A 99250-nucleotide genomic window follows, 5' to 3' on the forward strand; every position below is an offset into this window, starting at 1 on the left:
GACGAATGGATGATTTATTACAATAATGACCGAACTCATCAAGGAAAAATATGCTGTGGCAGAACGCCATTAGAAACTTTATTAGATGGAAAATTGATCTGGGCTGAGAAAAATTTAGCTCAAATCTAGACTGACAGTCACCGATTAAAAAACGGGTAACTGTCAGATCAAGTCTGAGCTAGTACACCTTATAACACCATATACACATGTTATATGGTGTTTTATGTAGATAGCTTCTGATCTTTCCCAAAATAAACACAGCGACTTTGAGTCAACACATATACAACTGTCAGATTCGATTGAGTTCTATTATTCGAATCTGACAGATCAAGTTAAGATTTATTCAAGAAAATTGATTGCACTAAGCACGAAGGTAGCGTTACCGAGCACGACATACAAATAATAGAATAGAGTTATGACTTTTCTAGCTTCTTTTCAAAGTCGCTTTTAACTATTTCAAGTGCTTTAAGTACTTCTTCTGGAGCAACATCGTGTTGCTCTAGTATCATAATTAAATCTACTGCAAGTTTCATATGTGTAGGGGCTTGATCAAGTGGACTTGTCATTTAACTCTTTCTTTTTTGATATTTGGCTAATTGCAACATTTATTGCTGTTTGTACACGTTGTTCCATATGTATGCGTTCTGATTGCGGTAAATAAAACGCCATATCTACATCGTAGCGAATATATCGTGGCGGGAGCTGATTTAGTACCGTACAACAAAAGTCAGCCATTACATCTTCATCATATTTTTCATCAAGTTTAAGTTTGATAACTTCCTCGACTACAATCTTTTCGTAATAGTTGTGTATGTCTTCGTGTAATCGCATATTCCCACCGCTTTAAAATAATCCGTTTAACTGAGTCTATACTATGGCTTGCTATAAATCGATAGCGGCTTTAAATAGTTGTTTATGAACATTAATTAGTGAACTCAAATTACGCTGATAACCTCCGCCTAGGCCGCACATTAGTGGGATTTGGTGTTGCTTACAAAAGTTGAGAGAAAAAAAGTCGCGTTTATATACGCCATCTAGTGATACTTCAAACAAGCCTAACTCGTCTTTTGTGTAAATATCAGCACCTGCATTATACAAAATAATATCGGGGCTATGAATACGCACGCAAAAATCGAGTGCTTGCTCTAATGTAGCAAGGTACTCAGCGTCGGTTGTTTTAGCGGGCAATGCAAAATCGTAGGTGGACTCTTGCTTATTACGAGGAAAATTTTGTTCACAATGAATTGAGCAGGTAATAATTTGGTCATGGTTTTGAGTGATTTGTGCTGTGCCATCGCCTTGGTGTACGTCGCAATCAAAAATTAAAACAGTGTCGGCTTGCTCTGTATTTATTAAATGTGCTGCTGCAATAGCTAGATCGTTAAAAATACAAAAACCGCTACCGTAATCACTGTATGCATGATGATAGCCACCACTTAAATTAGCCGAAAAACCATGTTTTAGCGCGTGTTCACTACTTTGGATGCTTGCCCCAACTGATAGTAATGTGCGCTCTACCAATTCATTTGAATAAGGAAAGCCCATTTTTTTTATGGCTTTATTGCTAAGAGTCCCATTTAAAAAGTCATCTATATAACGTTGGCTATGACATAGCGAAAGTTGAGATTTGGTTGCTTTTTCAGGCTCTTGAAAGTGAATAGCCGAAACACCTAGGTTTTCTATTTCTGTTTTAAGTAACTTATACTTTTGAATAGGGAATCGATGACGTTCTGGGAGTATAAGGTCTGAATACAATGGATGATAATAAAGCTGCATAGTAAAGTGCACCTTAACGCAGCTGCTGTTTTTCTACTTGTTGAATTTTATCTTCGGTGGCAGAAATTGCTTTTCTGCAGCGGCCTAATCGAGCGTGTGTGCTTAATATTTCAAGGTTAAGCTTTTGTGCTTTAGCAGGCGAGGCTTTATCCATTTGCATTTTTCGCTCTTCAATCATGAGCACTAAACGGCGTTCAAACTCATGGTTTTGTTTTAATTCGTCGTAAAGCTCATGGGATGATTGCATTATTTTTTGCACAGCTTGCTTATAAACGGTTTGCTTAGGGCGTGGTTTATAATGGCTTTTGTTTTCTTTAACCCAAATAGGCGTTGATTTAATAACATTGAATACAGCTTGTATTTGAGCTGCAATACGTTCAAGCGCGTAGGTATAAGCATGGCGATGCTCGCTTGGCGGTAACCTTGAAACTTCGTCTTCTATTTCTATTACGTAATCGACTAGGTTCATGCTTTTGGTACTAAAAACTGCGCGGTCAAACAAGCTAGGTTGTGCTTGCATGTAACGATTTTTAGAAAAAAGTTTAGCTTTATCAAATTGCTCAGCTTGTTGTTTTAGCGTTGCAACTTGTTGGCGTAGTTTATCTAAAGCCATTGAATGCATATTAAAAGTAAGCCTCGTAAATTAGTTTTAATGCTAAAAGTATAACCATAGTATTAAAAACTGGGCGAATAAATTTGCTACCAAAACGTATTGCTGAATGCGCCCCAAACCATGCGCCTAGCATAATAAAAAAGCCCATTGTTATGCCAAGTAAAAAGTTTACATGGCCGAGTGCAACAAAGGTAATTAAAGATATAAAGTTAGACACAAAGTTCATTGAACGCGCTAAGCCACAGTTGAGTAGCAGGTTCATTTTGTAAAGCATGCCATTAGAAGCAGTCCAAAATGTACCCGTACCTGGGCCTGCTAAACCATCAAAAAAGCCTAATGCTAAACCTTGTAGCCATTGTTTTATTTTCATCGCTTTGTTTAGTTTAGGAAGTTCATCGCCTTCGGTGGTGCTTAAATTACCAAATAAGCTATAGCCAGCAACTAAAATAATAATAATGGGGAGTAGTTTGTTTAAAAAATCGATACTTAAATGATCAACAATAATAGTACCTATCAATGCACCTATTGCGGTTGCAGTAATGGAGGCTGCCCAAAACTTAGGACTAAATAAGTTCTTTTTATAGTATGTATAGCTTGCCGTTAACGAGCCAAAGCTAGCCGCTAATTTATTGGTGCCTAATGTTAAATGTGGAGGTAAGCCAGCAGTTAATAAAGCGGGTACAGTTAACATGCCACCGCCACCGGCGATAGCGTCTATAAAACCTGCGGCAAGTGCAACAGCACATAAAACAGCCCAGGTTGTTGGATCGAGTGCGAGTTCAAACATTAATAATCTATTTGTCTTTTAAAAGGTGGTAGGGTGTCGAGCATGGCTTTACCGTATCGCTTAGTAACTAAGCGCCTATCGAGAATAGTAATACAGCCTTCATCACTCTCTTTTCGCAGCAGTCTACCACAGCTTTGTACCAATTTCTTTGCGGCGTCTGGTACGGTAATCGTTAAAAACGGGTTACCGCCTTTGCTTTGTACAAATTCTGCTTGCGCTTCTTCTATTGGCGAAGTAGGTACAGCAAACGGAATTTTAGTAATTATTAAGTTCTCTAAATATTTACCAGGTAAATCAAGGCCTTCAGAAAGGCTCTGGGTTCCAAATAAAATACTGCCTTTGCCTTCGTCTACATTTTTAGTGTGTAATTTAAGCAACGCTTCTCGCGACATCTCACCTTGTACTAATAAGTTAAAACCTTTTGTTCTAAGAAATTTTGTTACGTGGTCCATTTGCCAGTAAGAAGCGAATAGTACAAGGTTCGCTTTTTTATCATTTAGGTACTCTGGTAAAGTTTTAGCTAGGTGATCACTAAAGTCTTTATCGGTAGGTTCTACTTTAGATACCGGAATACGTAAAGTGGCTTGTTTTGGGTAATCAAAAGGAGAAGGTACTTTAATAAATTTAACGCCTTCTTCTTTAGCAAGTCCTGTTTCGTAAGCAAAGTGATCAAACGAGCCCAGTGCACTTAATGTCGCAGAGCACAAAACAGCGCCCGCGCATTCTCGCCACAATTTATCTTTTAGGTAATAACCGACCTCGATAGGGCAGTCGCTTAATAAGTGGTCGTGATGGCTTTTATATTCAAGACGTTTTATCCATCGTGCATGGGGAGCACCTTCGCCTTTTTTTGCGTAACTAAACCATAGTTTGTTTAGTTGCTCTAAGCGGTTTATGTATTGACCGCTTTCGCCTAGTATTGGGTCGGCAACGTAAGGTTTTATGTCGCCGTCGCTTACATCTTGGGTAAGGGTGTCGTGCATTTTGTTTAAACAGCGCAGCGCATCTTGCGTGGCTTCGCTTATGTCTTTTGCTTTACTGTGCAGCGATTGTGGAATTTCACCGTGCTCAAAGCGATAAGTATCGTCTTTCGAATATTCAAAGTCAGCATTATCGAGAATATCGCGAACTACTTTTAAATCTTTATTCGCGTCATTAATACTGTCGCAAAGTTTAAAGTTTTGGCCAATGGCTCTTTGCCCTACTAAAACCTTTGCCATTTTTCCGCTAAACTTGGTGAGCTTATCAAGCCATTCTATTGTACCTTTAATTGTTGCTGCGGCCGATGAAAAGTCGCGTGTTATATGTGCTAAATGATGCGCTTCATCAATTACATAAATGGTGTTGTCGGGCTCGGGTAAAATTTTACCGCCGCCTAAGTCTAAATCAGCTAGTAATAAAGAGTGATTAATTACCAGCACATCCATTTGCATTAATTGATTACGAGCAAGCTGAAACGGACACGTTTGATGGGCCTTCATTTGGCGTTGGCATGAATGTTTATCGCACGCTATTAAGTTCCATACTCTGTCGGGTACGGTATCGGCCCAGCTGTCTCTATCGCCTTGCCATTTTTTATTCACATATGCGTTATATAGCTCATTCAAACACTTGGTTTCCATTGCGCTCAATGGTGAAGTAAGCGTTGGCATAAAGTCCATTTGTGTTTGGCTATCGCCGTTTACAGCATTATGTAATTTGTGAGCGCAAATATAACGATGGCGACCTTTTACCAAATCAAATTTAAAGTCGAGGCCTGAATGCTTTTTAAAAAATGGGAGCTCTTTTGCTATTAATTGTTCTTGCAGTGCAACGGTTGCGGTAGAAATAACTAGCTTCTTTTTTTGCGCTAAGGCAAGAGGCAACGCGCCTAAACAATAGGCAAGAGACTTACCGGTACCGGTGCCTGCTTCAATTACGCAAATGCGCTGCTTTTTATGGTATTCGCCAGCAAGTGTTTTTGCTATTTCGGCTACAAGATAATTTTGACTGCTACGAGGGCGATAATCTTTTAGGTTACTAGCCACATGCTGGTGTACTTGCCTAATTGTTTTTTTTAGTGAGTCAGAAAGCATGGGATGATTTACCTAAAGTATGTATATAATTACAGTGCTATGGATTTTAGAGTTATAAGAGTGTAACTACAAGCAGCTTGTTTACTAATTTAGCCTATTAAGCAGTGGCGTTAGATGATTTGCATATTTTTTCCAGTCAGTCAGCGCTTCTTTGTAAATTGGCTTACGTACTTGTTCTGAACTGGGAGTTAAAACAGGGCGTTGGTTATTATAAAACTCATAACACGCTTGCTCTACTACTAAATTGCAATGTTCAAATAAATCATTAACCGTTTCAGTGAAGTTGCTTATTAAGCTTTCATAATTAATTGTATATATTTCGTCAGGATATACGCTATGCCAATGTGTCATCAGCTTATAATATTCATTCATGTAGTGAGCTAAATCTTCCTGATCGTAGCTATAACTATGGCCCTGTGAAAATGAGTGCTTATAAAGGCTCCATGCAGTCGCTTTTTTATCTCGTTGTACATCGATTATTTTTGCATTAGGGAATAAAGTTTTGATAAGAGCAATATGTTGAAAGTTGACTGGTTGTTTATCAATAAAGTAAGGCTTGTTATTGCGAAAAGGTTCAATGAATTTTAAGTAGCGTTTGGCTAATGTTGCCAAGTGCTCTTGAGTCAAACTATTTAGCTTATAAGGTACGTTGCTTTTTATCTGAAGGTTTTCTAACTCTACTGCAATAGAATTGATTTCTGATAATTCATAGCTAGCGTCAACATGGCTATGCGATGCCAGTATTTGCTCAATAAGTGTAGAGCCACTTCTAGGCAAGCTTACAATAAATATCAGCTGGACTTCATTTTCGGTTGAGGTATGTACTGTATTGGCTACTTTTTTGGTTAGGTATTTTTTACAGCGCTCATTAAAGTCATTAGTAATGTAAGGGGTAAGTGACTTTTGTAAATCGTTACTTATTCTTAGCTGCAAAAAGGCATCTTCGTATCTGCTATGTTGTTCATATGCTTTAGCTAAAGCAAAGTGAAGTTGTGCTCTATTTAATTTATTTGAGTCTATTGTTATCTGCTGTTCTAAATTAGCTATATTGAGCTGAGTGAAAGTATATGTTTTTAAGTTTGCTAAGTTCCAATAGGCTTCGCCGATATGGGGAGCTAGTTTTATTGTTTTGCAAAAGTACGCAATAGCACTTTGGTTATTGCCAATTATCTTTTCTATGTTTCCAAGTCTTAAATTGCAATATGCGGGGTAATAATTTTTATTTAACAAAGATTGGTAATTTAGAGATGCATTTTTGAAGTCCATCATTTTTACATAGGCAGCAGCGAGTAGACTTTGGGATTGTGGTAGTAAAGTAACTAATTTGGTCGACCTATTATAAAAAGAGATTAGCTCTAAATATTGCTTTGTATTAAATAATGCTTCAATGTGCGCATCATAAGCGGCTGATTTTGTGCTATTTATATTTATATTATGAGAAGTAATAGCCAAATACGTTTTTAAGTCGTTTGCCTGAAAAGCTATTTTACTTAATAACACTAAAACACGGTATTCATTCGCTACAAGCTTGAGCAACTCATGGGCAATGTTTTCTGCTGGTTTTAATTCTTTGTTTAATAGATGCTGATTCGCTTTATCTAAACGTTGGTTAAACCAAGCAATCATCTCATATTGTTTAATGGCTTGTTGGTATTGCTCTTGCTCTTTTAACTGTCGATGTACTTGGGCTAATACTTGCCAAGCTTGATGGTGCTCTGGTGCAGTTTGAATTAAAGATAATATTATTTTTTTGGCTTGTTGAAGCTTGTTTTGTTGAAGGAGATTATTAGCGTGTTGGATAATTTCAGAAGGGCTCATTGAATGCTCATATTATTTTTTTCTTAAGACTAACTTAGAAAGAAATAAAATATAACCTGCTTTACAAATTTTATTTTTGTCGTTTTTTATTACAAGGCTTATTTCATTAATGCACTTAGACTCGGGGTTTATTCTCTCTACAGAAACAGTTGATTCACCTTTGGGCGTAAGTTTTGTTATTTGGCTTTTAACTGAAAAAGGGCCATTAAAAGCAATTAGCTTACCAGAGTCAGTTGTTTTTTTTATCAAGTTAAAGGATAAAGCGACGGTAGAAAAAGTACTGCGGCTCTCAGATGTTTCTTTTGAAATTGTCCCTGTAGAATTAAAAGATTTTCAGCAGGGGACTGTGGCTGGTTGCTACTTTAAATCACTTAAACATTACTACAATGCGTTAAAAGCTCTAAGCGCAGAGGGCATTGTGACATACGAAGATGACATACGCCCTATAGATCGCTTTTTAATGGAGCGATTTATTAAAGGCTCCACATGGGTGAGAGGAGATATTACACATAAAGACGGATATAGGCTGTTAACCAATTGCCAATTTAAAAATAACCCAGATGTAAATCCTAAGTTTAAAACAGTTTCTTTAGACATCGAGTGCAATGGAGAAGGGGTATTATTTTCCATTGGTTTGGTCGGTCATGGCATTGATTGTGTATTAATGATTGGCAGTCCTATTAAATATAGTGATGCAATTGAAATAATATGGTGTGTTGATGAAATCGATCTTTTACAAAAATTACAGCACTTTATAGCAAAAACAGATCCAGATCTTATTATTGGTTGGAACGTCATTGAGTTTGATTTTTCTGTTCTTCACTCCAGAGCTGAAACTCTAGGTATAGAATTGCGTCTTGGACGTAATAACGAAAAAATAAAATTACGAGTAGGCCATTATACTCGATTAACTATACCAGGAAGAGTTGTTATAGACGGTATAGACACGTTAAAAAATGCGACCTACCACTATGATAGCTTTAGCCTGTCAAATGTAGCTGCTAAGGAGCTTGGTGAGAAAAAGTACATCAGTTCAAGTGACCAGCTAGCAGAAATTGAACGCCAATTTAATGATAATAAGTTATCCCTTGCGAAATACAATAGACAAGATTGCGTACTGGTTCTACGTATTTTTAACAAATTAAATTTACTTGATTTTGCTGTTGTTAGGAGTCAATTAACGGGACTTGAACTTCATAGAATGGGCGGTTCAGTCGCTTCATTTGTTAACCTTTATCTGCCCTTACTTCACCGAAGTGGTTATGTTGCACCTAATTTAGGAGATCATGGCTTAAGTTTTGATAGTCCTGGAGGGTATGTAATGTCTTCAAAACCGGGGTTTTATAAAAATGTACTTGTACTCGACTTTAAAAGCTTATATCCATCAATTATGCGTACTTTTTGTATAGACCCTCTTGGTTTAATTGAGGGGTTGCTCAATCCAAAAGATGCAATTCCAGGATATAATAATGCACTTTTTTCAAGACATAAAAATCATTTACCAGCCCTTATAAAAACTCTATCAATAACAAGACAAGAAGCAAAAGATAGCCAAAAACCTATGTTATCGCAGGCTATAAAAATTATTATGAATAGCTTATATGGAGTGCTTGGTTCTCGGGGGTGTCGCTTTTACGATCCACGTCTTTCAAGTTCAATCACACTACGTGGGCACGATATAATGCAAACCACAAAAAAATGGATAGAGGAGTGTGGGTACAATGTAATTTATGGCGATACAGATTCAATATTCATTACTTTGGATGACGGTTTGAATACGCTTCAATGCGATGAAATTGGTAAACAATTAGCTATTAATATCAATCAACAGTGGGTACAAGAAATTAGTCAGAAGCACGACTTAGAGAGCTTTTTGGAAATTGAATTTGAAACCTTATACAGTCCTTTTTTTATGCCTACAATTAGGGGGAAAACGATGGGCTCTAAAAAACGATATGTAGGTCAAAAAATTAATAAAAATCACAATGAGCTAGTATTTAAAGGTGTTGAAGCAGTTCGAAGTGATTGGACTGAGTTCGCTCAAGAGTTTCAAGTAGAGTTGTTTGAAGCTTTGTTCAGTAGTGACTATAAAATAAGCCTTTTAGAGGAGTTAGTTAATTCTTACTCTAGGCGTTTACAAAATGGAGAATTTGACGATAAATTAATTTATAGAAAAAGGTTAGGACAAAATTTAACTGAATATAAAAAGAATATTCCACCACATGTCCAAGCAGTTAAAAAATATAAAGCCCAGAACCCAAACTTTGAGGTGAAACGAGGGCAAATTATAGAGTATGTTTACACATTTGATGGACCAGAGCTCAGTGATACAAATAAAAGACTGAATTATCCTTTGTATATAAAAAAACAATTAGACCCAATAGCCGAAATGATTTTTAGTGCTATGGAAGTGACGCTATCAAAGAGCTCTCAAACCTCTCTCTTTTAAGTTACCGTGAGCTAAAAGTTAACCTTTGTGAATTCAATCCCCCCTTTTTTATAATTTCCCTTAATGCAGTAATGGCGCTATTTAATAATACCAATGTAAATTTTTTGATTTTAAAATTGTAATGCTTTAGCTTTGAAAGTGTTGGTAATTAACAATAAGTTAATTTTATGTTGACCACGTTGTGTTGCTGGTATTATCATAACGTATGATTACCATTTATTAACAAATGGTAATCAAGCAAAAAATATAAAAAATATAAAGTATTCTGGGAGAATCAAATGTTAAATAATAAAGTTTCAAAAGCAGTTCGCTTAGCGATAGCTTTCGGTACAGCTTCAACAGCTGCTTTTTCAGCAAGTTCGTTTGCTGCTGATGAAGAAAAAGTTGATAAGGTTGAACGAATTGAAGTTACTGGTTCACGTATCAAACGTACAGATATGGAAACAGCTAGCCCAGTGCAAGTAACAACTGCTGAAGAAATTGCTGTTGCAGGTTTTACTCGTGTTGAAGACATGATGAATAGCTTACCGCAACTAGAAGCGTCTAATACTTCTTTCCAATCAAATGGTGCTTCGGGAACTGCAACTCTTGATTTACGTGGTATGGGTTCTCAGCGTACTCTTGTTCTTGTAAACGGTCGTCGTATGCAAGCTGGTGGTATTTACACACAATCAGCGGATATTAACCAAATTCCTGCCGCGCTAATTAAACGCGTAGATGTAATGACTGGTGGTGGTTCATCTACTTACGGTGCAGACGCTGTTGCTGGTGTTGTAAACTTTGTAATGAACGATCAGTTTGAGGGTTTTGAAGTTAATGTAGGTACAACTGCTTACCAACATAATAACGATAATGAATACATGCAAGGCCTAATGGATGATGCTGGCTTTGAATATGAAGAAGGTAATACGGGTCTTGATGGCGCGTCATTTGATTTTGCAGCGACTCTAGGTGGTGCATTTGATAGTGGTAGGGGTCATGCAGTAGCTTACTTTACTTACAACAGACAAAATGAATTACGCCAAGGTGCACGTGACTACTCATCTTGTGCTCTAAATGCTGCTGGTACAGCTTGTGGTGGTTCAGGTAATGCTGTTAACCCTAACTTTTATATCTCAGCTCCTAACGCTGACGGTGTTGTAGACTTTGGTGAAGGCCAGTACGAATACTGGACTCTAGGTCAAGATAGCAGCTTTATTCCTTCAGTTGGTAATACATATAACTACGCGCCAATTAACCACTTTATGCGTCCTGATGAACGTCATACATTAGGTATGTTTGCTAACTACGAAATAAATGATAGCTTCCGTCCGTTCATGGAAGCAATGTTTATGCGTAACCGCACTACAGCGCAGATTGCTGAGTCTGGTACGTTCTTTAATGATAATTACTCAATTGATTTTGATAGCCCATTATTAAATGATACACAACGTGCACAACTAACTGAGCGCTTTGGATTGACTTCTGGTGATCAGTTTGCAACTTATATTGGTAAGCGTAACGTTGAAGGTGGCCCTCGTGCAGACAGCCTTGAACATAACTCTTTCCGTTTAGTGTTAGGTAGTAAAGGCGAAATTAACGACCTTTGGTCTTACGAAGCATTTGCTCAATACGGTTCAACTTCATCTTCTTCAGCATATGAAAATGATTTCTTTGGTCCGCGTATAATCACCGCTTTATCAGCAAATGGTGAAGATTGTAGCGCGACTTCTGGTTGTATTCCGTACGATGTTTTTCAGTTTGATGGTGTAACTGAAGAAGCTGCAGGGTCACTTACTGGTACGGCAATCTTGAACGGTGTTACTGAGCAATTGATTGTAAGTGGTTTTGTTACTGGCGAATTCGATTTCTCACTTCCATCTTCAGAGTACCCAGTTGCTGCAGTATTTGGTGCAGAGTATCGTGAAGAAACATTCAGTAGAACAGCTGATGAAGTATTTGCACAAGGTCTATTACTAGGCCAAGGTGGTACTACTAAGAGTTTAAATGGTGGTTATCAAGTACGTGAAGTGTTTGGTGAGCTTAGCCTACCAATCGTTGAAGATTTACCGTTAGTTGAAAGTTTACTTGTTGAATTAGGCTACCGTTGGTCAGACTATAGCACTTCAGGTGCTGAGCCGACTTATAAAGTGGCAATGAACTGGGATGTAACAGGCGATTGGAAAATTCGTTCAAGCTACAACCGTGCAGTTCGTGCAGCAAACAATGGTGAGCTATTCGCTCAACAAAGCACTGGTTTATGGGCCGGTACTGATCCATGTGCTGGTACACCAAGCCTAACAGCTGCTGAGTGTGCAAATACAGGTGTTTCTGCAAGTCAGTATGGCAATGTAGGTAAGAGCCCTGCGGATCAATATAATGCTCTGTTTGGTGGTAACCCAGATTTATCCCCAGAAATTGCTGATACTATTACTTTAGGTGTTGTTGGTAACCCATTTGAAAACTTCAACTTCTCAATCGATTACTGGGATATTGAACTTGAAGACGCGATTGGTAATATTGACCCAGAAATTCTAGTTACACAATGTGGTAAAAGCGGCGCGGCTGTATTTTGTGATAACGTAGACCGTACACCTGGTAGTGGTAGCCTTTGGATAGGTTCTGGCCAAGTTGTTGCTACAAATACTAACTTAGGTAATATCCATTACGAAGGTATCGATTTAAGCGCAAACTACGATATGGAAATTGCTGAAGGTACATTAAAAACTAGTATCATTGGTACCTACATGTTAACTAAGGAATTTGATAATATTCCTGGTGTAAGTGAAGTATATGACTGTGTTGACTCATTAGATAACGGTTGTTTCCCTCAACCAGAATGGCGTCATGTTGTATCTGCTAGCTACGACACGGGCAGCTGGTGGAGAGCTACTGCTAAATGGCGTTTCTTCAGCGGTGTAAACGATTACACTGGTGCTGATACATTAGTACAAGACGACGGTATTAGCTCACAAAGCTATATTGACCTTAAAGGTACATTTACTATTAATGATTACACGTCTTTATTAGTAGGTGTTAACAACGTTATGGATAAAGAGGCACCTCTAGTTGGTGGTTCATTATCAACAAACGCAAATGCTATTGCTGGTTACTACGATTCGTTAGGTCGTTACTTCCATGCGAGCCTTTCATTAAAATTCTAATTTGAATTAATTAATGTATATTAAGCGAGCTTAGGCTCGCTTTTTTTATGGGGAAAAAATGAAATCGGTAAAAGAAAGTTTACTGTTTGCAATACAGCAATTGAATAGTGGAAAGATTGTGGCAGGAAAAGCAACCCTAGAAGGTTTATGCGACAACCCTGAAGTTAATGAGCAAGCTTTAGCTGTATTGTTTAAAGTAGCTATGAATGAAGGAGATTTACTAAAAAGTAAGGAAGTTTGTAGAAGACTCATTTCAATAGCCCCCAAAAAATTCGATTATGTAAATACTCTTTGTCAGTTATATGCCGCCAGTAATGAATTCTCTTTAGCAATAGACTTACTTAAAAAATACACTGAAATAGTACCGGATAGCGCAATGTCATATTTTCAATTGGGTGAAATGGCAAAAAAAGATGGCAAAGGTACTCTTGCAAGTACATCTTTCTTAGCAGCTATCGAGCTTGGTTACCACGACATATATACCGCTTATGTGGAGTTAGCATCCGTCTACTCTGAGCTTTTAATTGATTATGGGACTGCGACTAATTATTTACAGCAGGCAATTACAGTTGAACCAAATAAAATTAATGCCTATTTTAATCTTGCTAATATATATGAGCAGCTTGGTGATAAGCAAAACTGTTTAAAGAGCTTTAATCAGGTATTAAAGATAAATCCTTTATATGGTCTGGCGCATGCGAGAATTGCTGATATACAAACATTTAATAAAAAAGAAGCGTTAGAATACGAACTAAAAAGCCTATCTATTTTAGAAGCTATAGAAGATGATGTGTTAAAAGCTGATATGTATTATGCGCTTGGGAAAGCTTATGACGATAGCAAAGATTATGAAAAATCATGGTCTTATTATACTAAAGCCAATAGCTTTAATCGAAAATATATCCCGCAATACAACAGGGTTGATATCGAACATCAAGTAAGTAACACACTAGCAAGAGAGCTTAGTAACGTAAAAAGTAAGACTGGCGATATTGTTCCAATTATTATTTGTGGCATGTTTAGGTCTGGTTCAACCTTAATAGAACAAATAATTTGCACTTCTGAGGTGATTAGCAATGGAGGAGAGATTGATTACTTGCATAAGCAACTATTCAATCTAATTGATAAGCCTAAAGTGCTGTCAAGCACGGTTAACTCAACATTATTTCAGCAAGGTTATGAGAAAGAATTAAAGTTAAGAGCGGGAAAAAGTAGTCTTGTTACTGATAAACGGCCTGAGAACTACTTATACATTGATATAATTAAAATGATGTACCCTGAAGCAAAAGTTATTTGGACACAGCGCGATATTAGAGATAACAGTTTATCAGCTTACTTTCAACATTTAGGCCCAAGTTTGAATTATGCGACCGCACTGAATGATACAGTGCACTACCATAAAGCGCAGCAGCGTGTTAAAGCACATTGGCTAAAAAAGTATCCTAATGATATTTTTACAGTCAATTATGATGAACTTGTTTCAAAGCCCGAGGGGGTATTATTGCCTCTGTTCGAATTTTTAGGCGTAAAATATCAAGGTGAAAGCGGTTTATTTCATCAACAAAAAAATATTGTAAGTACTGCTAGTGTTTGGCAGGTGAGAAAGCCTCTTTATACATCTTCATCGGGAAGATATAAAAATTTCAGTAGGTATATTAAAGAAAGCTTATCTATTTCTGATTTTGAAGAGTTTAATAATGTATTAGATTAATCACTGAGAGTATTCAGCACTCAATAGAGCGCTGAATACAATTTAATTATTTAGTGGGTAAGTCTTTTATTTTAACACTACTACTATTGATTTTTTTCTTGAGACGAAGCTTATTAATTTTGTCTAATACTGCAGGTGAAAAGCGAGATTGAGAGCTAACTTTAGAGGATAACATATCGCTTAGGAAGCTAAGGTTCATAGCGCCTGCACCAGGCACGTTACTATTGGCTGCTACGGCATTGAGCAAGGCCGCTTTGTTGGTGGCATTACCCTCACCAAATGAGCGCTCAGTGCCGTATATGTCGGTTACATTCCAGTCCTCAATAGCTAGAATTAATTCTTCCGAATCTTCTACTTGTGAGTTAATAGAAGAATCAGAATAGTTTAAAATATGCTTTAGTAGATCGTTCTCAAAGTCAGGAAATAAAATTTTTGCTTGATCATAAAAAATAGAAACGTTTAGACGATTTCTTTTAACTTGAACGCCTCGGTTGGAGTTTACAAACTCTTCAGCATTACCTGAAAGTTGTTTATATACCTTATTAGCTGTGTAAGCTTCGTTACGTAAATTCGGACTTCCGATTATCCCTTGATAGAAGCCATACATTACTATTTTCTTATTCCCAAATTTCTTAAAAACGATATCATGTTGAATATTATTAAGTGACAAGGTATGGCCTGAAACATTTATAAATTTATCGTTTAGTATTGAGCTTTCACCTTCGAGTAATTTTTTTGCATTTCGAACTGGGTAATGTTCAATTAACTTTTCAATAATGGCTGTATTATATAAGTTTAGCCAATAAGCTAATTGCTCATCTAAGGTTAATGCGTTTAAAGGGACTTCTTCAGGTACTTTTTCTAGGCTTTGGCGAATTACTTTAAAACCTAGCTTAATATCCGATTTTACAACTTCTTCGAAATAAAAGCGGTTAGCCTCTAAAGCCGTATCTCTGTCTCTATTAGACCGTAACCTTGTGCCATTACCTACTATTGGTTTTAGAATAGTCCTATCAGATAAGCCCATGTCAATAACGGTTAACTCTAGAAGTTGGTCTAGGTCTTCATAAGATATGCTTATATCCCTATTTAAGCCAAAATCTGAAAACTCTTCGGGTAAAGAGAATTCTTCAGCTTTCACTGGAATAAAAACAATAGCGATTATAAGTAGCAAGCATTTTATCATGATCAATCCTTTGTTTTTGTTTTTGTTTATTTTTATAGCACTAGTTTGAATTTCAATCAACTAGATTAACCAATTGGCATAATATCGCTAGGTATTGTTAAGCGAGGTCTATCGCTTTTAAGCTCATTTGTGCCATGCCAAATATAGCTAGGAAAAATGATAATTTGTCCACTTTCAGGGCATATCTCGCGATCTATTGATTCTCTTTTTCCTAGATCAAGACATGTTTCTCCTAACTTTAACCAGCCATTTTTAAGTGGATCATTTTTACTCATTTCATCAGGTATAGAAATATAGCTGGGTGCTGACAACCAACCGTGAGGATGAATATGATTGGCATGATATCCTCCATTTTCTAGTTTTACTGACCAGCTGCCTTTGGCAGTAAAGTTTAGGCTATTTCTTGCCGTTAATGGGTGCATACTATCTGCTGGTAAATCATTTAAGTAAGTAGATATACATGACTCCATTGACTGCTTAAATAATGAGAGTAACGTATTTGAGCGATAGAGTAAGTGTCCTTCAGTTTGACTTCCTCTTCGAACACTTTGATCAAGCGGGTCTTGTTCTTTAGTGTGTAAAGTAAGTAATAGTTCCTTGAGTTCCTTCCCAAAAGAGTCAAACGACTTGTAGCCTTTAGGCGTAGGTAGAGCCATTGTTTTAACAAACATATCGTAATTAGTTAACCAATGATATTTATCGTCTTTAGCTAAGCGCCAAGCTGTGGATAAATAAGCCCAGATTTCTTGATTAAAAGGGTTGTGTTTAACTGCAGTGTTTAAGTGCAATATTGCTTTTTTATATTCAAAATTTTCAATACAGTAGTTTGCCAAATCTACACTATATCTTGCTGATTGGGGAGCCTGTGATACAAGCTCATCTAATATAATGAATGCTTTATCACTTTGCCCATGCTTACCTAAAATGATGCCATGGGCATGTTTTATGTCTAAGTTATCAGGGAAGAGCCTAATTGCTTGTGAAGATACATCAAGGGCTTGATTAAAATCTTTAAAATGTAAAAGCTGAGCTAGTTGTGATTGAACTAGTTGTGGGTTTTTAGCATGATTTAAGAATGTACTATTGTAGGAGCTCATAAGGGCTGATTTGTTTGCACGATCCCAGTATAATTTATTTAAACACTCATGCGCAGGTATATAGTTAGGAGCCTGTTCAAGACATCGTTTTAAATACTGCTCACAGAGCTCAAACTTTAGTAAATCATAGTAAGTACAGCCAATCAAAAAGTTAACCTCGGGGCTATACTTGTTCTGCTTATCGCTTAGCATTAAAAATATATCTAAAGCATTGTCGAATTTACCCATATTGCGAAAATTACAAGCACGTTTATATTTAAATAAAAATTGATTTTTTAAATCGACAGGTAAAGAGAGGTAATAGCTTTCAACTAATTCTAAGTCACCCAAACGTTCTAGTAATTCAAGCTTTAACCAGTGATATCTCTCTTTTAAGGTTTCATCAGATACGGTTTTAGAAAGTTCCTTTTTTGCTTGTAACAACTGGTTGGTTTTGATCAAGCTTTCTATAAAATTCAGAGATACCTTTTTGCTTAATGGCAAATACCTTGTGTTTTTTAAAAAGTTTAAACATAACGAATGTTTAGCAGTTCTGCACAGCAAGTTTGTATAGTTTTCAATTAGAGGGAGGGATGAAGGAAACTTATTTACTGCGTAAGAATATGTTTGTTCGGCATTTTCATTTTGGTTAAGTGCGCTATATGTAGCGGCAAGTAAAATATACCAATCAACAGTTTTAATATCACATTTGTTTAAAAAAAGAATAGCTTGGTTATATTGGCGTGAATTATAAGCAGCGAGCGCAGAGTTAAGAAAGTTAGACATAAAACACCCTATTTTTCGTACCATGTTAACAGGGTGTTTTTTAAAGTTAAATAATAAAATTTATTAAAGGTCTTTTATTTTTACAGAGCCACTATTATCAGTTTCTTTTAGCTTGAGAGCTCTAATTTTTTCGAGCATTTCTGGAGAAAAGCGGCCAAAGTCCATCGTTTTCTCCGAAATAGAATTAGATAAAAAGCTTATGTTAACAGCACCTAGTCCTGAACCTGCGCCATCAGCTCCTATTGGTTTTGATGAGTTATTTGCAACAGCATTGAGCATGGCGGCAGGATTTGTTGACGCTGCGCCACCAAACTTTCGCTCTGTGCCATAAATATCAGTGATTCTCCAATCTTCAATACCTATTTTAAAGCTCTTAGCATATTTTATATCAGAGCTCATTGGCGGGTTTGCATAGTCTTTTAGGTGCTCTCGTAAATCTTTCTCGAAGTTTTCGAATAATGGTTTAACTTGCTCATAGTACTTAGAGGCATAAAGGCGATTTTTTCGCTTGATACTAGTTCCTCTATTTGAATTGACGAATTCTTCAGCGTTTTCAACTAATTGATGATAAACCTTGTTTCCTTTATATGCTTCGGCACGAATGTTAGGACTTCCTATATTTCCTTGATAAAACCCATACATAACTATTGGTTTTTTTATACCAAACTTTTTAAAAACAATATTTTGTTGTATGTCGTTTAAAGAAAGTTTATGGCCAGCAACATTTAAAAACTCATCCTCTAAAATTGAATTGCTGCCAAAGAGTAAATCTTCTGTATCGCGAATAGGATAGTGTGTGATTAGTTTTTCTAACATGGCTGTATTGTAAAGGTTTAACCAATAAGCAAGTTGCTCATCAAGGCTGAGTTCGTTAAGTGAGATTTCATTTGGCAGACTTTCTAGGCTAACTCTGATCTTATAAAAACCGTCTTTAATCTCTGATTTTGTTACTTCTTCAAAGAAGAAACGATTTGCTTCTAATGCTGTGTCGTTATTTTTATGCGACTTCATTCTTGTACCGATGGAGGCTTGAGAATTTAGTTTGGAACGATCTGATGCTCCAGTATCAATTACAGTAAAACTTAGAAGAGTATCTAAGTCATCATATGAGACAGTAATATCTCTATTTAAACTAAAATCTGAAAATTCTTCCGGAAGCTCTTTTAAGTCAGCGAAAGCCGAGAATGAGATAGTGAGTATTAAAATACATACGAGGTGAGTTTTCATAGCAATTCCTTTGTTTGTTAGGAACACCATAATCTACAAATGTTAATTCACTTTCAAGTTTTGCTTACATTTAATTTCATTTTATTAGCATAGCACCAAAAAGTGGAATATTGCTCTTTGGTTAATGGTGATGATATCGCAATGTGTTAGCTTTTTGTTTCTTTAAGTTGTTGTAAATTAATGTGTTTTTTCGTTGTCAAAGTGTTGACCTTTTGCTTGAGTTGGGCCTACTATTCAAACCGAAATAGGTACTGTGATGAATTGCAGACCGTTTTGAAAACAAAATAATTAAAAAATATTCTAGGGAGAATCCAATGTTAAATAATCAAGTTTCAAAAGCTGTTCGCTTAGCGATAGCTTTTGGTGCAGCATCTACAGCTGTATTTTCTGCAAACTCGATAGCTGCTGACGAAGGTGTAGAAAAAGTAGAGCGTATTCAAGTTACTGGTTCACGCATAAAGCGAACTGATATTGAAACAACTGTACCAATTACATCAATTGGCCGAAGCGATATTATTCAAATGGGCGCATTGAATGTAGCCGATGTTTTGAATCAATCTCCGGTCACTATCGCTGGTTCAAATCAATCAAATAGTGCATTCGGTACTACAGGTGTTGGTCTTAACACTACGTCTTTACGCAACTTAGGTTCCTCAAGAACTTTAGTGTTAGTGAATGGTCGTCGCTTTGTATCAGGTGTTTCTCCTTCAAGCGGTTATGCGGTTGACTTAAATGCAATACCAGCATCAATGATTGAACGTATTGATATTCTTAAAAGTGCTTCTTCAGCAGTTTATGGTTCAGATGCTGTTGCTGGTGTTGTGAACATAATTACGCGAAGCGATTTTGAAGGTGTTGAAGTTAACGCTCAAACAGGTGTTTCAGATGAATCTGATCGCGAAAAATATTCTTTAAACCTTACTGCTGGTAATAGCTGGGATTCAGGTAGTGTAACAATTGCTGCTGGATATGATGATGATAAGGGTTTGAAGTCATCCGATCGAGACTTCTCAAGGTATGATGAAGCTATATTTTTGAATGATGAAGGTGGTGAATATGTAGGTGTTCAAAACTCTTCATACCCACCTCAAGGCCGTGTTGGCGGATATAATGCAGATGGTACACCATATGTAGGTGATGAGAATTCATTCAATCGTGCATCTTACAGACAGTTAGTGACTCCGCTTGAGCGTAAATACGCAGCAGTTAACTTTAAACAAGATATTTCAGATAGTGTTCACTCTTTCACGGAAGTAAACTGGAATTCATCTAAAACATACAACTCGACTATTGAACCGACTCCTTTCACTACGGATGATGTATATCTACCTTCACGTGGTGGCGTTGGTGGTATTAAGCTGGGAAGCCCTTTAGTTCCAGATCTTTTACGCCAAAATTTAATGTCTGATAATCCTGATTTGACAATGGATGATAATATCCCAACGCTAGTTCGCCGTATGGTTGAGTTTGGTGCTCGCTCAACAGATTTAGAGCGTGATACTATTCGTATTGCGACAGGTATAGATTGGGAAATTAATGACAACTGGCTTTTAAACTCTTATATCTCATGGGGTAAAACTGACCAGCGCCAAGAAAATGGTGGTCAAATAAATGTTGAACGTGCTGCAAATGCATTAGATGTATATACTAATGCAGAAGGTAACGTTCAATGTTCTAATGATTTAGCAGTACTTCAAGGGTGTGTGCCTTTAGATTTGTTCGGTGCAGGAACTTTGTCTGATGAAGCCGTTGCATATGTAAGATCACCTGCAAAATCTCAAGGTCAAGTTGAGCAGTTTATATTTTCAACAACCCTTTCTGGTGAATTACCAATTGAGTTAGAAGGTGGTATGGTTGGGCTAGCTGTTGGTGCAGAACATCGTCTTGAAAAAGGTTCATACTCTCCAGGTGATTTAGCGCAAACTGGTGCTTCAAGTACAAATAAATCTGAGCCTACAAATGGTAGCTTCTACACTAACGACGTTTTTGTTGAAACTGTTTTACCAGTTCTAGAAAATGTTGAACTAGATTTAGCCGCTCGCTATTCGGACCATGAAATTGTTGGCGGACAAACAACATGGAATGCAGGTGTACAATACTCTCCTACAGATACAGTAAAATTAAGAGCATCAGCAGCACGAGCTATTAGAACTCCAAATATTGCTGACTTATTCGGTGGTAGAGGCGAAACTTTTTCAGGTGTTGCAGATCCTTGTGATGCAATTACTGCATCATCTACAGGAAATGTAGCTGCTAATTGTCTTTCTATCGCTGAAGTGGCTAATAGAGTTGCTGCTGAAGGCGCATTCAATTTGACAACTATTGAACGTCAGAGCACTGGTGGTTATATTGGTGGTAATGAAGATGTAAAAGAAGAAACATCTGATTCATTTAGCGTTGGCGCTATTTGGCAAGTAACAGATGAATTTTCATTAACGCTTGACTACTACGATATTGCTGTAGATGACGCTATTGCTACTACTGCTAGAACAACTGTATTGAACCGATGCTATGGTGTTGATCCATCTGACTTTGATGCTACATGTGGTGGGGCAATACGTGATACAAGAGGTGCCTTGACAGAAGTTAGCTCAGGGACTAGCAATGAAAATGATTTAAGCACAAAAGGTTTAGATATAGAATTAAGTTATAAGCAAGAATTTGCTTTCGGGCAATTATCAGCGGACTTGATATGGAATCATTTGTATGAGTATGTTGAAACATCAATTGAATCTGGTGAAGAGATTGATTACAGAGGTGAGGTATTAACTCCTACTAATCGTGCAAATTTAAATTTAGGCTATACAGTTGATGACTTTGCAGTATCATGGCGCATGAAGTATTGGGCAAGCTCAAATGATAGTAATATTGAAGGGAATCAAAATTTTTCAACGGGAGCCCCTTTAGACAAGTTTAATCGCTTCCCGACTGTTATTTATCACGATCTATCAGGTACTTATAACATCACTGCTGGAACAGACGTTACTTTGTCAGTTCGGAATGTTTTCGATAAGCAACCTCCTGTAGCAAACCAAAGTTCAGTAAGTGGAGCATCAGGTATAAACACTGTTGGTGAAGCTTATGACGTAACTGGTCGTTACTTCCAATTGAGTTTTACTACTAAATTCTAATTGTTATTTATATAAGAACGATAAAAACCGCGATTTTAATCGCGGTTTTTTTATGGATAAATTTTATATACATTAATAAATTATGTGCCGTAGTTATTTTTGAAAAATAGCCTTATACTAAAAAAGAATATTTAAATAATTCCAATCACACAATTTAGCGAGATATAGATGAAAGAAGTCCGATCTTTTATTAAAACAGCATCATTAACGGATCTTGAAAAAGCTCAACAGCTTATCAATGATGCAATTTCAAAATATACCCAGCAGCAAAAAGCGAAACAGGAAGTTTTGGATCTTTTAAAAGAAAAAGGACTTACGCTAGAAGATTTACAAGATGGAGCATCAGACAAGCGCACTAAAGTTAAGCCTAAGTACCGCATGGAACTTAATGGTGAGACTATTGAATGGACTGGCCGAGGCCGTCGTCCTAAAGCGTTTGAAGGTGTTGAGCTTGAAAAGTTTTTAGCTTAAAGCTAAATATAAGAGAAGCTTCGGCTTCTCTTTTTTGTTTACCCCTCAATAAAATATAATTAAAGTCTAAATGTCATAGCAGTAATTTGCTAAAATCCCCTTATTAAAATCTATTTGTTTTCCCATGAGCTATAAACTAAGACCTTACCAACAAGAAGCCGTAGAACGCACCGTTTTACACTTTAGAAAGAGTAATGATCCTGCCGTTATTGTACTACCAACCGGCGCAGGTAAGAGTTTGGTTATTGCTGAACTTGCGCGTATAGCTAAGCAAAAAATATTAGTGCTTGCTCATGTAAAAGAGCTGGTAGAGCAAAATTCACAAAAATATAAAAGTTTTGGTTTAGAGGCGAGTATATTTTCAGCAGGCTTAAAAGAAAAATCATTAAACCATCAAGTAACCTTTGCCAGTGTGCAATCACTTTCTCGTAATTTAAATAAATTAAATGAGCATTATTCATTACTTATTATTGATGAATGCCACAGGGTAAATGGGGATAAAAAAAGTCAGTACGGTAAAGTAATAAACAGTTTAAAAGAGTATAACCCTCAGATAAAAGTATTGGGTTTAACAGCAACACCTTATCGGTTAGGAATGGGGTGGATATACCACCACCATTATCATGGTTTTGTTAAGGGTACTCAAGAAAGTCCGTTTAAAAGTTGTATTTTTGAATTGCCGCTCAGGTATATGATCAAACATAATTATTTAACGCCCCCTAACGAAGTTGATGCAGCAATTAGCCATTATGATTTTTCGTCATTAGATAGCAATGCATTTGGGCAATATACGACTGATGACATGAATGCGCTTTTAAAAAACAGTGAGCGCGCAACGCAGGCTATATTACAGCAAGTAATTCAATACAGTGAAGAGCGCGAAGGTGTTATGGTTTTTGCAGCCACGGTAATGCATGCCCAGGAAATATTAAGCTACTTGCCAGCTCATCAAAGTGCACTAATCACAGGTGATACGCCAAACACTGAGCGCGATAAAATTATTAAGCAATTTAAAGCTAAGCAATTAAAGTATTTAGTTAATATATCGGTACTAACTACAGGATTTGATGCGCCACATGTCGACTTTATAGCTATTTTAAGACCTACAGAATCGGTTAGTTTATATCAACAAATTGTGGGGCGAGGTTTAAGGTTATCTGAATCGAAAACGGATTGCTTAGTAATAGATTATGCTGGCAATGGTTTTAATTTATTTCACCCAGAGGTAGGTGATAAAAAAGGCGATAGTGATAATGAACCTGTGCAGGTACTTTGTCCTGGTTGTGGGTTTGCGAATATATTTTGGGGTAAAACAGACTCCACTGGCAAAGTAATAGAGCACTTTGGCAGGCGTTGCCAAGGCCTGTTAGAAGATGATGATGGGCATAAAGAGCAGTGCGATTATCGTTTTAGGTTTAAAGAATGTGAGCAGTGCGGTGCCCAAAATGATATTGCTGCACGTAAATGCCATGATTGCGGCGCGGTAATGGCCGACCCTGATGATAAGTTACGCAATGCATTAAACTTAAAAGACGCACTTGTGCTTCGATGCAGTGGGTTATCGGTAACTCTAATTAAAGATGAACTTATTAAAGTAACGTATTTTGATGAAGATGGCGCAAGTTGCGATGAGGTATATAACCTCGCAAATAAAGGCGGGCAATTTATATTTAATAAGCAATTTGGTCTACGAGTAGGACTTGGACAAACACCTATTAATTTTAAAACTGCAGCGCAAGTAGTAAGCGCACAATTTGAATTAGTACCACCAGATTTTGTTATTGCACGAAAAAGCAAAAAGTATGGTTGGAAAGTGGCTGATAAGCTATTTGACTATAAAGGCAATTTTAGGAAGGCAAACCAGTTAAGCCGTTAAGCTTAACTGGTAGAGTGCATTGAACTAATACAATTAAAAGGCAACTAAGCCTCGTCACCGTCCATTAATCCCCAGCCATCACCGTATCCATTAAAGCTATTAGCAATACTTTCTATGTATTGCTCAGCTTGGCCTAAAAGGGTGTGCTCTGGCACCATTTGTACTTGAGTGATTACTTCCCAAACGCCAGTGTCTTTACATTTTTCAAGTTCAGCCTTTTGAACTAATGCATCAGAGACTATTTCTTTAGCAAATTTTTCAGCATCGGCTTCTTGTTCAAATAAAATAAAAAAATCGACTTGGTGCATTTTATTTAAATCAATGCCAGCAGCGGCTATTTCGGCTAAAAGTTGGCCGTTATCATCATCAGGGAATTGCATTAAAAACTCATTTAAAATTAATTTTTTATTCGTAGGCACTATTGTAACTAAAATATTGTCTTAACGCGTACTAATTTTAATTATGCTGATACTTATTCAAAGTTAAATTTACGCGTTAGATTGTCATTAAGTTAATGTGTTGCTCATTATGGCTATGCTAATATGCGTGTAATTAAACAGTTTTTTGTAAGATATAAAAGTAAGGATATTTACTTGTTTATTAAGTTTTTACGTTGCATATGTGTTGTGAGCGCTTTAATTGCGACAAATAGCTATGCGGCAGAAAAAGTCATAGAAGATTACGAAATTGAAGGGTTAAGTGGCGATTTAGAAAATAACGTAGCTCTTTACCTCAAGCAGTTAATTGGCGAGAAGCCAACCCGTACACTTCGCCGTTATGCTCAAAAACAAGTACAAAATAGCATCAAAGCTCTTGGCTATTATAGCCCGACCGTCGAGGTTATTTATGATAAAGACGACAGCGAGCTAATTGTTAAAGTTGAGCGAGGTCCTGCAACTCGCATAGAAGCAATTAATATTACGCTAAACGGCGATGGGCAAAATGATACTCAATTACAGGCATTAATTAAAAATACCAACTTAAAACAAGGTGATGTTTTAAATCATGGTAGATACGACTCTGCTCATAAAAAACTAGAATCTATGCTATTGGAGCTTGGCTATTTTGATGCAAAGTGGCCAGCGCGCAAATTAGAAGTGTCACTTAAGAAAAATAGTGCTGTTATTACTTTTGTAATTGATACTGGGGTTAGATATCAGTTTGGTGATATAAAAATTGCCAGTAATACACCTGCTGAAAAATACATACGCTCGCTTGCGCCTTTTACTCAAGGTCAACCTTATAAATCAACACATATTGCTGACTATAATTTGGATTTATCAAGCACCCCTTATTTTGCAAGCGTTCGCGTTTACGCCGATATTGCTGCTCGTAAAAATGGCCAAGTACCTGTTAAAGTTGATGTATCATCCAAGCCTGCGAATAGTTTTGAAATAGGTGCAGGCTTCACTGAAACAGAGCCTAGGGTTCGCTTTAAATGGACGAAGCCTTGGATTACAGAAAATGGGCATTATTTAGAAGCAAATCTCAATGTTTCTGAAAAACAGCAAAATATTTCAATGGCTTATACCGTACCTGTTGATGATCCTAACGATGATCTATGGCGCTTTTCTGCCGGTTATAAATTAGAAGATGAGCTCGCAGAAGATACCTACAGTGAAATATTAACTGGTCAATTACAGCGCCAATGGTTAACCGAAAATAAGTGGGTGCGTACTGCATTTTTACGCCGCGACCAAGAAACCTACCGCATCGGTGATGAAGAGGAAGAAAGCACCGAAATGTTAATGCCGGGCATTAGCTACGCCCGCAAAAAATCAAAAGGCGGCACGACTCCATACTGGGGAGAGCAGTGGCTTATATCTGCTGAGTTTGGTTTAGATGATGTGCTTTCGAGTACTAATCTGATTAGGGTGCAAATGCAACATGCGTGGTTACGTACATACTTAGATAAGCATTTAGTGTTTTTAAAAGCAAATGTTGGTGCAATGCTTGTTGATGATATTGAAAACGTACCTTACTCACTGCGTTTTTACGCAGGTGGCGATCAAAGTGTTCGTGGTTTTGCGTACCAATCAATATCGCCGGAAAATGATGATGGCGATCTCATTGGTGGTAAATACTTACTAACCAGTACAATAGAGTACAACTATCAGTTTGCTCAAAACTGGCGCGCAGCTTTATTTGTTGACGGTGGTACTGCGACGAATGATTTTTCTGATGATTTTGAAGTAGGCGCTGGTTTTGGTTTTCGCTATTTAACACCCGTTGGCCCAGTGCGTATAGACCACGCTTGGGGATTAACAAAAGAAAGTAAAAGCACACGTTTAAGTATTACCATAGGGCCAGAAATTTAATGTCAGTATTAAAAAAGATAACAGCCGCCGTAAGTGCTATTTTTGTCACGTTAGTTGTTGCACTATTTTGTTTGTTATTTACCGCACCCGGTAATCAATTTATTGCTTATAGTGCAAACAAAGTGGTAGATGGACTACATATTGAAATTAAAGATGGCCGTTTTATTTATAATGATGCCTTTAATGTTCGCTTTACTAGCAACGGATTGGATTTTAATGCACAACAATTGAAAATTGATTTGTTTTGGTGGCAGTGCGATGGAATTTGTATAGATAACTTAAGTGCTAAATCTATAAATTTAACATTACCAAAAACTGCAGAGTCGCAAGAAGAAGCCGCTGCAGAGCCGCTTGAAAAAATCAGCTTACCTTTTAGTATTGCTGTAAAAAACATTGCGATCAATAAATTTACGCTAGAGCACCCAAGTGCAAACGTAAGCGTTAATCACTTTAAACTCTCAGCAAAAGCAGAGGGTTCAAAGCTGACGGTTAAAAGCCTGAATATTCCCACCATACTTGTTGCTTTAAAAGAGCAAGAACAAGATGCGAAAACACAAACGGCGCAAAATACTCAAGCGCCTTTAACGCACCTACCCGCATTACCTAATATAGAATTTACTTCACCACTTGATTTAGTTGTTGAAGACTTTGAAATAGCTAACATTACGATTGAGCAAAACGAAGCCCAACATGTTATTGAAAACATCTCGCTGCAATTAAGTGTGGAAGATGCGGTTATTAATTTAGAGTCATTCTCAGCAAAGTATGAGCAGTGGCAGCTTAATACGCACCTTAATGCTGAGCTTGCAGGGAATTTGCCCGTGAAAGGGGATGTTGTTTTACAAAGCGACGAGCACCAAGCCAATTTGCAGTTGAATGGTGACTTATCAAATCTAAGCTTAAATTTAGAAACGCAGGGGCAATATCCACTTAGTTTAACGGCAACGGCAAATTTAAAGCAAAAAAACTATCCGTTTGAGTTAAATGGCAAAATTAAACAGTGGCTTATTGATGCACAAAGTAATGAGCTTAAAGTGCGAAATGTAAGCCTCAATGCACAAGGTAATGCCGACGATTACCAGCTTAGCCTACAGGGGAATAGCCAATTAGGCGCGTACCCAGCTGTTGACTTAAATACCCAATTAAAAGGCAGTCTCACCAAAGCAACTTTACAAGCGCTAAGCATTAAAGCGAACGAAAGCAGTGCAACTATAAAAGCCAATGTTGATTGGCAAAAAGGCATACAGGCTAACTTTAATGGCACGCTTGCTAACTTAAAAGCGCAGTACTTAACTGATGCCGCTACCAGTGATATTTCGGGACAGTTTAAAGGCTCGTTTAATGCAGCTGACGACAAGTGGCAGCTACAAATGAATAATACAAAGTTAAACGGATTACTTAACGACGTGCCACTAGAATTTGCCTCGAACTTTAAGCTCGACAACACGTTAAAAGCTAATATTGATAGTTTTTATTTAAGTAGCGGCACCAATAAATTAGCACTAAGCGGGCAAGTTGATGACACTTGGCAAGTTGATGGCAAAGTAACGCTTAAAAGTGATGAAAAAGCTAATATTCCATTTACTGCCGATGGCAACGCAAATTTAAAAGTAAGGGGGGAAAGGTTAACGCCCTCTGTTGATTTAGCGCTAATACTCGATCGCTTTATTTTTGATGAAATAAACATTAATAAATTATCAGTAAAAGGGCAGTTAGATACCGCAGCCGATTGGCAAACTGATGTTTCGGTAAGTGTTGGTTCGGCGCTTATGGCCGAACAGCAAATTAATAGCGTTAAAATTGATATTAGCGGCGACAAAACAGATCACCAACTTACGGCATCTGTAGATGCTGAGCAAGGCAGTGTAGAGCTTGAAGTTAATGGCAAAATTAATAATACCACTTGGAATGGCGAGCTTAGTAATGTAACGCTCAGCGATAAAAAGCTTAGTTTTAGTAATACTAAAAATATTGCCATTATGGTTAATACGCAAAGTGGCGACTTTGATGTAAGTGCACATTGTTGGGCATCTGAGCAAAGTAAATTGTGCATAGACACCTTAGCGCAGTCAAAAAACCTCGGTCAGCTAAATGCTAAATTAAGCAACTTAGCACTTGAGGAACTTAAGCACTTTTTACCTAATAGCATTCGTACTCGCGGTAATATAGCTGGCGATGTAGCACTTAATTGGCAAAGCGGTGCGCTTAAAACATTACGCGCAAATATCGATTCTAGCGACTTAGAAGCGGTGCTTACATCAGAAGAAGATCGTTTTAAATTACCAATCGAAACTCTAACTGTTAGTGCATTTTCAGACTCTCAAGTTGGCAAGCTTGAAGCTAATTTAGAATCAAGTGTGCTTGGTAAAATAAACACACAAATTGATATTGACGACATACAAAATACGCAAGCGCTTAACGGCACTATAAATATTGATAAAATTCTCCTTTCAGACTTACAACCATTTCTTGAAACCCTTGAGCAGTTAAAAGGTGATATTAGCGGAAAAGTCGCGTTAGCAGGTACGTTAAAAGATCCATTATTAAATGGCGAGCTTAATGTGAGCGATATTAGTTTAGAGGGCGAGCAATTGCCTATAGCGCTGCAAAAATCAAATATAAACGTATTGTTTGATAAAACAACAGCCACAATAAAAGGCAACTTAAACGACAATCAGGGCGGTAAAATAAATCTCACCGGTGACGTTGATTGGCAAGGTGCGCAACCTGCTGTAAATGTGGCGGTAGTTGGCGAGCAGTTTTATGTACGTGCGCAGCAAGGGGTTACTTTTAAAGTATCGCCGGATTTAAAAATAGGCTTGGCTAATAATGCACTCAAGCTTGCTGGTGAGGTAGTTGTGCCTTACGGTCGTATAATGATTGAAGAGCTCCCAGAGGGCGCAGTGCAAGTTAGCGATGATGAAATTATTGTTGATCAAAAAACCGAGGCCACCGAAACAGTTCCGTTTGATTACGACATAGATTTAAAAGTGATTGTTAAAAACGATGTAAAAGTAGAATCGTTTGGCTTGGAATCAAAAGTTGCGGGTGATTTAGCGATAAAAATGAGTCAAGGAGCACCAATTATAGCCACAGGTGAGCTTAACTTAATTGAAGGTACTTACTTAGCCTTTGGGCAAGATTTAATAATCAGCACCGGGCAAGTCGGTTTTAGCGGTTCAATTGAACAACCATTTTTAAATATTAAAGCAATACGTAACCCCGATACGACTGCAAATGGTGTCATTGCAGGGGTTACGCTTACGGGTAATGTTGAACAACCAACGCTTAAAATATTTTCTGAGCCTGCGATGGATCAAGCACAAGCACTTGCATATTTACTTAATGGCCAACCTTTGGGTGACGGGGAAAGTTCGTCAAGCGATGCTATGCTCACACAGTTATTACTTTCTCAAGGGGTTAGCCGCAGCGAAGGGGTTGTTTCTAAGGTGGGTGAAACCTTTGGGTTATCAGATGTAAGTTTAAGCTCATCTGGTAGTGGCGATAGCACCAAAGTAGAAATATCAGGTTACGTAGCACCCAGCTTACAAGTTAAATATAGCGTGGGTGTATTTGATTCGCTCAGTGAGGTGGCTGTGCGATATCAGTTACTTTCACAGTTATACATAGAAATAACGAGCGGCCTATACCAAAATGTTGATGTGCTATATAAGTTTGACTGGGAATAACCAAAACTATAATAATTATAAGGATATGAGTGATGAAAAAAATTATATTGCCAGCTCTGCTTAGTGTTTTATTAAGCGGTTGTGCTCAACAATTTGGCAATGATGTTGTTAATCAAGAGCTACCTTTATTGAGCGCGAGTGAAGTCATTGCTAGTGCAACAGACAATGACTGGCGAGTGGTGGACGCTCAAAATATTTTAAAGATAACGCTGCCAACGGGCGATGCGTACATTGAGCTTAATGAGCTGCTTGCCCCAAAGCACGTTCAAAACATTAAAAAGTTAGCACGAGAAGGGTTTTATAAAAATACCAGCGTTTATCGGTTTGTTGAAGGTTTTGTAGCGCAAGGTGGCGACAGCTCGGGTAAAAAATTAATTAAAACAGCGGATAGAACAATCCCTGCTGAGTTTTATTCAACAACAAACAAGCCACTTTTAATTACTGAGCTAAATGGCGACGGATATGCACCAGTTACTGGCTTTTTAAACGGCTTTGCAGTAGCTCAAAACTCAGCACATACGCAAACATGGCAAGTGCATTGTAGTGGCGTGTTTGCCATGGCGCGCGATAACGATATAAATAGTGCGAGCACGGAGTTTTTTGTAACGATAGGGCAAGGCCCGCGCTACCTTGATAAAAACATTACGGTGTTTGGTCGAGTGCTCGAAGGTATAGAACATTTTAACCGTTTAGCGCGCACGCCAACTGAGGGAAAAGCATTTAACCCAATTACCAATATACAAGTCCTTGGCGATGTCCAAAGCGATAAAAGTATATTTAAAGTGATGAAAACAAACTCGGCTGTGTTTAAAAACTTAATCAGTGCTCGTAAAAACCGTGTTGAACCTTGGTTTGTTAAAGCACATAACTACGTTGATGTGTGTGGTATGCCCATACCTACTAAGCGCGAAGTTATACCAATTCCAATAAATAGCTGATCTATTTTACTTGCTATAACAACCCATTTCTTTGTTGTAAATTTCACAAAGGGAACAACCATTTACATCAATTTACGCCTAGAACTGAATTGTTTTTTCTGCGTAAAATTTAGATCACATACTTAATGGAATTGGTATTAATTAAAGAATGTAAAAAAGGAGGCTAGGCTCCTTTTTTAATACTCATATTCCAGTTTAAAATAACCTACTGACGATTAATTTTAACTGCAAATGGCGTATCGTTATAATGCGTAGAGCGATACGGGTTTATATCAAGCCCACCGCGACGAGTATAACGCGCGTAAACCTCTAACTCTTTAATATTAAGTTGTGTTGTTAAATCGCTATAAATACGCTCAACACACTGCTCATGAAATTCGTTATGTGTTCTGAACGAAATTAAGTAACGCAATAACGACTCACGACATATTTGCTCGCCTGTGTATCGTATAATGACACTTGCCCAGTCAGGCTGGGAGGTAATTAAACAGTTCGATTTAAGTAAGTGGCTATAGAGCGTTTCTGTAACTACGTTATCACTTTTTGCTTTAAGTGAATTAGCATCAATGTCGTAATTATTAATCTCAATATCTAAATCATCAATACATTCACCTGGCAGCGCCGTACACGGTAAGCAATTGTAATCGTCAGGATTGTATAAAGTCACTTTGACAGGGCTGTTAACCGCGTTTGATAAGTCATCAATTAAATGCTGTTTTACTATATCAATGCTTTCAAATCGGGTTTGGTTAAAGCTATTCAAGTAAAGCTTAAACGACTTTGACTCAATAATATGGCTGCTTTGGCATTCAAAGGTAAATAAGGCCACGGCAACTTGCGGTTTACCTTTAGTATTTAGCCATGAAAGCTCGTAACCTGTCCAAATATCTTGGCCTTTAAATGGAAGCTCTGCTTCGTCAATATTTAAAGCATCACGATTTAGTTTGCGCGCAATAGGGAAAAGCAAGCTTGGCGTGTACACATCTACATACTCAGTAGATTGGCCTAATACGCTACCTTTAAGGTCTGGAGAATTGCTGTAATCTGTCATGTTTGCTCTTAAATAGTTACAATAGGGACATTATATCTAATTTAAATGAGTTTCACAGTATGTCTGTTGCATTGCTTATAGAACAACTTCATCAAACATTTAGCGAAAATACCCTTAAAAACACTACAAAGTACCCACTTATTGCGCACGACGAGCAATGGCCAAGCCCATGTGAAGTTGGTGAGGTTGACGAGCAAGGAAACATTCAATGGCAGGGGGCGCGTCAGCAACCTGCAGGTTCGCTTAATGATTTAGCCAGTGCACTAGAACTTGAGTTTCCAAAAGCGCTTAGCGAGCTATACGGACATATGTACGGTGGAAGTATTTTAGCAAGTATTGATGGGCATCAGGTTGAATTACTACAAGCATGGAACGAAGAAGACTTTAATTTGCTACAGCAAAATATAACGGGCCACGTTTTAATGAAACGCAAGCTTAAGCAGCCAGAAACTGTATTTATTGGTTTAACAGATCAAGATGATTTACTAGTAAGTGTATTGGTACACACTGGTGAAGTATGTTTAGAGCATGTAGGCAAAAAAACACACCATGTACTTGCACCTAACATTAATGCTTTTTTAAAGGCATTAGAGGTTTAGAGTCTATTCAACAATCAGCTTGGTGCAGTTAGCACCAAGCTGTTGTTATTCATTGATTTAGTGTGATCACTGAAAATCCCACGATATATTAGACACTAAGCCACATGGCTCACACCTAAAGTCGAATAACCCAAACCACGATTCAGGTAATTTCCAGTCGCCATTACAACTAGGGCATTTTCGTTCAAGTTCAGACGCTTTATCTACGCCGCCTACACGGTATAAATAATAGTAGGTTGGCTTTTTGGTTAAAAAACTAATTCGCTTTGTTATGTCTTTTCCGCGTCTGTATAAGTCACTTTGAATACTCGATATTTCTTCAAGCGCCGGAAACTCACAACGGGTTGCGCCATTAATTTGAATTTGATCGCAGGCTTGCCAATCTTCTTGCCATTTTATAAGCGTTTTATAGTCACCATTAGCAATTGCCGGAATACGAAATAGCGGCACAGGCAAAAAGTCATCACCACAATAAAGCGGGCTGCACGTATGCACATAGGTTGTATATAAAATATAACTTGATGGTTCTTTGCAGCAATCAGCGCCGTTGGAGTGAATATCTTGTCCGATCACTTTTACTTTTGGCGCAAGTAGCCCAGCACTATGTAACTTTTCGATACTGTGCTTAACAAACGGGCTGTTATTTAGCGGGTGCATTGCATCTTCAGTAGGGCACATAACGCGGGTAATAAAAAATCCATCTTTTAAAACGGTTGGAAATTCTTCCCCCATTATTTGACCATTAAAACGCAGTGCATTTACTAAGCGATTTATTGCTTGTTCGGCTTGTTCTAGGGTGGTGTCTTGGTAGCAATCAAAAGTTAAATCAACAACGAACATTTATAGTCTCAAATTATTTTTGTTCTAGCAGCGCAAGAAGTTTATCGAGTTTTTGCTCAATTCTATCTAATTGACTTGTTTTAAGCTCAGTATTATCTGACTGCTGTGGGTTTCTCATGAAGTTATTAATTGAATCAGGATTGTTTTTATATTGGCTTACTGCTGCAATAATCATAGGCATTGGAACCGGTTGCGCCAAACGGCTTTTAGTTAGTGCTACAGTAGGGGTTTTGCCTTCATCGAGAAGGGCTTTGATTGCATCAAATACAACTGAATTCATTAGATATATAACTCTTTAATAAAATAAATACGCAGCATATAAATGCTGCGCAGATGCTATGTTAGCAATAAATAAGGGAGGGTACATTAAATAAAATTACTTACTTTGACGAATGCGTACATCTAACTCGTCAATTACTTCACTCCAATCTCCGTCTTGTGCAAGGGATTCAGCTAAAAAGTGCTGTTGTGCCTCATCCCAAAAAGAAGCTTCTTGGAGTAATGTTGTGTCTTCTAATTCATGTGAGGCAATAAATGCATCTATTTGCTCATCACTATTTGGTAATCCAAGCTGTGCAAAAAGTGTGTTAATGTCGTGTTTTGTCGTATCCATGATATTGCTCCTTTAAATGAATGAAAATTCATACTAGTACCTAACTGTACCTCCTGCTAGTTAAACTCTCGCTGAATTTACGGTTAATAATTTTAGGTATATAGTTAGGTTTAAAGTTAAACAGCCTATAGCTAAAATAATAAAGGAAATACAATGAGTGTAACCACACCAGCTGATACGTTCAGCGTACAGTATTTAGCTGCAGAAGATATTAGTACTGCAGCGAGCCTAATTTATCAGGCTTATCATGACGATCCTGTATTACTAAACATGCTTAGCTACAATGACGAAAATAAATCAGTTTACGAAAAAAAATTACGATCATTAATTCGCGAAGAACTCAGTAGTTTTTGGCAAGAAAAACAGCCATTAATTGGTTTATACCGCAACGATAAATTAAAAGCAGTAGCGTGTGTATTTGAATCTAATAGCCAATTACAAGCGCAGCGTTATTGGCACTGGCGTTTAAAATTAATGCTGAGTGCGGGCTACTTACAAACAAATCAATTAATAGATAAAGAACAAACAATTAGAGACGCCCTTAAACAAAAAGGCAATTACTATTTTTTAGCTTTTATTGCCGTAGATCCGCATTTTCATGGACAAGGCTTTGGTCGTTACTTACTACGCGGGCTTGACGACTTAGTTAAATGCAACGCTGAGTCAACAGGGATGGCTGTATTTGTAACACGTAAGGAGCACATTGAATTTTTTAAAACTGAAAAGTTTGAAGCATTTAAACACCTTACTTTTAACCAAGTAGAGGGCGAGTTACTGTTTAAACCAATAATTGAGCCAACTATTTAAAATTATAATGTAAGCCAATGCGCCCAAACGGACATAAGACCGTGAGATATATCTCACATCATCGTAAGCATTGTCACTTAAAGGCTGCTAATAAGTAGCCTTTTTTGTTCTAAGTTATTGTTCTTCAGTGTTTATTTTTTTTTTTCATTTTTGTGACGTTTATTTATTTAATGTTAAGTCCTATTTCTCCCCCCTGATTGCTTTAAACTTCTCTTCGTCAAGACGACATAGCTCAATGATTGAGTTACTGCCAAGGATACGGAATAGGCAACATAGCAGACGCTAGCAGGAAGCATAAAGGACAAGCTAAAACGGATACAAGGAAGAATAAGGAAGTGCATGAAGCACTTAGTAGCTAGGAGTTACTTTAGGATAATCACGGATGACGCTACAGGAAGTAGCAGGAGCGTTAGTTTACGCAGGACAGCCAAGATGGCAAGTGGACATTGCAGGATGCAAAAAGTGGCAGGAGCTACTTTAAAGGATTACCAGGGATGATGCTACGGGACGTAGCCAAACGATAGATTTCGTGGGTTTGCCAAGATGGCTATGGATATTGCAGGATGCAAAAGTGGCAGGAGCTACTTTAAAGGATTACCAAGGATGATGCTGCGGATGTAGCCAAACGATAGATTTCGTGGGTTTGCCAAGGTGGCCATGGATATTGCAGGATGCAGTGTGAGGGTAAACAAGGTTGTTTACTCGTTCAGGGGATGATAATACGGATTTAAGATAATGGATATCTAGCAGGATGCAGTCCAATTGGGGCGTAACTTTAGTTACGCCTTAGTTTTTTGTGTTGAATTAAATTTATTAATTTAAGACATATACTCCTAAAGTATATTAAGTTTTATATTTTATGGGGTGGAACAACCACACTTTTCAAAAACTCATTTTCCATAATTAACACACCTTGATAAGCATTTTCACCGTCGCTTGAAAACTCAAATATAAATTCACTTTTAATGCCTGGCTTGCCGTTCTTTAAAAAACCAAAGCGGCGTTTTGTGCATGCAACACTCATTAACTGCACCTGCAGTTGCTCACTTTGACGTTTAGCATGAACGTTCGCCGCTTCAGCAACCTTTCGGTTAAGCCAAAATAAGTAAATTACACTACCAATAAGTATGAACGTCCATAAACTTGCCATTTAAGAGAATAACCTTCCAATTGCACGCGCGAGGGTTTCGCTACGATTTTCTTTACGTAATAAGCCTAATAAATGCGGGCGAATAGTCGGTATTGCAACTAAGTCAGCAAAAATACTTGGAAACAATTCTTCAATTTTTTGATGATGCGCGCAATTATCCATAAATACATGTAAGCGTTCAGGGTTTTCTAATTGTTTAAAACACCGCCCAGCGATTGTTAGTAACACGTCAGAGTCGTGCTTCACTGGTGAGCTTAGTACAGTATCAACTAATTGAGCGCATAACCCTTGAGCTTGACCTTTTGAAGCTGATCTTAGTGCTGCGGTTATAGTTAATGTATCGTTATTACTAATTGCGGTCTGTGTGTAATCAACAAGTAACTCACTCATTGATGTTGGTATTTCAACGTGTTCAAGCATGGCACTGAGTGGTTGTAGTACTTCAATAGGTAAATGCGCCCATGCTTTTTGCAGATTACTTAAGTTTGTATCGCTTTCTAAGCGTAGTGCAAAATCGGCAATACCCTGAAGTGCAACACTTTGCCAATTATCAAAACCAATTTTACCGCTAAAGTACAGTTGTGCATGCTCGTAATACTGCGATGCAGGCTGTTTTAATAGTACTTTTACTTGGGCGTTAAATGCCGCTAATTTATTTGCGTTTGGTGTAAAAACATAAGGGTTATTATCAAGCTTTCCATCGGCTTGTTCGCCTGTAATTTCAGTGCCTAGCGCTTGAATAACCATATCAGCAAAGTGATCGCGACTAGCACTTACCAGCATACTTTGCTCATCAAGTGGAAATTTTAAAAACCATACATACGGTTCTTTACTGGCTTTAGTATCCCAAAATTGAATAGCGAGCCATGCATGACCAGCAAGTGGATAAGGGTAAGGCACTTGAGCTTGTTCAATAGCTAAAAATTGTTTTTTATCAAGCTTAGTAATGTGCCTGCCAATATCAAAAGCACGCCACTGAGTACCCGCACCATCTAAAAGCTGACCTAATGTAGCTATTTGATCACTCATTGTTTTCTCAACTGTTTTTACTGCAAAATTACATTAATTATACGTCATAGCCGCTTGTGAGGGAACAGGGTATAATTGCATTACATATATAAAAGAGGGTGGTTATGTACCAGCAAACCCAAACTTATTTAGTGCAGCTAACGGCACTTTTACAAAAACACGCGCTTTGGCAAAGTGAGCCAATAGACGCTGAGGCACTGCTTTCAAATACTCCTTTTTGTCACGATACAATGGCATTTGAGCAGTGGTTACAGTTTGTATTTATTGACAAAATACAGCAATTAATAACACATAGGCAACCACTGCCGCGTAACTTTGCTATTGCCCCTATGGCGCAAATGACACTTGTGAATAAAGCCGGAAGCGATGAAATTATTGAATTACTAACAGCCCTTGATACCTTTTTAGGAGAACCAAATGAGTGAGCGTCCAGCGCCTATTGAATATGGCGAGCTGACTATTTTGTATCAAGATGAAAACTATGTGGCTATAAATAAGCCTTCAGGTTTATTAGTGCATCGCTCGTTTTTAGATAAACACGAAACCCAGTTTGCTATGCAAATGTTGCGCGACCAGCTAGGGCAACATGTATTTCCAGTACATAGGCTCGATAGACCTACGTCGGGCGTATTGCTGTTTGCATTGAACTCGGAAGCTGCTCGCGATATGAACCAGCTATTTATTGAAGGTACTATTGCTAAGCGCTATTTGGCCTTAGTGCGCGGCTTTGCGCCAGAGTCAGTATTTTTAGATAAACCGCTTAAAGAAGAACTTGATAAAATAGCCGATAAGTTTGCAGATCAAGATAAAGCACCGCAAGAAGCGCAAACCCAGTTTAATTGCTTGCACCAAGCTGCATTGCCTATTCCTATAGGTAAGTATCCAACAGTGCGTTACTCGTTAGTTGAGTGTTTTCCAAAAACCGGGCGAAAGCATCAAATTCGCAGACACTTAAAGCACTTATCACTGCCTATCATTGGTGATGTAAATCATGGTGATAACCAGCATAATCAATTTTTTAGAGAGCATTTTGAGCTAAGACGCTTAATGTTATTTGCAACAGAGCTTAGTTTTGTGCACCCTTATAGTAATGAATCAATAACAATTAAAGCGCCACTAGGTGAAGACATGCTTGAAATATGTAAGCAGCTAGGTTGGCCAGAGCAAGAAAAGGATTATTAATGGCACATATTAGTATTTTTGTAGGCAGCGTTAATGGCGGTGCAGAGCGTTTAAGCGATGAAGTTGCAGCCACAATAGAGCAAGCGGGTCATACTGCTACAGTAATTACAGAAGCATCGCTTGATGATATAAAAAATGCATCGCATATTTTAATTGTTACCTCCACAACAGGCCAAGGTGATGTACCGAGTAATTTGGCCGGATTGTACTTTGCAATGAATAGCACTTTCCCAATGCTTACCGATAAACCGTTTGGTGTAATTGCAATGGGTGACAGATGTTACGGCGATACATTTTGTGGCGCAGGGCGAAGCTTTGACGAGCTACTTCGTGATTTACAAGCAAAGCCTGTGGGCAACCGCCTAGAAATAGATGCATGTGAAGATTTTGAACCGTGGCCGGTAACCGAGCCTTGGTTAAAAGTATGGCTAGAAAAACTACCTGCTTAATCCTTTAATTTTAAAGTATTAAAAAAGGAGCGCATGCGCTCCTTTTTACTTTTAATATAGTTTTATAAATTAACTACTTCTGACATCTACTTTAAGTTTTAGCTTTTGGCCAGGTTGTAAGTATTTTTGACCGGCTAAATTATTCCACTTAATAATTTCGTTAACGCTTAGATTAAACTTAGACGCAATACGTGCAAGTGAGTCACCACGGCGTACTTTGTATGTAATAGTACGGTTGGTACTTGCCGTTGCTTGTGGTTTATTAGCTGACTTATACACAGTAAGTTTTTGATTTAGGCGCAGTACAGAGTTTTTCTTTAGCTTATTCCATTTAGCCAACTCATCCATAGTTACATCATATTCGCGGCTAATGTCCCATAACGTGTCGCCACTTTTAACTGTGTGCGAAAGCTTTGTGCGAGTTGCTTTATTAGCAGCTAAACGCATCTGCTTTGGTAAATGTTCGCTATTTATAGCGCCATCAGTAAGCGGGACTAATAATTCTTGGCCTACTTTAATCGTATTTGATTTGAGTTTATTAAGCGATCGGATTGCACTTGAGCTCGTTGTAAACTTTTTGGCAATTACTGATAAGCTGTCGCCTCGAGCCACAATATAACGTTGCCAGCGTAATCTGTTTTTAACATCAGTGTTTGCTAGTTTTTGGCTAAATTGCTCTGCTTTATCTACTGGCAGTAATAAAGAATGTGGGCCATTAGGATCAGTTGCCCAGCGGTTAAAACCAGGGTTTAATCTGTATAGCTCAGTAAGCGTCATATCGGCCATATCAGCAGCAAGTGCTAAATCTATTTGCGAGCCAACATCAACCACTTCAACCACTTGTGCATTAATTACTGGTTGCCATGTAACGTTAAAATCATCTGAGCGTTTTAATAAATCGGCAAGTGCTAATAACTTTGGTACGTAGGCTGTTGTTTCGCTAGGTAAATCAAGAGACCAAAAATCGGTAGGTAAATGCTTTTTACGATTCTTTTTAATAGCGCGCATCAAGCGCCCTTCACCTGAATTATAAGCAGCAATCGCATTTAGCCAATCGCCTTCAAGTGTTTTATGTAAATACGACAAGTAGTCAAGTGCTGCGCGAGTCGACTGCACTATGTCGCGACGACCGTCGTACCACCAGTTTTGTTTTAAATCGAATCGCTCACCGGTTGCAGGCATAAACTGCCAAATGCCCGATGCGCTGCGATTAGAATAACCAAATGGGTCAAATGCGCTTTCTACAATAGGCAGTAGTGCAATTTCGATTGGCATTTCGCGCTTTTCTACTTCTTCAACAATAAAGTGTAAGTAAGGTTCTGCACGTTTAGAAATACGATCTAAATAGGCTTGGTGGCGAGCGTAATAGTTACGTTCAGTAACAACAGGGCGGTTTTGCGGTATTTCGATAGAAAGTTGGTAGCGAATTCGCTCCCACACATCATCAAACACGGGCGCTTCTTGCTCATCAGAGTCAACTTGCTGATATTGTGCGTTTACCATCAATGCATTGTTAATGTCGTTAGGACTTGCGCCTTCGAGTTGTTGGTTTGCTTGCGTGGCAACTTGAGAGTCTGACTCTAATGTTGTCACAGTTTGACAACCACTTAGCGCTAACGCCAAGGCTACTAATAGGGGAGATTTATTCATAAATACCAATACATCGGGTAAAAAACTCGGCGAATACTACCTGTTATGAGTTAACATTGCCACTTAATGACTTTTTAAAACGCAGAAATAGAATCATCACTATATCTTAAGTTAATGATTCTAATGAAATAAATATTAAAGCATTAGTTTTTGCATTAAAAATTGTCTTTGAACTGTCTCAGACTCGCAAAGTTTCCCCAAGGTTCATTGTTTTTTGTAACCGAGATAAATTTCTCTGGCACTAACTCTATAATGGTTGGCAAATCGCTACGCATAAATGGATTTATTTTTAGCTCCTGTCCAATAGAGGTCGGTAGAGAAATTTGATTATTACTGCGTAATTCATCTACTTTTTTACTGTACTCAAGGAGTTCTGGATTGCGTGGTTCAACTGCTTCGGCAAAGGCAAGATTAGCTTGCGTGTATTCGTGCGTGCAATAAACAACACAGCTTGCAGGCAGCTCTCTTAGTTTATTAAAAGATTTCCACATTTGCTCTGGCGTGCCTTCAAATAAGCGCCCACATCCGCCGCTAAATAATGTATCGCCTGTAAAAGCAAGTTCATCATTTGTGTAACAAATATGATCAAGCGTATGCCCAGGAGTTGCTAAAATAGTAAAGTTAATATTAAGCACACTGATGCTTTGTCCATCAGTGAGTGCGTGAGTGACGCCTTTAAATGGACTATTTGCAGGGCCATAAACCGATATATCTGGATAGGCGTCAACTAATTCAGCTACGCCATCAGTGTGGTCGTAGTGATGATGCGTAATTAAAATGCCACCAAGCGTTAGTTTGTGCTCAGCTAAGTACGTTAATACGGGATGTGCTTGGCCTGGATCGACTACCCATGCTTGGTTACTGTTATCGGTAGTTAAACACCAAATGTAATTATCAGAAAAGGCTTTAATTGCTTTGACTTGCACCATGGTAAATTGCTCTATAAAGTGACACTTATCGCATAGTATAACGAGCTCAAAAAATGAAACCAGCCCTTAGTTTTCAAGAAGGACCCAAACCACTGTCGTGGCAGCAGTTTCCTCATGGGGATTATTTACGCACAGATATTGAACGTAAAATGGAGCAATGGCTTCCGCGTATGTTTGGCTATCATATGCTTAAGTTGGGTAATTTAAGTGGCGAATTAAACACAAGTATAAGTACGATTAAACACCAAGTGTGTGTTGCAGAGCCTGGGCCTTACACTGGGGTAGTTGCTGACATAGATGAATTGCCATTTTACGAGCACAGTATTGATGCTTGTATACTAAGCCACTGCTTAGAGTATCATTCAGACCCACATCACATTTTACGAGAAGCACATCGCACGCTTATTCCGGGCGGTTATATACTAGTGACTGGTTTTAATCCGTTTAGTTTGTGTGGGCTTGCACAAATGCTGCCTTTTAGTGGTCAGAAGTTACCATGGACGGGGCGCTTTTTTACCCCTGCGAGGGTTAAAGATTGGCTAAATTTATTGGGTTTTGAAATTGTAAGTGACGAACGTTTTATTTATTCATCACTGGCAAGAGGTAACAGGTTATCAAGATTTGAGTTTTGGCGGACTTTTGCAAAACAGTATTTAAAACCAATGGGCAGTGTTTATATGCTGGTGGCACGAAAGAGAGTTGCGCCACTTACGCCGATAAAACCTAAGTGGCATGCTAGGCCGCAGTTTGCACCAGTAAAAGGGGCAGGGCTTAGACAAACGTCAAAGCAACACTTTAAATCGTGCGAGCAAAAAAATAATACCAATTGCATTAAATAAGTGATCTATCATAGCGCTAAGAAAATAGCACATTAACAAGGCGAAAATTGTGACATATAGTTGTTCTATATGAATAATTTTTAACGCAGTTAGTGAGTTATTTAATGCGATAGAATGAACATGTTTTTAATAAAATTGGTATAACAACTAGCTTAGAATAAATTTAAGGCTGGTAGCCTACATCTTCTAGTAAATCTTTACTGCCAGCGGCATCGCGCGCTAAATCGTCAACTATTTCGTTGTATTTATTGCCGCTATGCCCTTTAACCCACTTCCAAGTTACATTGTGCTCGCTACAGGCTTTATCTAAGCGTTTCCATAAATCGACGTTTTTAACCGGCTTTTTAGCTGATGTTAACCAGCCACGTTTTTTCCAGTTAGTGATCCACGATTCAATGCCTTGCTTAACATATTGGCTATCGGTTGTTAGGTTTACATCGCATTCTCGAGTGAGTGATTCTAGGGCAACAATAGCCGCGAGCATTTCCATTCGGTTATTTGTTGTGAGTTTATAACCTTGGCTCATTTCTTTTTCGTGGCCGTTATAAATCATAAAAATACCATAACCGCCGGGGCCTGGATTACCTAAACATGAGCCGTCGGTGTAAATCTCTACGGTTTTTTGCACTGTTTTACCTTGATCTTATGTACAATAAAGTGATTATAGAAAGATACCAGAATCAGGCTAAATTCGATATGGCACGTAGACAAATAGTTTTAGATACAGAAACCACCGGCATCGACCCTAAACAAGGGCACCGTATTATAGAAATTGGTTGTGTGGAGTTAGTAAATCGCCGTTTAACAGGCAATAACTTTCACGTTTATATAAACCCACAACGCCCAAGCGAAGAAGAAGCAATCGACGTTCACGGTATCACTAACGAATTTTTACGTGATAAACCGTTATTTCATCAAATTGCCCAAGAGTTTTTCGACTATATTGAAGGGGCAGAGTTAGTTATTCATAACGCGCCGTTCGATATTGGCCATATGGATAATGAATTTGCACTACTTAATCAGGGCTATCCTAAAACAGAGACTTTTTGTCAAGTTCTCGACACGCTTAAAATGGCGCGTGACTTGCATCCAGGTCAAAAGAACAATCTTGATGCATTATGTCGTCGTTACGATGTAGATAACGCAAAGCGAACACTTCACGGCGCGCTACTGGATTCTGAAATTTTAGCCGATGTTTACCTTGCCATGACGGGTGGTCAAACAAAGCTGAATTTGAATCAAAACAAAGATGACGGCAGCGAGCAACAGAAAGGCGGTATAAAGCGTTTAAATAGTGATAGAGCCCCATTAGTTGTATTGCGAGCAAGCGACGCTGAGCAAAGCGCACACGAAGCACGATTAGATCTTGTAAACAAAGAAGGCGGCCAATGTATATGGCGCGCAGAATAAGGCGATTTAATGAAAACGATGTATTTTGTAACAGCGTTATGTGCCGCTAGTTTATTTACTGGCAATGCATATGGCGTAAAACAAGTAGAAGTGCTCAAGCGCGATGGGCATCAAAATGAGATCCCTTTACTTGATAATCGTTTTCGCATAGATAGCAAAATAGATGAAATAACACTGCTGTTTTTTAGAAAATCAGGTGCACCTGCTGTTATTTTAGTGCGGCCCGATGGCAGTAAGTACTTTGCTACTGACTCAGTTAAAAACCCTAACTTAGATTGGTTTGACGAACTCAGCTACGATTTAGTTACCATAAAAAAACCTATGGCGGGTCCTTGGCAAGTAATAGGCAGTATTTTACCCGACAGCAGAATAGTTGTATTAGGCGAAATATCTCTTGAGGCAGAGCCTCTTCCTTCAATGTTGTTTAGAGGGGAGACAATAAAAATCACTGGCAAAATACTAAACGACGGTGAGCCAATTAATACAAACCTATTTAGAGATGTTGTGAGCCTTAATGTTGACTTTGTAAGTACCAACAATGAAAACTTTGCTAACTTTGGCGCAGGCATTCAAGAAGTAGCGGAATTTAAAGACGATGGACGTGGATTTGATGAGCGTCCTAAAGATGGTGTGTTTACCGGCGAGTTTACTTTAGATTTTCCTGCGGGTGAATGGACACCAGAGCTTTACGTGGCAACACCTCTGCTGCAGCGCCGCATTGTGCAAAATACAATAGAAGTGCACGAGCCACCTTTTATAACCGAAGTCGCGTTAGCAGAACAAGACACAGACGAGCATCTGTTAACTATAAATATAGACCCAAGTATTGTTAAGCCAGAGACAGTCATCATCCAGGGAAAAATCTACTATCCCAATAACGAAGAGCAAATGTTTACCATAGATGCTGCAGCTAAAGACTCACGTCAGCTTAGTGTTAAAAATTATGATTGGGGTAGATATAGTGTTGAACTGTCTGTTTTTGGCACTAATATTAATGGCCGTGAATTTATGGCAACGCTACCAACGTATAAATTTGAGATAGAACGACCCATAGAAGCGGTGCCCGAAATTGATTCGGCAACAATTATTACGCCAGATAAAATGATTGAGAGCGAGCCTGTTGAAGAAAAAATGGCCACATCTACAATTATTAGTTTAATTGTAGGCTGCAATACGCTCATTTTATTACTCGGTTGGTTGTTAATTCGTATATTTGTTCAGAAAAAACCGATTAAATTTAAAGTGAAGCTGCCTTTTTTAAAGAAAAAGAAAACAAGTGAAGGTGATGTTGCCGAGGCAGAAAAAAATCAAGTTGGTAAAAACGGCTCAAAAAATGACAGATCAGGTGAAATTTTAAACCTTTCGATGGCAGATGACTAAAAAACCTATAAAAAAACAAAAAAGCCCTTGACGAAATAGGGGTTGGTTCGTATTATTCACGCCGCTGTCAGGGAGACCTAAACAGCAACGAAAATATGGAGTGGTAGTTCAGTTGGTTAGAATACCGGCCTGTCACGCCGGGGGTCGCGGGTTCGAGTCCCGTCCACTCCGCCATTTTCGTAAAACTTGTAAGTAAAAGCTGGAGTGGTAGTTCAGTTGGTTAGAATACCGGCCTGTCACGCCGGGGGTCGCGGGTTCGAGTCCCGTCCACTCCGCCAACACTTACACAACGTATGGTTGTAAAACATATTCTTATTATGGAGTGGTAGTTCAGTTGGTTAGAATACCGGCCTGTCACGCCGGGGGTCGCGGGTTCGAGTCCCGTCCACTCCGCCAATAAGAAAAAAATAACAGTTTAAATATGCGCTGGAGTGGTAGTTCAGTTGGTTAGAATACCGGCCTGTCACGCCGGGGGTCGCGGGTTCGAGTCCCGTCCACTCCGCCAACTATTTAAACAATGTTATATTACAAAATTTGTATGCTGGAGTGGTAGTTCAGTTGGTTAGAATACCGGCCTGTCACGCCGGGGGTCGCGGGTTCGAGTCCCGTCCACTCCGCCAACAAATTAAGTAATAACAAGTATAATGATATCTCTGCGGAGTGGTAGTTCAGTTGGTTAGAATACCGGCCTGTCACGCCGGGGGTCGCGGGTTCGAGTCCCGTCCACTCCGCCATTTGATATCATGATTAAAATTAGTAAGTGCATTACCCCATGCACATACCACTGCGGAGTGGTAGTTCAGTTGGTTAGAATACCGGCCTGTCACGCCGGGGGTCGCGGGTTCGAGTCCCGTCCACTCCGCCACTTGTTATTTCCTCAATAACAAGTTTATAAAATACTTGATTAAATAATTCAGTAAAACTTTTTTGGCTATCAGCTAAAAAATCGAATTTTTAATATTACCTTACTAATAATCATCTTCTTCTATCTCCATGAATAGTTAAAAACTTAGCACTGAATACCGCTCCAACCTTAAATTGCCCTATGGTGTCACACATGACGTAATTAGCTCTTATCGGTTATAACGCTAGTTAAAGTATTTACTCATGGTAGAGGCTATTTCAGTGATTTTAACGACCTTAATTTTTTGCATGGTTGGTATGCAGTGTGAGCTGGATCATCACTCCAATCATTATACCAATCCGCAATAATACTTAATCATTTTGCGGGGCTAAACGTGTCGCTAGCTGTGTTAAAAAATTCTCATTTAGAAAAACTAAATAGCGAATTTTTTGCCTAGCTATCAACACGTTTCTCCATCCTCAAAATAGATCACTTAATTAAGCGAATTGGTATTAGTTGTTTCTCATAACAGAATTCTTATAATGAATAATCGGTTTAGAGGGATATTTTATGATTGAAGTCATAGGCTTAAATAAGCAATTTTCTGACAATGTTGTTTTTAAGGATTACAGTAAAGTTTTTTCAGATCAAAAGGGGTGTATTGAAGCGTCTAACGGTCAAGGAAAAACGACATTACTTATGATGCTAGCAGGACTTGAAAAGCCACAAAGTGGTTCACTTTTATTCGCAGGTAATCGGTTGAGCACTCCAACAAAAACCGTAGCAATTGCCAGTGACCGTATTGCGTTACCAGATTTTTTAACTGCAAATCAAATTATTGATTTATCTGTTAACACATTAGGTTGCGATTGGCCTCATTCGCTGGTTAACGGGTTTAACTTTAATGCATTTTTAAATACGCGATTCGAAGCACTGTCGTCGGGAAATCAAAAAAAATGCCAGCTAATTTTAGCATTAATGCGTAAATCCCCTTATTTATTACTAGATGAGCCAAGTGCTGCGCTCGATCAAACCAGTATTCTTTACCTTTTGAGCCAACTCGATGCTTATTTGGCTGATAAACCCAATGGGAAAATTATCATTACTTGCCATGAGCCTGCTGTATTTATTGAGCATGGTTTTGAGTGTATCTCGCTATGAGTATCATAAGCGTAAAAAGTAAACTCAATCAGTATCTCGCGTTTATAAGTTATCGGTATTTAGCGTACACGTTTGAGCTTAAGCAATTGCTTCAGCAGCTAAAAAACTTTGGTTTGTTATTTTTAGTTGTGTTGGGATCATCCGCTCTTGGGTTTGTATTATTGCTTTTTTTAGGCCTTGGACAAATTATAGACAGTGCTGATGCGCCTTTATATGGCGCGCAAATGGCACTATTTTACTTGTTATTGCAAAGCGTGATGATAAGCGCAATGAAACTGGCGATTAAAAATAGTAACCAACGGATATTTCAACTTACGATCGCTCACCCTAGCTGGCTTCACCTAGCCGATATTAAATTGTTATTTATCAGCAATGGCTGGCTTATCGCTAGTTTGTTGATAGCGCTTGACCTTACCTTGGTACAGTGGTTAAAAGTACCGCATTTTATAGTGTTTATGTACCTTCAGTTAGGGTTAGGTGTTGTATGTTTATATAAGCCTAGTGCACTAGTTTATGGTTTTATATTAAGCAGCCTATTTTTATTTACTCCCATCGACATACCGCCGCTTATTTATCATATTGGTTTTTCAATCATCTTTAGCATTAGCTTGCTTATACCTAGAGTTAATATAAATGGGCGTGTTAGTGTTCGGTCATTATTTGGTTTTTGGTTTTGCTACTTTATAAACCATAGCTGGACACTGGTATGGCGTATGTCGTTACTTTTATGTGTGTTTATGGGCTCGTCTACGTTAGTCGCTGAGCGTGCCGATCTCGTTAATATTCTTGATGCTGTGGCGATGGCTTTTATTGTATTATTTTGCAGCTCATTACAATTTGATTGCGCTAAAGTTTATGCACAATATCGCTTGTTTTTTAATACATTCCAAAAAGCACGGACGTTTTATATTAGCCAGTTTATACCTAGTATGCTGTTATTTTTAGCGACCTTTGTAACTTACAGCATTACGTTTGAGAGATTAAACATTATTTTGTTGAGTTTAGGTTTACCGTGGTGTTTGTTGCAGGTTTATTTTGCACAAAAAAAACCAGCGCATTATGCGCTGGTTTGGATTGTTTTTACAGCTGGGCTGCTTGCTTTACTAAATTAGTTAAGCAGCATCAGCTTCTTTTTTAACGCTATTTCGTGCTGCTTTGCCTGCAAGTAAATCAGCAGGGTCAAAGTCATCAACGTTAATAACATCTAACCGAGATTGCTCAACGGCAGCTAGTTTATCAGCCTCTGCTTGGCTTAATATACCGGCTTCAAGCCCCATTTGCGCTACTTTATCAAGCTGAAAGAATGGCAGTTTAAGGCCTTTTTCTTTACATACTCTTTCAAATAATGGCTCAACATCAAGGACGTCTTTAAGCGTTTGCTCTTGACGACCTACAAGGTTAAGTGGCTCATTTGTTAGGTATACGTAGCTTGCTAAACGGTTACGCGTTTCGCTAGGTACTTGTAGTAGTTGTGCTAGTTTATGCTCAAGTTGGTCAGTTGGTTTACGAACAGGGCGACCAAACGGGAATAACAATACTTTTAACACGGCACGTAGTGGAGCCGAAGGCATGTTATTAATTAAATCAGCAAGTGCACGTTGGCAATGGTAAAGGTGATCTTGGCAACTCCATTTTACTAGAGCAAAATCTTCTTTTTTACGGCCTTCATCGTTGTAACGCTTAAGCGTTGCAGATACTAAGTATAGGTAACTAAGTAAATCACCTAAACGTGCTGAAATACGTTCTTTACGTTTTAGTGAGCCACCAAATACTGCCATGCTAATGTCTGACATAAGTGCAAGTGATGCACTAAAGCGTGACGCTATACGGTAAAATTCAGCGGTTTCGTCGTTGTACGGCACACTTGTAAAACGAGCGCCGGTAAGAGCAAGCCACTTAGTACGTACAAGGTTCGACATAGTAAAACCAATGTGACCCATTAGCGCTTTATCAAATACGTTAAGCGCCTCTTCGCGGTCTTCAATTTCGCACGCACCAAGCTCGGTAAGTACAAATGGGTGACAGCGAATAGCACCTTGACCATAAATAATCATATTACGGGTCAAGATGTTTGCACCTTCAACGGTAATGGCAATAGGTGCACCTTGATAGCCACGACCTAAATAGTTATTTGGCCCAAGCATGATGCCCTTACCGCCAAGTACATCCATTGCATGAATAGTTGCATCACGCATTTGCTCTGTCAGGTGGTATTTAATAATGGCAGAAACTACCGATGGCTTTTCGCCTAAATCAACCGCACCCGTAGACATACTAACCGCAGCATCAGAGCTGTAAGCGTAACCAGCAAGTTTTGCTAGTGACTCTTCAACACCTTCCATTTTACCAATAGGTAAACGGAACTGACGACGAATTCGGCTATAAGCACCTGTCGCAATAGCAATCATTTTAATGCCACCGGCAGAGTTTGACGGTAACGTAATTGCACGACCAACCGATAAACATTCAACCAACATGCGCCAGCCTTGACCAGCCATATCTGGACCACCAATAATGTAATCAAGTGGTACAAAGATGTCTTTACCGCGAGTAGGACCATTTTGAAATGGTACGTTAAGCGGGAAATGTCGACGACCAATTTCAACTCCAGGAGTATCCGTTGGAATAAGTGCACAGGTAATGCCTGGCTCTTTATTGTCGCCAATTAAGCCATCTGGATCTTGTAATTTAAACGCCAGACCAAGTACGGTAGCAACTGGGGCAAGTGTAATGTAACGCTTATTCCACGTTAAACTAACACCCACAACCTCTTCGCCATTCCATTGCCCTTTACACACCACACCGTAGTCTGGAATTGAGCTTGCATCAGAACCCGCTTCTGGCGACGTTAATGCAAAACATGGAATTTCTTGACCGCTCGCTAGGCGCGGTAAGTAATGATCTTTTTGCTCTTTTGTACCATAGTGTTGTAATAATTCACCTGGGCCTAAAGAGTTTGGTACACCAACAATTGACGAAAGTAATGTTGATTTACTTGTTAGTTTTTGAAGTACACAAGACTGTGCAAATGCAGAAAACTCTAAACCGCCGTATTCTTTTTTGATGATCATGGCAAAGAATTTATTATCTTTTAGATATTGCCATACATCTTGAGGAAGGTCGGTTAGTTCGTGCGTTGCTTCCCAATCGTCCAACATGCTACATACTACTTCAACAGGGCCATCAACAAAGGCTTGCTCTTCAATAGTAAGTTTAGGAACTGGGTATTGGTGAAGTTTTTTCCAATCTGGGTTACCGCAAAATAAGTCAGCTTCCCACCACGTCGTACCGGCATCAATAGCTGATTTTTCAGTATCAGACATGCTTGGCGTTACTTTTTTAAACGTAGCAAAAATAGGCTTGATGATATATTGCTGACGAAGGCCAGTAACAGAAAGAGGAACCGCGATGATCAAAAAGATCAACCAGCTAATTAAACCAAAAGCACCCGCAAAGGTACCAATTAATAAAGTTATAGCCGAAACACCAAGTGCTGTGTTCCAACTTGCTCTGTGGTAAACCGCAGTGCAAAGCAACGCGATTAGAACCAGTGTAAATATGAGTGTCATTTTTATTCCTTAATAGAGGTCAGACCACCTCGCTTAGAGTAGCGCTAGTAACAGTAATTTTCAAGTACATAACGATGTTAAATTGTAGTAGAAAGTAACTTAAATACGATATTTAATTACCCGACAGAGGAACGCTCAATAACTATCGTATAGTCAAAGCATTAGCCGTAAGTAGTGTTAACGTAAAAATAAATAAATCTAATAGCAAAATGACACTTTTTAAGTAAGTATAGCCGTTATAGCGGGCTGCAATTTAGTGTACGCTTAATACACAAATATTCGCTATTTATTTTAATGTATGGTTTTTAAGGGTTATTTTATTAATGTGTGAATTACTTGGCATGTCAGCCAATGTGCCTACCGATATTTGTTTTAGTTTTTCAGGCCTTTTAGAGCGTGGTGGTAATACAGGTCCTCATAAAGATGGTTGGGGTATTACATTTTACGAAGGTAAAGGCTGTAGAACCTTTAAAGATCCTGAGCCGAGTTATCAATCTGAAATTGCAAAGCTCGTTAAAGCATACCCCATTAAAAGTGTCTCGGTTATTAGCCACATTCGCCAAGGTAATCGAGGTCGGGTATGTCTTGAAAATACTCATCCGTTTACTCGTGAGTTGTGGGGGCGTGAAATAACCTATGCTCATAACGGGCAGCTTTCAAATTATCATGATTTAAAACCTGAATATTATCGACCTGTGGGTAATACCGATAGCGAGTTGGCATTTTGCTGGTTGCTTGACAAAATTCGTGAAAAGTACCCGCAGCGACCAAGTAATATGGCGTCGGTTTTTAGATATGCGGCTAAGCTTTCGCATACGCTACGTGAAAAAGGCGTGTTTAATATGTTATTGACCGATGGGGTGTTTGTTTTAGCGTATTGCACTAATAACTTACACTACATAACGCGCCGTGCGCCATTTGGTAAAGCAACGTTGATTGATGCCGACATGGTGGTTGATTTTCAACAAGAGACCACACCAAACGATGTAGTAACAGTTATAGCTACAAGGCCTTTGACGAATGATGAGCGCTGGCAAAAAATGGAGCCTGGGGAATTTGCATTGTTTAAAATGGGTGAGCTAATTTAGCCCACCTATTTTAAATACTAACTTAACTTAACTTAGGTTTAATTAAATTTAGTTAGCTTCTTGAGGTTGTGGTGCTGTAGCAGGCGCAACAGCTGTAGGCGCAGTAACAGTAAATGAATTCATTTGAACTTCAAACTGCTCCATACCTTTTTCGCCTTTCCACATACGTACCAGCATGTAATCCATTTCTGGCGCAAACCATGCAATTGCTTGGCGTTTATCGTTATCGTATAAACGCTTCACTTTAATGGCTTCTACATTACCGATAGGTAAGGAGATCATCTCTTTTTCAACAACTTCAAAGTTGTAGTCGCGGCGGTTACCTTTTTTATCTATAAGGGGGAATGAAAAGCTTGTTTCGCCTTTTTTCAATCCTTCGCGCACTTGCACTTGGTACGAAATAGCATCCTGAAATTCATCAGTCCATTCGCATTTAAGTGGGTATTCACTAGCGCTGCTAGTCACTACTTTGTTTGTTGTATCAAAATCAATTTTGTAATCTTTATCTGGGCCTGTCCCTGTACGAATCATGTTGTAATGATGCGGGGTAACCTTGCCATCTTTAAAGGTAAACTTTGATGTTTCTTCACGAGAGTCAGAGAAAATCATCCACTCAATATTACTGTGGTATGTTAATTCATAAGTATCGTCGCCCGTTTTTTTGAGCTCACGAACAGCCTCACCATGATTTTTACCTTTGCGTAAAATATCGTAATTAGCTTGATACTGGGTCAATTCGCCTGCAATTAGGCTAGTTGGAAGTAAAGCGCCCGCACATAACAATAGGGCACTTATTTTTTTATTGTGGGTAGTGCGCGCCGTGTGCAGGAAGTTGTTTTTTGTCAAGAACTGCATAATCTGCTTCCATAGTAAGTCTGTGTTCACTGAACCACTTGACCACCAAAGGATAAATTATATGCTCTTGCTCATGCACGCGTTTTGCTAATGTTTCTGCTGTATCATCCTTGAGTACAGGTATTTGCGCCTGAAGAATAACGGGACCGCCGTCTAATTCTTCAGTAACAAAGTGAACACTTACGCCATGAACATCGTCTTTTGCATCAATTGCTCTTTGGTGGGTATTCAGCCCCTGATACTTAGGCAACAAAGATGGATGAATGTTCAACATTTTTCCAACATATTTTTGCACTAAGCCAGGAGTAAGAATACGCATAAACCCAGCTAATACAACTAGATTTGGCATAAAAGAGTCGATAACGTTCATTAATTGCGCATCGTACGCTTCGCGCGAGTCAAAATCTTTATGACTGAGCACTTTTGTAGCAATACCTGCTTGTTTTGCACGCTCTAGGCCATAAGCGTCTGCTTTATTACTAATAACAGCCGCTATATGCCCGTTTATCTCGCCACGTTCGCAGGCATCTATGATGGCTTGTAAATTAGAGCCACTACCTGAGATTAAAACTACCAGACGAGTCGGTGCCATTACTTAGCACCACCTACAATTTCAACTTGCTCTTTGCCAGCTGCTGCATCTTGAATTTCACCAAGGTGCCATGCATTTTCGCCCAAGTCTTTTAGCATTGTTAAGCTTTGCTCAAGTTTGTCAGCAGGGACTACTAAAACCATGCCTACACCACAGTTAAATGTACGGTACATTTCGTGTGTAGTAATGTTGCCGTTTTCTTGTAACCAATTAAAAATTGGTGGCCACTGCCAGCTATCACCTTTAACTACAGCTTTTGCTGAAGCGGGTAATACGCGTGGAATGTTTTCCCAAAAACCGCCGCCAGTAATATGCGAAAGCGCATGTACGTCAACGTTTTTGAATAACTCAAGTAAAGGTTTTACGTAAATACGCGTAGGCTCAAGTAGAGTTTCGCCTAATGTTTTACCTTCAAAGTCAGCGCTGGTATCAGCTTTTGACACTTCAAGTACTTTACGAATTAAAGAGAAGCCATTTGAATGAGGACCGCTTGAAGCAAGTGCAATAAGCTGATCGCCTGCTGCTACTTTTGTGCCATCAATAATTTTTGATTTTTCTACAACGCCTGTACAAAAGCCTGCCATGTCGTAGTCTTCACCATCATACATACCTGGCATTTCAGCTGTTTCGCCACCAATTAGGGCACAACCTGAAATTTCACAACCTTTGCCAATACCTGTCACTACGTCAGCTGCTGTGTCTACATCTAGTTTACCAGTTGCATAGTAATCTAGAAAAAACAGGGGTTCAGCACCTTGAACAATTAAGTCGTTTACACACATTGCAACTAAATCAATACCAACCGTATCGTGTTTTTTTAAGTCGATTGCTAAACGTAGTTTAGTACCAACACCATCTGTGCCTGCAACTAATACTGGTTGCTTGTAGCCTTCAGGAATTTCGCAAAGTGCGCCAAAACCACCAATTCCGCCCATTACTTCAGGACGACGAGTTTTTTTAACTACGCCTTTAATACGCTCAACAAGTGCATTACCAGCGTCGATATCTACGCCCGCGTCTTTATAGCTTAGAGACTGTTTTTGTTCGCTCACAGGTTTTCCTCAAAATAGTTGTTTTGGGTTGCTTAGAAACGCGCGTATTTTACAACAATTGCAAGGTCGCGGCTAGCGTAAATGTAATTTTGAAATAATTAACAAGGACACTTGTCCGCTGTTTGTTGTTTAAATAAACAAAAAAACGCCCGTAGGCGTTTTTTTAGTATTAAAGGCGTTAAATTAACAGCTATGCTTTTGCGGTTAATATGGCTCGAAGTGGAGCGGGGTAGCCTTCAATTGTTTTACTTGTATCGTTTGGATCTAAAAAGTCGATTAACGATTCGTTTTCCATCCAGTCGGTTTTACGTTGCTCTTCAAGCGTGGTAATAGCGCAATCTTTTATTTGCACATCTTTAAAGCCAACGCGCTCCATCCACAGCTTTAATGCTGCAGTACTTGGAATAAACCAAACGTTGCGCATTTTAGCGTAGCGGTCGGTTGGGACTAATACCGTGTTTTCGTCGCCTTCAATTACTAGGGTTTCAAGTACGAGTTCGCCGCCTGGGCGAAGCTGCGCTTTTAACTGCGCTAAAAAGTCGATAGGTGAGCGACGATGATAAAGTACACCCATAGAAAAAACAGTATCAAACGCTTTAAGCTCGGGTAATGCTTCTACGCCTAGTGGCAGTAAATGTACGTTTTCATCTGGGTTGTAGTGTTTAATTGCCTGAAACTGACATAAAAATAAATCAGATGGATCAATACCCACGACAAACTCTGCGCCTTCACCGCGCATACGCCATAAATGATACCCTGAGCCACAACCAATATCTAAAACAGTGCGGCCTTTTAATGGCTCAATATGAGGAAGCAGGCGGTCCCACTTCCAATCACTGCGCCACTCTGTATCTATTTCAATACCGTGCACACTAAATGGGCCTTTGCGCCATGGCATCATGCGTTTTAATAAATGCATGGCTTGCTTTTGCTCGCCATCACTCATCTCGCCAGCGGCGCCAATTTCTACCTTTGTAGAAATATCAACATGGGAAGTTGCCACCTCAGGCAAGTTTTTAAGTACTTTTTGCCATTTAGGCAAATCACCATGGCTAGCCTCGTTTTGCCAATGTTTTAATTGAGCAGGGAGGGTTTCTAGCCAGTGACTAAGTGGGCTTTGTGCGATAGATGCGTAAAATTGGTTAAACCATTGAGACATGGATGACTCTCTTTATTTAATTGCTACCATTGAGCAAAAATTAAAACATTGATACCACACTTGAGTTTGGCTAAAACCAATATCTTGTAAGCGAGTAAAGTGAGCGCTTAGTGTATCTGGGCGCATAACGTTTTCGATGGCGGTACGTTTTTGGCTTATTTCAAGCTCAGAGTAGCCATTGTGACGTTTAAAGTCGTGGTGCAAATCAATTAATAGGTTATCGCATTGCTCGTTTTCGGCTTTAATTTTTTCGCTAAGTAGTAGCACGCCACCAGGTTTAAGATTAGCGTATATTTTTTCAAGCACGGCTTGGCGCTGCGCATGTGGAATAAATTGCAGTGTAAAGTTCATTGCCACAACCGATGCGTTTTGAATCTCAAGCTCGTTAATATCGCCCAAAGTAACAGTAACCGGCACATCCGATTTAAAACCTTGTAAGTGCACCTTACAACGTTCAACCATAGCTTGAGAATTATCTACCGCTATTATATGGCAGTTATCGGTGCGAATGTTACGGCGCATGCTAAGCGTGACTGCGCCCAAAGAGCAGCCTAAATCATAAAGATTTGAGTTACTTTGTGCGTATTCACCCGCAAGTTTACCCATTGTACTGACAATCGTTGCGTAGCCAGGCACAGAGCGCTGGATCATATCTGGAAAAACTTCGACTACATTTTGGTCAAAGCTAAAATCTTTTACTTGTTGCTCAGAGGCATAAATACTGTCTTTTATGGTCACGAAGGCAGTCTCTTTGTAAATAATGGCGCTATTTTAACATTTTATACTGGATAGTCAGTGATAAATTCAGTAGCTTGACTAGAATTATGAATAATAAGTACAAAAGAGAAGATTAAATGAGCAAAAGTAAGGTCATCAGCACAGACGATATATTAGCAACCCTTTGTCATTCAGTGACAGGTGTACTCACATCAGCCAGCGGTAATGGTATTAGCTACTCAGCCATGGTGCAAAAAATAACACGTACATGTATGCGACCAGATATTGGTTGCTTTGTTTTATTTGACGGCGGTTTTACAGGGCTCGTAATTACCAACTTTACTTCGCAAGCGGCGATGGAAATTTATGGCGATTACATGCGCAATATGGGAATGCCAGAAGATGAAATAGCGCATAGCCATTTATCAGACGACGTATCAAACGTACTAGGCGAGTTGATGAATCAAATTGTTGGCGACTTTACGTCTAAAGTGCGTGAGCAATTACATACGTCTATTACGCAAAACCAGCCAAAAATGATGGCAATAAACAAGCAAGTGCAAATATCGGTAGATACCACGATGGATCGCCCGCAAGCCCGCCGCGTAACATTCACCACAAGTAAGCAAAATATCTTTTACTTGGAATTAGCGATGGATAAAACAGAGTTCATTAAATTACACGACTTTGATATTGCAGAAGCACTCGACCCAGATGACATAATTGAAAACGAAGCACGTAAAAAAGCGGACAAAGAAAAAGCATCTACCGCAGTAGAACAAGATGATGGCGATGATGATTTTATGGCAGGCCTAGGGCTTTAAGTCTATTTACGTAGGTTGGGTTGAGAGAAACGAAACCCAACGACTGCTCAGCTATTAATCTTTAGTTATGAGTGTTCAGGTTAGTGATTAAAATAAAAGCGCGATTTATATCGCGCTTTTGCGTCATGTTAGCTTTATTTGAATAAGTAAACCTACTCTTTAAATTTATAGCCTACACTATAAACCGCTGCTATTGGGTTTAGTCCTGCTTGAATGTCGTTAATCTTTTTTCGTATATTTTTAATATGTGTATCTATGTTGCGATCGGATATGTCGGTTGTGTCGCTGTATACGTTATTAATAATATCTTCGCGGGTAAAAACACGCCCTACGTGGCTTATAAATAATAAAAATATTTTAAACTCGACGGCGGTAAAGCCAATACTTTTGTCGTTTAGGCGTGCTTCGTAATCGTCTTTGTGTAATTGGAAATTATTATGATTAATGATGTTGGTTTTAGGCTGGCTGGTCCTTCTTAGTACGGCTTGTATGCGTGCTACAACTTCTTTGGGGCTGAAGGGTTTGCATATGTAGTCATCGGCGCCGATCTCTAAACCCTGCAAGCGGTCTATTTCCTCACTTTTTGCGGTAAGCATAATAATAGGCAGACTTGAAAAGGCTCTTATTTGCTTACATAGCTCTATGCCATCAACATCTGGCAGCATTAAATCAAGAAGTATTAAATCTACTGCGTTTTGTTTTACAAAACTAACTACACCTTTGCCACTATTAAAGTGCTCAGTTTCGTAATTTTGTTGCTTAGCGTAGGCAATAAGTACCTCGGCAATGTTTTCTTCGTCTTCAACGATAAGTATTTTTTGTGATGCCATTATTTTAACCTAAAAGTGTCAGCGTTATTTTAACTTCTAGCCCACCGAGTGGTGAGTTGTGCAACGATATTTGACCGCCATGTGCCTCTACTATTTGTTTGCAAAGTGCAAGTCCTAAGCCCGAGCCGCCGTGCTCTCGGCTTCGAGATTTTTCAACGCGATAAAAACGCTCAAACAATTTTTGTAAGTCGTTTGGTAAAACACTTGGGGCTGAATCTTGTAAAATAAGCTCAATGTTATTGGGTCTTTTGTGGGCAAGTATTATTACTTGCCCACCTTTATGCGTGTATCTGCAGGTATTTTCTAACAGGTTTGAAAATAATTGTATAAGGCGTTCTTTATCACCATTTATTATACATTTGCTGGCTTTGGTTAAGCTTTTGCTATCTACATTTAATTCATGCTCTTTAAAGCGAGCGGTGTAGTTTTCAATTGATTGCTCAAAAATAGTGATTAAATCAATGCGCGCATTGTTATAGGTTAAATTAACGCTATCTGTTTGTGCTAGTTGGGCTAGGTCGTCAACAATGTGGCTTAAGTTATCTACTTGGTTTATGAGTAAATTAATGCGCTTTGTGTCGGCTGTAAATACGCCATCTTGAACGGCTAGTAAATGCGAGCGTAGTACGGTAAGTGGGGTTCTTAATTCGTGGGATGTGTCTGACACCCATTGGAATCGCATTTGTTGGTTTTGCTCAAGCGTGTGGGCTAAGGCATTAAAGTTGTTGGATAGGGTACCTAGCTCATCTTTACTAGAGGGAATTATTCTGCTGGCAAAATTTCCTTTTGTTAACTCATCGGTGCCAGTCACTATTTGCTTTATTGGTTTTATTAAATGGCGAGATAACACAATAGCCATAATAAATGCGAGCACAATAACGAGTAACGTGATCATAAAATAGTTATGAAATTGCGCTGCTAAAAAGGCTTCTGCTGGGCTACTTTGTACAAGTTTTGAAGGGACTAAACCTATCCAGCCTATAACGTTATTGTTTAATAAAATAGGTTCTATATGTGGGTTGTCGTTTAAATTAGCTCTACCAACAACAACCTTTTTATTTTGATCATATAAACTTATACGTTGCCCTGTTTTAAGAGAACCTGCAGGTAAGTGTACCCACAATAAAGAGGGCGTTGCATTGCTGCTATTTGGTTTGGGTGGGGTGCTTGTGTGTTTATTCGTTTTAGGCTCGCCTGGCTTTTTTTGCGGCTCTACAATAGATCGCCATAATTGCGTGTTTTGCGTAATGGGTTGCCAACTGCCTAATTCGCTATAAAGCTCAATAAGTTGCTGCTTAACCATTGCTACATGCTTTGTTTCTTCTTGTTCAACAAAGTCGTTAAACCCTGACGAAAAGGTCATGTATATAAACACAAACATAAGCCCAACAAGGGCGATATTAGTGATAAAAAAAGCTAAAAAGAATTTATGTATTAATTTCACTGATTGGCAAATAGTAAAGATCATGACGTTAACGTACCAAGCAGTATTGCATATTGATTATGTGCCTACAATTAGCGTATTTAGGGAGTTGCTTACTAAAATCCTTTTTAAGTAAGCTTTTAGGTATGTTGATTCTTGGGCTAGAACTTTATTTTTGCGGTATCGCCAGCACCCAGTAACTTATATTGTGGTTTTACAAAGCTTGCGTGTACTGCACCTAAACTTTTAGGGAACGATATGGCAAGTTCATCTACTGTTGTAAATGTGTGCTTCGCTTGAAAAACAATTTCTAGGTCGTGCGCTTCGTTGTTGCTGGTGGTTAAAGCGACGCGTTCAAACACGATAACTTGCTGATTTACACGTAAGCTCGTTTTTTGTTTAAGTGCATTTTTTGCAAACTCTTCTTGTTGCTCTGCACTTAAGTTTGTAGGCATAAGCTTATCAATATCGCCCATAAGCCATGCTTGCTCGCTTTGCAGCGCTGAAATTAAGTGCTCAGCATTAGTTAATACTTTAACCTCAACTTGCCCGTCTCTTAAAATTACTTGGGCTGTTGTGTTTTTTAATACATGGGCGCTCACTTGAGCGCTCATACTTGTTAAAATACACGCGAGCATTAGCCATTTTAATTTTTTTAAAAAATACATAATTACTACCTTTTATTGAAGCGGAGACCTTTTTGTTTATTGAGGTTGCTCAATAGTTACTTTACAAATAAGGGTGTTGTCGGTTTCTAAGTCTTCGCCCCATATGAATTTTGCATTTTCATCCCAGTTAATATCGTCGTAACCGTCTTTTGGTCCTACATCGGCAAAGTTGTGCTCTACTGCATTAGCCCAGTTTGCGTTATCAAAGTTACTTTGCAGCCAGTTAGTTGGAGCTTCTTTTGACATAAACGTACAAACGCCTTCGCCCGCTACAGGGTTTGTTTCGCTTTCGCATAATTTGTTGAGCGGCGCTTTGTGCAGTATTTCGCATTTAAAGCTTTTATCGCTTACGGCAACTACTTTATTTGTATCGGTGTCGGTAAGTTGCATAATAAAACCGCCATCACCCATTTGCTGATTTTTAGCGCCGATGTATTCAAGCCCAGTGTCGTTTTGCTTAAAGTCTTTAATTATTAAATTAAGCTCAATAGGGTAGTTTGCAGAAAACGTAATACTTTCGGCATTAAATGAACGCTCTGTAGTTATAGGCACAGAATCTTCAACAAGTAACTGCTCGCCTATGTAGGCTGTAAACCAGTTATCAGCCCATGCTTCTAGCTTTAAGTTATGCTTGCCTGTAATGGCAGGATTTGTATTTTGCTTAGTGACTGTTGGAGTAAGGTGATTTGGTTGCGGACCTCTACAAAATGTACCTGTTTGAACTTTGCCACCATTACTGATGGTTTTTTGTTTAAAGCTATAGCAGTCTTTTCCCTGTGATGCAGGGCTGTAGGTAGTAAAGTAGTTCTCGCCTTTGTATGAGTAGCTCATTGTACGGCTGCCGTTTTCAGAGATTGTGTGCGTTAGGTTTTCAACGCCTCCTTGTGGCGGGCGCAAGTCGGCTCTTATACCTTGAGTATCGCCACTAAGTGGTGACACTCTTGGTAATTTTGCGGTATCTACTTCACCAACTAAGCACTGAATAATATACGGCGGCGTAGCTGATGTTTGGTAGCGATAGCCAAATGTGTCGTCGGTTTGTCCGTTACATACATCAAGGTCACCTTTGGCAATTGCACTGCCGTCTGGGTTTTTACTGCCATACAGCGGGTAACCATCGTAAGCCCAACCAATAATGGCATCGCTTGTTTGGTTTTTCATTGTGTCAATCATACACGTTGGCGATACATGATAATGGTAGTCATCACCTCGTCCTGCGTGTCCGCCACATATATCTAACTGTCCGAGTGCTAAAGTGTCGTGTTTTTCATCGTAGCTATTTACGTCCAACTCACCTTGCGAAGAATAGTCGTATATTGGTACGCCGTTAACGGCAACACCTACGGCTGCATCAATTGTTGTTATTGTTTTTGCTTTTTTAGGATTTAGCTTTATAGGTGCTACGTAGTCTTTAGCTGGAACAGGTATTTGCTCGTTAGTACCTGTAATACCAGTCATTACTTCATGATCAGGATAAGTAGATGAGGCAATATAAGCATATTGTTCATCGCACGTAACAGATACGCTTTGATCAAACCCTGCATTACTTACTGATTGTGTAATAGCATCGCAACGAGGTGATTTTACGTTAGCGGTTAAATATGATTTATCAGGCTTTGGTTGCTCATTTGGTTTTGGTCTTGTATTAGGTTTGTGTTCGGCGCTACTGGCGCTTCGCGAGTATTTAACCGTCATACTTGCAGTATCGAGCGTAATATCTTTTACAGCAGCGAGTAATGCTGAGCGATCTACTTTTGTATCGCTATTAAAGGTAACCGGTGCAGATAACGCGTATACAGTATAAGTATAGCTTTTTTCACCTGGGCCTTTAGAGCAAGGCGGCGCGTATTGGTTTAAATCGTTTACGCTATTAGAGCCTACTTCACCGAGGGTTTCGCCCGCTTTAATTTGTGTTTTATCGGCGGAAATGTTGTACATGGTCCAATACCAATGCATTCCCTCTGGCGCTTTATGATCCATAATTAATGCATAATATTTGGTTGTGTCAGGCGCACCGCTCCAGTTAAGTGGGGGGCTAATGCTTTGCCCATCGCACGTATAAGTAATAGGCAAGTTACCGCCATCACTTACTTTTGAGCTGGTTAGAGTAAAATTATTGAGTTTTGATTGTTCAAGCGATTGGCTGTTTTGCTCGTTGCAGGCAATTAAGGTTACACAGCACAGTGCACTGAGTAAAAAGGCATGGGTATTTTTCATCATTTAAAACTCCAAAGATAAAGAGTACATAGTAAGAATTAGCTATTAAGAGTGTAGTTCTCAAATGTAGGGCAATTATGTAGTTTTAAATTTTTTTGTTTTATTAAGGACAGGCGTTAAGTTGTGAGCTGCTTACGTGGATAAAGACTGGGTATGGAAGGAAATACTAACTTAAGCATGGCTTTATTTTCACTCAGTTAAATAACGCTAAAATCCTTATTTTAAATAAGGATTTTCTCCCATTGCGACGACCACACAAAAAATTCTTAAATCTAACTCTAGCTGGTGATAACTCGGCTCCATATGGCAGCAAAGTTGATAAAAGCCTTTGTTGTGATCTTTTTCTTTAAAGTGGGCAAGCTCATGTACCACTAACGCTTTTAATAATGGCTCGGGAGCACGCAGTAAGTCGCTGTTTATCGCTAAATCGTGTTTGCGGGTTTTACCTTGCATTCGATACGTATGTGTACCAAGTGCATTAGTAACCATGTCGCCTTGCTTTTTAAATGCCGCACGGCCAAATGGTGGCGCATTTTTTAAATACTGTTTTTTAAGCTCGGTTGCATAGCTATAAAGTAGTTTATCGCTAGTAATGGTATGTGCTTGCGGGTACTTTTTAAGTAAGTAGTCACATACCTTGTTGTTATTTATAAGGCTTAATACTTGCTCAACAATGTTAGCTGGGTAGCCGGTAAAGTAACGTGCGTATTCACTCATTATTATTTCTCTGTCGTTTTACTTTTAAAAAAGTGCTTGCTGGTGGGCTTCTTTTTCGCCAGTAAATGGGTTTAATGCTTTGTGATCATAACCAAGGTCTTTGCAAAACTGCCTTGCTAATAATGGCGCTTCTCGGTTATCTGCTGTATGAAAAAACACATAGGGCGTTTTTCCTTCATCAAGCCATTGTTTTACTTTACTTAGCCACGGTTTATAAAAGGGTTTAAAGTCATTTTGTAAATCGGCTATTACAAAGCGCGCCATAGGCTCTGAGCCAGTAGCTATTGCATGTACCGGTAAGTGGGGCTTTTTTTGCTGTGCATCTATTAGCGCTTCGGTTGTTGGTTTTACCGCAAATAGGGCGCGGGTATCCATCGATATGCGATTTAGGTTGTTTGCCATTAATAACTTATTAAGCGCTATTTCGGCTTCACCCTTTTGAAAAAATGCAGTATGACGTACCTCTACGCCGTAATTAACCTCTTTTGGTAATAGGCTAATAAATTGGGCGAGTTTGGGTAAGTCACTAGGACCAAATGCTTTAGGTAATTGCAGCATGATTTGCCCGGTTTTTTCTAAAATAGGGGAGAACAAGTTAAGCCAATCAGTAAGCTCGGTTTGAACATTAGTAAGATGCAGCTCGTGGCTAAAGCGACGATTAAACTTAAACGTAAATTTAAAATCGTCGGGTACGCTGTTTGCCCAGCGCAATACGGTGCTTGGCGATGGGTCAGCGTAAAAGCTGGTATTGCCTTCAACTGAGTTAAAATGTTGGGCGTATTGGCTAAGCATATCGGCGTTTTTACATTGGCTTGAAAATAAATTGCCTTTCCATGCGTTGCTCGACCACTGAGGGCATCCAATATATAACATACAAACTAGCGCCTTATTATAAAGTGGCGATAGTGTAGCAAATAACAAAACGAGCTGCTGTAAATTCAGGGGCAAAAGCGGCACACGCCCTAGCATCTTAATGTTAGTTGAGTATAATGCAGGGCTTAATTTGATTATTTTTAGATTGCTAGCGGCTTTATTTGTATTGTGGTGACCTGTTTTTTAAATCACACGCCTTAAAACAAATAAATATAACCGTTTAAGCCTTTTATCTGACAGGAAAACTATGCGCTCTATATATTGCGGACAGCTAAATAAAACTCACGTAGATCAAGAAGTTGAACTATGTGGCTGGATCAACAAACGACGTGACCTTGGTGGACTTATCTTTGTCGATTTACGCGATAGAGAAGGTTTAGTACAAGTTGTATTCGACTCTGACATTGAAGAGTTAATGAGTTCAGCTAACACACTTCGCCAAGAATTTTGTGTTCAGCTAAAAGGTACTGTACGTGCACGCCCTGATAGCCAAGTAAATAAAGATATGGCAACAGGTGAAATTGAAGTTTTAGGTACTGAGCTTACAATTATTAACCGCTCTGAACCGCTTCCACTTGATTTTAACCAAGTAAACTCAGAAGAGCGTCGTTTAAAATACCGTTACTTAGACCTACGTCGTCTAGAAATGAGTGACCGTATTAAATTACGTGCTAAAGCAAGCAGCTTTGTTCGTCGCTTTTTAGATGAAAACGGCTTTTTAGACATCGAAACACCTGTACTTACTAAAGCAACGCCAGAAGGCGCACGCGATTACTTAGTGCCAAGCCGCGTTCATAAAGGTAGTTTTTACGCTTTACCACAGTCTCCACAGTTATTTAAGCAATTGTTGATGATGTCGGGTTTCGACCGTTACTACCAAATTGTTAAATGTTTCCGTGATGAAGATTTACGTGCCGATCGTCAACCAGAATTTACCCAAATAGATATAGAAACCTCGTTCATGAGCTCTGATCAAGTACGTGGTATGACTGAAAAAATGATCCGCGAGATGTGGCAAACATTGTTAAACGTTGATTTAGGCGATTTTCCAATCATGCCTTACAGCGAGGCAATGAGCCTTTACGGTTCTGATAAGCCTGATTTACGTAACCCAATGAAGTTAGTTGATGTTGCAGATTTAGTTAAAGACGTAGAGTTTAATGTTTTCTCAGGTCCAGCTAACGACGAAAAAGGTCGTGTTGCTGTATTAACTGTACCGGGTGGCGCTAAGCTTTCTCGTAAACAGCTTGACGATTACACTAAGTTTATTGGTATTTACGGCGCTAAAGGCATGGCGTGGATGAAAGTAAATGACCACACTGCAGGCGCTGAAGGTGTTCAATCACCAGTGGCTAAGTTTTTAAGCGAAGACGTAATCACAAAATTACTTGAGCGTACTAATGCACAGTCTGGCGATATTATTTTATTCGGTGCCGATAAGCGCAATACGGTAAATGAAGCAATGGGCGCACTGCGCGTTAAGATTGGTGTTGACTTAGAAATCACTAACCTTAATAGTTGGGCACCACTTTGGGTTGTAGACTTCCCAATGTTTGAAGAAGATGACGAAGGCACATTACATGCTGTACATCATCCATTCACTGCACCAAAAGATATCACTGCAAGTGAGCTTGAAGCAAATCCAGCTGCGGCTATTTCAGACGCCTACGATATGGTATTAAACGGCTACGAAGTAGGTGGTGGTTCGGTACGTATTCATAATGCAGATATGCAAGAAACCGCATTTAGAATTTTAGGTATTAACGAGCAAGAGCAACAAGACAAGTTTGGTTTTTTACTTGATGCACTTAAATACGGCACACCACCACATGCTGGTTTAGCATTTGGCCTTGACCGTTTAGCAATGCTTTTATGTGGTACCGATAACATTCGTGACGTTATTGCTTTCCCTAAAACAACACAAGCGTCGTGTTTATTAACCAACGCGCCAAGTAAACCTAACCTTGATTCGTTAGCTGAGCTTGCAATTAGTGTTGTAGAAAAAGAAGTATCAAGCGAAGAGTAATTATTACTTAGCTTTTGAGCTGAATTTAAAAACCCTTAAGTTATATGCTTAAGGGCTTTTTTATGGTTAAATTTATAGCAGAGTGTGTTTTAAACGAATAGACGAAAAAGGAATTATTATGTCGATCAATGCAACCTTATTTGGTGAGTTTTTAGTTTTTATTATTGTGCTGTGTATTCCTATTTTTGCTGTAATTAGCTACAAAATAGGTAAGCGTAAAAGTACTATGCCGGGTGTTTTAGCGTTTGTGGGTGGCTGTTTAGCGCTATTTCCACTACTTGCTTTGATTTTTATCGCTGTGCTTGCGCTTAAAAAAGATTTACCTAAAAGTAATGGCTACACGGGTTAAATTTAATAGGTGAATTGTGTTGTTAAGTAATAATAACCAGTATTTTGATGAACAATTTAATGCTTTACAGTACGCAGAGCAATTAACTGAAAACTCTGAGTTTGAAGAGTGTATATTTATCGATTGCGACTTTTCAGACGGGCAGTTTAAAAATTGCCGATTTATAGAATGTAGTTTTAAAAACTGTAATTTATCGTCACTTAAATGGAACTACAGTTCGCTTGAAAATGTAAGTTTTAGCCACTGTAAATTAAATAGTTTGCAATGGGCTGATGTAGATTGGCCAGCGCTTAGTATTAACGCACCGGTGAGTTTTAATTATTGCGAGCTCAGTAATAGTTCTTTTTTTGAATTGACTCTCAAAGCCCTCAAACTAACACACTGCTTTGCCAAAAATGTTGATTTTAGACACGCTGATTTAAGCGGTAGTATATTTACAGGAACAGATTTTCGCGATAGTGAGTTTTTTCAAACTAACTTAACAAAGTGTGATTTTGTAGGTGCAAAAGCGTTTAATATAGATTTGAATAATAATATGTTAGCGAATGCTAAGTTTGATCGCTTCGAAGCACTTAATCTGCTTACCAGCCTTGATATAGAGCTTTGTGATTAATTTAGTTTAATATGGTTACATACCTAGAAGCGACAGCTTAGCTGGGCTTCTAGATACTGCGTGACTGCGTAATTAACGGCTTGGGCCATTTTTATTACGTGCACTGGCAAGCTGTCTTGCGATTTCTAATAACGCTGGTGAAATATCTTCAGCGCCATCTTTAATTAGTTTTGTAACATCACCTGACGAAAACAAACCGTCACGCGGTGATTTAATACCTAACTCACGAACAAAATCCTTCGTTTTACCTGTGCTGCCTGTTTCAATAAACTTAAAAATAATACGTTCATTGTTGTTTTTAGCAGGTGCTTTTAGTGTTTCGATTTCGTCATGTATTGCAGTTAGTTTGTCTTCTAAAATTTCTATACGTTCTTGAATGCTATTGTATGATTTCATTTATTGGATCTTTTACTAAATATATTTAAACAATGGCGGCTATTATCGCATAGTTTGACAATAGAGAATGCAAAGCTATAAAGTAAAAGTTATTTTTAATTAAAAACAATGATTTATATAAATTTAAATATGCAAAAAACACTTAAAAAGCTTTTTATATTAAGCGCACTAGCTCTAAGCACATTAGTTATGAGCGCAACAAGCTATGCAAATGACAACGTTATAACTGATAAAAGCCGTAATCGCGATATTCCTATCAATATTACATTACCAGCTAATAATGCTAAGTGTACAGCGCAAGCAAAATGCCCTGTGGTGTTTATTAATGCGGGCTACGGTATTAGCCATAATGAATATACGTTTGTTAGTAATGCGTTTAATCATTGCGGATACTTAACAGTAGCCGTTGCACATGAATTAAAAAGTGACCCTTACCTTAATCGTGAGCAACCTTACTTAACCACTCGCATGGAAAACTGGCACCGTGGCGTAGTAACGCTTAAGTTTTTAGTTAATGAGCTATCGAGTAAATACCCAGCGTACGACTTTACAAAGCTCGCCTTATTTGGGCACTCAAACGGCGGGGATATTTCGGCGTTATACGGCTCTATTTACCCCAATGAAGTAAGCCAAATTATTACTCTCGATCATCGCCGCATGTTGATCCCACGCAATAAAAACATTCGCGTACTTACGCTTCGTGGTAGTGATTACCCAGCTGATGCGAATGTGCTGTTAAACGATTCAGAGCTGGATAAGTTTCCTGTTACACAAATAATGATAGAAAAATCACGCCATAACGATATGTACGATGGCGGACCAATATGGCTGGTGGATAGAATGAGTAAAGAAGTGGGGCATTTTTAGATAATTAGCCAAGATATAATCAAGCCAACTTTAAGCTGGCCTGATATATAAAGGTTTAAGCTGATGCAGAATTTTGAGTGGTATTAAACAAAGCATGTATATTATTGCAGGTTACCCTTGCGGTGTAGCAAACTGTTTTATTGGTCGTTCTTTTATTTCCATATCTTCAGTAGGAATAGCTAAAAGTGAATATCTGGTTCTTATGGTAATGATATCAGCAAATTTACCGTTAATGTACAAATTGACGAACGGTGTAATCGTACTTACTAAGTATTTTTTTTCAGGGTTTAAAGCAAACCTTTCTTCCATGCCTTTTAGCTCAATAAACTTTACTTCAAGCGGTTCGAACTCTATAGAGGATAATTGTTTGTGGGCACGCCGCCGTCCTTGTATAGGTTGTTCAGGGACTTTTGCACCTGGATTTTCCGCTCTTAATGAGAAGTATGCATCCACTTCATATATAAACATTGAGTTTAAGTCGATTCCCTGCTTATCGAAAGCGAGAGAGGTTAGCTTAACTTGATAAGGCGTAGTATTCGCCAATCTTATACTAGTGATACATTTAGTATCTAGATGACAAAATGTATAAGAGGATGCAGCAATAGGACCTTCGATAATTTCTTCAGAGTTGGCAAAAGTAGAGTAACTAATTAAAAGAAATATAATATTTACTAAAATTTTCATTGAGCTGCTCGCACTGCATTTTCAAAAGATATGATCGGTATAATAAAGTTGTTCTGCCACTATCATCCTAACTCACTTCATATCCACTAAACAGAGCTAGTGGATTATTACTACTGATTACCCCTGTGGCGTAGCAAACTGCTTTATTGGTCGTTCTTTTATTTCCATATCTTCTGTAGGAATTGTTAACAGTGAATAGTTTGTTCTAATTGTGATGATATCGGCAAACTTACCATTAATGTACAAGTTTACAAATGGAGTAAGTGTTCCCACCATATACCTTTTCCCTGGCTCTAATGCAAACCTCTCTTCTATGCCCTTTAGCTCTATAAACTTGACTTCTAGTGGCTCGAATTCTAATGATGATAATTGCTTGTAGGCACGTCTGCGTCCCTGTATGGGTTGCTCTGAAATACCTGTATCTAAATTATTCTCTTTTAAATCGTAGTATCTACTTTCTTCAAATACATACATCGAATTTAAATCGATTCCTTGTTCATTAAAAGCGAGAGAGCTTAGCTTAACTTGATACGGGGTTGTGTTAGCTAGTCTAATATTCGTTGTACACTTAGTATCTAGATGACAAAAAGTGAAAGAGGAGGTAGCGATAGGGCTTTCTTTAACTTCTTCAGACTTAACAAGAGATGAGTAACTTATTAAACAAACTATGGAAATAATAATTTTTTTCATTGGGCTGCTCGTACTGCATTTTCAAATGCGTATGAAGAGGATAGAATTTCTTTCCTATATTGGGCGTTTTGATTTATTCGTGCGTTTCGAGCGATTATATTAAGCTCTTTCATAGCTGTTCTAGCGTTATATGCTGTATCTTCAGAAGTCCATACCGCGTGACTAAACTCGTGAACGATAGTATCAACTTTTCTGTCAGTTCCTACTTCGAAAAAGCTCTTACCAAACCCTATAATCCCATATCTGTCATAATAAGTAGCATCGCCAAACCCTGCGCATTTATAAAGCTTATGAGGAGTTAAAAGCATGGAGCCGATAAGGTTTATTAGTTTACGAGCTTGGCGAATAAGAAATGTTCGTGTTGCTTCAAATTTAGCCGAATTAACAAAACCGTATTGTTTCATAATTGATTCGAATTTTTCTTTTTTCTTTTCATCTGCGTTAGCAGGATTGTGCAATATATTAATAAAAGTTGTTAATGCTTTTGGAGTAATTAGCATAGCTAATTCAATTTTTTTTAGCTCAGATAAAGTTAACTCGATACCTGTTTTGTTTGTTACTTCGTAAATTGAAAAGTTATTGCGCTCATAGTAAGTATTTTTATTCATACCTATCCTTGGTTATTAAATATTACTGTAAACTACTAAAAGTGTACCTATTATTCAACCCCTATATTTAATTTTAGAGTTTAAGTTTGCTTTATTAACAACTTAATATAACGCAGTAAAAACTGCGCTATATTTATCGGATGTAGTTACTCTACCAATTCACTTACAATAACAGGGTTGTTATGTAGTGTTTTATGCACAGGGCATTTGTCGGCTATTTCAAGTAAACGCTGGCGCTGCTCTTGTGTTAAATCACCGATTAAAGTGATTTTACGGGTAATGGCTTCTAGGTTACCGGTTTGCTCACAATCGTCGCAATCTTTGTTGTAATCGCGAGTGTGATCAAGTTCTACTTTAACATGCTCCAGTGGTAAGTTTTTACGTGTAGCGTACATACGTAGTGTCATGGCCGTACAGGCACCAAGCCCCGCTAATAAGTGATGATACGGATCGGGGCCTAAGTTTTTACCGCCTACTTTTATTGGCTCATCTGCAAGCCAAGTATGATCTTTTGTACTTACGTGCTGAGTAAATACATGGTCTTTTTCTTCAACAAGTACATTACCACCCGTTAAACTTGCCGTGTATTTAGTTTTGTCGTACTTAACATAACGGTTTGCCCACGTTGCAATTATTTGTGCAGCGTAGTCGGCATCGTTTTTATTTGTTAAAAGGTGATCGGCGTTATCTAGGCTAATAAAGCTTTTAGGGTGCTTAGCTGATGCATAAATTTTTTCAGCTTCACTAATATTTACAGTCGCATCAATAGGGGAGTGCATTACTAATAATGCGCGCTTAAGTTTACTTATGTGGCTTTTATCGTACTTGGCTATATCGTCAATAAATTGCTTTTTAATGGTAAATTCACGACCAGCTAAGTTAACTTTAGCTTCACCTTCTGCGTTAATTTCATCAAGGTGTGCTTCAAAGTTATGCGCTACGTGCTGCGCATCTGACGGTGCTCCAATGGTTGTAATAGCCGATACTTCAGGAATATGCTCAGCAGCAGCAAGAACGGCTGCCCCGCCTAAACTGTGGCCAATGAGTAGTTGCGGCGGAGCAAAATGCTCACGTAAATGATTTGCCGCAGATACTAAATCTTGAATGTTTGATGAAAAGTTACTGTTAGCAAAGTCGCCATCACTATTACCTAAACCGGTAAAGTCGAAACGCAGTACGGCGATACCTTGCTGTGTGAGTGCACGACTAATCCGTGTAGCTGCTGCAATGTCTTTACCGCATGTAAAGCAGTGTGCAAATAGCGCGTAAAACTTAACGTCACCAGAGGGAAGTTCAAGTTGGCCGGCAAGTTCTAAATCGCCGCTTTTAAAAGATACTTTTTGTCGCATGGGGAGCCTTATTTACACAAATAAAATATATTCTAATAATAGACCAGAGATAGTTACTAAACCTTGCAAATTCAACGTTTTTTTGTAAGTTGATCTTGATCAAGCAAAGTGACGGTGACTATGTTTTACGGACATATGTCCTTATGTTTTTGAGGTCATTTGTCTATCCTCACATAGCGCTATAATGAAGTCTTTGCTACTTTATATAAGTAATTTAGCACTATTAAAAGCAACTCACTTCACACAACCTATTCACTGGAACGTACAATGCAATTACCTACTGTTGATTATAAAGCTCCCGATGCGGCTGCACAATTTGTTGAATCGTTAAGAAATACTGGATTTGGCGTTTTAAAAAACCACCCAATCCCACAGTCTTTAGTTGAGTCTATTTACAAAAATTGGCAAGACTTTTTTAACTCAGAGCAAAAGCACGACTTTTTATTCTCTAAAGAAACTCAAGACGGTTACTTTCCGCCTTCAGTATCAGAAGTAGCGAAAGGCTTTACAATAAAAGACATTAAAGAGTACTTTCATGTGTACCCTAAAGGTCGCGTTCCTGCCCAGCTTGAGGCTGATGTACGTGAATACTACCGTTTAGCAAGTGAATTTGCTGGCACATTATTAAGCTGGGTTCAGGCTGAAGCACCAGCTGATGTGCGTGCTAAGTTTTCAATTGATTTAAAAGACATGATTGCCGATTCTGAGCAAACATTGTTACGTATCCTACATTATCCGCCTATGACGGGTGATGAAGAGCCTGGTGCTATTCGCGCAGCAGCCCATGGCGATATTAATTTATTGACTGTATTACCAGCTTCTAATGAGCCAGGTTTACAAGTTCAAAAAACAGATGGCGGTTGGTTAGACGTGCCATGTGATTTTGGCAGCTTAATTATTAATATCGGCGACATGCTACAAGAAGCGTCGGGCGGGTATTTCCCATCGACAATTCACCGTGTAATTAACCCAACGGGTAAAGCATCTACTAAATCGCGTATTTCATTACCGTTATTTTTACACCCGCATCCAGATGTTGTGCTTTCAGAGCGCTACACGGCAGATAGCTACTTGCAAGAACGTTTGCGTGAGTTAGGTGTTAAGTAACTCTAATACTTAGAGTAATTAAGTATAAACAAAAAACGGCCTATGGCCGTTTTTTGCATTTTTGAGCAACTTAATCACAGGTTTAACTTTAATAAACTATGCTCAATTGCCTGCAACGTAAATAATGGCATGCATTCTTAGCTACTACAGGTATAATGCGCGCAACTGGCTAATGTAGCCTTATTTAAAAGAGAGTTTATATGAGTTTTGAAGGTTTAGGTTTATCACAGTCTTTGGTTAATGCGGTTTTAGAAAAGGGCTATGAAACGCCAACGCCGATTCAGGCTCAAGCAATTCCTGCAATTATTGAACGCCGTGATGTTATGGCAGCAGCGCAAACAGGTACAGGTAAAACAGCAGGTTTTACATTACCACTTATTGAGCGCTTGTCGTCGGGCCCTAAAGCTAAAAGTAACCACGTACGTGCGCTTATTTTAACGCCTACACGTGAACTTGCTTTGCAAGTAAGTGAAAACGTTGAAGAGTACGCTAAGCATTCTGATGTGAGCTCATTTGTAGTTTACGGTGGCGTTAAAATTAACCCACAAATGCAGCGTCTTCGTAAAGGTGTTGATATTTTAGTAGCAACGCCGGGTCGTTTAATCGACTTACATAATCAAAATGCAGTTAAATTTGATAGCGTTGAAGTGCTTGTACTCGATGAAGCTGACCGTATGTTAGACATGGGCTTTATTCACGACATTAAACGCTTAATTGCTAAAATGCCTGCTAAACGTCAAAACTTGATGTTTTCGGCTACATTTTCAGATGAAATTCGTGCATTAGCAAAAGGGTTAATTAATGACCCAGTTGAAATTTCAGTTGCTGCAAAAAATACCACAGCGAAAAGTGTTACTCAGTGCGTTTACGCGGTAGATAAAACACGTAAAACAGCATTGCTAAGCCACTTGATTCGCACTAACGATTGGCAACAAGTATTAGTGTTTAGCCGTACAAAGCACGGTGCTAACCGCTTAGTTAAACAACTAGAGCGCGATGACATTGTAGGCGCGGCTATCCATGGTAATAAATCACAAGGCGCACGTGTTAAAGCACTTGATGGTTTTAAAAGTGGTGAAGTACGCGTATTAGTAGCAACAGACATTGTTGCACGTGGCTTAGACATTGTTGAATTACCGCATGTTGTTAACTACGACTTACCAAACGTATATGAAGATTATGTTCATCGTATTGGCCGTACAGGCCGTGCTGGTGCGTCGGGTCATGCGATTTCGTTTGTAACGGTTGATGATGCTGTTGATTTATACGGTATTGAACGCTTTATTGGTGAGCTTATTCCACGTGCTGAAGAAGACGGTTTTGAGCCTATTAACCCAGTAGCTGAACGCGCATTAGATGCTCGCCCACTGCCGGCTAAAAAGCCTAAGAAAAAGCAGCCTTTTAATAAGCCTAAATCTGATAGCAGCAAGCCTAACAGTAAAAAGCCGAACAATGGTGGAAATGGTACCGGCCCACGCCGTGGTGGTTCTAAAAAGCCAGCAGCTAAAACAGATGACATCGCGCAAAACCCATGGGCAAAGCGTGAATCTGTTGGCGGTAATGGCCAACGCCGTCGTCGCACAAATAATGATTAATGATCATATTGGCGTTTATATCAATCCGCAATAATACTTAATCATTTTGCGGGGCTAAACGTGTCGCTACCTGCGTTAAAAAATTCTCATTTAGAACAACTAAATAGCGATTTTTTTGCCTAGCTATCAACACGTTTTTCCACCCTCAAAATAGATCACTTAATTAAGCGAATTGGTATAATTAATTTAGTTAAATGCTGATACAAAAAACGCGCTACTTCTTTTGAATAAATAGAAGCAGCGCGTTTTTTATTGCCTGTAATGTGTTATTAGCTGATTAAATAGTTAATACCTAAACCTACAAATAAAGTAACACTTACGCTAAGTAGTGTGCCAAGCATAACGTACTCGGTAAGTTTTTTATCTTTGCTTGCACTTAAATCACCAAACCTAAATACTGACTTTGCCGCAAGTAAAAAGCCAAGCCCTGCAAATTGGTCAAGTAATATAAAGCTCAGCATGAGTACGCGTTCCAACATACCAATGCTTTGCCCTGCAAGTGGTAAGCTACCAGTACTTGAAAAGTTACTTGTTAAACGCTCTAACATCATTCTTATAAATACGGCGCTGGGACTTAAAATAATTAAATAACCGCATACCACCCACAGTATTTTGGGATCAGTGAGCATATTATTAATTGCAGCCATAAAGCTACTGTTATCAGTTAACCAAATACTGAGCGCAATAATAACGAGTATGTGCGCTATTTGATCTAGTAAAAAAGGTACCACGCCTTTATTAGAATACGATTTAGCTATATCAATAAAGTAATGGCTCAATATAATGCTCGCCGTGGCAATTAAAACACTGCTTAGTTGCTGCCACCCGAATATGTATTCCCACACGGTAATAATGAGTGCACTTGTTACACCATGCACTAGTACATGAAAATAAAGCTTACTGGCTTTAAAGTGACGGGTATTTCTGTCGTTTACCCAACTCATAGGTTGCCAGTAAAAATCAGCGAGTAAGTGGCCAATAATAAGCGCGACCAGTAAAAGTGAAAACGCCATTATTCACCTCCTTTAATTATATTTTTTATAACGTGTTGTGAGTGTTTAATAAAGCGTTCCATAAGTTGGTAGTGCGCTAAATTTAGTAGTTTGGTTACGTTTTCGCGACTTGTTTTAAGCTCTTTAGCCAGTGCCGCGTGGCTGTTGTCTGGTGATGTTAAATAGACATACAGGGCATTTGCTTGTTTTTGTGTGATTTTAGTGAGCAATACGTCGGCAAAGGCTAAATTAAGATTTAAGCTTTCATCGAGCTGCTGCTCGTTAATATTAAAAACAAAGCGTTGATTGCCTATTTTATCAAGGCCTTGTCCCGAAAGAGTGAAAGCTGAACCCGTTGCTGTTTTTATATCGCTGCGTGGGTTATCTATTTGCCCAAGCGCCAAGCTTTGTCGTAGTTCATAACCTGACGATTTAAGGTGTAAATATACAAGTATGGCATTTTTAAAAAGGAGCTCAGGATTGTTAACTTGTAACTGAAAGGCATCGCCTCGGTATATATTCCAAAGGGTTTGCTCACCCGAAATATTTCGCAAACTTTGCTCTAGTTGGTAAAGCATGGCATCGTATTGCTGCTTAGGGATTGTTTGCGATTTAATAATATCGCCGCTGATCACACCAATCATAAAAATCTCAAAATGGTTACTTTTTAACATGTAACCAATATTGGTTACATAAGGGTATGTAACTAATTTAGGTTACTTAAATATAAATTGCAAGGTACACTTATTTTATAACGTTACTTTTATTGCTATTAATCCTCACTAGGACACTAAATGACTTTACAAAACGAGCAGCAAAGCACGAAACCACGGGTCGGTATTTTTGTTGATGTGCAAAATATTTATTACACGTGCCGCGAAAGCTACGGAAAAAATTTTGACTACAATGCGTTTTGGCGAATGATGGAGGCGCAATACAATATTGAGTGTGCTTTTGCGTATGCTATTTATCGAGGAGATGAAAAGCAAAATCAGTTTCAAAATATTTTGCGTGCGATTGGTTTTGACGTAAAGCTAAAGCCATTTATTCAACGCCGTGATGGAAGTGCTAAAGGCGATTGGGATGTAGGCATAACAATAGACATGTTAGAGCAGGGTAAAAATCTTGATAAAGTTATTTTGCTCTCTGGCGATGGTGACTTTGCTTTGTTACTTGGGCATTTAAAAAGTCAATATAATGTACCGTGCGATGTATACGGTGCTGACAGGTTAACTGCTGAGGTATTAAAACAAAGCGCAGAGCAATTTCATTTAATTGATAATACTTTGCTACTTTAACAGTAAAAAATAGTTAAAAAAGTGCAAGCTAAGTGCCTGCAACATGAGAGATTTTAATACAAAGTCGTAATAGATGAATTAAGCCTTATATAGGCTTTTTTTATTACTGTAATCAATTGGGTTTGCTAAATGATTATGGTAATTTTAAAGCATAACGAGTTACCAAGGACTTACATGCTTCATTACAGCAACATGCCACTAGATAGAGGCTCAAATTTTCGTAAAGACCCATCGTGGCTTAAAGCGCAAATGTCGGCGCAAAGTAAATGGGTTTTAGTTAAAAATAATCAAACTCTATTTATTAAAGATACCCCTAAAGTAAGCTATTTAACGTATCAACAAGTGGCACATTTAGATTTAACGAGTGCTATTTTTGTTGGTTTAAACAATGCTAAACATGGTGTGTTTGCATTGGATGTCTCTGATCTGGATGAAAGCGTACTTTCGCCTTTAATAGAGGGCGCTCAGTTTTTTGATATTCGCCAATATGGGCCTCAAGTAACCATTAAATATGCCTCAATAGCCGCCCTTGCGAGAGGGTTATGTTATTGGCATGCCACGCATCGTTTTTGTGGGCGCTGCGGTAGTAAAAACCGTTCAGTGGAAGCCGGGCACTCTAGAGTGTGTGAAAACGAAAACTGTAAGCATCCTACATTCCCGCGTACCGATCCTGCGGTAATTATGGTTGTAACTAAAGTCTTTGCTGACGGAGTAGAACGCTGTTTATTAGGTCGCCAAGCTGCGTGGCCCACTGGTATGTATTCATCGCTTGCTGGATTTGTAGACCCAGGGGAGACACTAGAACAAGCTGTTGCGCGTGAAGTTAAAGAAGAGGCAGGCATAGAAGTTGATAACGTACGTTATGTAGCATCTCAGCCATGGCCGTTCCCATCGTCAATTATGCTTGGTTTTTTTGCAGAGGCGACATCTGAGGAAATTAACGTAGATAAAGAAGAGCTAGACGATGCAAAATGGTTTAGTCGTGAAGACTTAGAGCAATTTGGTAATTGGCACGAAGAAGGTGAGCATTTAAAGCTGCCTAGAACCGATTCTATCTCTCGTTATTTAATTGAGCATTGGCGCACAAACCCTTAAGGATTAACAATGTCGAGTAAAAGTAATAAAAACACTCAGCTGGTATCATCAGGGCGAAAAAAAGCCTATACACATGGCGTAGTAAACCCTGTTGTACAGCGTGCATCTACCATTGTATTTGATACTGTAGCCGATTTAAAAGAAGCAGCTAAAACCCGTGGCGATAAAACGTTATTTTATGGGCGCCGAGGAACAACAACACACTTTGCGCTGCAAGAAGCGATTACAGAACTTGAAGGCGGCGAAGGGTGTGCATTGTACCCTTGTGGCGCTGCGGCGATCAGCCAAGTATTTTTATCGTTTTTAAAAACCGGTGATCATATTTTAATGGTTGATAACGTGTACGAACCAACTCGTGATTTTTGCGATAAAATTTTAGTGGGGCTGGGCATTACAACAACCTATTACCCGCCAACCATTGGCGCAGGTATTAAAGATTACATTCAGCCAAATACTAAAGTGTTGTTTTTAGAATCTCCTGGTTCTATTACGATGGAAGTGCAAGATGTGCCCGCTATGGTAAAAGTAGCCAATGAGCACAACGTAATGACCATGCTTGATAATACCTACGGTAACGGCTTGCATTATCGCCCGTTAGAGCACGGTGTTGATATTAGTATTCAAGCTGCAACAAAGTATATTGTTGGCCATTCAGACGTGATGTTGGGGGTGGCTGTTGCTAATAAAAAGTATTGGCCAACCTTGCGAGAAAACTCATACTTACTAGGGCAATGTACCAGTGCCGATGATGCGTATTTAGCGCTTAGAGGCCTGCGTACAATGGGTGTGCGTTTAAATCAACATGAAAAAGCAGCAATAGAAGTAGCTAAATGGCTTGAGCAACATGAGCTTGTTGATCATATTCGACACCCTGCATTTGAAAGCTGCCCAGGGCATGAGTTCTTTAAACGTGACTTTGATGGCAGTAATGGGTTGTTTTCATTTGTAATGAAAACCGGCAATCAAAAAGCGATTGATGCATTTTTAGATAGCCTTGAGCATATCAAAATGGGCTTTTCGTGGGGCGGTTTTGAAAGTTTGGTAACGGCTAATTTAACCATGAAAGGGTTGCGCTCAAATACAGGTTGGGATTTAGGGCCGGTTATTCGTTTGCACATAGGCCTTGAAGATGTTGAAGATTTAATTAGCGATTTAAGCCAAGCACTTGAGGTTTATAAGCAGTATTTATAATTTATATCGCAATTTATACTGTTACATTTAAATGTATTGTTACAAAGCTCACCACAGGTGAGCTTTTTTTTGCTGGTAATTCAAGGTGTTTACACTTAGTGTGGATAAATACACAGAAAATAAAAAGTCATTAAGGATAGTCAATGGCAACACCATTACCGATAAACGTAGGGCGATTAACGCAAATAGCGGGATTTGAGCTTGTACGTATGTTTTTAACTAAACGTGGACTTATTGCATTAGCTGCCTTTGCATTGGTGTGGCTAATAATACTGCGCTACCCAATAGGGCAGGCAGTAGGCATTGTAAGTGCCCCCGATTTTGAGCAAATAGCCCGTGATATATCAGGTTCTATTGGTTTAAGTAAATTATTGGATTGGCCTGAGGCCGAATTTGCTATGTACTGGTTAATAGCCCTTTATAGCTTTCCCGTTTTTGGTTTATTTATTTGTAGCGACCAAACGGTAGGCGACAGAGAGCGCGGCACACTAAGGTTTTTATCACTGCGCTCCACTCGCTTTGAAATACTGTTTGGCCGTTTTTTAGGGCAGCTAGGAGTATTAGCCTGCTTAGTGGGTATAACGCTTGTGGCTACACTCGCTGTATTGGGTTTTAGAGAGCCAGGTTTACTGGCTGGTGGTTTTGCCCGTGCGCTTTCTATATTTTTAATATTAGTGATTACTCTGAGCCCATTTGTAGCACTAATGACGTTAATTAATACCTTTGCTCGCTCATCGCGTTTATCTATTGTATTGGCAATTTTATATTTTGCAGCAGGCGGTATTGTAGTTGGTATATTGCAATGGCAAATACCTGCATTAGGCTTGCTTGATTATTTATTTCCGGGTGTGCAAATAGAGCTATTAGCGGGGCAAAATTTACCATTATTGAGCGCTGTGGCTATTCCCCTTGTGCAAACTGCGGTATTACTAAGCGTTGCTCAACGTATTTTTGCAAGGAGCTCACTATGAGACCATTAATTACAGCTAGCGCTTTGAGTAAATCGTATGGTGCAAAACTTGCGCTTAATAATGTGGACTTTGAAATTAACAAAGGCGCGCCAGTGGCGCTTGTTGGGCCAAATGGTGCGGGTAAAACTACCTTATTTAGTTTGTTGTGCGGCTATATAGCGCCAAGTAAAGGCAGCCTTGAAATATTAGGGCATAAACCAGGTAGTGCTGCTTTATTTAATAAAGTAAGTGCATTACCGCAAGATGCACAACTTGACCCTCGTTTTAATATAGACAAGCAACTCGCCTTTTATGCAAAACTACAAGGTATGGGGGCAAAGCAAAGCCAAACTGAGGCGCTACGTGTACTTGATTTAGTTGGCTTAAAAGAAATTGCAAAGCAGCGTGCAGGGGACTTATCGCACGGTATGCGCAAGCGCGTTACGATAGCGCAAGCACTAATTGGCGCGCCACAAATTGTAATGCTTGATGAAGCAACCGCAGGGCTTGATCCGATTCATGCCAGAGAAGTACGTGAGCTAGTATCTGAATTAAGTGAGCAGGCTACATTTATTTTAAGCTCTCACGATTTAACTGAGCTTGAGCGACTATGCTCACAGGTACTTCATTTAGATAAAGGCGTACTAAGCGAGCACCAAACAAAAACTAATAATACCGATAAACACTTTTATACATTAATGCTAAGCGAGGCTTATCAAAATGTTGAGCAACAGCTTCAAGCAATTGCAGGGGTGAGCCGGGTGTATATGAGCCAACATAAAGAATATGTAGTTGAGTATCAGCCAACAGGTGAGCCGCTTGATATTGCACTGCTGAGTTTTTGTCATCAGCACAATTGGAAGTACAGGCAGTTAGTTAATGGTCACACATTAGAGAATCAAATATTTAAACAGGAGAAAGTATAATGGGTTTACTTAGCGGACTTATGGGTAATGCAAGCGAAGTTGACGATTCTGATTTAGAAAAAATCCTCGCCAATACATTAATTGACGGCGAGCAAGTAGAAAAAGCATATAAAGTAGTACGTGATATGTTTATTTTTACTAATAAGCGCTTAATCTTAATTGATAAGCAAGGTATGACCGGTTCTAAAATGGAAATGGTGAGTATTGCTTACTCTAAAATTACCAAGTTTAGTAAAGAAAGTGCAGGCCATTTTGACTTAGATGCCGAGCTAAAAATATGGGTTGGCTCAGATCCAACACCAATTAGTAAAGAGTTTAAGTCTGGCGATAATATTAACGATGTTTACCGAATTATTAGCCAACACGCGCTTTAATACAGTACATGTTTTAAGTAGTTGTTGACTAGATGTTGCAACTACTTTAATTTTACAGTTTACAACACTTCCTTACAATTAACTTAATAAATACAACTGGTTAGTTAAGTTTTCATTCAGTTTCCTAACGTTAGCATGTGCCTCGACTTTAGCAATACAGCTAGAGCATAAAAAGCAATGTACATAGGGAAGTCTTACAATGAAAAAATTAGCAGTTATTATTTCGAGCATTTTATTATCTAGCACTGCGGCTGCTGCAGACAGCTATAATTCAATTAGTAACCTAAGCTACAAAAATAGCGATAACAACGACACCGTTGCTGTAGATTCTATTTACTACTTATCTCCTAAAAAAACTTTAGGTCCGTACGATCAGTTTGAATACATCAATAAACAAACTAACGTATATGGTGGCTATGCTGATGACGACTTTGGCGATTTAACATCAGTTGGTGGTGAATACTTCATTAATGAATTTGTTGTTGGCGCATCTTACGAAAACCTAGACCTAGATTCAGGTTCTAACAGTGAGCTTTATAAACTGACGGGTGGTTACTTTTTCAACCCTGATTTACTTGCAAAAGTAACACTAGTTGAAAACAAAGACGGCGACGATTACGCATTATTTGATTTAGCTTATAACTACATGCTAAATAGCACAGATTACGTAGGTGTTACACTTACATCAGACGACGATTTTGATTACCGTGCAGTTGCTGCTAAATACTTTATTGATTTACAGCAAGGTAACTACCTAACTTTTGAAGGTAAATACGAAAGCATTGATGACGCAGAAAACCAATGGGTAGCAGAAACTAACTATTACTTCTCAAAAGCAACATCTGTATTTGCTAACTACAACAAGCAAGACACTTACAGCTTTGGTGCTCAACACTTCATCAATAAAAATATTGGTGTAAAGGTGGGTTACGAAAACAACGCTGATGATTCTGATAACGATGCGTACTTTGCTAACATGCGTTTTCAGTTTTAATTAAGTCCCGTACTTAGTTAATACAAAAGTAATATCAAAAGCCCGCTAAATTTAGCGGGCTTTGTCGTTTTTAAACGTTTGAGTTTTTAACTGTAAATTATTACCAGTCGCAATTACGCCCTTTATTTTGCTCATCTAAATACTTCTTTTAAATTATAAATAGAGTCGCCATGAATAGCTAAATTGTTATTAAAGTCATTAAATGCAGTCGATGATAATAGCTATAAAATAGTAAGTATTGGAGTTGTTTTTGCTAGTAAACAATGGTTATTGGGAAAAAACAGATAAAAATATGCACTGATACAAACCTATTTTTCATTATAAATACAGAAATAGTGAATTAAATATAGTCATTATTTTGAGAAATTAGAAAAATTTAGTGAGGGGAGGTTATATTAATGAGGTTTATCGAATAATTAAGTTGTGCTCAATTTGGCGGCAACTTGTACCTTATTTGTTACTTTTAAAGTTTAAATGATGACAGACTATTGTTACGCAGATTTTGTTGATACTTATTATTTACATTCGCTCGTAATTACTTACATTTTAAGTGGTTTTAATCTAACCTCTTATTCAGTTTTTGTTCATTTTTTTGGCGTTAGGATGCGCCCCGACTTTGGCTAGACAGCTGAGGCATAAAAGTAATATTTATAGGGAATTTAAAATGAAAAAATTAGCCGTTATCATTTCGAGCATTTTATTATCAAGCGCTGCAACCACTGCAATAGCCGCAGATACTTACCAATCAATCAGCCATGTAGGATACGTGGATGTAGATGGTGATGACACACTAAGTGTTGACTCAACTTATTATTTTTCTCCAAAAGCGACGTTAGGTCCTTACGATCAATTTGAGTACATCAATAAGCAAACAAATGTTTATGGTGCATACAGTGATAATGATTTTGCAGATGTTACTAGCATTGGCGGTGAGTATTTTGTAGAAGATTTTGTATTAGGTGCACAGTACAATAATTTCGATAGTGATTTTGGCTCAAGCACGGATGTAATTGAACTTTCAGCTGGTTACTTCTTTAACCCAAACCTTGTATTAAAAGCTACGTTTGTTGATGTAGAAGATGCTGACAATCAGTTTGTGTTTGATTTGGCATATAACCACCAGTTAAACAGCACTGATTATATTGGCTTTACAGTAACAGCAGATGATGAGTTTGATTACCGTGCAGTAGCAGCTAAGTACTTTGTTGATTTACAGCAAGGTAACTACTTGACTGTTGAAGGTAAATTTGAAGATGTTGATGGCGGTTCAAGTAACTGGGAATTAGCATCTAACTACTATTTCAGCAAAGCAACATCGGTTTTTGTTACAGTTAATAAAAATGATGATTACACTCTTGGTGCTCAACACTTTTTCAACAACAATGTTGGTTTAGAAGCAGGTTACGGCAATAACTGGGATGATTCTGATTATGATGCTTACTTTGCAAATGTAAGCTTACAGTTCTAATTTAACTAAAATTAGAATATGAATAAAAAGCCCGCTCATTTGAGCGGGCTTTTTATTCAGCGCTATTTACCAGCCGCAGTTGCGGCCTTCGTTTTGTTTATCTAAATATGTTTGTAATGGTGCAAAGTAATCGAGCATTGCTGTTGCATCCATTTGCGGTTTACCTGTTACAGTTTCAAGCGCTTCTTGCCAAGGGCGAGATGAACCCATTTCAAGCATAGCGTTTAGCCTATCCCCTGCTTCTTTTGAATTATAAATAGAGCAGCGATGAATGGCTTTATCGTTACCGGCAATTTCACATAAGCTGCGATGAAACTCAAATTGTAAAATATGCGCTAAAAAGTAACGTGTATAAGGCGTGTTACCCGGAACGTGGTACTTAGCACCCGGATCAAAGTCGTTTTCGCTACGTGCGATAGGAGCTTGCACTCCTTGGTATTTTTCACGTAATTCCCACCAAGCTTTATTGTAGTTCTCTGGGGTTACTTCACCTGAAAATACCTGCCAACGCCACTGATCAACCATTAAGCTAAACGGTACAAAGGCTACTTTATCAAGTGCCATTTTCATCAACAAACCGATATCTTTAGATTCATCAGGTACTTGTTCAAGTAAGCCGATTTCTTTTAAGTAACCTGGTGTAACCGATAAGGCAATGGTGTCTCCAATGGCTTCATGAAAACCATCGTTTGCACTTTCTTGATAAAATAAAGGCTGTTTATTATAAGCGCGTTGATAAAAGTTATGACCTAATTCATGATGAATAACTGAAAACTCTTCGCCTGTGCGCTGAATACACATTTTAATGCGTAAATCGTCTTTGCTATCGATATTCCATGCTGATGCATGACACTGCACATCTCTGTCTTTTGGTTTTACAAACAGTGAACGCTCGTAAAATGTCTCTGGTAGTGCATCAAAACCCATTGAGGTAAAAAAGTTTTCAGCCCCTTTGACCATTTTAAGTTCGTCGTAATTATTTTGAGCTAATAACTCGGTTACGTCGTAACCCGGATCGGCGTTTTCTGGTGCAACTACATCGTAAATATTACCCCATGCTTGCGCCCACATATTACCAAGTAAGTGCGCTGGTATTGGCTGATCTTGAGGTACTTTGTCGGTGCCGTACTTTTCACCTAACTTTGCGCGAACATGGCAATGTAGCGAGTTATAAAGTGGTTTAACTTGGCCCCAAATACGGTCAAGCTCAGTGGTAAAGTCATCAGCAGGCATATCGTATTTACTGCGCCACATAGCGCCCGTATCGGCATAACCAAGCTCCTTTGCACCTTCGTTGGTAAGTGCCACTTGTTGCTCGTAAAGTGGGCGCATGGGTTTTGATATTTCACGCCAGCCTTGCCATAAATCAAGTAGTTCGTTGTAATCTCGGCTGGTGGCCATTTTTGAGGTCATGTCGCCAAGGCTCAAACAGCTGCCATCTTCTTTACAGTATTTACCTTTACCATATAGCCCGCCAAGCTCTGCAACAATTTGTGAAAGCTTCGCTGTTTTATCAGCGTCTTGTGGGGCTGGAAGTGTAAGTGCTAGTTTTAGTTTATCAAGCTTACGGCGAGCATCGTAATCAAGCTCTAGTTCGTCGTATTTTGCAGCTTCATTTGCTAAACGCACGACTGTTTCGGTCATTTTACGGTTAACTTCAGCCGATAGAGCAGATGTATCGTGAGTAATAAAGTTTGCGTAAATCCACTCTGCACGGCTCGATTCTAAATAAAGTGCACTTAGTTCTTTTTCTGTGTTTGTTATAAATGTATTTGCATCTTTAGCTGTTACAGCTTTTTTAGTGTGTGGTGAATCGGTAGTGTCGATAGATACTTGCGCATCGCAGGCCGTTAAAGCAAGAGTACTTGCTACCATTAAGGCGCTCATACTTAGTTTAAATCGAAAAGGGGTCATGCTATTCCTTTAATTTATTGTTATTAAAACGTTGATAATAGCAGTGATGTTTAAAACAATAAAATGAATGCGTTAAGGCTCACGACTCGTCGTGCAATGATTGTATTTAAATTAAGATGGGTCATAATTAAGTTACTATTTTCATTCAATGTGTAAGGAATGTGCGCATGTTAATATTTATAATATTGCTGGTCGTGGTGGTGGTTATTTTTGCGGTTAAAGATATTCGCCTAAACTTGATTAGTCGTCCTACGTTTAAAATGTTCAAAAAGGTGCTTCCGCCATTATCGCAAACAGAGCGAGAGGCAATGGAAGCAGGTGATGTTTGGTGGGATGGTGAGTTATTTAGTGGTAACCCAGACTGGCAAAAACTGCACCACTTTCCAAAACCAGAGCTTAGCGATAAAGAAAACGCATTTATGGCTAACCAAGTAGAAACCTTATTGGCGATGCTTGATGATTATCAAATTGTACAAAAAGACAAAGACTTACCAAAAGAAGTGTGGGATTACCTAAAAACAGAAGGTTTTTTTGCACTGATCATTCCTGAAAAATTTGGCGGTCGTGAGTTCTCAGCAATTGCTAATTCGACGATAGTGTCAAAAATTTCGACTAAAAGCTTAACAGCCGCAGTCACTGTTATGGTGCCTAATAGCTTAGGTCCGGGCGAGTTACTTCTTCACTATGGCACTAAAGAGCAGCAAGATCGTTGGCTGCCAAGTTTAGCTAATGGTACAGATGTTCCTTGTTTTGCATTAACGGGACCAGAGGCGGGCTCTGATGCTGGCAGCATTCCTGATTCGGGCGTGGTGTGTATGGGTGAGCACAATGGCGAGCAAGTAATGGGCCTGCGTTTAAATTGGTCAAAGCGTTACATTACACTTGCACCAGTGGCTACTGTACTCGGCTTAGCATTTAAAATGTATGACCCTGATACTTTATTAGGTGATAAGAAAGAGCTAGGCATTACATGTGCTCTAATACCAACCGATCATCCGGGTGTTGAAACGGGTGAGCGTCATTATCCGCTTAATATGGCCTTTATGAATGGTACCACTTACGGTAAAGATGTATTTATACCACTGGACTGGATCATTGGCGGTCAAGAGTGTGCAGGGCGTGGCTGGAGAATGCTTGTTGAGTGTTTAAGTGCAGGGCGTGGTATATCACTACCGGCATTAAGTGCAGCAACTGGACATTTAGCTTCAAAAATGACATCGGCATACGCCATGGTACGCCAGCAGTTTGGTGTATCTATAGGGCAGTTTGAAGGTGTCCAAGAGGCACTTGCACGTATTGGTGGTTTAACTTACACACTTGAGTCGTGCAGATTAATGACCGCAGGTGCGATTGATTTAAAATTAAGCCCGTCGGTTGTAACAGCGATTGCTAAATACCATATGACTGAAATGGGTCGTACGGTAATGAATGATGCAATGGATATTCATTCAGGTAAAGGAATTCAAGTAGGGCCTAATAACTATTTGGCGCATGGCTATATGGGGATTCCAGTATCAATTACGGTTGAAGGCGCGAATATTTTAACGCGTAACTTAATGATATTTGGCCAAGGTGCAACACGCTGTCATCCATTTGTTTTAAAAGAAATGGAAGCCGCTGCAATGGAAGATGACGACGCAGCACTTGAACAATTTGATGGTTTATTAATGAACCATATAATATTTGCAGCAAGTAATGCAGGTATGGCATTTGTGCATGGCTTAACACGTAGTTATTTTGCTAAAGCGCCTGTAGGTGGTGAAACGGCTATTTATTATAAACAACTGAGTAGAATGAGCCGAGGCTTAGCTATTTGTACAGACGTTGCAATGTTAATGCTTGGCGGTGAACTTAAACGTAAAGAAATGATATCAGCGCGTTTGGGTGATGTATTAAGTCATTTGTACTTAGCATCAACTGTTTTAAAACGTTATGAAGATGAAGGGCGCCAACAAGCTGATTTACCATTTGTAAAATATGCAATTGAGAACTCATTATTTGAAATTGGCCAAGCGTTTAATGGCTTCTTTAAAAACTTTTCAAATCCGGTTGTGAATTTTATCCTTAAACGTATAGTGTTCCCGCTTGGAAACCATTACCACAGACCAAGTGATGAAATAGCACAAAGTATTTGCGAGCGTATGACTCAACCTGGTGTATTTAGAAACCGCTTAACGCATTTATGTTATGTAGATGAAAATGCAGGTACAGGGGTCATGGAAAGCGCATTTTTAGCTATGCATGATATGCAAGCGCAGTTTAAAGACTTAAAACAATGGCAGCGCAAGGGCAGTGTGCCAACAACGCTTGATATTGAAGGCGCTATTAACTATGCACTTGAAAATAAGTTGTTAGAGCAAACGGATGCTGATGCAATGCATCACGCTAATAAGTTACGAAAGAAAGCCATTGCAGTTGATAATTTTCAACCAGGTGAGCTGTAGCGCACTACTTTAAATACTAGGGCGTGTTGACCTTTCGTGGTTGAATTTGCAGCAGGCTGTTTGGTTTTTAGGCAAGGCAGAGCCTATGTAGTGTGGTTATTCCCCATAAATAGGCGATAACGCAGCATAAATGCCAAACATGCGCTGCCCTTTGGGTTCTTTCTAGGGACGATTAACTCTTTGTTGCTCGGTTTTTACTTAGCCCACTAGGTTACAAACCTCGCGCCGCGATTAAATCGCCCCTAGATTGAACAAATTCCAATCCACAAAGATCAACACGCCCTGCTAAAGCGAAAAAGGCCTTACGAATGTAAGGCCTTTTTATGTTTAATTCATTTATTTTTAACGAGCGTAAGGGTCGGCAACAATTTTATCTATGTACCATTTTCCCTTTTTACGAAGCATTTTTACACTGCGCATTTCGTCAATTTTATCACCATTTAAATAGCCGGTAAAAATAAGGTTTATTTTAGCGTTATCGCCGTATTGTTCACGGACGCTCATATTGGTCATATCAACTTCAATGGTGACTTCATCGTATTGCATATTTACTAAGTTACGGGAAAACTGTTTAGCGGTGCCGTAGGATTTCATTATACGTGTAAGGTTGGGGGTTGCCATGGTGCTGGCTTTTTGAAGGTCTTGCTGGTTATAAAGCGCATCAAAATAAGCGGTTGCTGTATCGCCAGGAGTGTCGCCAAGTGTTTTGGTATCGTCACCACAGGCTGATAAAAATAAACAGATGACCAAACTTAATAAACTCGTGATTTTTTTCATATTAATTATTATTAATTAGTTTTTTTAAAGTGTGTGGTTTATCTATGCAGATGTAAAGGTATGGCAGGCAATAAATAGAAAATTGGATAATAAATAATAAAAAAGGATGCCTAAAGCATCCTTCTAAAAATCTTAAAATTACTTATTGTACTAGTTCTTGTTCACTAAACTCTTCATCAAACATTGGGCTTGATAAGTAGCGCTCAGTTGCACTAGGTAGGATAACAACAATATTTTTATCTGCGTTTTCAGGCTTTTCAGCAATTCGCTTAGCTGCAACAACCGCTGCACCTGACGAAATACCTACTAAAATACCTTCTTTTTTCATTAACTGATGCGCCATTGCAATTGCGTCTTCGTTAGATACAAGCTCTGCGCCATCAATTAAGTCCATATCTAAGTTGCCAGGAATGAAGCCAGCACCAATACCTTGGATTTTATGAGGACCTGGTTTAATTTCTTCACCGGCAAGCGTTTGGCTAATAACTGGAGAGTTAGTTGGCTCAACAGCAATAGACTTAACGTTTAGACCTTTTTCTGTTTTAAGGTAACGGCTAACACCTGTAATAGTACCACCAGTACCTACACCGGCTACAAAAAAGTCTACTTTGCCATCAAGCGCATCATAAATTTCAGGGCCTGTTGTTTCAAAGTGAATTTTTGGGTTTGCAGGGTTTTCGAATTGTTGTAATAAAATATACTTATCAGGTGCTGTTGCTTGAATTTCTTTTGCTTTTTCAATTGCGCCATTCATACCTTTTGCACCGTCGGTAAGTACTAGATTTGCACCTAATGCTTTTAATAGCTTGCGACGTTCTAGGCTCATGGTGTTTGGCATAGTAAGCGTTAACTTGTAACCACGTGCTGCTGCAACAAATGCAAGTGCAATACCGGTGTTCCCAGATGTTGGCTCAATAAGTTCTTTACCTTCAACAAGCTGACCTGACTTTTCAGCTTCCCAAATCATCGATGCACCAATGCGGCATTTGATACTAAAGCTTGGATTACGAGATTCAACTTTAGCGTATACATTCCCACCTGTAACACGGTTAAGTTTTACCAGCGGTGTATTACCGATGCTTAGTGAGTTATCTTCAAAAATAGTAGACATAATGTTCCTTTGGATGCAATCTGATCAACGTGTTAATAGCCTTTGCTACTAACTATATAAACACACTTTACTGTGAGTTTAAAAAAACTAAAGTAAAGTTTGGCTATAACATATATCTATTGGGCTTATAACCAGTCGAAATAAAAATCAATTATTAGCGGTGCTTTAGTTATTATAGGTGCGGGCTTAATTTAAAATTTAAAGAGTAAAACTTCGTTTAGTCAAAAAATGTTCAAAAGAGTATTGAATTAAGCTGTGTTTGTTCAATATTTGTGCATATGAATGTAACTTGAATAGTTTTATCACACAATGCGTCTAAAACATGATAAAAACACGTATCTAAATTCAATTAAGCAATCACAATGAAATTAATCTTAAAATTAATTGCCGGTATTGTGGCCGGTATCCTAGTTGGACTATATGTACCTATAACTGGTGTTGAACTTTTATTCACAGTAAAAGAGCTGATTGGTCAAATTATCTCCTTTACCATTCCACTTATTATATTATTTTTTATTGCATCAGGTATTGCAGGCCTACCAAAAGGTTCTGGTCACTTACTTGGTAAAACAGTCGGGTTTGCTTATAGCTCTACAATTATTGCAGGTACGCTTGCATTTTTATTAGTAAGTGCTGTTATCCCTTTTTTAAGCGGTGGTATTACATTCGAGGCAGAAGTTGCTACAGAAATTGGCAGCTTTATTGATTTAGAAATTCCACCTCTGATGGGTGTAATGACCGCATTAGTAACTGCTTTTGTATTTGGTATAGGCATGAGCCAATTAGAGCTTGATACGCTTAAAAAGTTGTCTGATCAGGGCCGTGATGTGATTGACGGATTATTATCAAAAGTAATTATCCCTGCTTTACCATTTTACATTGCAGGTGTATTTGCCGAAATGACGGTAGCGGGTACTGTGGTAGATACACTGCGAACATTTGGCGTAGTACTAATTGCAGCGCTTGTTATGCACTGGTTATGGTTAAGCGTTTTATATATAGCGACAGGTGTACTATTGAAACGTAATCCAATCGAATTAGTTAAAAATATGCTACCAGCTTACTTTACAGCGTTAGGTACTATGTCAAGTGCAGCAACGATTCCAGTATCGCTTCAATCAAGTAAAGCAAATAACGTTAAAGAAGATGTAGCAAACTTTACCGTACCACTTTGCGCGACTATTCACTTATCTGGCTCAACTATCACTATAGTAACCTGTGCAATGGCTGTTATGTTTTTATCGCCAAGCATGGAAGTCCCTTCATTAATGGGTATGCTACCGTTTATTATGATGTTAGGTGTAGTAATGATTGCAGCACCAGGTGCTCCAGGTGGCGCAGTTATGTCGGCGCTTGGTCTATTAACAAGCATGCTTGGGTTTAATGAAGGAGCAGTTGCATTAATGATTGCACTTTATTTGGCACAAGATAGCTTTGGTACTGCGTGTAATGTAACGGGTGATGGTATCATTGCGTTATGGGTTGACAGATTTAGCGAAAAATCGTCATCTTAAACTATTAGGGCGAGGCAATAATATTAGTTATTGTTTCGCTTTATGTATGTTACTGTGGCAAATTAATTTAATTAAATTGCATGTTGTTAGGTAAGTGAGGATGTTCCATTGATTAATGTACTTTTAGTTGATGACCATGAACTTGTACGAACAGGAATAAAGCGTATTCTTGATGATGTACGAGGGTTTAAAGTAATTGGTGAAGCTAAAACTGGCGAAGAGGCTGTACAGTTTTGTCGTCAGCATGCGCCAAACATAGTATTAATGGATATGAATATGCCAGGCATGGGCGGATTAGAAGCGACTAAAAAGATTTGTCGTTACTGCCCTGATGTAAAAATTATTGTGCTTACCGTTAACTGTGAAGACCCGTTTCCGAGTAAAGTAATGCAAATTGGTGCACATGGCTTTTTAACTAAAGGTGCTGGCTCTGACGAAATGGTGCGTGCCATTCGTTGTGTTCATGCCGGTCAGCGTTATATTGCCCCTGAAATTGCACAGCAAATAGCACTTGCGCAAGTGACAGGTCGCACAGACGAAAATCCTTTTCAGAGCTTATCTGAACGCGAACTGCAAATTATGCTTATGATCACTAAAGGTGAAAAAGCACAAAATATAGCTGAGCGTTTAAACCTAAGTTCAAAAACAGTAAATAGCTATCGCTACCGTATGTTTGAAAAGCTAAATGTAGGTGGTGATGTTGAGCTTACCCATTTAGCAATCCGTCATAAAATGATTGATATAGACGTTTCGTACTAACTATAATTTATGTCTGAATTTGATCACGTACATTTTCTCAAAACGCTATCAAGTGAGCCGGGTGTATACCGCATGCTTGATAGTGACAACCAAGTTATTTATGTTGGTAAAGCTAAGCATTTAAAAAAGCGTGTGAGCAGTTACTTTAGAAGTAACATTACCGATAGCAAAACACGCGTTTTAGTGAGTAATATTTGTGACATCGAAGTCACACTCACTAATACTGAAACAGAAGCGCTGCTGCTTGAAAATAATCTAATAAAAAAATACCAGCCTCGCTACAACATATTATTACGCGACGATAAGTCGTATCCCTATATTTTATTAACTAGCCATAAACACCCTCGTTTAGCGTTTCATCGTGGCAGTCGTAAAATTAAAGGTGAGTACTTTGGGCCTTTCCCGAGCGCGGGAGCGGTATCTGAAAGCTTGCGGTTAATGCAAAAAATATTTCCTGTTCGTCAATGTGAAGATGCCTATTACCGCGCAAGAAGTCGCCCGTGTCTGCAATATCAGCTTAAGCGTTGCTCAGCTCCGTGTGTGAATAAAGTCACGGATGATGATTACAGCGAGCAAGTTGACTATGTCCGTAAGTTTTTAACGGGTAAATCTCACGAAGTTATTGCTGATTTAATAAAAAAAATGGAAGCAGCCAGCCTACAATTAAACTTTGAACTGGCGGCAAAAGTTCGCGACCAAATAATGCTACTTCGTAAAATGCAGGAGCAACAGTCTATATCAGGTAATTTTGCTGAAATGGACGTAGTTGGTTTTGCTCATTTAAATGGTTTAAATGGTATTCATTTATTAATGATCCGCGATCACAAAGTATTGGGTAGTAAAACGTATTTTCCAAAAGTACCTAAAGATTCAAGTGAGCAAGAAATATTGACTTCATTTTTAGGACAGTACTATTTAGCGCCAGGAGCAACAGGGCGTATTGCAAAAGAAATCATATTACCTTTTGAAATAGAAGAGAGCGGGGCACTCGGTGAAGCACTCACACAAATAAGTGAGCGCAAAGTAACACTTAAAGTAGTTACCCGTGGTGAGCGTGCTCAATACTTACAACTGGCCAATAAAAATGCATTAAACAGTATTGCAGTTAAGCAAAGTACCCAAGACTCTATTAATAAACGTTATGCACAATTAAAAGCAACACTGCGACTTGATGATATTACCCGAATGGAGTGTTTTGATATAAGCCACACCATGGGTGAGAACACTGTTGCAAGTTGTGTTGTATTTGACTCACAAGGCCCAAATACGAGAGAGTATAGGCGCTATAATGTAACGGGTATAACCGGTGGTGATGATTATGCTGCAATGGAGTTTGCACTTAATAAGCGTTACAACAAATTAGTAGATGAAGACAAAATTCCAGACGTTATCTTTATTGATGGTGGTAAGGGGCAACTGGGGCGCGCGGAGCAGTACTTTTCTAACTGGCCGCATACAAAAATGCCATTATTGGTCGGTGTTGCTAAAGGTACTAGCCGTAAACCAGGCCTTGAAACACTATTGATTGACGGTGGTCGAAAAACTATCCCAATGGATTCTGATGCACCTGCACTGCATTTGATTCAGCATATACGCGACGAATCTCATCGCTTTGCTATTGCAGGGCATCGTAATAAACGTCAAAAACAACGAACACAATCACTATTAGAAGAAATAAATGGAGTAGGTTCTAAACGTCGCCAAACATTATTAAAATATTTAGGGGGCATGCAGGGAGTAAAAGCTGCTAATATAGAACAGTTAAAGAAAGTTCCTGGGATCAGCCCTGACATGGCTGAGAAGATATTTAACCATTTGCATGACAAGGGCTAGCCCTACATGCGAATATAGCAAAAAAGACATATCCAAGTAGTTATGTGGAATATTCCAAACACACTCACAACATTTAGACTTTTTCTTATCCCCGTTTTTTTGGTGATATTTTATTTGCCTTATAGCTGGGCTTTTTTTGCTGCCGCCTTTATTTTTTGGCTTGCATCAATCACCGATATACTAGACGGTTATTTAGCAAGAAAGCTTGAGCAATCAACCCCTTTTGGTGCTTTTTTAGATCCTGTTGCTGATAAAGTAATGGTATGTGCCGCACTTGTAGCGTTATCTGATCAGTACCAGTCAATGTACATGACAATACCTGCTCTTATTATAATAAGCCGTGAAATTATCATATCTGCACTTCGTGAATGGATGGCAGAGCAGGGTAAGCGTGGTAATGTCGCTGTATCAAACATGGGTAAAATTAAGACGGCTGCACAAATGTTAGCCATTATCGGTTTGATTTGGCAATATGATACATGGATGAACTATTTAAGTTTTGGACTACTGTACATTGCGACCTTTTTAACCTTGAGTTCTATGATGCAATATTTACGTGCAGCATGGGGTGAATTGACTAAAAATTAACTCTAAATGTATAATAACGCACCGTTTTAGATAAAAAACAAGCAAACAGTTCAAAACTAGCATTTTTTGTATTGACGCGTTTAATAATCTCTGTAGAATGCGTCCGTGTTGAGAGGGCATAGCCCCCGAGATAAACGAAACGGTAATTAATCAGTTACCTGAATGTTCACATAAATCATCATGTGCTAATTCAAATAACTGATAAATAAAATGCGGTACTAGCTCAGTTGGTAGAGCGCGACCTTGCCAAGGTCGAGGTCACGAGTTCGAGCCTCGTGTACCGCTCCAAGTTTATCTTAAGGTTAATACCCCGTACTGGGGCGGAATGGCAGAGTGGCCATGCACCGGATTGCAAATCCGTCTACCTCGGTTCGACTCCGGGTTCCGCCTCCATTTCAACACTCCACACGCTTTAATTAGCAAACTCGATGCCCGAGTGGTGGAATTGGTAGACACAAGGGATTTAAAATCCCTCGACTAACAAGTCGTGCCGGTTCAAGTCCGGCCTCGGGCACCACTTTGTGGTTTAATTGCATTACCAAGTGTAATTTATAAAATGGTTAATTTAGAATTAATATGATGCGGTACTAGCTCAGTTGGTAGAGCGCGACCTTGCCAAGGTCGAGGTCACGAGTTCGAGCCTCGTGTACCGCTCCATATTAGTTTTATCCACTTGCTTTAAATAGCAAACTCGATGCCCGAGTGGTGGAATTGGTAGACACAAGGGATTTAAAATCCCTCGACTAACAAGTCGTGCCGGTTCAAGTCCGGCCTCGGGCACCACTTTAAATTGTTTAACCAAGATAATTTGAAGTTGATAAAATAGTATTTTGCGGTACTAGCTCAGTTGGTAGAGCGCGACCTTGCCAAGGTCGAGGTCACGAGTTCGAGCCTCGTGTACCGCTCCAAATTATTTGGAAACATTTAGGCGGAATGGCAGAGTGGCCATGCACCGGATTGCAAATCCGTTTACCCCGGTTCGACTCCGGGTTCCGCCTCCATATAATTTACTCCACACGCTTTAATTAGCAAACTCGATGCCCGAGTGGTGGAATTGGTAGACACAAGGGATTTAAAATCCCTCGACTAACAAGTCGTGCCGGTTCAAGTCCGGCCTCGGGCACCATCTTTACTAAAATCCTCAGATAAAATTCACTTAAATTCTAAATTGCTTCTAATTTTAAAAAATTCAAAAATTATTCTTACTTAAATTCTCTAATCTTATTTTTAATACCTACTTACCTTTAAAATCTATTTCCTTTTAATATCTTAGAGTTTCACCATCCTCAAAATAGATCACTTAATTAAGCGAATTGGTATAAGAGCACCTGTTTATAACAGAGCAAAAAATCAGAACGCTGGTTATTTAATTTTCTTGGCAATTACTCCTGCACCTAAGTTTTAACGAGGGGTGGCATTAATGAATGTAATAGAAGTGCGGTGTCTAAAATAAATTTAAGGTAGGATTATAAGGAATGCGTTAAGCACTTAGTTATACCAATTGCGAAGATTTTATAAGCGACCCTTGAGGATCGCTTATAAAGGATAAATTGTTATTGCAGTTTACTCTGAGCTTTGTAAATTGGATACTCGCTCAACAAGCCTTGAATAAGCGCAACACACATTAAAATAAGTACTATTGAAAACGGCAAAGCTGTAGTAACTACGCCCGACTGAAGCGCTTGCAATGCTTGCGAGCCACCAACCCAGAGCAATACTGCTGCAATCACGCCTTCGACTGTAGCCCAAAATATACGTTGTGGCACTGGTGCATCTATTTTACCGCCCGCAGTTATACCATCTATTACAAGCGATCCTGAATCAGACGACGTTATAAAAAACACCAAAACGAGTGCTATAGAAATAATAGAAATAAAACTAGAAAGAGGTAACTGCTCGTATACTTGAAATAAAGTCACTGAGATATCAGTTAAACCATTTTGTCCAAGTGGGCCAACTTTATCTATAACTTGTGTAATTGCCATATTTCCGAACACGCCCATCCAAACCAAACTAAGAAGCGTTGGTAGGCCAATGACGACGAGTAAAAACTCGCGTACAGTGCGTCCCTTTGAAACTCGAGCAATAAACATCCCAACAAACGGCGACCATGATATCCACCATGCCCAATAAAACACAGTCCAAGAGTGCATCCAATCTTCATCGGGTCTATTGAATGGATTACTCAAAGGTACAAAGTGCTCTACGTACGCCCCAAGGGTAAACCAAATAGCAGTAATTGCATCAGAGAAAGTAAGGGCAATAACAGCTAATAATAAAATAAATGCACAAATTAAATTAACATTGCTCAGTACTTTAACACCCCCCTCAATACCTCTAATAACTGAGAAAATTGCAATGCACGTTACTAAACCAATAACAGATATTTGAAAAGCGGTCCCGTAATCAGTGCCTAGCAGGTAATTTATCCCGCTGGTAGCTTGTTGAGCGCCAAGGCCTAGCGATGTAGCTAAACCAAATAAAGTAGACAGTACAGCGAGTATATCTATGATATGACCAAGCCACCCCCAGGCGCGATCACCAAATAATGGATAAAAAACCGAACGTATAGATAAAGGAAGGCCTTTATTAAATGCAAAAAAAGCCAAGCTTAATCCAACAACTGCGTAAATCGCCCATCCATGTAAACCCCAGTGGTACATGGTTGCACCCAAAGCTAATGAGTGTGCTTGCGGTGAATTTGGCTCAACGCCCATAGGCATATGATACCAACCAGTATAATATGCAGTTGGCTCAGCAACTCCCCAAAACAGTAAGCCAATCCCCATGCCTGCTGCAAAGAGCATTGAAAGCCATGACATGTAACCATGTTCTGGACGAGCTTTTACGCCACCCAACCGAATTTTACCTAAAGGAGAAAATGCTAAAATAACGCAAAAGATCACAAAGGCATTGGCTAGTAACATAAAGTAACTATCAAATTGATTAATTATTGCGTCTTTAGTCGAGGTTAGTGCATCACGGGTAACGGTAGGGTCAAAAACTAGGGTAAGTATTACAAATAAAACAACTAAGAAGGCGCTTATACCAAATACTGGGTTATGGATATCAAATCCCCACTTTTGTACATTATCTTGCCCAACTTGGTAATCAGTAGTGTCTATACTGTATTTTTTTGTCATGTCATCCATCGGATCTCCTTTTTATAGATAACTTAATTCATATATCCTACATAATTAAATATAAAATAGTTTTAAAATTAATATAACTTTTATTTATAAGCAATGAGATGATTAAGCGTAGTATTTGTTATTTTAGAACTAAAAAAGCGAGCCGTAGCTCGCTGATTATTTTCTATTCCCAGGCCGCTGGGTCAACCTCTTTAGCAAGTTTAGGATGCTTACTTTTGTCAAAGGTGGGTATTAAGCCCTTTTTGCGTTGTTCGTTATAGTCTTTTGAAAGCCATACAACAACACCTGAAAGCATAAATAGCGCTATAACGTTTACAATGGCCATTAAACCCATTGATATATCTGCCAGCGTCCAAATTAAACCAAGCTCACCAACAGCACCAAACATCACCATACCTAAAACAACAAGTCTAAAGATAAACATACCTTTATTAGAGTTGTGCTCTAAAAACATTAAATTTGTTTCAGCGTAAGAGTAATTAGCCACAATAGAAGTAAAAGCAAAAAACAATATAGCAATAGCAATAAAGTAAGTACCCCAGTCGCCGACATGTTCTTGTAATGCTGCTTGTGTAAGTTCAATCCCCATAACACCAGATTCAGGTACTAATTGCTGCGATAGTAAAATAAGAGAAGCAGTCGCTGTACAAATAACAATAGTATCAATAAATACGCCTAACATTTGCACATAACCTTGTGATGCTGGGTGAGGGGGGTAAGGTGTCGCAGTAGCCGCGGCATTAGCTGCACTACCCATACCAGCTTCGTTTGAGAATAAACCACGCTTTATACCTTGGATCATCGCTTGTGTAACACCATAACCAATAGCACCAGCACCAGCTTGTTCAATACCAAAAGCACTTTTTATAATAAGCACTAGCACATCTGGTAGTGCAGTAAAGTTAATGGCGCATACATAAAGTGCAACCAGCAGGTAAGCTAATGCCATAAATGGCACAACCATTTCAGCAAAGCGAGAAATTGTTTTTAGGCCACCAAAAATAATGATGCCAGAACCAATAACCAAGCAAATGCCTACTATATACTTAGGTACATCAAACGCTACTTCAAATGCTGCAGCAATAGAGTTTGACTGTACTGCGTTAAATACTAAACCAAAGGCTAAAATTAAACATAACGAGAATAAAGTTCCCATCCAACGTTTGCCTAGACCGTTTTGCATGTAATAAGCAGGGCCACCTCTAAAATTACCATCTGCATCTTTTGTTTTATAAGCCTGAGCTAGAGTACTCTCGGCAAAACTTGTAGCCATACCTATTAATGCAATAAGCCACATCCAGAAAATAGCACCTGGGCCACCTAGGTATAAGGCAACAGCAACACCTGCCATATTACCAGTACCGACACGAGCTGCTAATGAAGTACAAAAAGCCTGAAAGGATGAAATTTCGTTATCGGCACATTTACGAGAACCAAACATAACTTTGAACATATGTGGGAATTGCACAAATTGAATAAAGCCTAGTCGAAAAGTAAAGAAGAGGCCCGCTGCTATTAATAAGTAGACGAGAACTTGCCCCCATAGAAGGGCACTTATACTATTTATTATGTCTGTCATGGATACTGCCTAAATACATGAGTTAAAAAAAGTGACCGCAACTTATCACATCAGGATAAAAGTGTTTAGTTTTAAAGTTCAAAAACAGAGTTATCAACAGGGTTTTGTGGGTAACTTGTGTCTATCGTGTGCACTTGCTTGGGGCTTAATTTTAATTACTATTTTATGCAAATAACGCTTGCGTAAAATCCGCCGCTCCCTATAATGCGACCCCACTGAAACGGGAAACGCCGAAGCATAGCGAGGCACGAACTACTCAGAGAGTTAAATAAAACTTCGGTTTTAAATCTTCTAAAAAGAAAGTTTAAAACAAAGTGTTGACTCGAAAAATAAAGGGTGTATTATTCGCATCCCTTGAGACGCTAAAGCGACTCAAAACGTTCTTTAACAATATAAAGCAATCATCTGTGTGGGCACTCG

At 38.9% G+C, this 99250-nt stretch carries 84 protein-coding genes, 15 tRNA genes and 1 pseudogene; 56 read left to right on the top strand and 44 right to left on the bottom strand.

The genetic code is table 11. The features are described 5' to 3' along the window. A pseudogene (locus tag H5159_RS12000) lies at nucleotides 1-129 on the top strand (IS481 family transposase); the annotation flags it as partial. 284 nt (nucleotides 130-413) lie between these two features. On the opposite strand, the gene H5159_RS12005 reads toward H5159_RS12000, so the two are convergent. The 7 genes from H5159_RS12005 to H5159_RS12035 all read right to left on the bottom strand — a co-directional run bounded on the left by H5159_RS12005 (nucleotide 414) and on the right by H5159_RS12035 (nucleotide 7069). After that, nucleotides 414-566: a DUF2496 domain-containing protein gene (locus H5159_RS12005; RefSeq protein WP_076914928.1), complete on the bottom strand. Its 153-nt coding sequence runs from the start codon at nucleotides 564-566 to the stop codon at nucleotides 414-416. Beyond that, nucleotides 550-831, bottom strand: a complete 282-nt coding sequence (locus H5159_RS12010) for a late competence development ComFB family protein (protein ID WP_002958257.1) — start codon at nucleotides 829-831, stop codon at nucleotides 550-552. The genes H5159_RS12005 and H5159_RS12010 overlap by 17 nt, the downstream gene beginning before the upstream one ends. Before the next feature lie 51 nt (nucleotides 832-882). Beyond that, nucleotides 883-1776, bottom strand: a complete 894-nt coding sequence (locus tag H5159_RS12015; RefSeq protein WP_182716181.1) for a histone deacetylase — start codon at nucleotides 1774-1776, stop codon at nucleotides 883-885. A 13-nt stretch (nucleotides 1777-1789) separates the two neighbouring features. Then, the gene (locus H5159_RS12020) at nucleotides 1790-2398 is read right to left on the bottom strand and encodes a primosomal replication protein (RefSeq protein ID WP_002958255.1); all 609 of its coding nucleotides are present in this window, start codon (nucleotides 2396-2398) and stop codon (nucleotides 1790-1792) included. A gap of 1 nt (nucleotide 2399) precedes the next feature. Continuing rightward, the gene (locus H5159_RS12025; protein WP_182780344.1) at nucleotides 2400-3176 is read right to left on the bottom strand and encodes a TSUP family transporter; all 777 of its coding nucleotides are present in this window, start codon (nucleotides 3174-3176) and stop codon (nucleotides 2400-2402) included. Beyond that, the gene (gene dinG, locus H5159_RS12030; protein ID WP_039484246.1) at nucleotides 3176-5251 is read right to left on the bottom strand and encodes an ATP-dependent DNA helicase DinG; all 2076 of its coding nucleotides are present in this window, start codon (nucleotides 5249-5251) and stop codon (nucleotides 3176-3178) included. Before dinG ends, H5159_RS12025 begins: the two co-directional genes overlap by 1 nt. An 84-nt stretch (nucleotides 5252-5335) precedes the next feature. Then, entirely contained in the window at nucleotides 5336-7069 is a 1734-nt protein-coding gene (locus H5159_RS12035; protein ID WP_182780345.1) for a tetratricopeptide repeat-containing sulfotransferase family protein, read from the bottom strand. Nucleotides 7070-7178: 109 nt separating this feature from the next. Between H5159_RS12035 and H5159_RS12040 the strand changes: the two genes are divergently transcribed. The 3 genes from H5159_RS12040 (at nucleotide 7179) to H5159_RS12050 (ending at nucleotide 14372) form a co-directional block, all read left to right on the top strand. Beyond that, complete coding sequence (locus H5159_RS12040) at nucleotides 7179-9518, top strand: DNA polymerase II (RefSeq protein ID WP_182780346.1); 2340 nt, start codon at nucleotides 7179-7181, stop codon at nucleotides 9516-9518. A gap of 278 nt (nucleotides 9519-9796) precedes the next feature. Continuing rightward, nucleotides 9797-12661 (top strand): TonB-dependent receptor domain-containing protein, encoded by a 2865-nt coding sequence (locus H5159_RS12045; protein WP_182716177.1) that lies wholly within the window; start codon nucleotides 9797-9799, stop codon nucleotides 12659-12661. 58 nt (nucleotides 12662-12719) lie between these two features. Next, nucleotides 12720-14372, top strand: coding sequence for a tetratricopeptide repeat-containing sulfotransferase family protein (locus H5159_RS12050; protein WP_182716176.1), 1653 nt, complete (start codon nucleotides 12720-12722; stop codon nucleotides 14370-14372). A 46-nt stretch (nucleotides 14373-14418) separates the two neighbouring features. On the opposite strand, the gene H5159_RS12055 is transcribed toward H5159_RS12050, so the two are convergent. From H5159_RS12055 to H5159_RS12065, 3 genes are all read right to left on the bottom strand, one after another. Beyond that, complete coding sequence (locus H5159_RS12055; protein WP_182780347.1) at nucleotides 14419-15618, bottom strand: DUF547 domain-containing protein; 1200 nt, start codon at nucleotides 15616-15618, stop codon at nucleotides 14419-14421. 5 nt (nucleotides 15619-15623) lie between these two features. Further along, entirely contained in the window at nucleotides 15624-17420 is a 1797-nt protein-coding gene (locus tag H5159_RS12060; RefSeq protein WP_182780348.1) for a putative 2OG-Fe(II) oxygenase, read from the bottom strand. Nucleotides 17421-17483: 63 nt separating this feature from the next. Then, nucleotides 17484-18647, bottom strand: a complete 1164-nt coding sequence (locus tag H5159_RS12065; RefSeq protein ID WP_182682303.1) for a DUF547 domain-containing protein — start codon at nucleotides 18645-18647, stop codon at nucleotides 17484-17486. A gap of 314 nt (nucleotides 18648-18961) precedes the next feature. Here H5159_RS12065 and H5159_RS12070 point away from each other — a divergent pair, with 314 nt between their 5' ends. The 3 genes from H5159_RS12070 (at nucleotide 18962) to H5159_RS12080 (ending at nucleotide 24125) form a co-directional block, all read left to right on the top strand. Then, nucleotides 18962-21778 carry a TonB-dependent siderophore receptor gene (locus tag H5159_RS12070; protein WP_024597662.1) on the top strand — a complete coding sequence of 939 codons (2817 nt, stop codon included), beginning with the start codon at nucleotides 18962-18964 and terminating at the stop codon, nucleotides 21776-21778. Between the two features lie 168 nt (nucleotides 21779-21946). Next, nucleotides 21947-22249, top strand: a complete 303-nt coding sequence (locus tag H5159_RS12075) for an H-NS family nucleoid-associated regulatory protein (protein WP_007586043.1) — start codon at nucleotides 21947-21949, stop codon at nucleotides 22247-22249. Between the two features lie 124 nt (nucleotides 22250-22373). Continuing rightward, entirely contained in the window at nucleotides 22374-24125 is a 1752-nt protein-coding gene (locus H5159_RS12080; RefSeq protein WP_182780349.1) for a DEAD/DEAH box helicase, read from the top strand. Nucleotides 24126-24169: 44 nt separating this feature from the next. Here the strand turns inward: H5159_RS12080 and H5159_RS12085 are convergent, their stop codons facing one another. Next, the gene (locus H5159_RS12085; RefSeq protein ID WP_002958248.1) at nucleotides 24170-24505 is read right to left on the bottom strand and encodes a ribonuclease E inhibitor RraB; all 336 of its coding nucleotides are present in this window, start codon (nucleotides 24503-24505) and stop codon (nucleotides 24170-24172) included. A gap of 213 nt (nucleotides 24506-24718) precedes the next feature. Between H5159_RS12085 and H5159_RS12090 the strand changes: the two genes are divergently transcribed. Genes H5159_RS12090 through H5159_RS12100 form a run of 3 tightly spaced genes read left to right on the top strand, consistent with a single transcriptional unit; the run spans nucleotide 24719 to nucleotide 31070 of the window. Beyond that, complete coding sequence (locus tag H5159_RS12090; RefSeq protein ID WP_182780350.1) at nucleotides 24719-26443, top strand: autotransporter assembly complex family protein; 1725 nt, start codon at nucleotides 24719-24721, stop codon at nucleotides 26441-26443. Continuing rightward, nucleotides 26443-30132: a translocation/assembly module TamB domain-containing protein gene (locus H5159_RS12095; RefSeq protein ID WP_182780351.1), complete on the top strand. Its 3690-nt coding sequence runs from the start codon at nucleotides 26443-26445 to the stop codon at nucleotides 30130-30132. The genes H5159_RS12090 and H5159_RS12095 overlap by 1 nt, the downstream gene beginning before the upstream one ends. Nucleotides 30133-30164: 32 nt before the next feature. Next, on the top strand, nucleotides 30165-31070 hold the full coding sequence (locus H5159_RS12100) for a peptidylprolyl isomerase (protein ID WP_182780352.1): 906 nt from the start codon (nucleotides 30165-30167) through the stop codon (nucleotides 31068-31070). A 205-nt stretch (nucleotides 31071-31275) separates the two neighbouring features. On the opposite strand, the gene queF is transcribed toward H5159_RS12100, so the two are convergent. Then, on the bottom strand, nucleotides 31276-32121 hold the full coding sequence (gene queF, locus H5159_RS12105; RefSeq protein WP_182716168.1) for an NADPH-dependent 7-cyano-7-deazaguanine reductase QueF: 846 nt from the start codon (nucleotides 32119-32121) through the stop codon (nucleotides 31276-31278). Between the two features lie 59 nt (nucleotides 32122-32180). On the opposite strand from queF, the gene syd reads away from it, so the two are divergent. Beyond that, nucleotides 32181-32720: a SecY-interacting protein gene (gene syd, locus H5159_RS12110; RefSeq protein WP_182682298.1), complete on the top strand. Its 540-nt coding sequence runs from the start codon at nucleotides 32181-32183 to the stop codon at nucleotides 32718-32720. Nucleotides 32721-32786: 66 nt separating this feature from the next. Here syd and H5159_RS12115 read toward each other — a convergent pair whose 3' ends face one another. The 3 genes from H5159_RS12115 to H5159_RS12125 all read right to left on the bottom strand — a co-directional run bounded on the left by H5159_RS12115 (nucleotide 32787) and on the right by H5159_RS12125 (nucleotide 34173). After that, nucleotides 32787-33560: a Zn-ribbon-containing protein gene (locus tag H5159_RS12115; RefSeq protein ID WP_002958242.1), complete on the bottom strand. Its 774-nt coding sequence runs from the start codon at nucleotides 33558-33560 to the stop codon at nucleotides 32787-32789. Nucleotides 33561-33573: 13 nt separating this feature from the next. After that, nucleotides 33574-33840 (bottom strand): hypothetical protein, encoded by a 267-nt coding sequence (locus H5159_RS12120; RefSeq protein WP_007378199.1) that lies wholly within the window; start codon nucleotides 33838-33840, stop codon nucleotides 33574-33576. A gap of 96 nt (nucleotides 33841-33936) precedes the next feature. Beyond that, nucleotides 33937-34173, bottom strand: a complete 237-nt coding sequence (locus tag H5159_RS12125; protein WP_002958240.1) for a DUF2789 domain-containing protein — start codon at nucleotides 34171-34173, stop codon at nucleotides 33937-33939. Nucleotides 34174-34326: 153 nt separating this feature from the next. Between H5159_RS12125 and H5159_RS12130 the strand changes: the two genes are divergently transcribed. Then, the gene (locus tag H5159_RS12130) at nucleotides 34327-34980 is read left to right on the top strand and encodes a GNAT family N-acetyltransferase (protein ID WP_154903551.1); all 654 of its coding nucleotides are present in this window, start codon (nucleotides 34327-34329) and stop codon (nucleotides 34978-34980) included. A gap of 850 nt (nucleotides 34981-35830) precedes the next feature. On the opposite strand, the gene H5159_RS12135 is transcribed toward H5159_RS12130, so the two are convergent. Together H5159_RS12135 and H5159_RS12140 are read right to left on the bottom strand one after the other, a co-directional pair. After that, nucleotides 35831-36130, bottom strand: a complete 300-nt coding sequence (locus H5159_RS12135) for a DUF3301 domain-containing protein (protein ID WP_002963032.1) — start codon at nucleotides 36128-36130, stop codon at nucleotides 35831-35833. Beyond that, nucleotides 36131-37159: a DUF3549 family protein gene (locus H5159_RS12140; RefSeq protein WP_182780353.1), complete on the bottom strand. Its 1029-nt coding sequence runs from the start codon at nucleotides 37157-37159 to the stop codon at nucleotides 36131-36133. It lies immediately after the preceding gene. Nucleotides 37160-37263: 104 nt separating this feature from the next. Between H5159_RS12140 and H5159_RS12145 the strand changes: the two genes are divergently transcribed. The 3 genes from H5159_RS12145 to H5159_RS12155 are packed head-to-tail and all read left to right on the top strand — an operon-like array spanning nucleotide 37264 to nucleotide 38790. Continuing rightward, complete coding sequence (locus tag H5159_RS12145) at nucleotides 37264-37584, top strand: YqcC family protein (protein ID WP_182693623.1); 321 nt, start codon at nucleotides 37264-37266, stop codon at nucleotides 37582-37584. Next, nucleotides 37577-38341 carry a tRNA pseudouridine(65) synthase TruC gene (truC, locus tag H5159_RS12150; protein ID WP_024597672.1) on the top strand — a complete coding sequence of 255 codons (765 nt, stop codon included), beginning with the start codon at nucleotides 37577-37579 and terminating at the stop codon, nucleotides 38339-38341. Before H5159_RS12145 ends, truC begins: the two co-directional genes overlap by 8 nt. Beyond that, nucleotides 38341-38790: a flavodoxin gene (locus H5159_RS12155; protein ID WP_010553680.1), complete on the top strand. Its 450-nt coding sequence runs from the start codon at nucleotides 38341-38343 to the stop codon at nucleotides 38788-38790. Before truC ends, H5159_RS12155 begins: the two co-directional genes overlap by 1 nt. Before the next feature lie 69 nt (nucleotides 38791-38859). On the opposite strand, the gene H5159_RS12160 is transcribed toward H5159_RS12155, so the two are convergent. Beyond that, a complete protein-coding gene (locus H5159_RS12160; protein WP_149602939.1) occupies nucleotides 38860-40440 on the bottom strand; it encodes a LysM peptidoglycan-binding domain-containing protein in 1581 nt (526 codons plus the stop codon). Between the two features lie 155 nt (nucleotides 40441-40595). Continuing rightward, nucleotides 40596-41369 (bottom strand): hydroxyacylglutathione hydrolase, encoded by a 774-nt coding sequence (gene gloB / locus H5159_RS12165; protein ID WP_182721490.1) that lies wholly within the window; start codon nucleotides 41367-41369, stop codon nucleotides 40596-40598. 53 nt (nucleotides 41370-41422) lie between these two features. On the opposite strand from gloB, the gene H5159_RS12170 reads away from it, so the two are divergent. Then, nucleotides 41423-42208, top strand: coding sequence for a class I SAM-dependent methyltransferase (locus H5159_RS12170; protein ID WP_002963022.1), 786 nt, complete (start codon nucleotides 41423-41425; stop codon nucleotides 42206-42208). Between the two features lie 163 nt (nucleotides 42209-42371). Here the strand turns inward: H5159_RS12170 and rnhA are convergent, their stop codons facing one another. Then, the gene (rnhA, locus tag H5159_RS12175) at nucleotides 42372-42836 is read right to left on the bottom strand and encodes a ribonuclease HI (RefSeq protein WP_002963021.1); all 465 of its coding nucleotides are present in this window, start codon (nucleotides 42834-42836) and stop codon (nucleotides 42372-42374) included. Nucleotides 42837-42904: 68 nt separating this feature from the next. Between rnhA and dnaQ the strand changes: the two genes are divergently transcribed. The 11 genes from dnaQ to H5159_RS12230 all read left to right on the top strand — a co-directional run bounded on the left by dnaQ (nucleotide 42905) and on the right by H5159_RS12230 (nucleotide 48115). Continuing rightward, nucleotides 42905-43618: a DNA polymerase III subunit epsilon gene (gene dnaQ / locus H5159_RS12180; RefSeq protein WP_182694170.1), complete on the top strand. Its 714-nt coding sequence runs from the start codon at nucleotides 42905-42907 to the stop codon at nucleotides 43616-43618. A gap of 9 nt (nucleotides 43619-43627) precedes the next feature. Beyond that, nucleotides 43628-44998, top strand: a complete 1371-nt coding sequence (locus H5159_RS12185; RefSeq protein ID WP_182780354.1) for a TIGR03503 family protein — start codon at nucleotides 43628-43630, stop codon at nucleotides 44996-44998. Between the two features lie 97 nt (nucleotides 44999-45095). After that, a tRNA-Asp gene (locus H5159_RS12190) sits at nucleotides 45096-45172 on the top strand. 27 nt (nucleotides 45173-45199) lie between these two features. Further along, nucleotides 45200-45276: transfer RNA gene (locus H5159_RS12195), tRNA-Asp, on the top strand. A gap of 41 nt (nucleotides 45277-45317) precedes the next feature. Then, nucleotides 45318-45394: transfer RNA gene (locus H5159_RS12200), tRNA-Asp, on the top strand. A gap of 32 nt (nucleotides 45395-45426) precedes the next feature. After that, a tRNA-Asp gene (locus tag H5159_RS12205) sits at nucleotides 45427-45503 on the top strand. Between the two features lie 38 nt (nucleotides 45504-45541). Beyond that, a tRNA-Asp gene (locus tag H5159_RS12210) sits at nucleotides 45542-45618 on the top strand. A 37-nt stretch (nucleotides 45619-45655) separates the two neighbouring features. Next, a tRNA-Asp gene (locus tag H5159_RS12215) sits at nucleotides 45656-45732 on the top strand. A 54-nt stretch (nucleotides 45733-45786) separates the two neighbouring features. Further along, nucleotides 45787-45863, top strand: a tRNA-Asp gene (locus H5159_RS12220). Between the two features lie 549 nt (nucleotides 45864-46412). Beyond that, nucleotides 46413-47003, top strand: a complete 591-nt coding sequence (locus H5159_RS12225; protein ID WP_182780355.1) for an ATP-binding cassette domain-containing protein — start codon at nucleotides 46413-46415, stop codon at nucleotides 47001-47003. Next, nucleotides 47000-48115, top strand: a complete 1116-nt coding sequence (locus H5159_RS12230) for a DUF6136 family protein (RefSeq protein ID WP_182780356.1) — start codon at nucleotides 47000-47002, stop codon at nucleotides 48113-48115. Before H5159_RS12225 ends, H5159_RS12230 begins: the two co-directional genes overlap by 4 nt. Here H5159_RS12230 and fadE read toward each other — a convergent pair whose 3' ends face one another. Beyond that, a complete protein-coding gene (fadE, locus tag H5159_RS12235) occupies nucleotides 48116-50572 on the bottom strand; it encodes an acyl-CoA dehydrogenase FadE (protein ID WP_024594254.1) in 2457 nt (818 codons plus the stop codon). A 323-nt stretch (nucleotides 50573-50895) separates the two neighbouring features. Between fadE and H5159_RS12240 the strand changes: the two genes are divergently transcribed. Then, on the top strand, nucleotides 50896-51660 hold the full coding sequence (locus tag H5159_RS12240) for a class II glutamine amidotransferase (RefSeq protein ID WP_165724201.1): 765 nt from the start codon (nucleotides 50896-50898) through the stop codon (nucleotides 51658-51660). Nucleotides 51661-51708: 48 nt separating this feature from the next. Here the strand turns inward: H5159_RS12240 and H5159_RS12245 are convergent, their stop codons facing one another. The 5 genes from H5159_RS12245 to cmoA all read right to left on the bottom strand — a co-directional run bounded on the left by H5159_RS12245 (nucleotide 51709) and on the right by cmoA (nucleotide 56056). Further along, nucleotides 51709-52443, bottom strand: a complete 735-nt coding sequence (locus H5159_RS12245) for a DUF3108 domain-containing protein (RefSeq protein WP_182780377.1) — start codon at nucleotides 52441-52443, stop codon at nucleotides 51709-51711. 16 nt (nucleotides 52444-52459) lie between these two features. Next, nucleotides 52460-53107, bottom strand: a complete 648-nt coding sequence (gene purN, locus H5159_RS12250) for a phosphoribosylglycinamide formyltransferase (RefSeq protein ID WP_002959994.1) — start codon at nucleotides 53105-53107, stop codon at nucleotides 52460-52462. After that, complete coding sequence (gene purM / locus H5159_RS12255; protein WP_182780357.1) at nucleotides 53107-54159, bottom strand: phosphoribosylformylglycinamidine cyclo-ligase; 1053 nt, start codon at nucleotides 54157-54159, stop codon at nucleotides 53107-53109. Before purM ends, purN begins: the two co-directional genes overlap by 1 nt. Nucleotides 54160-54349: 190 nt before the next feature. Beyond that, nucleotides 54350-55318, bottom strand: a complete 969-nt coding sequence (gene cmoB / locus H5159_RS12260; RefSeq protein ID WP_182724929.1) for a tRNA 5-methoxyuridine(34)/uridine 5-oxyacetic acid(34) synthase CmoB — start codon at nucleotides 55316-55318, stop codon at nucleotides 54350-54352. 12 nt (nucleotides 55319-55330) lie between these two features. Beyond that, nucleotides 55331-56056, bottom strand: a complete 726-nt coding sequence (gene cmoA / locus H5159_RS12265) for a carboxy-S-adenosyl-L-methionine synthase CmoA (protein WP_007378000.1) — start codon at nucleotides 56054-56056, stop codon at nucleotides 55331-55333. 116 nt (nucleotides 56057-56172) lie between these two features. Here cmoA and H5159_RS12270 point away from each other — a divergent pair, with 116 nt between their 5' ends. Next, on the top strand, nucleotides 56173-56859 hold the full coding sequence (locus H5159_RS12270) for a DUF3334 family protein (protein WP_182696245.1): 687 nt from the start codon (nucleotides 56173-56175) through the stop codon (nucleotides 56857-56859). A 152-nt stretch (nucleotides 56860-57011) separates the two neighbouring features. Here the strand turns inward: H5159_RS12270 and H5159_RS12275 are convergent, their stop codons facing one another. From H5159_RS12275 to H5159_RS12300, 6 genes are all read right to left on the bottom strand, one after another. After that, entirely contained in the window at nucleotides 57012-57689 is a 678-nt protein-coding gene (locus tag H5159_RS12275) for a response regulator (RefSeq protein ID WP_182780358.1), read from the bottom strand. A 4-nt stretch (nucleotides 57690-57693) separates the two neighbouring features. After that, complete coding sequence (locus tag H5159_RS12280; protein ID WP_259399111.1) at nucleotides 57694-59052, bottom strand: ATP-binding protein; 1359 nt, start codon at nucleotides 59050-59052, stop codon at nucleotides 57694-57696. A 221-nt stretch (nucleotides 59053-59273) separates the two neighbouring features. Further along, nucleotides 59274-59780 (bottom strand): hypothetical protein, encoded by a 507-nt coding sequence (locus tag H5159_RS12285; protein WP_182712733.1) that lies wholly within the window; start codon nucleotides 59778-59780, stop codon nucleotides 59274-59276. 36 nt (nucleotides 59781-59816) lie between these two features. After that, the gene (locus tag H5159_RS12290) at nucleotides 59817-62000 is read right to left on the bottom strand and encodes a YHYH protein (RefSeq protein ID WP_182780360.1); all 2184 of its coding nucleotides are present in this window, start codon (nucleotides 61998-62000) and stop codon (nucleotides 59817-59819) included. Nucleotides 62001-62213: 213 nt separating this feature from the next. Beyond that, the gene (locus H5159_RS12295) at nucleotides 62214-62714 is read right to left on the bottom strand and encodes a M48 family metallopeptidase (RefSeq protein ID WP_024599830.1); all 501 of its coding nucleotides are present in this window, start codon (nucleotides 62712-62714) and stop codon (nucleotides 62214-62216) included. Between the two features lie 24 nt (nucleotides 62715-62738). Then, entirely contained in the window at nucleotides 62739-63587 is an 849-nt protein-coding gene (locus H5159_RS12300; RefSeq protein ID WP_182780361.1) for a DUF72 domain-containing protein, read from the bottom strand. A 247-nt stretch (nucleotides 63588-63834) separates the two neighbouring features. Here H5159_RS12300 and aspS point away from each other — a divergent pair, with 247 nt between their 5' ends. The 3 genes from aspS to H5159_RS12315 all read left to right on the top strand — a co-directional run bounded on the left by aspS (nucleotide 63835) and on the right by H5159_RS12315 (nucleotide 66575). After that, a complete protein-coding gene (aspS, locus tag H5159_RS12305) occupies nucleotides 63835-65613 on the top strand; it encodes an aspartate--tRNA ligase (RefSeq protein WP_182780362.1) in 1779 nt (592 codons plus the stop codon). Between the two features lie 118 nt (nucleotides 65614-65731). Beyond that, on the top strand, nucleotides 65732-65962 hold the full coding sequence (locus tag H5159_RS12310) for a hypothetical protein (RefSeq protein ID WP_076924392.1): 231 nt from the start codon (nucleotides 65732-65734) through the stop codon (nucleotides 65960-65962). A gap of 16 nt (nucleotides 65963-65978) precedes the next feature. Beyond that, nucleotides 65979-66575, top strand: a complete 597-nt coding sequence (locus H5159_RS12315; RefSeq protein WP_182780363.1) for a pentapeptide repeat-containing protein — start codon at nucleotides 65979-65981, stop codon at nucleotides 66573-66575. A 72-nt stretch (nucleotides 66576-66647) separates the two neighbouring features. On the opposite strand, the gene H5159_RS12320 is transcribed toward H5159_RS12315, so the two are convergent. Further along, nucleotides 66648-66971, bottom strand: a complete 324-nt coding sequence (locus tag H5159_RS12320) for a hypothetical protein (protein ID WP_010555318.1) — start codon at nucleotides 66969-66971, stop codon at nucleotides 66648-66650. 129 nt (nucleotides 66972-67100) lie between these two features. Between H5159_RS12320 and H5159_RS12325 the strand changes: the two genes are divergently transcribed. Beyond that, nucleotides 67101-67838 (top strand): alpha/beta hydrolase, encoded by a 738-nt coding sequence (locus tag H5159_RS12325; protein WP_182780364.1) that lies wholly within the window; start codon nucleotides 67101-67103, stop codon nucleotides 67836-67838. Between the two features lie 111 nt (nucleotides 67839-67949). On the opposite strand, the gene H5159_RS12330 is transcribed toward H5159_RS12325, so the two are convergent. The 4 genes from H5159_RS12330 to H5159_RS12345 all read right to left on the bottom strand — a co-directional run bounded on the left by H5159_RS12330 (nucleotide 67950) and on the right by H5159_RS12345 (nucleotide 71169). After that, nucleotides 67950-68522: a hypothetical protein gene (locus H5159_RS12330; RefSeq protein WP_182780365.1), complete on the bottom strand. Its 573-nt coding sequence runs from the start codon at nucleotides 68520-68522 to the stop codon at nucleotides 67950-67952. A gap of 117 nt (nucleotides 68523-68639) precedes the next feature. Next, nucleotides 68640-69212: a hypothetical protein gene (locus H5159_RS12335; protein WP_182780366.1), complete on the bottom strand. Its 573-nt coding sequence runs from the start codon at nucleotides 69210-69212 to the stop codon at nucleotides 68640-68642. Further along, a complete protein-coding gene (locus tag H5159_RS12340; protein WP_182780367.1) occupies nucleotides 69209-69820 on the bottom strand; it encodes a hypothetical protein in 612 nt (203 codons plus the stop codon). The genes H5159_RS12335 and H5159_RS12340 overlap by 4 nt, the downstream gene beginning before the upstream one ends. A gap of 146 nt (nucleotides 69821-69966) precedes the next feature. Further along, the gene (locus H5159_RS12345) at nucleotides 69967-71169 is read right to left on the bottom strand and encodes a bifunctional alpha/beta hydrolase/OsmC family protein (protein ID WP_182780368.1); all 1203 of its coding nucleotides are present in this window, start codon (nucleotides 71167-71169) and stop codon (nucleotides 69967-69969) included. A gap of 267 nt (nucleotides 71170-71436) precedes the next feature. Here H5159_RS12345 and H5159_RS12350 point away from each other — a divergent pair, with 267 nt between their 5' ends. Beyond that, a complete protein-coding gene (locus tag H5159_RS12350; protein ID WP_008172584.1) occupies nucleotides 71437-72276 on the top strand; it encodes an isopenicillin N synthase family oxygenase in 840 nt (279 codons plus the stop codon). A gap of 200 nt (nucleotides 72277-72476) precedes the next feature. Further along, nucleotides 72477-73871: a DEAD/DEAH box helicase gene (locus H5159_RS12355; RefSeq protein WP_182780369.1), complete on the top strand. Its 1395-nt coding sequence runs from the start codon at nucleotides 72477-72479 to the stop codon at nucleotides 73869-73871. A gap of 269 nt (nucleotides 73872-74140) precedes the next feature. On the opposite strand, the gene H5159_RS12360 is transcribed toward H5159_RS12355, so the two are convergent. Further along, complete coding sequence (locus H5159_RS12360; protein ID WP_182780370.1) at nucleotides 74141-74884, bottom strand: DUF3307 domain-containing protein; 744 nt, start codon at nucleotides 74882-74884, stop codon at nucleotides 74141-74143. Beyond that, nucleotides 74884-75507, bottom strand: coding sequence for a hypothetical protein (locus H5159_RS12365; protein ID WP_182780378.1), 624 nt, complete (start codon nucleotides 75505-75507; stop codon nucleotides 74884-74886). Before H5159_RS12365 ends, H5159_RS12360 begins: the two co-directional genes overlap by 1 nt. Before the next feature lie 150 nt (nucleotides 75508-75657). Between H5159_RS12365 and H5159_RS12370 the strand changes: the two genes are divergently transcribed. From H5159_RS12370 to H5159_RS12405, 8 genes are all read left to right on the top strand, one after another. Next, nucleotides 75658-76161: an NYN domain-containing protein gene (locus H5159_RS12370; RefSeq protein ID WP_024595755.1), complete on the top strand. Its 504-nt coding sequence runs from the start codon at nucleotides 75658-75660 to the stop codon at nucleotides 76159-76161. Nucleotides 76162-76335: 174 nt separating this feature from the next. Beyond that, on the top strand, nucleotides 76336-77256 hold the full coding sequence (gene nudC / locus H5159_RS12375; RefSeq protein WP_182749682.1) for an NAD(+) diphosphatase: 921 nt from the start codon (nucleotides 76336-76338) through the stop codon (nucleotides 77254-77256). A gap of 9 nt (nucleotides 77257-77265) precedes the next feature. After that, a complete protein-coding gene (locus H5159_RS12380) occupies nucleotides 77266-78447 on the top strand; it encodes a cystathionine beta-lyase (protein ID WP_182780371.1) in 1182 nt (393 codons plus the stop codon). A 143-nt stretch (nucleotides 78448-78590) separates the two neighbouring features. Continuing rightward, complete coding sequence (locus H5159_RS12385) at nucleotides 78591-79418, top strand: ABC transporter permease (RefSeq protein WP_182780372.1); 828 nt, start codon at nucleotides 78591-78593, stop codon at nucleotides 79416-79418. Beyond that, nucleotides 79415-80323: an ABC transporter ATP-binding protein gene (locus tag H5159_RS12390; RefSeq protein ID WP_182780373.1), complete on the top strand. Its 909-nt coding sequence runs from the start codon at nucleotides 79415-79417 to the stop codon at nucleotides 80321-80323. The genes H5159_RS12385 and H5159_RS12390 overlap by 4 nt, the downstream gene beginning before the upstream one ends. Beyond that, nucleotides 80323-80697 (top strand): PH domain-containing protein, encoded by a 375-nt coding sequence (locus H5159_RS12395; RefSeq protein WP_007377979.1) that lies wholly within the window; start codon nucleotides 80323-80325, stop codon nucleotides 80695-80697. Before H5159_RS12390 ends, H5159_RS12395 begins: the two co-directional genes overlap by 1 nt. Before the next feature lie 199 nt (nucleotides 80698-80896). Then, complete coding sequence (locus H5159_RS12400; protein WP_182780374.1) at nucleotides 80897-81691, top strand: putative porin; 795 nt, start codon at nucleotides 80897-80899, stop codon at nucleotides 81689-81691. A 664-nt stretch (nucleotides 81692-82355) separates the two neighbouring features. Beyond that, complete coding sequence (locus H5159_RS12405) at nucleotides 82356-83159, top strand: putative porin (protein ID WP_182780375.1); 804 nt, start codon at nucleotides 82356-82358, stop codon at nucleotides 83157-83159. Nucleotides 83160-83225: 66 nt separating this feature from the next. Here the strand turns inward: H5159_RS12405 and H5159_RS12410 are convergent, their stop codons facing one another. After that, complete coding sequence (locus H5159_RS12410) at nucleotides 83226-85073, bottom strand: M2 family metallopeptidase (RefSeq protein ID WP_182738800.1); 1848 nt, start codon at nucleotides 85071-85073, stop codon at nucleotides 83226-83228. Between the two features lie 167 nt (nucleotides 85074-85240). On the opposite strand from H5159_RS12410, the gene H5159_RS12415 reads away from it, so the two are divergent. Next, the gene (locus H5159_RS12415; RefSeq protein WP_182780376.1) at nucleotides 85241-87517 is read left to right on the top strand and encodes an acyl-CoA dehydrogenase; all 2277 of its coding nucleotides are present in this window, start codon (nucleotides 85241-85243) and stop codon (nucleotides 87515-87517) included. A 342-nt stretch (nucleotides 87518-87859) separates the two neighbouring features. Here H5159_RS12415 and H5159_RS12420 read toward each other — a convergent pair whose 3' ends face one another. Both H5159_RS12420 and cysK read right to left on the bottom strand, forming a co-directional pair. Further along, nucleotides 87860-88294, bottom strand: a complete 435-nt coding sequence (locus tag H5159_RS12420) for a hypothetical protein (RefSeq protein ID WP_002963139.1) — start codon at nucleotides 88292-88294, stop codon at nucleotides 87860-87862. A gap of 142 nt (nucleotides 88295-88436) precedes the next feature. After that, nucleotides 88437-89405 carry a cysteine synthase A gene (gene cysK / locus H5159_RS12425; RefSeq protein ID WP_002963138.1) on the bottom strand — a complete coding sequence of 323 codons (969 nt, stop codon included), beginning with the start codon at nucleotides 89403-89405 and terminating at the stop codon, nucleotides 88437-88439. A 362-nt stretch (nucleotides 89406-89767) separates the two neighbouring features. Here cysK and H5159_RS12430 point away from each other — a divergent pair, with 362 nt between their 5' ends. The 12 genes from H5159_RS12430 to H5159_RS12485 all read left to right on the top strand — a co-directional run bounded on the left by H5159_RS12430 (nucleotide 89768) and on the right by H5159_RS12485 (nucleotide 95225). After that, nucleotides 89768-90919 (top strand): dicarboxylate/amino acid:cation symporter, encoded by a 1152-nt coding sequence (locus H5159_RS12430; RefSeq protein ID WP_182724911.1) that lies wholly within the window; start codon nucleotides 89768-89770, stop codon nucleotides 90917-90919. 108 nt (nucleotides 90920-91027) lie between these two features. Continuing rightward, complete coding sequence (uvrY, locus tag H5159_RS12435) at nucleotides 91028-91678, top strand: UvrY/SirA/GacA family response regulator transcription factor (RefSeq protein ID WP_002963136.1); 651 nt, start codon at nucleotides 91028-91030, stop codon at nucleotides 91676-91678. A 9-nt stretch (nucleotides 91679-91687) separates the two neighbouring features. Then, nucleotides 91688-93511 (top strand): excinuclease ABC subunit UvrC, encoded by a 1824-nt coding sequence (gene uvrC, locus H5159_RS12440; protein WP_182724910.1) that lies wholly within the window; start codon nucleotides 91688-91690, stop codon nucleotides 93509-93511. Between the two features lie 42 nt (nucleotides 93512-93553). Further along, nucleotides 93554-94099 (top strand): CDP-diacylglycerol--glycerol-3-phosphate 3-phosphatidyltransferase, encoded by a 546-nt coding sequence (gene pgsA, locus H5159_RS12445; protein WP_032827134.1) that lies wholly within the window; start codon nucleotides 93554-93556, stop codon nucleotides 94097-94099. A 212-nt stretch (nucleotides 94100-94311) separates the two neighbouring features. Continuing rightward, nucleotides 94312-94387: transfer RNA gene (locus H5159_RS12450), tRNA-Gly, on the top strand. 31 nt (nucleotides 94388-94418) lie between these two features. Beyond that, nucleotides 94419-94492: transfer RNA gene (locus H5159_RS12455), tRNA-Cys, on the top strand. A gap of 37 nt (nucleotides 94493-94529) precedes the next feature. After that, nucleotides 94530-94616 (top strand) — tRNA-Leu (locus H5159_RS12460). 64 nt (nucleotides 94617-94680) lie between these two features. Continuing rightward, a tRNA-Gly gene (locus H5159_RS12465) sits at nucleotides 94681-94756 on the top strand. Between the two features lie 39 nt (nucleotides 94757-94795). After that, nucleotides 94796-94882 (top strand) — tRNA-Leu (locus H5159_RS12470). A gap of 49 nt (nucleotides 94883-94931) precedes the next feature. Beyond that, nucleotides 94932-95007: transfer RNA gene (locus tag H5159_RS12475), tRNA-Gly, on the top strand. A gap of 19 nt (nucleotides 95008-95026) precedes the next feature. Then, nucleotides 95027-95100 (top strand) — tRNA-Cys (locus H5159_RS12480). A 38-nt stretch (nucleotides 95101-95138) separates the two neighbouring features. Further along, a tRNA-Leu gene (locus H5159_RS12485) sits at nucleotides 95139-95225 on the top strand. Nucleotides 95226-95652: 427 nt separating this feature from the next. On the opposite strand, the gene H5159_RS12490 is transcribed toward H5159_RS12485, so the two are convergent. After that, nucleotides 95653-97251: a BCCT family transporter gene (locus H5159_RS12490; RefSeq protein WP_182696262.1), complete on the bottom strand. Its 1599-nt coding sequence runs from the start codon at nucleotides 97249-97251 to the stop codon at nucleotides 95653-95655. Nucleotides 97252-97414: 163 nt separating this feature from the next. Beyond that, the gene (locus H5159_RS12495; protein ID WP_039488519.1) at nucleotides 97415-98830 is read right to left on the bottom strand and encodes a sodium:alanine symporter family protein; all 1416 of its coding nucleotides are present in this window, start codon (nucleotides 98828-98830) and stop codon (nucleotides 97415-97417) included. Between the last annotated feature and the right edge of the window lie 420 nt (nucleotides 98831-99250).

Source organism: Pseudoalteromonas sp. SG43-1 (genome assembly GCF_014164415.1).
Taxonomy (GTDB): Bacteria; Pseudomonadota; Gammaproteobacteria; order Enterobacterales; family Alteromonadaceae; genus Pseudoalteromonas; species Pseudoalteromonas distincta.

Excerpts from the sequence above, each read along its gene's own strand:
- H5159_RS12005 (WP_076914928.1), bottom strand. The coding sequence starts at position 566 with ATGACAAGTCCACTTGATCAAGCCCCTACACATATGAAACTTGCAGTA.
- H5159_RS12010 (WP_002958257.1), bottom strand. The coding sequence starts at position 831 with ATGCGATTACACGAAGACATACACAACTATTACGAAAAGATTGTAGTC.
- H5159_RS12015 (WP_182716181.1), bottom strand. The coding sequence starts at position 1,776 with ATGCAGCTTTATTATCATCCATTGTATTCAGACCTTATACTCCCAGAA.
- H5159_RS12020 (WP_002958255.1), bottom strand. The coding sequence starts at position 2,398 with ATGCATTCAATGGCTTTAGATAAACTACGCCAACAAGTTGCAACGCTA.
- H5159_RS12025 (WP_182780344.1), bottom strand. The coding sequence starts at position 3,176 with ATGTTTGAACTCGCACTCGATCCAACAACCTGGGCTGTTTTATGTGCT.
- dinG (WP_039484246.1), bottom strand. The coding sequence starts at position 5,251 with ATGCTTTCTGACTCACTAAAAAAAACAATTAGGCAAGTACACCAGCAT.
- H5159_RS12035 (WP_182780345.1), bottom strand. The coding sequence starts at position 7,069 with ATGAGCCCTTCTGAAATTATCCAACACGCTAATAATCTCCTTCAACAA.
- H5159_RS12040 (WP_182780346.1), top strand. The coding sequence starts at position 7,179 with ATGCACTTAGACTCGGGGTTTATTCTCTCTACAGAAACAGTTGATTCA.
- H5159_RS12045 (WP_182716177.1), top strand. The coding sequence starts at position 9,797 with ATGTTAAATAATAAAGTTTCAAAAGCAGTTCGCTTAGCGATAGCTTTC.
- H5159_RS12050 (WP_182716176.1), top strand. The coding sequence starts at position 12,720 with ATGAAATCGGTAAAAGAAAGTTTACTGTTTGCAATACAGCAATTGAAT.
- H5159_RS12060 (WP_182780348.1), bottom strand. The coding sequence starts at position 17,420 with ATGTCTAACTTTCTTAACTCTGCGCTCGCTGCTTATAATTCACGCCAA.
- H5159_RS12065 (WP_182682303.1), bottom strand. The coding sequence starts at position 18,647 with ATGAAAACTCACCTCGTATGTATTTTAATACTCACTATCTCATTCTCG.
- H5159_RS12070 (WP_024597662.1), top strand. The coding sequence starts at position 18,962 with ATGTTAAATAATCAAGTTTCAAAAGCTGTTCGCTTAGCGATAGCTTTT.
- H5159_RS12075 (WP_007586043.1), top strand. The coding sequence starts at position 21,947 with ATGAAAGAAGTCCGATCTTTTATTAAAACAGCATCATTAACGGATCTT.
- H5159_RS12080 (WP_182780349.1), top strand. The coding sequence starts at position 22,374 with ATGAGCTATAAACTAAGACCTTACCAACAAGAAGCCGTAGAACGCACC.
- H5159_RS12085 (WP_002958248.1), bottom strand. The coding sequence starts at position 24,505 with ATGCAATTCCCTGATGATGATAACGGCCAACTTTTAGCCGAAATAGCC.
- H5159_RS12095 (WP_182780351.1), top strand. The coding sequence starts at position 26,443 with ATGTCAGTATTAAAAAAGATAACAGCCGCCGTAAGTGCTATTTTTGTC.
- H5159_RS12100 (WP_182780352.1), top strand. The coding sequence starts at position 30,165 with ATGAAAAAAATTATATTGCCAGCTCTGCTTAGTGTTTTATTAAGCGGT.
- queF (WP_182716168.1), bottom strand. The coding sequence starts at position 32,121 with ATGACAGATTACAGCAATTCTCCAGACCTTAAAGGTAGCGTATTAGGC.
- syd (WP_182682298.1), top strand. The coding sequence starts at position 32,181 with ATGTCTGTTGCATTGCTTATAGAACAACTTCATCAAACATTTAGCGAA.
- H5159_RS12115 (WP_002958242.1), bottom strand. The coding sequence starts at position 33,560 with ATGTTCGTTGTTGATTTAACTTTTGATTGCTACCAAGACACCACCCTA.
- H5159_RS12120 (WP_007378199.1), bottom strand. The coding sequence starts at position 33,840 with ATGAATTCAGTTGTATTTGATGCAATCAAAGCCCTTCTCGATGAAGGC.
- H5159_RS12125 (WP_002958240.1), bottom strand. The coding sequence starts at position 34,173 with ATGGATACGACAAAACACGACATTAACACACTTTTTGCACAGCTTGGA.
- H5159_RS12130 (WP_154903551.1), top strand. The coding sequence starts at position 34,327 with ATGAGTGTAACCACACCAGCTGATACGTTCAGCGTACAGTATTTAGCT.
- H5159_RS12135 (WP_002963032.1), bottom strand. The coding sequence starts at position 36,130 with ATGGCAAGTTTATGGACGTTCATACTTATTGGTAGTGTAATTTACTTA.
- H5159_RS12140 (WP_182780353.1), bottom strand. The coding sequence starts at position 37,159 with ATGAGTGATCAAATAGCTACATTAGGTCAGCTTTTAGATGGTGCGGGT.
- H5159_RS12145 (WP_182693623.1), top strand. The coding sequence starts at position 37,264 with ATGTACCAGCAAACCCAAACTTATTTAGTGCAGCTAACGGCACTTTTA.
- truC (WP_024597672.1), top strand. The coding sequence starts at position 37,577 with ATGAGTGAGCGTCCAGCGCCTATTGAATATGGCGAGCTGACTATTTTG.
- H5159_RS12155 (WP_010553680.1), top strand. The coding sequence starts at position 38,341 with ATGGCACATATTAGTATTTTTGTAGGCAGCGTTAATGGCGGTGCAGAG.
- H5159_RS12160 (WP_149602939.1), bottom strand. The coding sequence starts at position 40,440 with ATGAATAAATCTCCCCTATTAGTAGCCTTGGCGTTAGCGCTAAGTGGT.
- gloB (WP_182721490.1), bottom strand. The coding sequence starts at position 41,369 with ATGGTGCAAGTCAAAGCAATTAAAGCCTTTTCTGATAATTACATTTGG.
- H5159_RS12170 (WP_002963022.1), top strand. The coding sequence starts at position 41,423 with ATGAAACCAGCCCTTAGTTTTCAAGAAGGACCCAAACCACTGTCGTGG.
- dnaQ (WP_182694170.1), top strand. The coding sequence starts at position 42,905 with ATGGCACGTAGACAAATAGTTTTAGATACAGAAACCACCGGCATCGAC.
- H5159_RS12185 (WP_182780354.1), top strand. The coding sequence starts at position 43,628 with ATGAAAACGATGTATTTTGTAACAGCGTTATGTGCCGCTAGTTTATTT.
- H5159_RS12225 (WP_182780355.1), top strand. The coding sequence starts at position 46,413 with ATGATTGAAGTCATAGGCTTAAATAAGCAATTTTCTGACAATGTTGTT.
- H5159_RS12230 (WP_182780356.1), top strand. The coding sequence starts at position 47,000 with ATGAGTATCATAAGCGTAAAAAGTAAACTCAATCAGTATCTCGCGTTT.
- fadE (WP_024594254.1), bottom strand. The coding sequence starts at position 50,572 with ATGACACTCATATTTACACTGGTTCTAATCGCGTTGCTTTGCACTGCG.
- H5159_RS12240 (WP_165724201.1), top strand. The coding sequence starts at position 50,896 with ATGTGTGAATTACTTGGCATGTCAGCCAATGTGCCTACCGATATTTGT.
- purN (WP_002959994.1), bottom strand. The coding sequence starts at position 53,107 with ATGGCACCGACTCGTCTGGTAGTTTTAATCTCAGGTAGTGGCTCTAAT.
- cmoB (WP_182724929.1), bottom strand. The coding sequence starts at position 55,318 with ATGTCTCAATGGTTTAACCAATTTTACGCATCTATCGCACAAAGCCCA.
- H5159_RS12270 (WP_182696245.1), top strand. The coding sequence starts at position 56,173 with ATGAGCAAAAGTAAGGTCATCAGCACAGACGATATATTAGCAACCCTT.
- H5159_RS12275 (WP_182780358.1), bottom strand. The coding sequence starts at position 57,689 with ATGGCATCACAAAAAATACTTATCGTTGAAGACGAAGAAAACATTGCC.
- H5159_RS12280 (WP_259399111.1), bottom strand. The coding sequence starts at position 59,052 with ATGACCTTTTCGTCAGGGTTTAACGACTTTGTTGAACAAGAAGAAACA.
- H5159_RS12285 (WP_182712733.1), bottom strand. The coding sequence starts at position 59,780 with ATGTATTTTTTAAAAAAATTAAAATGGCTAATGCTCGCGTGTATTTTA.
- H5159_RS12290 (WP_182780360.1), bottom strand. The coding sequence starts at position 62,000 with ATGATGAAAAATACCCATGCCTTTTTACTCAGTGCACTGTGCTGTGTA.
- H5159_RS12295 (WP_024599830.1), bottom strand. The coding sequence starts at position 62,714 with ATGAGTGAATACGCACGTTACTTTACCGGCTACCCAGCTAACATTGTT.
- H5159_RS12300 (WP_182780361.1), bottom strand. The coding sequence starts at position 63,587 with ATGTTATATATTGGATGCCCTCAGTGGTCGAGCAACGCATGGAAAGGC.
- aspS (WP_182780362.1), top strand. The coding sequence starts at position 63,835 with ATGCGCTCTATATATTGCGGACAGCTAAATAAAACTCACGTAGATCAA.
- H5159_RS12310 (WP_076924392.1), top strand. The coding sequence starts at position 65,732 with ATGTCGATCAATGCAACCTTATTTGGTGAGTTTTTAGTTTTTATTATT.
- H5159_RS12320 (WP_010555318.1), bottom strand. The coding sequence starts at position 66,971 with ATGAAATCATACAATAGCATTCAAGAACGTATAGAAATTTTAGAAGAC.
- H5159_RS12325 (WP_182780364.1), top strand. The coding sequence starts at position 67,101 with ATGCAAAAAACACTTAAAAAGCTTTTTATATTAAGCGCACTAGCTCTA.
- H5159_RS12330 (WP_182780365.1), bottom strand. The coding sequence starts at position 68,522 with ATGAAAATTTTAGTAAATATTATATTTCTTTTAATTAGTTACTCTACT.
- H5159_RS12335 (WP_182780366.1), bottom strand. The coding sequence starts at position 69,212 with ATGAAAAAAATTATTATTTCCATAGTTTGTTTAATAAGTTACTCATCT.
- H5159_RS12340 (WP_182780367.1), bottom strand. The coding sequence starts at position 69,820 with ATGAATAAAAATACTTACTATGAGCGCAATAACTTTTCAATTTACGAA.
- H5159_RS12345 (WP_182780368.1), bottom strand. The coding sequence starts at position 71,169 with ATGCGACAAAAAGTATCTTTTAAAAGCGGCGATTTAGAACTTGCCGGC.
- H5159_RS12350 (WP_008172584.1), top strand. The coding sequence starts at position 71,437 with ATGCAATTACCTACTGTTGATTATAAAGCTCCCGATGCGGCTGCACAA.
- H5159_RS12355 (WP_182780369.1), top strand. The coding sequence starts at position 72,477 with ATGAGTTTTGAAGGTTTAGGTTTATCACAGTCTTTGGTTAATGCGGTT.
- H5159_RS12360 (WP_182780370.1), bottom strand. The coding sequence starts at position 74,884 with ATGGCGTTTTCACTTTTACTGGTCGCGCTTATTATTGGCCACTTACTC.
- H5159_RS12365 (WP_182780378.1), bottom strand. The coding sequence starts at position 75,507 with ATGATTGGTGTGATCAGCGGCGATATTATTAAATCGCAAACAATCCCT.
- H5159_RS12370 (WP_024595755.1), top strand. The coding sequence starts at position 75,658 with ATGACTTTACAAAACGAGCAGCAAAGCACGAAACCACGGGTCGGTATT.
- nudC (WP_182749682.1), top strand. The coding sequence starts at position 76,336 with ATGCTTCATTACAGCAACATGCCACTAGATAGAGGCTCAAATTTTCGT.
- H5159_RS12380 (WP_182780371.1), top strand. The coding sequence starts at position 77,266 with ATGTCGAGTAAAAGTAATAAAAACACTCAGCTGGTATCATCAGGGCGA.
- H5159_RS12385 (WP_182780372.1), top strand. The coding sequence starts at position 78,591 with ATGGCAACACCATTACCGATAAACGTAGGGCGATTAACGCAAATAGCG.
- H5159_RS12390 (WP_182780373.1), top strand. The coding sequence starts at position 79,415 with ATGAGACCATTAATTACAGCTAGCGCTTTGAGTAAATCGTATGGTGCA.
- H5159_RS12395 (WP_007377979.1), top strand. The coding sequence starts at position 80,323 with ATGGGTTTACTTAGCGGACTTATGGGTAATGCAAGCGAAGTTGACGAT.
- H5159_RS12400 (WP_182780374.1), top strand. The coding sequence starts at position 80,897 with ATGAAAAAATTAGCAGTTATTATTTCGAGCATTTTATTATCTAGCACT.
- H5159_RS12405 (WP_182780375.1), top strand. The coding sequence starts at position 82,356 with ATGAAAAAATTAGCCGTTATCATTTCGAGCATTTTATTATCAAGCGCT.
- H5159_RS12410 (WP_182738800.1), bottom strand. The coding sequence starts at position 85,073 with ATGACCCCTTTTCGATTTAAACTAAGTATGAGCGCCTTAATGGTAGCA.
- H5159_RS12415 (WP_182780376.1), top strand. The coding sequence starts at position 85,241 with ATGTTAATATTTATAATATTGCTGGTCGTGGTGGTGGTTATTTTTGCG.
- H5159_RS12420 (WP_002963139.1), bottom strand. The coding sequence starts at position 88,294 with ATGAAAAAAATCACGAGTTTATTAAGTTTGGTCATCTGTTTATTTTTA.
- cysK (WP_002963138.1), bottom strand. The coding sequence starts at position 89,405 with ATGTCTACTATTTTTGAAGATAACTCACTAAGCATCGGTAATACACCG.
- H5159_RS12430 (WP_182724911.1), top strand. The coding sequence starts at position 89,768 with ATGAAATTAATCTTAAAATTAATTGCCGGTATTGTGGCCGGTATCCTA.
- uvrC (WP_182724910.1), top strand. The coding sequence starts at position 91,688 with ATGTCTGAATTTGATCACGTACATTTTCTCAAAACGCTATCAAGTGAG.
- pgsA (WP_032827134.1), top strand. The coding sequence starts at position 93,554 with ATGTGGAATATTCCAAACACACTCACAACATTTAGACTTTTTCTTATC.
- H5159_RS12490 (WP_182696262.1), bottom strand. The coding sequence starts at position 97,251 with ATGGATGACATGACAAAAAAATACAGTATAGACACTACTGATTACCAA.
- H5159_RS12495 (WP_039488519.1), bottom strand. The coding sequence starts at position 98,830 with ATGACAGACATAATAAATAGTATAAGTGCCCTTCTATGGGGGCAAGTT.